This is a genomic window from Sorangium sp. So ce321 (assembly GCF_051530195.1).
Classification (GTDB): domain Bacteria; phylum Myxococcota_A; class Polyangia; order Polyangiales; family Polyangiaceae; genus Sorangium.
The window spans coordinates 6,805,343-6,920,685 of record NZ_CP150329.1 but is presented as its reverse complement, the minus strand read 5'-3'; the positions used below and the strand labels follow the sequence as shown (position 1 = coordinate 6,920,685).

General features: G+C 71.0%; 79 protein-coding genes and 2 pseudogenes (2 of these 81 running past the window's edge). 40 read left to right on the top strand and 41 right to left on the bottom strand.

The genetic code is table 11. From position 1 onward, the window contains the following. The 3 genes from WME89_RS25560 to WME89_RS25550 form a co-directional block, all read right to left on the bottom strand. Positions 1-564: the 5' portion of a glycoside hydrolase family protein gene (locus WME89_RS25560; protein WP_438011686.1), read on the bottom strand. Its footprint begins 543 nt before the window's first position; the window shows 564 of its 1,107 coding nt (coding positions 1-564); the start codon lies at positions 562-564; the stop codon falls past the left edge of the window. Positions 565-909: 345 nt separating this feature from the next. Continuing rightward, positions 910-2,547 (bottom strand): basic secretory protein-like protein, encoded by a 1,638-nt coding sequence (locus WME89_RS25555; protein WP_438011685.1) that lies wholly within the window; start codon positions 2,545-2,547, stop codon positions 910-912. 613 nt (positions 2,548-3,160) lie between these two features. Beyond that, complete coding sequence (locus WME89_RS25550) at positions 3,161-3,541, bottom strand: cupin domain-containing protein (RefSeq protein ID WP_438011684.1); 381 nt, start codon at positions 3,539-3,541, stop codon at positions 3,161-3,163. A gap of 104 nt (positions 3,542-3,645) precedes the next feature. Between WME89_RS25550 and WME89_RS25545 the strand changes: the two genes are divergently transcribed. From WME89_RS25545 to WME89_RS25535, 3 genes are all read left to right on the top strand, one after another. Next, positions 3,646-4,548 carry an AraC family transcriptional regulator gene (locus WME89_RS25545; protein WP_438011683.1) on the top strand — a complete coding sequence of 301 codons (903 nt, stop codon included), beginning with the start codon at positions 3,646-3,648 and terminating at the stop codon, positions 4,546-4,548. Between the two features lie 431 nt (positions 4,549-4,979). After that, positions 4,980-5,609, top strand: a complete 630-nt coding sequence (locus tag WME89_RS25540; protein ID WP_438011682.1) for a DUF3501 family protein — start codon at positions 4,980-4,982, stop codon at positions 5,607-5,609. Positions 5,610-5,620: 11 nt separating this feature from the next. Further along, on the top strand, positions 5,621-6,223 hold the full coding sequence (locus WME89_RS25535; RefSeq protein WP_438011681.1) for a peroxiredoxin: 603 nt from the start codon (positions 5,621-5,623) through the stop codon (positions 6,221-6,223). A gap of 91 nt (positions 6,224-6,314) precedes the next feature. On the opposite strand, the gene WME89_RS25530 is transcribed toward WME89_RS25535, so the two are convergent. Then, positions 6,315-7,178, bottom strand: coding sequence for a fibrinogen-like YCDxxxxGGGW domain-containing protein (locus tag WME89_RS25530; protein WP_438011680.1), 864 nt, complete (start codon positions 7,176-7,178; stop codon positions 6,315-6,317). A 160-nt stretch (positions 7,179-7,338) separates the two neighbouring features. Beyond that, complete coding sequence (locus tag WME89_RS25525; protein ID WP_438011679.1) at positions 7,339-7,542, bottom strand: hypothetical protein; 204 nt, start codon at positions 7,540-7,542, stop codon at positions 7,339-7,341. Positions 7,543-7,966: 424 nt separating this feature from the next. Between WME89_RS25525 and WME89_RS25520 the strand changes: the two genes are divergently transcribed. The 10 genes and pseudogenes from WME89_RS25520 to WME89_RS25475 all read left to right on the top strand — a co-directional run bounded on the left by WME89_RS25520 (position 7,967) and on the right by WME89_RS25475 (position 29,097). Then, positions 7,967-9,691 carry a hypothetical protein gene (locus tag WME89_RS25520; RefSeq protein ID WP_438011678.1) on the top strand — a complete coding sequence of 575 codons (1,725 nt, stop codon included), beginning with the start codon at positions 7,967-7,969 and terminating at the stop codon, positions 9,689-9,691. 42 nt (positions 9,692-9,733) lie between these two features. Further along, positions 9,734-10,978, top strand: a complete 1,245-nt coding sequence (locus tag WME89_RS25515; RefSeq protein ID WP_438011677.1) for a VWA domain-containing protein — start codon at positions 9,734-9,736, stop codon at positions 10,976-10,978. Positions 10,979-11,325: 347 nt separating this feature from the next. Next, the gene (locus WME89_RS25510; RefSeq protein WP_438011676.1) at positions 11,326-16,428 is read left to right on the top strand and encodes an AAA family ATPase; all 5,103 of its coding nucleotides are present in this window, start codon (positions 11,326-11,328) and stop codon (positions 16,426-16,428) included. 592 nt (positions 16,429-17,020) lie between these two features. Beyond that, positions 17,021-18,271, top strand: coding sequence for a glycoside hydrolase family 5 protein (locus WME89_RS25505; RefSeq protein ID WP_438011968.1), 1,251 nt, complete (start codon positions 17,021-17,023; stop codon positions 18,269-18,271). Positions 18,272-18,661: 390 nt separating this feature from the next. Next, positions 18,662-20,803, top strand: a pseudogene (locus WME89_RS25500) (right-handed parallel beta-helix repeat-containing protein); the annotation flags it as partial. Between the two features lie 482 nt (positions 20,804-21,285). Further along, positions 21,286-22,314, top strand: a complete 1,029-nt coding sequence (locus tag WME89_RS25495) for a sugar-binding protein (RefSeq protein WP_438011675.1) — start codon at positions 21,286-21,288, stop codon at positions 22,312-22,314. A 64-nt stretch (positions 22,315-22,378) separates the two neighbouring features. Further along, positions 22,379-23,902, top strand: a complete 1,524-nt coding sequence (locus WME89_RS25490) for a sugar ABC transporter ATP-binding protein (protein ID WP_438011674.1) — start codon at positions 22,379-22,381, stop codon at positions 23,900-23,902. A 37-nt stretch (positions 23,903-23,939) separates the two neighbouring features. After that, positions 23,940-25,094 (top strand): ABC transporter permease, encoded by a 1,155-nt coding sequence (locus WME89_RS25485; protein WP_438011673.1) that lies wholly within the window; start codon positions 23,940-23,942, stop codon positions 25,092-25,094. A gap of 387 nt (positions 25,095-25,481) precedes the next feature. Further along, positions 25,482-25,766 carry a hypothetical protein gene (locus tag WME89_RS25480; protein WP_438011672.1) on the top strand — a complete coding sequence of 95 codons (285 nt, stop codon included), beginning with the start codon at positions 25,482-25,484 and terminating at the stop codon, positions 25,764-25,766. Between the two features lie 622 nt (positions 25,767-26,388). Further along, positions 26,389-29,097: a glycoside hydrolase family 15 protein gene (locus tag WME89_RS25475; protein ID WP_438011671.1), complete on the top strand. Its 2,709-nt coding sequence runs from the start codon at positions 26,389-26,391 to the stop codon at positions 29,095-29,097. 136 nt (positions 29,098-29,233) lie between these two features. Here the strand turns inward: WME89_RS25475 and WME89_RS25470 are convergent, their stop codons facing one another. The 3 genes from WME89_RS25470 to WME89_RS25460 all read right to left on the bottom strand — a co-directional run bounded on the left by WME89_RS25470 (position 29,234) and on the right by WME89_RS25460 (position 31,626). After that, on the bottom strand, positions 29,234-30,319 hold the full coding sequence (locus tag WME89_RS25470) for an NAD(P)H-dependent flavin oxidoreductase (RefSeq protein WP_438011670.1): 1,086 nt from the start codon (positions 30,317-30,319) through the stop codon (positions 29,234-29,236). A gap of 169 nt (positions 30,320-30,488) precedes the next feature. Further along, positions 30,489-30,755: a serpin family protein gene (locus tag WME89_RS25465; protein ID WP_438011669.1), complete on the bottom strand. Its 267-nt coding sequence runs from the start codon at positions 30,753-30,755 to the stop codon at positions 30,489-30,491. Between the two features lie 70 nt (positions 30,756-30,825). After that, positions 30,826-31,626 carry a nucleotidyltransferase domain-containing protein gene (locus WME89_RS25460; RefSeq protein WP_438011668.1) on the bottom strand — a complete coding sequence of 267 codons (801 nt, stop codon included), beginning with the start codon at positions 31,624-31,626 and terminating at the stop codon, positions 30,826-30,828. Between the two features lie 330 nt (positions 31,627-31,956). Here WME89_RS25460 and WME89_RS25455 point away from each other — a divergent pair, with 330 nt between their 5' ends. After that, positions 31,957-32,637, top strand: a complete 681-nt coding sequence (locus WME89_RS25455; RefSeq protein ID WP_438011967.1) for a methyltransferase domain-containing protein — start codon at positions 31,957-31,959, stop codon at positions 32,635-32,637. Positions 32,638-32,747: 110 nt separating this feature from the next. Here the strand turns inward: WME89_RS25455 and WME89_RS25450 are convergent, their stop codons facing one another. From WME89_RS25450 to WME89_RS25440, 3 genes are all read right to left on the bottom strand, one after another. Next, positions 32,748-33,896: an alkaline phosphatase family protein gene (locus WME89_RS25450; RefSeq protein WP_438011667.1), complete on the bottom strand. Its 1,149-nt coding sequence runs from the start codon at positions 33,894-33,896 to the stop codon at positions 32,748-32,750. A 52-nt stretch (positions 33,897-33,948) separates the two neighbouring features. Further along, positions 33,949-35,469 (bottom strand): M1 family metallopeptidase, encoded by a 1,521-nt coding sequence (locus WME89_RS25445; RefSeq protein WP_438011666.1) that lies wholly within the window; start codon positions 35,467-35,469, stop codon positions 33,949-33,951. Positions 35,470-35,614: 145 nt separating this feature from the next. After that, complete coding sequence (locus tag WME89_RS25440) at positions 35,615-36,625, bottom strand: formylglycine-generating enzyme family protein (protein WP_438011665.1); 1,011 nt, start codon at positions 36,623-36,625, stop codon at positions 35,615-35,617. Positions 36,626-37,030: 405 nt separating this feature from the next. Between WME89_RS25440 and WME89_RS25435 the strand changes: the two genes are divergently transcribed. From WME89_RS25435 to WME89_RS25420, 4 genes are all read left to right on the top strand, one after another. Beyond that, complete coding sequence (locus tag WME89_RS25435) at positions 37,031-37,363, top strand: hypothetical protein (RefSeq protein ID WP_438011664.1); 333 nt, start codon at positions 37,031-37,033, stop codon at positions 37,361-37,363. 143 nt (positions 37,364-37,506) lie between these two features. Continuing rightward, positions 37,507-38,043, top strand: coding sequence for a hypothetical protein (locus WME89_RS25430; protein WP_438011663.1), 537 nt, complete (start codon positions 37,507-37,509; stop codon positions 38,041-38,043). A 170-nt stretch (positions 38,044-38,213) separates the two neighbouring features. Further along, a complete protein-coding gene (locus WME89_RS25425) occupies positions 38,214-39,071 on the top strand; it encodes a hypothetical protein (RefSeq protein WP_438011662.1) in 858 nt (285 codons plus the stop codon). Between the two features lie 39 nt (positions 39,072-39,110). After that, a complete protein-coding gene (locus WME89_RS25420) occupies positions 39,111-39,677 on the top strand; it encodes a hypothetical protein (protein WP_438011661.1) in 567 nt (188 codons plus the stop codon). Positions 39,678-39,688: 11 nt separating this feature from the next. Here WME89_RS25420 and WME89_RS25415 read toward each other — a convergent pair whose 3' ends face one another. Together WME89_RS25415 and WME89_RS25410 are read right to left on the bottom strand one after the other, a co-directional pair. Then, on the bottom strand, positions 39,689-40,858 hold the full coding sequence (locus WME89_RS25415) for an ATP-binding protein (RefSeq protein WP_438011660.1): 1,170 nt from the start codon (positions 40,856-40,858) through the stop codon (positions 39,689-39,691). Beyond that, positions 40,855-42,192, bottom strand: coding sequence for a sensor histidine kinase (locus tag WME89_RS25410; protein WP_438011659.1), 1,338 nt, complete (start codon positions 42,190-42,192; stop codon positions 40,855-40,857). Before WME89_RS25410 ends, WME89_RS25415 begins: the two co-directional genes overlap by 4 nt. A gap of 159 nt (positions 42,193-42,351) precedes the next feature. Here WME89_RS25410 and WME89_RS25405 point away from each other — a divergent pair, with 159 nt between their 5' ends. Then, on the top strand, positions 42,352-43,092 hold the full coding sequence (locus WME89_RS25405; protein WP_438011658.1) for a hypothetical protein: 741 nt from the start codon (positions 42,352-42,354) through the stop codon (positions 43,090-43,092). A 31-nt stretch (positions 43,093-43,123) separates the two neighbouring features. On the opposite strand, the gene WME89_RS25400 is transcribed toward WME89_RS25405, so the two are convergent. Next, positions 43,124-44,617 carry a cobalamin B12-binding domain-containing protein gene (locus WME89_RS25400; protein WP_438011657.1) on the bottom strand — a complete coding sequence of 498 codons (1,494 nt, stop codon included), beginning with the start codon at positions 44,615-44,617 and terminating at the stop codon, positions 43,124-43,126. A gap of 228 nt (positions 44,618-44,845) precedes the next feature. Between WME89_RS25400 and pucL the strand changes: the two genes are divergently transcribed. From pucL to WME89_RS25385, 3 genes are all read left to right on the top strand, one after another. Further along, the gene (gene pucL / locus WME89_RS25395) at positions 44,846-45,697 is read left to right on the top strand and encodes a factor-independent urate hydroxylase (RefSeq protein WP_438011656.1); all 852 of its coding nucleotides are present in this window, start codon (positions 44,846-44,848) and stop codon (positions 45,695-45,697) included. A gap of 33 nt (positions 45,698-45,730) precedes the next feature. Further along, positions 45,731-47,383 carry a lipase maturation factor family protein gene (locus WME89_RS25390; protein WP_438011655.1) on the top strand — a complete coding sequence of 551 codons (1,653 nt, stop codon included), beginning with the start codon at positions 45,731-45,733 and terminating at the stop codon, positions 47,381-47,383. Positions 47,384-48,823: 1,440 nt separating this feature from the next. Further along, entirely contained in the window at positions 48,824-49,864 is a 1,041-nt protein-coding gene (locus WME89_RS25385) for a metalloregulator ArsR/SmtB family transcription factor (RefSeq protein ID WP_438011654.1), read from the top strand. 108 nt (positions 49,865-49,972) lie between these two features. Here WME89_RS25385 and WME89_RS25380 read toward each other — a convergent pair whose 3' ends face one another. Further along, entirely contained in the window at positions 49,973-50,596 is a 624-nt protein-coding gene (locus tag WME89_RS25380; protein ID WP_438011653.1) for a hypothetical protein, read from the bottom strand. Between the two features lie 406 nt (positions 50,597-51,002). On the opposite strand from WME89_RS25380, the gene WME89_RS25375 reads away from it, so the two are divergent. Next, positions 51,003-52,004 carry an NAD-dependent epimerase/dehydratase family protein gene (locus tag WME89_RS25375; RefSeq protein WP_438011652.1) on the top strand — a complete coding sequence of 334 codons (1,002 nt, stop codon included), beginning with the start codon at positions 51,003-51,005 and terminating at the stop codon, positions 52,002-52,004. Between the two features lie 153 nt (positions 52,005-52,157). Further along, complete coding sequence (locus WME89_RS25370; RefSeq protein ID WP_438011651.1) at positions 52,158-53,813, top strand: RICIN domain-containing protein; 1,656 nt, start codon at positions 52,158-52,160, stop codon at positions 53,811-53,813. Between the two features lie 58 nt (positions 53,814-53,871). Here WME89_RS25370 and WME89_RS25365 read toward each other — a convergent pair whose 3' ends face one another. The 3 genes from WME89_RS25365 to WME89_RS25355 form a co-directional block, all read right to left on the bottom strand. Beyond that, the gene (locus WME89_RS25365) at positions 53,872-55,152 is read right to left on the bottom strand and encodes a serine hydrolase domain-containing protein (protein WP_438011966.1); all 1,281 of its coding nucleotides are present in this window, start codon (positions 55,150-55,152) and stop codon (positions 53,872-53,874) included. A gap of 2 nt (positions 55,153-55,154) precedes the next feature. Next, positions 55,155-55,541: a SpoIIE family protein phosphatase gene (locus tag WME89_RS25360; RefSeq protein ID WP_438011650.1), complete on the bottom strand. Its 387-nt coding sequence runs from the start codon at positions 55,539-55,541 to the stop codon at positions 55,155-55,157. A gap of 556 nt (positions 55,542-56,097) precedes the next feature. Further along, positions 56,098-58,584 (bottom strand): heavy metal translocating P-type ATPase, encoded by a 2,487-nt coding sequence (locus WME89_RS25355; RefSeq protein WP_438011649.1) that lies wholly within the window; start codon positions 58,582-58,584, stop codon positions 56,098-56,100. 188 nt (positions 58,585-58,772) lie between these two features. Here WME89_RS25355 and WME89_RS25350 point away from each other — a divergent pair, with 188 nt between their 5' ends. Together WME89_RS25350 and WME89_RS25345 are read left to right on the top strand one after the other, a co-directional pair. Beyond that, the gene (locus WME89_RS25350; protein WP_438011648.1) at positions 58,773-59,498 is read left to right on the top strand and encodes a cadmium resistance transporter; all 726 of its coding nucleotides are present in this window, start codon (positions 58,773-58,775) and stop codon (positions 59,496-59,498) included. Between the two features lie 749 nt (positions 59,499-60,247). Continuing rightward, on the top strand, positions 60,248-61,048 hold the full coding sequence (locus tag WME89_RS25345; RefSeq protein ID WP_438011647.1) for a Sua5/YciO/YrdC/YwlC family protein: 801 nt from the start codon (positions 60,248-60,250) through the stop codon (positions 61,046-61,048). 77 nt (positions 61,049-61,125) lie between these two features. Here the strand turns inward: WME89_RS25345 and rsmG are convergent, their stop codons facing one another. The 4 genes from rsmG to WME89_RS25325 all read right to left on the bottom strand — a co-directional run bounded on the left by rsmG (position 61,126) and on the right by WME89_RS25325 (position 67,540). Next, positions 61,126-61,845 (bottom strand): 16S rRNA (guanine(527)-N(7))-methyltransferase RsmG, encoded by a 720-nt coding sequence (rsmG, locus tag WME89_RS25340; RefSeq protein ID WP_438011646.1) that lies wholly within the window; start codon positions 61,843-61,845, stop codon positions 61,126-61,128. A 171-nt stretch (positions 61,846-62,016) separates the two neighbouring features. Further along, a complete protein-coding gene (locus WME89_RS25335) occupies positions 62,017-63,969 on the bottom strand; it encodes a hypothetical protein (RefSeq protein WP_438011645.1) in 1,953 nt (650 codons plus the stop codon). A 388-nt stretch (positions 63,970-64,357) separates the two neighbouring features. Then, entirely contained in the window at positions 64,358-65,716 is a 1,359-nt protein-coding gene (locus tag WME89_RS25330; RefSeq protein ID WP_438011644.1) for a sigma 54-interacting transcriptional regulator, read from the bottom strand. 288 nt (positions 65,717-66,004) lie between these two features. Beyond that, positions 66,005-67,540, bottom strand: coding sequence for a serine/threonine-protein kinase (locus tag WME89_RS25325; RefSeq protein ID WP_438011643.1), 1,536 nt, complete (start codon positions 67,538-67,540; stop codon positions 66,005-66,007). Between the two features lie 72 nt (positions 67,541-67,612). Between WME89_RS25325 and WME89_RS25320 the strand changes: the two genes are divergently transcribed. From WME89_RS25320 to WME89_RS25310, 3 genes and pseudogenes are all read left to right on the top strand, one after another. Beyond that, positions 67,613-71,869, top strand: coding sequence for a protein kinase domain-containing protein (locus tag WME89_RS25320; protein WP_438011642.1), 4,257 nt, complete (start codon positions 67,613-67,615; stop codon positions 71,867-71,869). Between the two features lie 184 nt (positions 71,870-72,053). Further along, on the top strand, positions 72,054-72,875 hold the full coding sequence (locus WME89_RS25315) for a hypothetical protein (protein ID WP_438011641.1): 822 nt from the start codon (positions 72,054-72,056) through the stop codon (positions 72,873-72,875). Between the two features lie 105 nt (positions 72,876-72,980). After that, positions 72,981-73,287: pseudogene (locus tag WME89_RS25310) on the top strand (hypothetical protein); the annotation flags it as partial. Here WME89_RS25310 and WME89_RS25305 read toward each other — a convergent pair. Beyond that, the gene (locus WME89_RS25305) at positions 73,170-75,239 is read right to left on the bottom strand and encodes an RCC1 domain-containing protein (protein WP_438011640.1); all 2,070 of its coding nucleotides are present in this window, start codon (positions 75,237-75,239) and stop codon (positions 73,170-73,172) included. The pseudogene WME89_RS25310 and the gene WME89_RS25305 sit on opposite strands and share 118 nt — an antisense overlap. Positions 75,240-76,231: 992 nt before the next feature. Between WME89_RS25305 and WME89_RS25300 the strand changes: the two genes are divergently transcribed. Continuing rightward, positions 76,232-76,408 carry a hypothetical protein gene (locus WME89_RS25300; protein ID WP_438011639.1) on the top strand — a complete coding sequence of 59 codons (177 nt, stop codon included), beginning with the start codon at positions 76,232-76,234 and terminating at the stop codon, positions 76,406-76,408. 105 nt (positions 76,409-76,513) lie between these two features. On the opposite strand, the gene WME89_RS25295 is transcribed toward WME89_RS25300, so the two are convergent. Continuing rightward, positions 76,514-77,314, bottom strand: coding sequence for a DeoR/GlpR family DNA-binding transcription regulator (locus tag WME89_RS25295; protein ID WP_438011638.1), 801 nt, complete (start codon positions 77,312-77,314; stop codon positions 76,514-76,516). A gap of 208 nt (positions 77,315-77,522) precedes the next feature. On the opposite strand from WME89_RS25295, the gene WME89_RS25290 reads away from it, so the two are divergent. Together WME89_RS25290 and WME89_RS25285 are read left to right on the top strand one after the other, a co-directional pair. Beyond that, complete coding sequence (locus WME89_RS25290; RefSeq protein WP_438011965.1) at positions 77,523-78,755, top strand: MFS transporter; 1,233 nt, start codon at positions 77,523-77,525, stop codon at positions 78,753-78,755. Positions 78,756-78,952: 197 nt separating this feature from the next. Beyond that, the gene (locus WME89_RS25285; RefSeq protein WP_438011964.1) at positions 78,953-83,563 is read left to right on the top strand and encodes an AAA family ATPase; all 4,611 of its coding nucleotides are present in this window, start codon (positions 78,953-78,955) and stop codon (positions 83,561-83,563) included. Between the two features lie 34 nt (positions 83,564-83,597). Here the strand turns inward: WME89_RS25285 and WME89_RS25280 are convergent, their stop codons facing one another. From WME89_RS25280 to WME89_RS25260, 5 genes are all read right to left on the bottom strand, one after another. Further along, positions 83,598-84,584 (bottom strand): isopenicillin N synthase family dioxygenase, encoded by a 987-nt coding sequence (locus WME89_RS25280; RefSeq protein ID WP_438011637.1) that lies wholly within the window; start codon positions 84,582-84,584, stop codon positions 83,598-83,600. A gap of 315 nt (positions 84,585-84,899) precedes the next feature. Further along, the gene (locus WME89_RS25275; RefSeq protein ID WP_438011636.1) at positions 84,900-85,520 is read right to left on the bottom strand and encodes a class I SAM-dependent methyltransferase; all 621 of its coding nucleotides are present in this window, start codon (positions 85,518-85,520) and stop codon (positions 84,900-84,902) included. A 169-nt stretch (positions 85,521-85,689) separates the two neighbouring features. Beyond that, positions 85,690-88,503: a hypothetical protein gene (locus WME89_RS25270; protein ID WP_438011635.1), complete on the bottom strand. Its 2,814-nt coding sequence runs from the start codon at positions 88,501-88,503 to the stop codon at positions 85,690-85,692. Between the two features lie 741 nt (positions 88,504-89,244). After that, on the bottom strand, positions 89,245-90,615 hold the full coding sequence (locus tag WME89_RS25265) for a sigma 54-interacting transcriptional regulator (RefSeq protein ID WP_438011634.1): 1,371 nt from the start codon (positions 90,613-90,615) through the stop codon (positions 89,245-89,247). A gap of 48 nt (positions 90,616-90,663) precedes the next feature. Further along, entirely contained in the window at positions 90,664-91,479 is an 816-nt protein-coding gene (locus WME89_RS25260; protein WP_438011633.1) for an alpha/beta fold hydrolase, read from the bottom strand. A gap of 804 nt (positions 91,480-92,283) precedes the next feature. Here WME89_RS25260 and WME89_RS25255 point away from each other — a divergent pair. The 3 genes from WME89_RS25255 to WME89_RS25245 all read left to right on the top strand — a co-directional run bounded on the left by WME89_RS25255 (position 92,284) and on the right by WME89_RS25245 (position 94,212). Then, positions 92,284-92,559, top strand: coding sequence for a hypothetical protein (locus tag WME89_RS25255; protein WP_438011632.1), 276 nt, complete (start codon positions 92,284-92,286; stop codon positions 92,557-92,559). Between the two features lie 80 nt (positions 92,560-92,639). Further along, positions 92,640-92,945 (top strand): hypothetical protein, encoded by a 306-nt coding sequence (locus WME89_RS25250; RefSeq protein ID WP_438011631.1) that lies wholly within the window; start codon positions 92,640-92,642, stop codon positions 92,943-92,945. 232 nt (positions 92,946-93,177) lie between these two features. Next, on the top strand, positions 93,178-94,212 hold the full coding sequence (locus WME89_RS25245) for a fatty acid desaturase family protein (protein ID WP_438011630.1): 1,035 nt from the start codon (positions 93,178-93,180) through the stop codon (positions 94,210-94,212). A 22-nt stretch (positions 94,213-94,234) separates the two neighbouring features. Here WME89_RS25245 and WME89_RS25240 read toward each other — a convergent pair whose 3' ends face one another. The 3 genes from WME89_RS25240 to WME89_RS25230 form a co-directional block, all read right to left on the bottom strand. Further along, positions 94,235-95,299, bottom strand: coding sequence for a sensor histidine kinase (locus WME89_RS25240; RefSeq protein WP_438011629.1), 1,065 nt, complete (start codon positions 95,297-95,299; stop codon positions 94,235-94,237). A 598-nt stretch (positions 95,300-95,897) separates the two neighbouring features. Further along, entirely contained in the window at positions 95,898-97,922 is a 2,025-nt protein-coding gene (locus tag WME89_RS25235; protein WP_438011628.1) for an ATP-binding protein, read from the bottom strand. A gap of 172 nt (positions 97,923-98,094) precedes the next feature. After that, positions 98,095-100,389: a response regulator gene (locus WME89_RS25230; protein WP_438011627.1), complete on the bottom strand. Its 2,295-nt coding sequence runs from the start codon at positions 100,387-100,389 to the stop codon at positions 98,095-98,097. A 679-nt stretch (positions 100,390-101,068) separates the two neighbouring features. Here WME89_RS25230 and WME89_RS25225 point away from each other — a divergent pair. Next, positions 101,069-101,968, top strand: coding sequence for an S-adenosylmethionine decarboxylase (locus WME89_RS25225; RefSeq protein WP_438011626.1), 900 nt, complete (start codon positions 101,069-101,071; stop codon positions 101,966-101,968). A 133-nt stretch (positions 101,969-102,101) separates the two neighbouring features. Here WME89_RS25225 and WME89_RS25220 read toward each other — a convergent pair whose 3' ends face one another. Next, entirely contained in the window at positions 102,102-103,004 is a 903-nt protein-coding gene (locus WME89_RS25220; protein WP_438011625.1) for a metallophosphoesterase family protein, read from the bottom strand. A 406-nt stretch (positions 103,005-103,410) separates the two neighbouring features. Here WME89_RS25220 and WME89_RS25215 point away from each other — a divergent pair, with 406 nt between their 5' ends. Continuing rightward, positions 103,411-104,910: a serine/threonine-protein kinase gene (locus tag WME89_RS25215; RefSeq protein ID WP_438011624.1), complete on the top strand. Its 1,500-nt coding sequence runs from the start codon at positions 103,411-103,413 to the stop codon at positions 104,908-104,910. A gap of 113 nt (positions 104,911-105,023) precedes the next feature. Here WME89_RS25215 and WME89_RS25210 read toward each other — a convergent pair whose 3' ends face one another. Beyond that, the gene (locus WME89_RS25210) at positions 105,024-105,827 is read right to left on the bottom strand and encodes a helix-turn-helix domain-containing protein (protein WP_438011623.1); all 804 of its coding nucleotides are present in this window, start codon (positions 105,825-105,827) and stop codon (positions 105,024-105,026) included. Between the two features lie 196 nt (positions 105,828-106,023). Between WME89_RS25210 and WME89_RS25205 the strand changes: the two genes are divergently transcribed. After that, positions 106,024-106,422: a hypothetical protein gene (locus WME89_RS25205; RefSeq protein WP_438011622.1), complete on the top strand. Its 399-nt coding sequence runs from the start codon at positions 106,024-106,026 to the stop codon at positions 106,420-106,422. A gap of 17 nt (positions 106,423-106,439) precedes the next feature. On the opposite strand, the gene WME89_RS25200 is transcribed toward WME89_RS25205, so the two are convergent. Beyond that, positions 106,440-107,351 (bottom strand): LysR family transcriptional regulator, encoded by a 912-nt coding sequence (locus tag WME89_RS25200; protein ID WP_438011621.1) that lies wholly within the window; start codon positions 107,349-107,351, stop codon positions 106,440-106,442. Between the two features lie 202 nt (positions 107,352-107,553). Between WME89_RS25200 and WME89_RS25195 the strand changes: the two genes are divergently transcribed. Next, entirely contained in the window at positions 107,554-108,579 is a 1,026-nt protein-coding gene (locus tag WME89_RS25195) for a zinc-dependent alcohol dehydrogenase family protein (protein ID WP_438011620.1), read from the top strand. 30 nt (positions 108,580-108,609) lie between these two features. On the opposite strand, the gene gstA is transcribed toward WME89_RS25195, so the two are convergent. Then, complete coding sequence (gene gstA, locus WME89_RS25190; protein WP_438011619.1) at positions 108,610-109,215, bottom strand: glutathione transferase GstA; 606 nt, start codon at positions 109,213-109,215, stop codon at positions 108,610-108,612. Positions 109,216-109,626: 411 nt separating this feature from the next. On the opposite strand from gstA, the gene WME89_RS25185 reads away from it, so the two are divergent. Next, positions 109,627-111,279: a choice-of-anchor Q domain-containing protein gene (locus tag WME89_RS25185; protein WP_438011618.1), complete on the top strand. Its 1,653-nt coding sequence runs from the start codon at positions 109,627-109,629 to the stop codon at positions 111,277-111,279. A gap of 115 nt (positions 111,280-111,394) precedes the next feature. Here WME89_RS25185 and WME89_RS25180 read toward each other — a convergent pair whose 3' ends face one another. The 5 genes from WME89_RS25180 to WME89_RS25160 form a co-directional block, all read right to left on the bottom strand. After that, entirely contained in the window at positions 111,395-112,522 is a 1,128-nt protein-coding gene (locus WME89_RS25180) for a polysaccharide deacetylase family protein (protein ID WP_438011617.1), read from the bottom strand. A 486-nt stretch (positions 112,523-113,008) separates the two neighbouring features. Beyond that, the gene (locus tag WME89_RS25175) at positions 113,009-113,515 is read right to left on the bottom strand and encodes a GNAT family N-acetyltransferase (protein WP_438011616.1); all 507 of its coding nucleotides are present in this window, start codon (positions 113,513-113,515) and stop codon (positions 113,009-113,011) included. Positions 113,516-113,545: 30 nt separating this feature from the next. After that, positions 113,546-114,238 carry a Uma2 family endonuclease gene (locus WME89_RS25170; protein ID WP_438011615.1) on the bottom strand — a complete coding sequence of 231 codons (693 nt, stop codon included), beginning with the start codon at positions 114,236-114,238 and terminating at the stop codon, positions 113,546-113,548. A gap of 201 nt (positions 114,239-114,439) precedes the next feature. Beyond that, a complete protein-coding gene (locus WME89_RS25165; RefSeq protein ID WP_438011614.1) occupies positions 114,440-115,042 on the bottom strand; it encodes a TlpA family protein disulfide reductase in 603 nt (200 codons plus the stop codon). A 9-nt stretch (positions 115,043-115,051) separates the two neighbouring features. Beyond that, a protein-coding gene (locus WME89_RS25160; RefSeq protein WP_438011613.1) for an efflux RND transporter permease subunit crosses the window boundary here: on the bottom strand, positions 115,052-115,343 show its end. Its footprint extends 2,867 nt past the window's final position; the window shows 292 of its 3,159 coding nt (coding positions 2,868-3,159); its start codon lies off the right edge, out of view; the stop codon is at positions 115,052-115,054.

Below are 115,343 nucleotides of genomic sequence, written 5' to 3'. Positions count from 1 at the left end.
CGCCCCGCTCGGGATCGCCGCCTTGACCTGGCCGGCGTCGAAGTTGCCGCCCCAGACCATCGGTACGAACTCGACGCCGAGGTCGACGTAGTCGCCCCCCCGGAGCTCCTGGTCGGGGACGGTCGCCCAGTTGTACCACCAGCCGACGCTGGCCGAGAGGGCCGAGAGGTCGGCGACCGAGTGGTGGCCGTACGCGACCCCGCGCTTGCACGGGCGCGCCGCGGCCGCGCTGCCGCCATCGCCAGTGCTGCCGCCATCGCCGGTGCTGCCGCCATCGCCGGTGCTGCCGCCGTCGCCGGAGCTGCCGCCGTCGCCGGAGCTGCCGCCGTCGCCGGAGCTGCCGCCGTCGCCCGCACCGGCGCTGTGCCCGGCCTCACCCCCCGTGCCGCCTGGGCCCACGGGGCCCGCGCCGCCGCTACCCGAGCTGGTCGATTCAAGGAAACTTCCAGCACCACCGTCCCCGGCCGTGCTCGCGTGGAACGCTCCCTCCCCGCAGGCGGCGGACAGGAGGGGCGCGATCAGGGGGAGGATGCCGCAGAGGAGGGGTCTGGGGGCTCGGTGCATGGCTCGAGGGGGCTGGTGACCGGAGCCGCCCCGATCCGTGATGAAAAATGGAGGGATGGGGATGCGGAGGGGCCCGGGGGCCCACGCCCGTCCGGTTGTGCCTTCCGCTGCTGTCCATGAACCCGGCGCAGGGCTCCCTCGAACGTGACGTCCAAGAGGTACGATCCACTGATTCGCCTACAAAAACCAACAGATCCAACGAGCTCAAGCCGGCGATGCTGCCTGGCTCGGTGCGCATGGCGACGGGCTTCATCCCGGCCTTTGCAGGCGATCACGCCGAGGCCGGGATGATGGGCATGCTGCACCTCACGCCGCGAGGGGCGGCGCGGTCAGGGGAGGTATCGCTCAGGGGCTGCCGGGGCCGGGGAAGTCCACGCCCCACCAGTAGTGGTCGCGGAACTCGTTCCAGAGCGCCGCGCGCGTCTGCCCGGTCTCGGTGACGAAGACGCTCTCGTCGTACGGGAGCGCGTCGTACGGCGCGAGGCTCCTGTTGAATGCCGGGATGAACCCGGGCTTCTTGAACTGCTCGATCCAGAGGAGGAACGTCGCCATCTCGCCGTCGTTCTGCACGAAGTTCCCGGCGGTCCGGACGGTGAGGTCGTGATGCCCCGCGCGCAGGCGCATGGAGTCGGCGAGCCCCTCGATGATGTATCCGTTGCCGGTCCCCACGTCGTCGAGCTGATAGACGTGCGCGAGCTCGTGGTAGAGCACGCCGAGGATGACGTGCCGCACGTCGTCGCCGTTGGTGTACCGTTCGTTGATCCAGTACGCGTTGAAACCCACCGTGGCCACATCGCCGCTGTAGCTCGTCCAGGCGGCCCCCGTCCCGTCGACAACATCGACGTACAGGGTGTTCCTCCGCTTCCAGAACGCGCCGGGCTGCGTATAGAGCCCCTCGATCACCTCGCGCGAGATCTCGCGCACGTCCCGCTCGAAGGCGCTGCCGACCGCGTCGTTGAAGCGCTGTCCGCCCGGGGTCGCGGACAGGTTCCGGTACTGGACCGTCTGCGGCAGGACGGCGCGGTACGGATCGTCGGTCCGCAGGAGCTCGATCTCGCTGAGGTGCAGGACGGAGGTGTCGCTCGTGAAGTTGAACCGGTACTTCTTGTAGGCCGTGGTGTTGTTGATGAAGTAATGGTTGCGCTGGAACCTGTTCCTGAAGCTCTGGCCCGCGCGGGTGTCGAGCGTGGTCCAGGCCACGCCGTCGTTGGAGCCCTGGAGCGTCCAGGACTTCGGATCGCGCGCGGGGAGGTTGTTCGCGGAGGTGATGGCGTACCCGTCGATCGTGAACGCGGTGGGCAGCTCGTAGCGGATCCAGCCGGTGCTGCTGGACGTGAGCCACTTGCTGATCGGCCGGCCGTCGAAGGCCCTCGCCGCGGTCTCCTGCGGGGCGTTCTCGCCGCTCGCGGTGATCACGGGCGGAGGCGGCAGGACCGGCGTGCCGGGCGACCCGTAGAGCGCGAGCTCGGAGAGCTGGATCTCGCCCCAACCCCCGAAGTTCTGCTGAATCTCGAGGCGGAACTTCCGGTACGCCTGCGCGCCGGAGACCGTGTACGATTTCGTCTGGAAACGCGCCGAGAAGCTCTCGTTCGAGCGGGTGTCGAGCGCGGTCCACGTCAAGCCGTCGTTCGAGCCGAGGAGCCGCCACGCGCGCGGATCGCGCTCCGGATAGTCGTTCGCCGAGGAGATGCTGTACGAGCCGAGCACGTACGCCTCGTTGTTCGGCGAGTCGTACTGGAGGAAGCCCTGGCCCGCGAAGATGAGCCATTTCGTCCCGACGTCCTCGTCGAAGGCCTTCTCGATCCGCTCGCTCGCGGGAGAGTCGTAGGTGCTTGCATAGAAGGTGCCGCCCTCGAGCCTCTCGTCCACGAGCGCCTGCTCGGCGGACTCGATGTCGCCGTCGCCGAGCTCCTCGCCGACGACGCACGCCGAGAGCGCCGCAAGGGTCGCGAGGGCTGCTGTGTATTGAAGAACTTTTCTCATCGCCTTTGTCTTCCTTTTCTGTTCGGAGCGCCCGGGGCCAGCGCGAGCGACGTCCTCGCACGCCAGGCCAAGAGCGCCGGACTGCCTCGGGTCGGCCAGATACGCCCTGCAGGCCATACCGCCTCGACGAGGCGCGCAGATCCCGGGGATTCACCCGTGGATGCATGCCCGCCGGGCGCGACGATCTTCCGGCGTCCCGTGTTCTCCCGGAGAGGCCTATCGATTCAACAAGAGGAGCGCCGCGCTGCGCGAAGCGCGCTGTCCAACCTGGCAGAGCGCCAATATGGCACCTCGTGTCGGGGGCGCAAGGTCGCGCTGGTGAAGGATCGTTGAGCCACAGACCCCGGCGTGACGATCACGCCGTCGACCATGGCACATACAGTCCTTAACAGAGCGGATTCACGCTTTTTGACGCGAGCGCAAGGCGACACATTTGTTACACGAGCACCACATGAAGAGAGTGGACGCCGCCCGCCGTTGGGCAATACTCGGCACCCTCATGGCGCCGCTTCTTGTAAGCAGGAGACCGCGTTCGACGAGACGTATGAAATCCACCACGATGACACGCCGATCGAGGTGACGGACTCGGTGATCGAGTGAGCCAGAGGAGGCGCTACGGGTCGCCAGTCGGCGTCACCGTCGCCGCCTCGATCATGAGCACCACGGTCTTTTCCGCCGCGCGTGTGCGGTGCAAGACCCCTCTGGGTACCGTGTAGCCCATGTGCTTGCCCAGCGTCACCGTTCCCCGGCCGTCGACGTCGAGGCAGAGCTCGCCCTCGAGCACCACGAAGCACTCGTCTTCGGCGTCGTGCTTGTGCCAATGGTACTCGCCGCGAAAGATGCCGAGGCGCACCAGGGCATCGTTCACCCGCGTCAAGGTCTGGTTGAACCACGGTTCGTGGGCAGCCACCTCGGCCGGAATGTCGATGGGCGTCAGAGCGCCGTACTTGTTGTCCATGCGCGTGACGTAGCGATCGTCGAGATTCGTGGTCATGGCGAGGCCTCCTCGCCGCGGAACGTAGGCGCCCCCGGCTGCCCCGTCTCGTACGGGCGAAACCCCGCTGGTACGTTCGCAACCTCGGCGGTACGCTCGTGCCGATGTCTTGCCGTCGCGCCCCGCAAGAGCTGCCGCTCCCGGCGCGTCGCGAGTACATGACGGGCGAGGCGTCGCTGCGCGGGCTGCGGCTCGCCGTCGCCCTCTACCCAGGCGGCATGCGCATCGGCGAGCACGCGCACGAGAAGCCTTCGCTCACCGCGATCGCAGGCGGCGGGCTCGTCGAGGTTCAGCACCGCGGCGCGCGCCCCGCGAGCTGCGAGCCGGGCGCCGTCGTGTTGCGCCCCGCGGGAGAGCCCCACGCGAACGACATCTCGAGCGCGGGCGTCGTCAACGTCGAGCTCGAGATCGACCCCGCGTTCCTGGAGGAGTGCGGCCTCCGCATCGAGCGCGCGGCGGTCCTCGCGCGCCCCGCCGTGACGGCCCTCGCGTCCCGTCTGCGGCGAGAGCTCGGCGCGAGCGACCGCGCGAAGGCCCTGCTCGTCGAGGGGCTGGCCCTCGAGATGCTGGCGCTGTCGCTCGCGAACGACGGCAGGCGCCCGGCGTCGCCCCCGGCGTGGCTCTCTCGCGCCCACGAGCGGCTCCGCACCGAGTTCCGCGAGAAGCTCACGATCGCGGCGCTCGCGGCCGATGCCGGCCTGCACCCGGTGTATTTCGCCCGTGCGTTCCGTGAAGCGTACGGCGTCGCGCCCGGCGAGCTGCTGCGCAAGCTCCGCATCGAGTGGGCGGCCGCCGAGCTCGTGCGCCGGCCGGCGCGCTCCGTCGCGCGGATCGCCTCGGACGCGGGGTACTGCGATCACAGCCATTTCGCGCGCGCGTTCGCCGCGATGACCGGCCGCAGCCCGCTCGCCCATCGCGCGGCGTTCGCGCGGCGCCCGGCAGCGCCGGGCGGCGCTGCCCCCTCCGAGCGCGCGAAGGCTCGAGCGAAGGCCGATCCGGGCCGGTAGCTGCCGCGCGTCCGCCGCTTCACCCAGGCGGGGCCGGTCGCCTGGTCGCGGTCGATCTCCCTGCGCGGGGTGACCTCGCTCCCCCTCGTGGCGCACCCGGCCCGAGCGCGCTCACCAGCTTCTTTGAAAATGAAAGTGAATTTCATTTACATCCTGAAGGACCAGTGCTACTTCGGACGTCCCGTCGAGCCTCGCTCGCCGGGACATCCAGGGTTGAGGCAGGGATGACCAGGAGCTTCTTGGCGTGCGCGCTGGTGCCGACTCTGGTGCTCGCTGGGCGCGCGCCGCGCCCGGAGCGCCGAGGAGGCCGTCCTCTGGCCATGGCGGCGAGGCCGACCCCTCGCGCGCGGCGTTCCGCGCGCTCCCTGCCGCCGAGCGCGCCGCCGTGCTCCTTCTCGTGGGTTCGCTCCGAGCCGGGATGAGGTGATTCGATGACCCCTGCCTTCGCCGCCGAAGATCTCCTCTCCACCGACGCCTACGGCCTCGTGCGCGCCAGGTACCGCGGCCACATCATCGAGCTGAAGCGCCGGCGCCGCGTGACCGTCGGGCGCCACGTCTCGGTCCTGTTCGAGTCGCGCGAGACGGTCCTCTACCACATCCAGGAGCTGCTCTGGCTCGAGCGCCCCGTGAGGCCCGAGCGCGTCGCGGAGGAGGTCGCGGAATACGACCGCCTCATCCCGAGGGCCGGTGAGATCACCGCCACGCTCATGATCCAGGGCGGCCCCTGGCTCGCGGGTCAGGCCCTGATCGAGGGCCTCGTCGCGGGGCAAGCCGTGGTGCTGCTGATGCTCGGCGGGCGGAGGGTCGCCGCCGAGCTGCTCTCCCCCGTGCACGAGCCCTCTTGCCCCGTGCAATACCTGCGGTTCCCGCTCGACCGCGACGCCGCCCGCGCGCTGCTCGAGCGGAGCGTGGATGTCCACCTGGGCGTCCACTACGCGGGCGAGCTCGAGACCGTCGCGCTCCCGCGCGAGACGGTGGACGAGCTCGCCCTGGGCCTCGGCGCGGACAGCACGCCGGTCGCCCGCGCTCCCATGCTGTCGTCTGTCGCCGATCTTCGGTGAAAGGAATGGATATGACCGTGCTGGTGGGAAAAAAAGCCCCTGACTTCTCCTGCGCCGCTGTCCTGCCGGACGGCTCGATCAACGCCGCGTTCCGCTTCTCCAAGGCCATCGAGTCGAAATATGGTCTCCTTGTGTTCTATCCTCTCGACTTCACCTTCGTCTGCCCCTCGGAGCTGATCGCGCTCGATCACCGGGTCGAGGCGCTCCGCGAGCGCAACGTCGAGGTCATCGGGGTCTCGATCGACTCTGAATACACGCACCACGCCTGGCGCGAGACCCCCGTGGAGCGCGGCGGCATCGGGCCGGTCCGCTTCACCCTGGCAGCCGACGTGAAGCACGAGATCTGCCGCGCCTACGGCGTCGAGAACGACGACGGCGTCGCCCTTCGCGCGGCGTTCCTCGTCGACCGGGACGGCGTCGTGCGCTCCGCGATCGTCAATGACCTGCCGCTCGGGCGCAACATGGACGAGCTGATCCGGCTGGTCGACGCGCTCCAGTTTCACGAGCAGCACGGCGAGGTCTGCCCGGCCGGGTGGCGGAAAGGCGAGCGCGGCATGACGGCCTCGACCGCGGGTGTGGCCGCCTATCTCTCCGAGCACGCCGAGCAGCTCTGACCGGCTCGCCCGCCCACCGCAGGAGGCGCCAGCCCCCGGGCATGGCGCGGGCGAGCGCGCAGCGCGCCCGGCCTGCGCGCGCGGGGCGCGCTCACCAGCGGGTCCATCGCGAGATGCGCTGCACGCGGGTGTACACGCTGCCGTCGTCCGAGAGCCCGTACGACGTCGCGACGACGGTCTCCATGTGCGGGCCCCAGCCCTCGTCGGCGATCGGCTCGTCGTCGTCCGCGCCGAGGTTGTAGACGAAGCAGTTCCCGTAGTGCTGCGTGACGCCCGCGTAGGCGCTCGAGCAGTTGCCGTCGCCCTTCGTGTCCCTGTCGAAGTCCGCCGACGCCCACCCGGTGCCGAACTGCCAGTCGAAGAGATTGCCGTCCCCGGCCACGCGGATCGGCGTGAGCAGGTGCATGTCCTCCGTATCGATGCCCTCGGCGGTCGCGCGCATCACCTCGGCGACGGTGCCCGCGATGTCCTCGACCTCATCGCGGTATTCCCGGCCGGCGACGTACAGGGAGGGCTGGTAATGGTTGCCGTCGATCGACGGCTCCCCCTTGGCGGTGAGCCGGTCGTCATACAGGACCTTCCAGAACGGGAGCGTCGCGCCGTCCGCCGATCCGACGCTGTTGTAGACGAGCGCCCACCTGTCGCCGTCCGCCGGCTCACCGCAGTGGACCTGCAGCGGCTCCTCCGGGCCGTCCCCGTCGAGGTCGAGCGTGTAGACGCCGCCCGGGGCGCTCGCGGGCACGTCGCCACACCGCGCGTAGACGCACCCTGAGCTCGCCTCCTCGGCGCAATCCGCGGGCGGGCCGCCGCCGGCCCCGCCGCCGCCGGGGTCGTCACCGCCCGTCCCGGCGCCCGTCGCGAGGTGATAGGGCTTATCGAGCCCGGCGAGCGCCGTACACCCGCAGGCCAGGAGGCACCACGTCGCCCACACCCATGTCGCGGACCCGCTCTTCATCCCGCCTCGTCTTCCCGCCGCGTCACCTCGTCCGGCCCTGATTGGCGATGACCCACGCCGCGCGGACGCTACCGCCTCACCACTGGCTTTGCAAGCGAGCCCGCGCTCCGCGCGAGCGCGCCGCGGCAAGCCACGGCCTCGGGGACAGCGCGGGGAGCGGCTACAGGAAGAACGGGATGTCGTCGACCGAGACGTCGAATGCCTGCCTGGGCCGGAACTTGAGCTGGATGCCCCAGATCTGCGTCAGGTCGATCGCTTCGAACCGCTGGCCCCATCCAGGCTGCTCGAGCTCCGAGAACGGGATCACGTGGCATCTCCAGCAGGACGTCAGCTCGATGGCGGCGGGGAAATTGTCGTTGCACATGCCCGCATCGCCCCGAGCTCGGCCGCACCCCTGAGATCTCCTGGCGTCCTGGCGGGATCTCCTTTCGAGTCGGCTAGAGCAGCTCTGCCGTTCACGGCTCCTTGGCGAGCGTCGGTTCGGTCAGAGAGCGCACCTTCTTCAGCTGCTGAGCTGGCCTGCATCGCAGCGTGCCTGTGTGCGCTGCGCTCACGAGGCTCACCACGTGCGACAAAAGTTGTCATACGGTGTCGCGCCCGAGAAGAAAAGATCCACGGGCCTGCCCAGCTGAGCGAAGCTGGTTGCTTGCGACTGCGTCGGTTTCGACGACGCGGTCAAGCGAGGAAGGTGTATGCGCGTCTCTCGAATCGTCGCGGCTGTGGGCATGTTATGGTTCTCCGGCGCCTGTGGCTCGGGTGACAGCACCGGTTCAGGCGGACAAGGCGGCATGTCGGCGACCTCCGCGGGCGCGACCGACGGTAGCTCGTCGAGCGGCGGATCCGGCGGGGCCACCTCCGGGGGCGCCGGGATGGGCGGCAGCGGCGCTGCCGGCGGGGCGACCGGCTCCGGGGAAGGCGGCGCCGGCGGGGTCGGCGCGACGGGGCCCGCAGGCTCTGGCGGGGCGGGCGCGACCGGGGCGGGCGGCGCGGAGGCGGCGGGCTCTGGCGGGGCGGGCGCGACCGGCGCCGGAGGCGCGGAGACAGCCGGCGCGGGCGCGACCGGCGGGGGCGGCGCCGACACCGGGGTCGAGGTGCCGACCTGCGAGCCTTACGGCAACGCGTGCGCGAGCTCCGGCGATTGCTGCTCCGGCATCTGCGACAGCGCCACGAGCACCTGCGCCTCGCCGCTCAGCGTCTGCCTGGGGCCGAGCGCGGCCTGCGACGAGCCCTCCGACTGCTGCAGCCTCAACTGCACCGCGGGCAGGTGCGGCGCCGCCGCCTGCCTCGTCGACGGATCCGACTGCGCGGAAGGCGGAACCGCCTGCTGCAGCGGGATGTGCGTCGACGGGACGTGCAGCGACATCAACGGCGACGCCGCGTGCCAGACCGGCGGCAACCTGTGCACGGAGGACAGCCAGTGTTGCTCCCGGCTCTGCGGCCGAGACGGCCGCTGCGTCCTGAACTCCTCGTTCTGTGTGCAGCGCGACGACGTCTGCACGAGCAACAGCGACTGCTGTACCGGCGTGTGCGTGAAGGCGAGCGCGTCCGACGCGGCGGGCCACTGCGGCGCCGAGCCGGCTACGGCCACCCGCTGCAGCAGCGGCGGCATCGACGGCGCCGTCTGCGATAGCTGCGGATTCTGCTGCAGCCGCGTCTGCGCCCCTTATGGCCCGACCGGGATCGCCGTCTGCCAGCCGCCGAGCGGCTGCCGCGTGAACGGCGCGCTGTGCCGGCGCAACGAGGACTGCTGCGGCGGCGACCCCACCGCCGATCTGCCGGGCGCAGGCAACGTGATCTGCGACACGTCCGATGACCCGGCCGGCGAGATCGGCCGCTGCCGCAACCCCACGGGCTGCACGCCCCAGGGCGGCGTCTGCCACTTCAAGGACAGCTATTGCTCGGACACGTCCACCAGCGCTCCCAACAACTGCTGCAATTACCTGGGCAGCGCCAGCAACTGCCGGCTCGACGCGCTCGGCGTGCCGCGCTGCAACGCCCTGACGGCGTGCCGCGAGACCGGCGACGACTGCTCCTCGTCCGACGACTGCTGCGACGGCGCGCCCTGCGTGCCGAACGCCGACGGGCGGCTGCAGTGCTACGGCGCCCCCGGCGAGCCCCCGCCGCGGTGCGTCTCGGAGGGCGGCGCCTGCACGAACAACGGCGACTGCTGCGTCGGGACCACCTGCGAGCTCGATCCGGGCGACGGCTCGGGCACGTGCACGACCCCGGGCTCGTCGTCGTCTGCGGGCACCGGCGGCGGCAGCACGAGCGCGACCGGCGGCGCGGGCAGCACGAGCGCGACCGGCGGCACCGGCGGCGCGGGCAGCACGAGCGCGACCGGCGGCGCCGGCGGCGCGGACAGCACGAGCGCGACCGGCGGCACCGGCGGCGCGGGCGGCAGCCCGCCGACGTACTGCGCCGAGTACGGACAGCTCTGCAGCGCGACGTCCGAGTGCTGCAACGCCGGGGCAGTGCAGTGTTACAACGGCATCTGCCGCATTCCCCCGGGATAACGCAGTGTGCGAGCTCGTTCACTCGTGTCGAGGAGAATGGATATGAACGGCAACATGCGCGAGATATGCGCTCGCTCCTTGTTCCTGACGTCCCTTGGGCTGCTGGGCTGGGCGCTCGCGTCCGGCTGCTCGGGATCGAAGGGCGGGACGCGCGACGACGGTGACACCTCCGGCAGCGGCGGCGCCGGCGGGATGACCTCCAGCGGGACGGACTCCGGCGGAACGGCCGGAGGAGATCCCTCGCTCGGCGGCGGCTTCATGGGCCCCGGCGTGAGCGGGAGCGGTGGCGACGGCGGGGACGGCGGCAACTGCGGCGGCCAGCAGGTCGACGCGCAGCCGCGGCAGGTGCACCTCGTGCTCCTGCTCGATCGGTCGGAGAGCATGACGAAGAGCTGGGGAGAGAGCGACCGCTGGACGATGATGAAGAGCGCCATCGGGTCGGCGCTCGACGCCATCCAGGACAGGATGTCCGTCGGGCTTCAGGTCTTTCCTTCCGACGACCACTGCGGCCTGGAGCCGGGCACGGGCCTGAGCGTCGCGGTGGCTCCGGGCGAGACCGCGGTCCCAGCCATCAAGGGCCAGCTCGACGCGACCGCCCCCGGCGGCGCCACGCCGACCGCGGACGCCCTCTCGCGCGCGCTGCAGTACCTCACGGCGGGCGCCGGCAGCGCGCTCGAGGGCGACAGGTACGTCCTGCTGGCCACCGACGGGGGCCCCAACTGCGGTCACGACCCAGCCCCGAGCTGCGCGGCCGCGACCTGCACCACGAACATCGATGGGGACTGTCCGATGGTCGTGGAGAACTGCTGCGCCGGGGCCGCGGCGGACGCGTGCCTCGACGACGCGCGCACCGTGCAGCAGGTGAAGGACCTGAGCGCGGCCGGTATCAGGACCTTCGTCGTCGGCATCCCCGGCACGACCGCCTACGCCAACGTGCTGGACGAGCTCGCCGTGCAGGGCGGGACGGCCACGGCGGAGACCTCGCCCCGCTACTTCGAGGTGGTGGATGCGGCGGGCCTCGGCGAGACGCTGATCAGCATCACCAGGGACCTCGTGCGGAGCTGCGAGCTGGCCTTGCAGTCCGAGCCGCCGGACCGCGCGAAGGTGAACGTCTTCATCGATGATGAGGTGCTGCCGAAGCCGGGCGACGACGGCTGGGACTACGACGATTCGACGACCCCGCCGACCATCGTGATCAAGGGCGCCACTTGCGAGCACGTGAAGTCGGTGGGCGCCGAGAGCGTCCGCGTCGAGTTCGGCTGCCCCACCGTCGAGGAGCCGCGCTGACCCGCGTCGGGTCCTCGCCCGCCCGGCGCATCTCCTGATCGATCACTCTCCTCATCTCAGGTGTAGCCCGCCTCGCATGGAGCGTCGCGGCATACGCGCGCCGGCGAAGCGCGACTGACGCGCTCGCCGCCTCGAAAGCGCGAGTCGCCGGGGCTCAGCCCAGCTTCAGATGGCTGGAATACTAGGGCTCGCTACGAGCGCGACAGTCCGGTGGACGAACCAGCGCCCCGCGCTCCGTAACGATCCGTGAGCCAGCGCCCTAGACAGAATCCGCCCAGAGTGCGATTCTGCTAGGCTGCCGTGCGCAGCTGTGCTGGCCGGGCGGTCGAAGCACGTGGCGAGGTGACATGCTCTCCGTAACTTGTACCGTAGGCCAGCAAATTTACAGCGACTCGAGCATCGAGGTGTTCCGTGGGACCTGGGGTGACGAGCAGAAGCCGGTCGCGGTCAAGGTCCTGAAGAGCGAGTTCCCGAGCCGGCGGGCGCTGGCGTCGCTCCGGCACGAGTACAACGTCCTCCGCGAGCTCGACGTCGAGGGCGTCGTCAAGGCCTACGGCCTGGAGAAACACAAGAACGGCATCGCCCTCGTGCTGGAGCGGCCCAGCGAGACGACGCTCCACGACATCCTCCGCGCTGGCCGGCTGGAGCTCGAGGCGGCGCTGAAGATCGCCCGCTCGGCCGCCTGGGTCCTCGACGAGATCCACCGCCGCAAGGTGATTCACAAGGACATCAAGCCGCACAACCTCCTCGTCGACCCGGACACGCTCGAGGTCCATCTCGTGGGGTTCAGCATCGCCACGCTCCTCCCGCAGGAGACGCAGCAGGCGGTGAGCCCCGAGGCGCTCGAGGGGACGCTCGCGTACATGTCGCCCGAGCAGACCGGCCGCATGAACCGCGTCATCGACCGGCGCACCGACCTCTACTCGCTCGGCGTGACGCTCTACCAGATGCTCACCGGCGTCCTGCCGTTCGCCGAGGGCGAGCCGATGGACATGATCCATGGGCACATCGCGAGGACGCCCGTGCCCCCGCCCGAGCGGGTCCCGCGCGTGCCCGAGGCGGTCTCCCGGATCGTCATGAAGCTCCTCTCCAAGAACGCGGAGGACCGCTATCAGAGCGCCTTCGGGCTCGTCGCCGATCTCGACGTGTGCCTGCGCCAGCTCTCGACCTCCGGCGCTGTCGCGCCGTTCCCGCTCGGCCAGCGCGACATGCCCGACACGCTGCGCATCCCGCAGAAGCTGTACGGCCGCGACGAGGAGGCGCGCGCGGTGCTCGCCGCCTTCGAGCGCGCCGCCGGGGGCGAGCGCGAGCTCCTCCTCGTGTCGGGGTACTCGGGCATGGGCAAGTCGGCCCTGGTGAGCGAGATCCAGAAGGCGATCGCCCAGCGGGGCGGCTACTTCGCCGCGGGCAAGTTCGACCAGCTCAACCGCAGCGTCCCCTACGCCTCCATCGCGCGGGCGTTCCGCGAGCTCCTCCGGCACATCCTGACCGAGCGGCCGGAGCAGCTCTCGCGGTGGAGCGCGGAGCTCGAGCGGGCCCTCGGGGGCAGCGGCCAGCTCCTCGTCGACCTCGTCCCGGAGCTCCAGTGGATCATCGGCCAGCAGCCGGCCGTCCAGCCGCTCGGCCCGGCGGAGTCGCAGGGCCGCTTCCACGCGGTCTTTAAGGCGTTCCTCCACGTCTTCGCGACGGCCGAGCACCCGCTCGTCCTCTTCCTCGACGACCTGCAGTGGGCCGACCCGGCCTCGCTCAAGCTGCTCCAGGTCCTGGCCGCGGATCCGGAGCGCGCGCACCTGCTCCTCATCGGCGCCTTCCGGGACAACGAGGTCTACGCGGCCCACCCGCTGCGGCTCGCGCTCGACGAGATCGCGAAGGCGGGCGCGCCGCTGCGCGAGCTCGAGCTCAAGCCGCTCGCCCTCTCCGACGTCGTCGAGCTCCTCTCGGACACGCTCTCCGCTGCCCGGGAGGAGGTCGAGCCGCTCGCCCGCGTCGTGTTCGACCGGACCCAGAGCAACCCGTTCTTCGTGCGGCAGTTCCTGGGCGCGCTCCACGCCGAGGGCATGCTCCGCTTCGAGGCGGGCGCGTGGACGTGGGATATGGAGCGCATCCGGCGGCGCACCGTCACCGACAACGTCGTGGAGTTCATGGCGCGCAAGCTCGCGGAGCTCGAGCCCGACCTCCAGCGCGTCCTCAAGCTCGCGGCGTGCATCGGGCACGAGTTCGACCTGCGCACGCTCGCGATCATCGGCGAGCGCCCGCCGCACGAGACGGTGGCCGCGCTGTGGAAGATCCTGCAAGAGGGCCTGATCACGCCCGTGGACGCCGACTACCGCCTCGCCCACGCGACCGACGGCGAGGCGCGGGGCGGGATCGACGGCGAGGCGCAGGGCGGGATCGACTGGCGCGTGAACTACCGCTTCTTGCACGACCGCGTCCAGCAGGCGGCCTACTCGCTCATCAGCGAGGACCACAGGCGAGAGGTGCACCTGCGGATCGGGCGGCTCATGCTGGCCAGCAACTACGGCCCCGCGCGGGAGGAGGCGCTCTTCGACATCGTCAATCACTTCAACATCGCCTCGCCCCTCGTGGGCTCCCCCGAGGAGCGCGCCACGGCCGCGGAGCTGAACCTCGCCGCTGGCCGGAGGGCCAAGGCGGCCACCGCCTACGAGGCGGCCGCGGGCTATTTCCGCGCGGGCATGGGGTTCTTGCCCGGCGGCGGCTTCGAGGAGCAGTACGGCCTCGCCCTCGCGCTCCACAAGGAGCGCGCCGAGGTCGAGTCGCTGTGCGGCGCGTTCGAGGCGGCGGAGCGGCTCTGTGCCGAGGCGCTCGCGCGCGCCCGGACGGCGATGGACAAGGTGTCGATCCACCTCGTGCAGGCGAATCAGTACCTGCTGGAGTGGCGCAACCACGAGGCGACCGTGGTGCAGAAGGCCGGCCTCGCGCTCCTCGGGTGCCCGATCCCCGAGGGCCAGGCGGAGGTCGCCGCGCTGCTCGAGCAGGAGCTCGCGGCGGTGCCCGTCCTCCTCGGCGGGCGGAGCATCGAGGAGCTCGCGCGCGCCCCGCGGGCGACGAGCCCCGAGCACCCGGTGATGCTCGAGCTGCTCGTGAACCTGTTCTTCGGCGCCTACAACTCCAGCGACCAGACGCTCGCCAACCTCGCCATCGTGAAGATGGTGACCCTCTCCCTGCAGCACGGGAACAGCGACATGTCCGCGTTCGGATACGTCGCGTACGGGATGGTGGTGGGCCCGCTGCTCGGCGAGTACGCGACGGCCTACCGCTTCGGCAGGATGGCCATCGAGCTGGCCGACCAGCTCGACAACCTCGTCCTGCGGGCCAAGACGTACCACATCTTCTCCGCGGACGTGCACAGCTGGACGCAGCACCTGCGGTGGGCAGACCCTTATTACGACAGGGTCTACGAGCTCGGGCTCCAGTCTGGCGACTGGACGGCGATGGGGTACATGATCAGCCAGAGCGGCTCGGACAGGCTCACCTACGGGATGGCCTTGCCGGAGCTCTCGCAGCTGACCGAGACGCACCTCGCCTTCCTGAGGCGCGCGAGGAGCCATGACATCATCGACATCCTGCTCGCCGGCGTGATCCAGCCCATCCGCTGCCTGCAAGGGCTCACGAGCAGCCAGCTCAGCTTCGACGACGACGGCTTCAGCGAGGCGTCGTACACGGCGAAGCACGGCGGCTCGCCCTACCACATGGGGTGGCTCTACCACGCGAAGATCCGGAACGCCTATCTCTTCGGCGACCGGGCGAGCTTCGCCGAGCTCATGCCGAAGCTCGCCGTCATCGAGGGCGCCTTGCCCACGCACGCCAAGGTGCCTGAGGCGACGTTCTATACAGCGCTCATGCGGCTCGCCGCCTGGGAGGGCGCCGGCGGCGCCGAGCGGAGCGAGCACGAGGCGCACCTCGAGCGGCTCCTCGCGCGGATGAAGCGCTGGGCCGACGCCGGGCCGGAGAACGTGCTTCACAAGCACCTCCTCGTGCTCGCCGAGAAGGCCCGCGTCGAGGGGCGGACGGCGGAGGCCATGGAGCTCTACGAGCGGGGCATCGAGGCCGCGCGGCAGGCGGATTACATCAATTGCCAGGCGCTCGGGAACGAGCTTTACGGCAGGTTCTGGCTCGCCCAGGGCAGGCTCGAGTTCGCGGGCATGTTCCTGCGCCGGGCGCTCAACCTGTACGAGCGCTGGGGGGCGAGCGCCAAGGTGAAGGCGCTGCGCGAGGAGCTCGCGCCGCTCTTCGCCCCGGCCGCCGGCGCGCCCGCGGCCATCTCGCCGCTGGCCGCGACGACCGACACCGCCCTCGGCGGGCTCGCCGTGGGCGACCTCTGCGATCTCGCCACGGTCCTGAAGACGGCGCAGGCCATCTCGAGCGAGATCGTGCTCGACAAGGTGCTCGATCAGGTGCTGCGCAGCGTGATCAAGAGCGCCGGGGCGAGCCGGGGCTTCCTGATCCTCGCGCGCGGCGACGCGCTGGTGGTCGAGGCGATGATCTCGGTCGACCCGGACACGGTGCAGCTCGGGCTCTCGACGCCCATGGAGGAGCGCCTCGATCTCGCCCGCCCGGTGGTTCACTACGTCGCGCGCTCGCGCGAGGCGGTCGTGATCGGGCGCGCCGAGGACGACCCGCGCCTCGCCGACGATCCTCACGTGATCTCGCGCCGGCCGAGATCGATCCTGGGCTTGCCGCTGCTCCACCAGGGCAGGCTGAGCGGCGTCCTCTACCTGGAGAACCACCTCGCCGAGCACGCCTTCACCGCGGATCGTATCGAGCTCTTGCGGCTGCTCTCGTCGCAGGCCGCCGTGGCGGTGGAGAACGCCCTGCTCTACGCGAACCTGGAGGCCGTGAGCGCCGAGCTCCGGCAGGCCAACGAGCGGCTGGAGCAGGAGGTGAAGCAGCGCACCGAGGAGCTCTCGCAGGCGAACGCGCGCCTGTCGGAGCAGAGCGAGGAGCTGAAGGAGACCAACGTGCGGCTGATGCACGAGCTCGGCGAGCGCGAGCGCGCCGAGCGAGCCCGCGCCGAGCTGCACGAGGCGGTGATCCGGTTCCAGCGGGCGAAGATCGCGGAGCTCTCGACCCCGCTCGTGCCGATCACCAACGACGTCATGGTCATGCCGCTCATCGGCACGCTGGACGAGGAGCGGGCGCAGGAGGTGCTCCAGACGCTGCTCGACGGCGCGACGCGGAGCCGCGCCCGGGTCGTCATCATCGACGTGACGGGGATCAAGGAGGTCGACCAGCGCGTCGCGAACGCGCTGATCGACGCGGCGAACGCGCTCCGGCTGCTCGGGGCCCAGGCCGTGCTGACCGGCATCCGCGGCGAGGTAGCGCGGGCGCTCGTCGCGCTCGACGTCGACCTGACGCGCATCGTGATCCGCGGGACCTTGCAGAGCGGGATCGCCTACGCCGTCGGGCGCTCGGGCGCCGCGTTCGCCTAGCGAGCACCTCGTCAGCCGGATTCGTCCCTGTTGGACAGGAGCTCTTGCCGAGTTGCCGCGCCCGCGAGCCCCTGCTCATCGCGCGGCCCGGCAACCCTGCCGGCGTCGCGTGGCCCTCGCTCCTGCGCGCATTCTGGACCGATCATTCTAGAATGATCGGTCCAGAATGCGCGCAGGAGCGAGGACCGCTGGGGCTGAGCCAACAGGTCGCCAGCTCGGGCAAGGGCGCTACCTCATCAGGGCTTCTCCGTACACGCGCAGGGAGAAGCAAAGGATGCGCTGGTGCATATTGTGAGCGTTCACATTAGCGGAGTCAACTCCTGTCGGCGGGACCGCGGATATCCTCGATCCCGCGGGAAAACAAGGGTGGCGGGGCTCCTCCGGAGCGTCGCGTCAAGAGGGGCGGACGCCGGCCCGCGAGCATCGCCGGCCCGCCCGACTGGCTCGAAGCCGATCAGCGCACGAGGGAGAAGGAACTCCGAAGTCAAGCCTGGATCTCGTGGATGACTGGGATACCATGACCCTCATGCCTTCTCTCCAGGTCTCCCGCTCTGCAGCCACATCGTGGCTCAATCTCACGGCCCCCTTGGTGATGCTCGTTGCACTGGGGTGCTCCTCGGAAAGCAACACGAGCGGGAACACCGGAGGCAGCGGCGGCGGTACGTCCACGGGCGACGCCTCGACGGGCAGCGCCAGCACGGGCGACGCCGCGACGGGCAGCGCCGGCACGGGCAGCGCCAGCACGGGCGACGCCGGCACGGGCGGCGCCGGCACGGGCGGCGCCGGCGCGGGAACCGGGGGCTCCGGCGGGACCGGCGGCTCAGCGACGCCGGCGGACGCCGCGGCCATGGTCCCCGACATGGGCATCGGAACCAACATCGGCAACACGCTGGAGAACACCACCGCGTGGGAGACGGGCTGGGGCCAGCCGCTGATCACGAAGACGTTCATCGACGGCATGGCCAGCCATGGCATCAAGACGGTGCGCGTGCCCGTTGCCTGGGACACCTACGCCGCCAACGGCACGATCGACGCTACCAAGATGGCCCGAGTCAAGGAGGTGGTGGGCTGGATCGAGGCCGCCGGCATGTACTCGATCGTGAACATCCACTGGGACGGGGGCTGGATCTTCAACGAGGACAACGACAACAAGTACAAGCTCACCGACGACGTCAAGGCCAAGTTCGCCTCCTACTGGACCCAGATCGCCACGGCCTTCAGCGGCGTCGGCCACAAGCTGATCCTCGAGGGGATGAACGAGGAGGGAAACTACTGGGTCAACGGCGTTCAGGGGGGGACTCCGGACTACGCCGCCCTGAACGAGATGAACCAGCTCTTCGTCACCACCGTGCGCGAGCAGGGCGGCTACAACGCGAGCCGCGCCCTGCTCATCTCCGGCTTCGTGACGGACATCGACAGGACCTGTGTGAACGATTTCAAGGTGCCGACGGACCCGGCCGGCACGAAGAGCCTCTTCCTCTCGCTGCACTACTATACACCTTACACCTTCTGCGGCCTCGACACGGTGGAGACCTGGGGCTCGCCCAAGACGACGTGGGGCACGGACCCCGAGAAGGCGGAGCTGAACAGCCTGTTCGACAGGCTCGGCGCGTTCAGCGCTGAGCGGAGCATCCCGGTCATCCTCGGCGAGTTCGCCGTCACGCCGGGCGAGAACTACCCCCGTGAGTCGGCGTCGCGGAGGCTGTGGATGCAGTCGGTGGTGGAGGGGGCGCAGGCTCGCGGCATCGTTCCTGTGCTGTGGGACACGGGGTCGGAGATCAAGCGCACGGACGGCTCGTTCTCGGCGGAGTGGCAGGCCGTCATGGACGCTGTCACCGAGTAGCACCGCCAAATCCGCGCACCAATTTATTTGGGTTGACGTCGGCAATGTGAACGTTCACATTTGGCGCCGGGGGGGTTCTTTACCATTGCCCTGGATAGGTGCGTCATGCGTGAGGGTCACGATTCCGCCGTTCGTCACGTCAAGCTGCTTGTCGCCGCATCGCTCACGGCGTTCGCTGGGCTGGCTGCTTGTTCATCGGACGGAGCGAGCCCCGGCCTGGCTGGCGGCGACAGCTCGGCTGGCGGCGGCACAACCGGCGGAGACGACGCCACCACAGGAGCCGGAGGAGCGGTAGAGGCCGGGGGCGGCGGCAGCACCGGCGCGATGACCAGTGCAGGAGCGGGCGGCGGCGGCGAGGTCCCGGACGAGACCGGGACGCGGCAAGCGGCGTACTACGTGTCGCCTTCCGGCAGCGACGACGATCCAGGCACGGTCAGCGCGCCGTTCAAGACGGTCGCCAAGGCGCGCGACGTCGTCCGCAGCGTCAACGCCAACATGACCGGCGACATCTACGTTTACCTCCGAGCTGGCACGTACAGCCTCACCGACGCCATCGCCTTCGCGCCGTCGGACTCGGGCACGAATGGCCATCGCATCCACTATCAGGCTTACCCCGGGGAAAAGCCCGTTTTGAACGGCGCGACGAAGGTGACCGGATGGACGCCGGACGCAGGCAACATCTACAAGGCCAGGCTGGACCGAGCGACGAAGCTGCGCAACCTGTACGTGAACGACGCTCGCGCCCTGATGACGAGCAAGCGGGTCGCGTCGCGCGGAGGGGTCGGGACGTACAGCGTGAGGGCAGGGCAGGGCAGCTGGGCCTGGGCGAGCGGCAGCGGCAGTGACGGCGCCAAGTACGACCTCGACGCGGTCCCCGCCATCGCCAGCAACAAGGACGACCTCGAGATCGTGAACGGCACCACGTGGAACGAGAATGTCGTTTGCGTTCGCGATGTCACCACCACGCAAGACAACTTCCGCGCGCTGCTCTTTCAACAGCCCTACGGCACCATCGCGCAGACCCCCGGCTGGAATTCGGGGTTCAGCGTCTCTGGCACCCACACGATCTACAACGCGCGCGAGTTCTTGAGCTCACCCGGTCAGTTCTACTTCGACAAGACCACCGGCACCCTCTACTACTACCCGCGAGAGGGCGAAGACATGGCTGAAGCCGACGTGCAGGCGCCGGTCGCAGAAAAGCTGATCGACATCGCCGGCGCCTCCACCGCCAGCCGCGTCAAGAACCTCACCTTCCAGGGCATCACCTTCGCCAACACCGACTACAACCTGTACAGCGTGGAGAATTCACGCGGCAAGGCGACGGTACAGGGCGCCACCATCTATGTCGCTTACGGCGACGGCAACTGGCACAACAGCAAGTACGAGATCACCGACACGCTGCCCGGGATGATCACGGTCAACAACGCCGACTCGATCGACTTCACCGGTAACGTGGTGAAGCACAGCGGCAATGAGGGCATTTCCTTCATCAACGACGTCGTGAATTCCAGCATCGTCGGCAACTACATCACCGACATCGCCGGCAGCGGCATCACGGTCGGCCACCCGCAGCACCTGTACGTGGGCGACACCGGCCCGCACCAGAAGTTCGGCTCGGGTGTCGAAGGCGTCTGCAAGGACGACACGATCAGCAACAACCTGCTGTACAACGTGAGCTCGCTGCCGGGGTTCGGCGGCCATTCGGGCATCACCGCGTTCTTCGTCGATGGCCTGAAGATCACCTACAACCAGATCCAGAAGACGGCCTACAACGGCATCAACCTGGGCTGGGGCTGGCGGAACTTCCCCGACTCGACCACCTGCAAGGACAACGCGATCAACAACAATCGGTTCATCGACACCTTGAGCAGGCTGCACGACAGCGGCGCGATCTACACGCTAGGTCAGATGCCGGGCACGACCATCAACGAGAACTACGTCAAGGGCATCCCGCCCGCGACGAGCGGCCCCACGTACGGCCTGCACAACGACGAGGGCAGCGCGTACATCACGCAGAACGACAACGTGCTCGACATCGACCCCGGCGTGAAATACACGATCAACTGCGAGGATTTCGGGGCCAAGCACCACCTCACCATCCTGAGGACGTACGCCACCGTGAACAAGATGGGCGTCAACCCGCCCGATAGCAGGATCGACCCGCCCGTCGCGGTGCCGGACAACATGTGGCCGGCGGCGCAATACGATATCTGCCTGAGCTCCGGCGTCCAGGAAGAGCACCGGGGCATCATCCCCAGCAGCCTGCTCGCGGTTCAAGACTACGTGTTCCCGGCGAGCGCCTCGGTGGCGTCCGGCGCCGGGACAATCAAGATCAGGAGCGCCGGCGCGGCGGCCAACACCGTCTGGCTCGCGCCGGCCGGCACCGACACGTTCACGGAGGGCGCGACGATGACGAAGGCAGCAGGGGACGCCACGTCCATCGCCGTGCCGGCCAGCGCCGGAACGTACAAGCTGCATGTCGTCGGTGCGCAGGGCGAAAAGCTCGGCGAATCGGCGGCGCAGCTGCGGGTGCGCTGACGTGCCACGGCGGGCGCTACAGCAGTGGCGCCCACCCTGGTTGCCGACCTGCCGTAGCTGCCGTCGGGCGCTCGGGCGCCCAGGCCGCCACGGTAGCTCACGCGGGTAGCGTCGCTCACGCAGCGACGCTGCCGCCCCCCGCCGAGGTGGACGCTGAAGCTTCCGGGGGCGGCCGGTCGGGCCCGCGTCGGGCCCGCGCCCGCCAAGGGGCAGCAGTCCCCGCCGCCATGCCCCCGAAGTCCCGGGGGAACCTGCGGCGCGCACCGGTTCGCCACCGCAGGTTCGTCGTCGAGCGACCGGGTACTGGTCTCGCGCGGACGTCGCCGCGTCGAATCGTGTGGACACGTCCTCAACGGATCGCGCATGATGAGCGCGCGAGTCAGCCGGGGGGCCGAGCTCCGTCCAGCGGCGCGCGCACACGATGCGCGGGTCGTGCCGGGGCAGGGCGGCTCCTCGCGGGCGGAGGGGTGAGGCGCATGGTGAAGGGGATCGGTCGGTTCATCGTCGGGGTCTGCGTGGCGGCGGCGCTCGCGGCCCTGGGCTGCGAGGGCGGCGGGGGCCAGGCGGCGGCGCCGGGCGGCAAGCCGAAGCTCGCCTACATCACCAACGGCGTCGCGCCGTTCTGGACCATCGCCGAGAAGGGCGTCATCGACGGGGCGAAGGAGTACAACGCCGACGTGAGCGTGGTGATGCCGAGCGACGTCAACGACCAGATGCAGCGGGTCGAGGACCTGCTCATCCGCGGCCTCGACGGCATCGCGATCAGCCCGATCGACGCCGAGAACCAGGTCCCGCTGATCAACAAGGCGGCCGCCAAGACCAAGCTCATCACGCAGGACTCGGACGCGCCCAAGAGCGACCGGCTCGTGTACATCGGCATCGACAACTACGTCGCTGGCCGGATGGCGGGGCAGCTCGTGAAGGAGGCCATCCCCGGCGGCGGCAAGGTGGCCATCCTGGTCGGGCGCCTCGAGGGCGACAACGCGCGCAAGCGGCGGCAGGGCGTCCTCGACGAGCTCCTCGACCGCGCGGACAGCAGCGCCGGCAGCGACCCGCTCAACGAGGTGCTGAAGGGCGCGAAGTACACCATCGTCGCGACGCTGACCGACCAGATCGACGCCGCCAAGGCCAAGAGCAACGCCGAAGACATGATGTCTGCGCACCCGGACCTCGTGGGGCTGATCGGCCTGAACGCGTACCACACGCCGGCCTTGCTCGAGGCCGTCAAGCAGGCGGGGAAGATGAGCTCGATCCAGGTCGTCGGCTTCGACGAGCAGGACGCGACGCTGCGCGCGATCCAGGACGGCGAGGTGGTCGGCACGGTGGTCCAGAACCCGTACATGTACGGCAAGGAGTCGGTGCGCGTGCTCGCGGCGCTCGTGCGCGGGGACGACTCCGTGGTGCCGCCGGGCAAGTTCATCTCCCTGCCGGCCCGGCAAATCCGCAAGGCCAACCTGCCCGAGTTCTGGGCGGACCTGAAGCTGAAGACGCAGAAATCGCAGTGAACCCGCGGGCTTGCGTCGCGGAGCCCGCGCGGCGCGCCGCCCTGGCCCTCGACCCCTGACGCGCATGACGCCCTCCTCGCCCGACCCAGGCGCAGCTCCGCTGCTCGAAGCGCGCGGGCTCACCAAGCGCTTCCCCGGCGTGCTCGCGCTCCGCGACGTCCACCTCTCGCTCGGCCGCGGCGAGGTGCTCGGCATCGTCGGCGAGAACGGCGCCGGCAAGAGCACGCTCATGAAGATCCTCGCCGGCGTCGAGGCGCCCGACGCCGGCGAGATGCTCTTCGACGGGCGACCGGTCGCGCTCGGCTCGGTGAGGGAGGCGCTCTCCCGCGGGATCGCGCTCATCCACCAGGAGCTCAACCTGGCGGAGAACCTCGATATAGCGGCGAACATCTTCCTCGGCCGCGAGCGACGGAGGGGCGGCTTCATCGACGAGGGCAGGATGGAGCGCGAGGCGCGGGCGATCCTCGCGCGGGTCGGCCTCGCCGAGTCGCCGCGCGCGCTCGTGGGCAGCCTGTCGCTCGGGCAGCGGCACCTCGTGGAGATCGCGAAGGCGCTGTCGGCGAACGCGCGGGTGCTCATCATGGATGAGCCGACGTCGTGCCTGAGCCCCCGCGAGGCAGAGGCCCTCTTCCAGGTCGTGCGGGAGCTGCGCGCGGACGGCATCAGCGTCGTGTACATCTCGCATCGCCTCGGCGAGGTGAAGGCGCTCTGCGACCGCGTGCTCGTGCTGCGCGACGGCGAGAACGCCGGCGAGCTGCCGCGCGCGGAGATGAGCCACGATCGCATCGTGCGGCTGATGGTGGGCCGCGACCTCTCCCAGTTCTATCCGCACGTCCCGCACCCGCCGGGCGCGCCGGTGCTCGAGGTCTCCGGCCTGCGGACGGCGCGACACCCGGAGCACGCGCTCTCGTTCACGGTCCGCGCCGGGGAGATCGTCGGCGTGGCGGGGCTCCTCGGCGCGGGGCGCACGTCGCTCTTGAGGACGCTGTTCGGGGTCACGCCGGCGACCGCGGGCGCGGTGCGCGTGGCCGGGCGCGAGCTCACCCCGCGCACCCCGCGCGACGCCATCGCCGCGGGGATCGGCCTCGTCCCCGAGGACCGCCAGCAACAGGGCATCATCCTGGAGATGGCCATCCGCGCGAACGTGAGCCTCCCGAGCCTGCGCCGGGCGCAGCGCCACGGGGTCCTCGACCGCGCGGGCGAGCGCCGGATGTCGGCGCAGATCGTCCGCGAGCTCGACGTGAAGACGCCGAGCGACGTGCAGCCGGCGCAGCACCTCTCCGGCGGCAATCAACAGAAGGTGGTCATCGGAAAGTGGCTGTCTACATCGCCGCGCGTGCTCTTGCTGGACGAGCCGACGCGCGGCATCGACGTCGGCGCGAAGCACGAGATATACCAGCTGATGGAGCGCCTGGCCGCGAGCGGCATGGCCACCCTGTTCGTGTCGAGCGACATGGAAGAGGTGATGGGCATGTCCGACCGGGCGCTGGTGATGCACGAGGGGCGCATCGCCGGGGAGCTCGGCCGCGCCGAGCTGAGCGAGGAAGCGATCATGCAGCTCGCGACCGGCTGCGGCGCCGCGGCCTGAGCTGGTGCCGGCGGGGCGCGTTCGAGGCCAGAGGAGCATGCCTGTGACGACGACACGTGATCCCGGGGCGCGCAGTTCCGCGTCGCCCGCGTCGCCCGCGTCGCCCGCGCTGACCGCGTCCAGCACGCGGCGGAAGGTGCTCGGCGTCTTCTGGCTCCTCCTGGCGGTCTCGCTCGGCACCGCGCTCCTGAACGGCAGGTTCCTCCTCGCGGAGAACATCGAGAACCTGATCCGGCGGACCGCGCTGTTCGGGATCCTCAGCATCGGGGCCGGCTTCGTGATCATCACGGGCGGCATCGACCTGTCGATCGGCTCCGTGGTGGCGCTCGCCGGCTGCATGCTGCCGTGGCTCCTCACGGTCCACGGCTGGCCGCCTTCCCTCGCCGTGCCCTTGCTGCTCGGCATCGCCCTCTGCATCGGGCTCGCGCACGGGCTGCTCATCACGAAGCTCCGGCTCCAGCCGTTCGTCGTCACGCTCTGCGGGCTCCTGCTCTACCGGGGCACCGCGCGCGGCATCGCGGGCGACCAGACGCAGGGGTTCGGCGTCGGGTTCGAGTCGTTCCGTTACCTGTCGGTCGGCAGCCCGTTCTCGGTGCCGGTGCCGTTCCTGTCGTGGATCTCCGAGGGGCGCTTCAGCCCCTACGCGGTGCACCCGTTCACCGGCGTGAGGACGCGCCTCGAGTGGGTCACGTGGATCGACGTCCCGATGCCGTTCCTCTTGTTCCTCGCGGTCGCTGTCGCGGCGTCGGTCTTCCTGAACCGCACCATCTATGGCCGCTACCTCATGGCGCTCGGCCGCAACGAGCAGGCGGCGCGCTACAGCGGGGTCGACACCGACCGGATGACGATCCTCGCGTACGTGATCTGCGCGCTGCTCTCCTGCTTCGGAGGCATGCTGTTCGCGCTCGAGGTCAACTCGGCCCAGCCGGTGGACTTCGGCAATTTCTACGAGCTCTACGCGATCGCCGCCGCCGTGCTCGGCGGCTTCAGCCTGCGCGGCGGCGAGGGCGCGGTGCTGGGCGTCGTCCTCGGCACCGCGCTGATGCAGGTCCTGCGCAACGCCATCAACATGCTCGGCGTCCCGACCCAGATCGAGTTCGCCGTCATCGGCGCCGTCATCCTGAGCGGCGTCATGGCGGACGAGCTGGTCAAGCGCTACGCGGGGGCGCGGCGCAGGGCGGTCGGCTCGTGACAGGGGTCGCCGGGCGCAGCCGCTGAGCCGCCGCTGCGCCTCGTTGCTCGATCGAGCAAGGCCATGGACGCAGCCGACCCTCGAATCCGCCGCTCGTAGCGCCGCCGTCCGCGGAACGAGCCGGTGGTACGACGGTTGCTCCCCGTCGCCCAACGAACCTCGCGTCTCCAGCGATCCGCCCGATGCCCTTTCCAGAGATCGGGTATCTCGAGGTTCCGCTGAGTTGCTGAAGGGAACTGGCGGCGCGCGCCCCGCACCGCGGGCACGCGACCGCCAGAGGCCCTCTCGGGGGAGACGCACCGCTGCGCCGAGCCGCCACCCATGGCGCCCCGGCGAGGGCACCGTCCCTGCCTGCGCTCGCGCCGTCACGGCGCAGGAGCATGACACATGACCATCACTGGCTCGCCGAGCCACATCCCCAACTGGAGGTATCCATGTTCCCGTCGCTTCCCTCTGCGCCTGTATCCACCCGACTCCGGGTTTTGCCTGATCGCCACCTTGCTGCTCGCCCCCCACGGCGAGCAGCTGCTCTTCGAGCTCACGCCCAAGACGGTGGCCCTCAGCCTGGTCGGTCACCTGGTGTTCGGGGCCGTCGTCGGCGCGCTCATGCGCTGGACCGGGAGCAACGTCCGCCCGTACGCGGCGGACCGGCAGCCGCTCGCGCCGCCCTAGGTCCGTCGCGGGCGGCGCCCCGAGGGCGCGGCGGCGGTGATCCCCCGCCGCGTCCGTGCGGCGCGCTGTCTCGCACGGTCGCGCGAGATCGGCCGGTCCCGGCCGGGCCTCTCACCGCTCGACGAGCTCCATCAAGCTCGCTCCCGGCGCTGCCGCCGTGCGATTCCGCCGGCTCCCTGCGCCTCCGGGCTCGGCGACCCGCGCCCCACGCGCCGGGGCGTCGCGGTGACGCGGTGACGCGGTGACGCGGTGACGCGGTGACGCGGTGACGCGGTGACGCGGTGACGCGGTGACGCGGTGACGCGGTGACGCGGTGACGCGGGGCGCAGAGCTCCGGCGCCATCTCGCCTGGATCCATTTGGATACATCGGCTCCATGGCGTGGCGTCCGACGCCGGTGTCCCGCGATCGCCAGGCGCCGCTGGCGTGGTGTCTCCGACAAGAAATCTACGCCTGCGTGCTACGCTGCCGAGCGCGGGTGTTCTGTGCGGAGCAGGCGCGGGCTGATCGCGTGGCGGGCGCCAGGGCGCGCGTGCGCCCGGCAGAGACCGCGGTGGGATCGATGGCTTACGGTGGCCGCGCCGGTGTGCTCTCGCGGCGCCAGGTGGAAAGGGGTTGGTGCGATGTTGAAGCGGGTTTGCTGTGGGACTGCAATTTTACATCTCACGCTGGGGCTCGCGGGCTGCGCCCTCGACGCGGGGGAGGGCACGCTCGGGGAGTCCGCCGTCCCTCTCGGCCCGGATGGCTCGTCCCCGGTGAACGAGGTGAGGGCCCTCGCCGCGGGCGCGGGGGTACCCTCGGTGTGGGGGCCGGCGGATAAATCATTCCTCGGCACGTCGACGACAACGGAATCGAGGGTCTACTTCACCGGCCACCGCGGCATCGTTTCCGAGGTGTTCTACCCGGTGCTCGACACGGTCAACACGGTGGACCTGCAGTTCATGGTCGGGGATACGGCCAAGACGTTCGTCGACGAGGAGAAGTCGCAGAGCTACACGGTTACCCAGCCGGACAAGCGCTCGATGCGGTGGCAGGCGGTGACCACCAACAGCGGTCACAGCTGGCGGATCACCAAGACGATCTTCACCGATCCGAAGCGCAACACGCTGATCCAGCGCGTCAAGTTCGACGCGCTGGGCGGCAAGAACGTCACCCAGTTCAACCTGTACCTGCTCCACAACCCGGCGATGGACAACTCCGGGGCCGGCGACACGTCGAAGACGGTGACCGTGACGGGGACGGTGACGCGCACGATGCTCGTCGCCTCGGAGAACAGCCGCGCCTCGGCGCTGGCCATCTCGCGGCCCTGGAAGACGCTGACCACGGGCGGCCCGCCGATGGTGTCGAGCGGCTTCGTCGGCGAGACGGACGGCTGGACCGACCTGCTCGGCGGCACCAGCGACAAGACGATGAGCTGGCGCAACGACCTGGCGGGCGGCGGCAACGTGGCGCAGATGGGCTGGGTCGACCTCGGCACGAGCGCCGTCACAAGCATCTCGTTCGACGTGGTGCTCGGGTTCGGCGCCACCGAGACCGAGGCGACGACCACCGCCAACGCGACCCTCGGCGACAGCCTGGCCACCCTGCAAACCACCTACGACAGCGGGTGGAAGAGCTACGCGAGCACCCTCAACAGCCAGGGCGGCACCGCCGACGACCAGTACTACCTCGCGGCGATGGCGCTCAAGTCGGTCGAGGACAAGTCGAACGGCGCCATGATCGCCGGCATGGGCACGCCGTGGGGTGAGACCAGCGGCGACAGCAACAACGGCGGCTACCACCTGGTCTGGCCGCGCGATCTGTTCAAGTTCGCCAGCGCGCTGGTGACGGCCGGGGACATGGTGACCCCGCCCCGGGTGGTCAACTACCTGTTCAACACCCTGCAGCAGACGAGCGACTGCGGCGCCTCCGAGTACAACGCCCCCGGCTGCCCGCAGGGCTACAGCCGTGTCGGCCGCTTCCCGCAGAACGCCTGGGTCAGCGGCTGGCAGTACTGGCAGGGCACGCAGATGGATGAGCAGGCGATGCCGATCATCCTCGCCTGGCGGCTCGGCCCGGCGGTCTACAACCCGCTCTGGCCGAAGATCAAGAAGACCGCCGATTACATCGTCAACGTCGGCCCGTGGACCCAGCAGGAGCGCTGGGAGGAGAACTCCGGGTACTCGCCGTCGACCATCGCCGCGGAGATCGCCGGCCTCGTCTGCGCGGCCACCATCGCCCGCGCGAACGGCGACACCACCAGCGCCGCCCGCTACATGGCCGCCGCGGACTACTGGCAGCAGAACATCGACCGCTGGACGTTCACCACCACCGGCCATCACCAGCCCAACGGCAGATATTACATCCGCATCAACCCTTCGTTGCGGGGCAACACCGGCAGCGGGCCGCAGGTGTATAACCCCGTGGCCGGTCCTGACGCGGCGATCAACGTCACGCATGGCAACGGCGGCGGCACGCACGACCAGCGGTACATCATCGACGGCGGGTTCCTCGAGCTGGTGCGGATGGGGGTGAAGCGGGCAAACGACCCCTCCATCGTGGATACGCTCGTGGAGTACGACGCCATCCTGCGGCAGATCATCCCGGACAAGGGCAAGGCCTGGTTCCGCTACAACTACGACGGTTATGGCGAGACGAACAACGGCGCGAACTACGACGGGTTGAACGGCCGTGGCCGGCTGTGGCCGATCTTCACCGCCGAGCGCGGCATGTTCGAGATCGCGACGAGCGGCAACGGCACCGATGGCAGCCCCTACCTCGCGACGGTGAAGGCGTTCTCCACGCCGCAGGGCTTCATCCCCGAGCAGGTGTGGAACACCACGGCGACCATCACGGGCTGGCAGGTCACCAAGCCGGCCTCCGCCACGGCGGGCACCCCGACCCGGTCGATGAGCCCGCTGAACTGGGCCATGGGCGAGTACATCAGCCTCCTCGCGTCGATCCGGGCCGGCAAGATCGTCGATATCCCGTCGGTGGTCTGCGGCCGTTACAACACCTGCGTGGTCCCGCCCGCGAGCAACGAGGCCGCGGTCGCGGTCAACGTCAGCGCCACGACCGTGGTCGGCCAGCAGGTGTACGTCACCGGCAACACAGCGGCGCTGGGCAACTGGAACACCGATCTCGGCATCCCGGTCTTCACGAGCACCACCGAGTACCCGGTGTGGAAGAGCCGCGTCAACCTGCCTGCCAGCAGCGCCTTGCAGTACAAGTACTACCGCAAGAACGCCGACGGCAGCCCGACCTGGGAGAACCGGCCGGGCGGCGGCAATCGCTCGCTGAGCACCCCTGCGGCCGGCGGGACGCTCACGCTCAACGACACGGTGACCTGGTAAGACCCGCGGGCGCGCGGGGGAGGGGAGGCGCGAAGAGCGTGGGAGTCGAGCGGCGCGCCGGGGGCCCGCAGGCCGCCTGGCGCGCAGCTCGACTCACGCTTGATGAGCCCGCAGGCCGCCTGGCGCGCCGCGCGACTCAGCGCTTCATGAGCCCGAGGATCACCTGCTCGGTCTGCTCGACGAGCGCCGCCACGAGGTCGGCCGCGGGCCGCGGCCTGGCGAGGGCGGCGCTCTGGCCTGCCCAGAGGGACAGGTAGTCCTCGCGGTCCGCGGCGGCCGCTGCCCGGCGGATGGGCTGCGTGAGCCAGTTCTGGACCGGATACGCCGGCACGTCGGCCTCGTGCGGCGTCATGGCCTCGACGAACGCGTTGATGATCCCCCGCGCGGTGCGGCCGGAGAACACCCGCGTGAGCACGGTGGTCCGGGCGCCCGGCGACGCCAGCGCGCGGCGGTGGCCGGCGCTCGCCCCCGACTCCTCGCAGGCGAGGAAGGCGGTCCCGATCTGCACCCCTTCGGCGCCGAGCGCGAGCGCCGCCGCCACCCCGCGGCCGTCCGCGACCCCGCCGGCGGCGACCACCGGGGCCCGCACCGCGTCCACGACCTGCGGCACGAGCGACAGGGTGCCCACCAGCGACTCGCGCACCGGCCGCAGGAACGCGCCCCGGTGCCCCCCCGCGTCGCTGCCCGAGGCCACGATGACGTCGACGCCAGCCTGGTCGAGCGCGATCGCCTCATCGACCGTCGTGGCGGTGCCGACGAGCGCGATCCCCCGCGCCTTCGCGCCCTCGATGACCCAGCCGGGCGGGACCCCCATGACGAAGCTGAGGACCTGCGGCCGCGCCTCCAGCGCGGCCTCGACCTGCTCCTCGAAGCGCGGGGTGAACGCGCTGGGCACCTCGGGGTCGGGCAGGCCGAGCTGCCGCAGGACGGGCCGCAGGCGCGCCACGTGCCGCTCGAGCTCCGCCGGCTCGATGGTGGACGGCTCGCCGGCCTGAGGGACCCACAGGTTCACCGCGAAGGGGTCCGGCGTGAGCCGCCGCAGCTCGGCGACGAGCTCGCCGATCTGCGCCGGCGTCAGGAAGTGGGCCCCGAAGGAGCCGAGCCCACCGGCGTTCGAGACGGCGGCCGCGAGCGCGGTGGTGGAGAGGCCGCCGCCGAAGGGGCCCTGGACGATGGGGAGACGCAGTCCGAGCTGTCGTGTGAGGCGCGTGTCGGTCCACATGAGGGAGCTCTATAGCGGTGTTCCGGAGAGAAGGGTAGAACCGCCAGGGGACGCCAGGCAGGGAAGGGGCGCCAGCGGGAGAATCTGGGCCTGGTCGCCAGGCCTCACGGCTCCGGCTCTCCTCGGCGGCGCGTGGGCGATCCCAGCAGCGCGTGTGTCTCGCGTAGGCTCAGCGCGCCGTCGGATCGTTGACGCGCCCCGCGAAGAGGAGCGCCTTCGTCTGAAGGTCGCTGATGAAGAAGAAGAACGGGCGGTCCAGGACGATCGCCGCGGGCGGGAAGTACGCGCCCCCGCCCGTGCCGGCGATGATGACCGCCGTCGCCGCCGTCGCCTCGGTCCCGGCCTCGTCCACGTCGATGACCGCCTGGTGGATGACGTTCTGGATATGGGCTCCGCCGCGCGGGATGATGCCCGAGAAGTCGGCGTCGCCTGGCACACGGGCGCATCACGGCTGGCGGGCGGCGGCTCCGGCACCGACATCGTTACTGTCCGTCTCGGCTCGCCCCTCAGAGGTCGTCGATCGGGGGCAGCGCGTTCAGCCAGTTCAGCTCGCTGTCTCGCATGAACTGGGCGGACCAGGTGGCCTCGGTGATGTCCCAGGTCTTGTACTCGCGAATCATGCGCACGAGCTGTTCGATGCCTTTGCTCGTGGGCTCCGCGGCCAGCGCCTGGATCAGCGGCATGACGCCCGCGGGCTTGTCGGGCGCGGCCTCGAGCACGCGCAGGAACCACTTGTGGTAGGGGTAGAGAAGCTCGTTGTGGGCGAGCACGATGCGGCCGCCGAACAGGGTGAGCTTGGAGACGGCGGTCCGGAGCAGGGGCATGTCGCGTCGCTTCAGCGCCTCCTCCGTGTACCAGCGCCAGGCCTCGAACTGCGCCTGGAACCGGACGATGCGAGACGCCTTGTCCTCGACCGGGTAGCGCGCGGCGCCCTCGAGCAGGGCGGAGAGCGAGGGGTCGCTCGAGAAGAGCACCTGAGCGTCCTTGAACGCGTAGCGCGCGGGCTCGCTGCCCCTGGCCGCCACCTCGCGCAGGAAGCCTGCCGACACGTACTTGCCGTCGACGTACCCGCCCTCGTAGGTACAGAGCTCGCGGCTGAAGAAGCACGTGCGGCCGGTGCGGAGCCGATCGCGATGCTCCTCGTCCGAGACCACGATCATCACGTCGACATCCGACTCAGGCGAGCAGAACCCGTGGGCGATGGACCCGCCCAGGACGAGGCCAGTCACCTCGGGGGCTTGCTCGAAGTGCTCGACCGTGCGGCGCAGGGTCGCGGCATGGTGCGGGAGTATCTCGGCTTTCCTCATGCGTCGCCGAGGATACATCGAACCTGAACGAAATGGACGCCGGCGAGGTACGGCGCGCCCGAGGAGGATGGCCGAGGCGCCGGCGCGGCCAGGGCGAGCCCGCGCTGAAGTGCGACGGCTGCGAGGCCGCCGGCGACCGGCCCGTGGCTGGGCGGAAGCCGCCGACCGACGCGTCGCAGCGGGGGCGCAGCCCGTAATTTGCACAAAATTCACGGAGAATTCACGTGATCTTGTACTCTGCCTGAGAGATCCATGTCTGGCCCTCTACCGTACGACGCTGCGTTCTACTCCAAATTACAGAGCGGCTCCCTGAGCTCCGCGCGCCAGGTGGTGCCGGTCTTGATCTCGCTGCTGGAGCCCCGGAGCGTCGTGGACCTGGGCTGCGGGATCGGCGCCTGGCTGACGGTGTTCAAGGAAAACGGCGTCTCCGATATCCAGGGCATCGACGGGGATCATGTCGACCGCAAAGCCCTGCTGATACCTCAGGACCGGTTCACCGCCCGCGACCTCGGTCGACAGCTGACCCTGGACCGGCGCTTCGATCTGGCCGTCTCCCTGGAGGTCGCCGAGCACATCGACGCCTCGGCCGCGGGCACGTTCATCGACAGCCTGACGCGCCTCAGCGACACCATCGTGTTCTCCGCGGCGATCCCGCTGCAGGGCGGTGAGCACCACGTCAACGAGCAATGGCCGGAGTACTGGAGGGCACTGTTCGAGGCCCGGGGCTACCGGCTCGTCGACTGCTTGCGCCCGCGGTTCTGGAGCAACCAGAAGGTCGAACGCTGGTACCGTCAGAACCTGCTGCTGTATGTGAAAGACGAGCACCTGCGCGCGACGCCGGCCTTGCTGGCGGAATACGAAAAGAACAAGGATAACGTGCTGTCGCTCGTCCATCCCGACGTGTATCTTTATCCTTCCATCCCCTCGCTCCTCCAGTTTATTCGCCGGACGTTCGTCTACCATGTCCGCCGGCGCCTCGGAATGCTGGCCGGGACTGCGCCGCGTTCCTGAGACAGGCCCGCTCGCGACCGCCGTGGCGCGGACGCCCGGAGAGGCGTGGCGCCGGTGCGCGGCCCACCGCGGAGGCGTCGTTCGCGCCGGGCGCGATCCGTGGCTCCGGATCAAGCCTCGACGACGACGAGCGGCACAAACATTTCCTGATCGCAAAGCCCGCCATGAACGCCGATGTGCGCGTAGCGCTGCTCGCCTGGAAGCCAGTCTATCATGAGCGCGGCTTCCTTCATGAGCAGGGTGTAGTCGCCGATGCGCTCGTGCAGCCTCGCGTGGGGTGGCCCCAGGCCAAAGTAGCCTTCCTGCACGAGGTCTGCGCTGGTCCTCAGGTCGGCGACTTCGCCGAGGTGCGCGGTGACGTACTCGACGAACTGCGAGCGACGGCTCGCGTCGACATAGCAGTACGCCGCGCGCCGTTCGCCGCAGAGGGGCAAGGACAGCGTCCGGGCGAGCTCCGGATGCGCCTCGAGCTGGATCGCCCGATCCGCTTGCATGTCGATGAAGCCGTGGTCGGCCGTCACGATGACCGTGGTGCCCGTTCCGCCGATGCGAGCGAGGAGATCGGCGAACGCCGCGTCGAGCTCCGCGATGTGGGCCACGGCTTCGCGGCTGGCCACGCCATGCTCATGCGCCAGCTTGTCGTACTCCGGCCAGTACGCGTAGATGTAGTTGCGAGGCCCGGGCTGACGCACGATGCGAGCGATCGTGTCGAGCATGTGGCCGAGCTCGTCATACCCATGCGTCTGCGCCTTGCCCCGGTGCGCCGTGTTGAACGCGGAGTGCGCGATGTGCGTCGGCGTGACGATGTGGGAGAGCGCGTCCAGGCGATCGAACACGGGGGGGACGTCGAACAGCGCATCTGCGGGGGCCTTCGGGGGCGCGCCGCCCTGGCGCGTGTGATAAGGCAGCACCGTGAGCACCTCGCCGAGCTCGCGGAAATACGTGAACCAGCCCGTGACGCCGTGCTGCTGAGGCGCTGTCCCGGTCAGAAAGGTGGTGATCGCGCTGGCCGTCGTCGTGGGGAACACGGACGTGATTCGACCCAGGGTGTGCCGCGCGAGCACGCCCCCTCCGCAGCGCTCCACCAGCGATGAATGACCGAGACCGTCGATGACGAGGAGGACGACGTTGCGGCTCGTCAGGCGCGCGGGGGGCAGGCTGCGCAGGGGCGGATACGGCCCGCTCTCCGCGCCGAACGCGCGCGCGATCGACGCCATGAGGTTGACGATGCTGCCGCCGTGATAATCGGGCAAGGCCATGAGAATGGGTCCTGCGTGACCACGTCCAGGTTCGTCCCTGGGAAACGCTGTATCAGGGAGGGCAGAGGAGCGCGAGGTCGACCGGGCACTCCAGGGTGCGGAGCCACTCCGTGATCAGCGCATCGACCGCATCGGCCCCGGCGGTGTCGGTGGCTGCTTTGATGGCGTCGAGGAGGTCCTGCATGCGCGCGGCCTTCCCCACGTTGGCGGTGTAGAAGGCGCCGAGCGTCCGGTCGAGCACGTCGACGCCGATCGTCTCCGCCACCTCGCGGAAGAAGAAGGCCCCCTTCATGTAGGGCACGGGCGACCAGAGCGGGTCGCTCAGGATGTCGATCTCGCCGCAGGTGGCCGGCAGCGCGATGGTGTTGCGGGCGGCCTCCGGATCGCAGACGGATTTGAGCGAGCACTCGTACGAGGCCCACGCGTCCACCCCGAGCTCGTCGAGCGCGCGGGCCGCCAGGTACGTGGCGGTACCCTCGGAGAGGATGAAGTCCTCCCAGCAGGCGATGCGCACGCCGTCGCCGAACCAGCCGTGCGCGGCCTCGTGCGCGTTGACCTCCTCGCTGTAGAGAGAGCCGCTCGAGAGGTGCCAGAACGGGTGGTGCTCCATGCCGCCATAGTCTCCGCCGCCCCAGTTGGCCGAGACCGTCCCGACGCTGTCGCCGAAGGGGTAGGGGCCGTACGTGGTCTCCAGGAAATCGAACACCTCGACGAGGTGCTCGGTGCCCTCCGCCGCGTCGGCCTCCTGGCCGGGAAGGTGCCATACGCTCACCCGCGTGCCGCCGGAGGTGGTGCCGAGCTCCAGCCGCGTGAGCTCGGCGACCGCGATCGCGGGCATGTAGGAAGGCGCCGCGGTGGGGATGCTCTCGGGGTAGACCGCGGTCATGCCCTCCGGCACCCCGGTCACGCGCATCGTGAACCGCACGCCGTCCGCGGGATCGGACTTGCACGGGAAGAGGTTGCCGCAGAAATAAGGCCAGAGAAACGAGACCCCCGATCCGGGCATCCACCCATCGAACTCTTCGTGTGCCTTGAAGGCATAATCGATGATGATCGTGGCGTCGCTCCCGGTCGACGGCACACCGACGTCGAGCCTGCCTGAGCTCACCTCGTGATCGAGCGCGCCCGACCCGTCCGCGACCGACACGATGTCGAGGTCGCCAATCTCGAACGAAGCGGCCGTGCTTTCCGACGCGGCGAGCACGATCGTCGCCCTGCCGGTGAGGCTGGCGAGGTCGAGCTCGAGCGCGGTCGAGAGGATATCGCGCGTCCAGTCCTCGCCGGCCGGCGGCGTCGTGTGCCCGCCGCCGGAGCCGCCGGTGCCGTCGCCGCCGGAGCCGCCGGTGCCGTCGCCGCCGGAGCCGCCGGTGCCGTCGCCGCCCGAGCCGCCGGTCGCGGAGCTCGAGCTGCTGGTCACGCCTGAGCCCCCGTCGCCGCCTGAGCCGCCCGCGGAGCTCGAGCTGCTGGTCGCGTCGACGCCGCCGCCGCTCTCCGCGCCGTCGTCATCGCCGCAGGCCACCGTCGCGAGGGTCGCCGAGGTCAAGATCGATAACCAGAGGGTGCTGCGTCGCATAGGGGCGCTCCTGCAAGAGGGAGGCGCAGGGTAGGCGATGGAGGACCGCGCTCGAAGAAAACTGCGGTGAGGCGCTCGCTTCGTCGCGGAGCCGCGCCCTGCTCTTCCAGGGACCCCGGCCGCTCGACCCGCGGCCTGCGGTCGCTCACGGCTCCCGCGCGCACCGGACCCCGATGCCGACCGCGCGGGCCGTCGGGGCCCGCTGGTCGCGGGTGGAGAGGAGCAGCGCCTCCGCGGCGCTGCGCCAGCCGCCGCCGCGCATCACCCGCTCCGTCCCGCCTGTCGTGACGGCGCAGTCCACGCAGTCGGGCGGATAGTCCCCCTGCCAGTCCAGCGCCCACTCCCACACGCTCCCCGCCAGATCCGCTTGCTTGAACAGCCCGTCTCCTTGCGGTGACCTCGAGCCGACCGGAAAGACGTCCTCGATCACGCACCCCGCCACATCGCTGCCAATGCAGGCATACACGGCGTGGTCCGGATCGATGGCTACATCGTCCGGCGAGGCGGACCACGGATACGGACGCTGCTCGGCGCCGCCGGCCGCCGCGTAACCCAGCTCCGCGTCCGTCGGCAGCCGGCCGCCGTCCCACGCGCAGAACGCAAACGCCAGGTACCAGCTCACGCAGTTCATCGCCAGGCGCTCGTTCGCGCCGGGCTCATCCGTCCACACCCACGTCATGCCCTCCGAATCGCAGAACAGCCCGCTCAGGAGCTCCGCCCTGTCCGTCGGCAGCTGTTCGTCCCACGCCGCGTACCACCCGCTGCCCGCGACCCGCGGGTGGGCGCCGGCGTCCACTGCTGGCCGGCTCCCGGGATACGCGTCCACGAACGCGCGGAACCGCCCCAGCGTGACCTCGAACCGGTCCAGCCGGAAGTCGCTCACCGTGGCCGGGAAAGCCGGGTCGTTGCTCCGGTTGAACGTACCAGCGGTCACGAGCTCGCTCGCGCAGCAACTCTCGTCTCCCGCCGGCCCGCACGTCGCAGGCAGGCCAGCGCAGCGACTGCCAGTTTCCACGCCACCACCACCGCCACCGCCACCGGCGCCGCCCTGCTCGTCTATCGGATGATAGGGCTTGTCCAGCCCGACGACCGTCGTGCACCCGACGCCCGGCAGGCACAGCGCCGCCCACAGCCATCGCGCAGATCGCTTCACCATGCTGCTGCCTCTATTACCGAGGCGAGAGAGAGGAATCAACAGAAACGAGCAGACGCGACAAGGGGGGATGAACAAGGTCGCCCTGTCGTCAGCCCACGACGGCGCGTCGAGTCATGGCGGCCGCTTCGAGACATGACAGTCCGGTGGGCTCAGCAGCATCAGTCCCCGTTGCGCGTTCGAGCAAGTCCTCGCTCACTCGCGCAATCGCCTGTCGACAGCTCGATGCCGGAGCCATCGCTCGAGCCCAGCCGTCTCGCTGTGTCCTGTCCCTTTTTAGGCTCGCGCAGATGGGATTTGCCGCCGACTCGAGCTCGAGGCGCACCCCGGCGCGCAGCGTGCAAGGGCCCCATCCATCACCCGGCATGCACCAGTCAGCGCGCTCGGGTAGAAGGGTAGGGACAGAAAATGAATCAGTTGAGGTTGATCGGCGCTCTGGTGACCACCGCGGCGGTTACTATCGCTCCGTTCGCTCGTGCGGCCAGCACCACGCCGATCCAGGATCTTGCGCTCGTCGAGGAGACGAGCGCATCCAGCTCGGCGGACGCGAGCGCCAGCTGGTCCAGCCATCATCACGGCCACCACGGGCATCACGGCCACCACGGCCACCACGGCCACCACGGCCACCACGGGCATCACGGCCACCACGGGCATCACGGCTACTGGGGTTCCAGGGCCGACGTTTCTCCGCGGGCAGGGCTCCCGACTCCGGTCGTGAGCCTGACGGCCGATCAGCGCTGATGCCCTGACGGTTCATGGTGCCGCTGGCGGGTCGACTGGACGCTCGGCCCCAGCGGCGCCGTGTCGGCGAGAAGGGGCGTCCGGTCGGGCAAGGTGCCGGCGTTGCGGGCACCCTGGGGGTGAACTGCATGAACGGAACAGCCATGAGCCGAAGACGCGCCATCATCCTGCTCGCCGCAGCGGCGGCGCACCTCGTGGTGGTCTGCCTGGGCGCGCTGCAGGTCCACGTCGGAGACGAGGGCTGGGCTCGCCGGGCGGTGAAGTATTACGGCCTGCTCTCCGGAGCCGACAGCGGGTACTCGTTCTTCGCTCCGGGGGTCGGGACGACGCTCTCAGCGAGCTTTCAGGTGAACGGTGCAGACGGGAAGATCGCCTCCGATGTGCTGGAGACAGGGGTGAGCCGTGAAGCAGATATCCGGGTCAGGAACATCATCGGGATGTTCTGGCTGGAGGAGGATGAGACGGTGAGGCGCTCGCTCGTGGCTTCCTGGGCCGGCAAGGTGCTCGCCAGGCATCCAGACGCCGACAGCGTCGTCGTCCAGCTCGACACGTTCGAGCTCCCCTCGATGGCGGAGTACCGCGAGGGGAAGACCACAGGATGGGAGCTGAATTATCGAGCGAAGTTCGTACATCACGCGAAGCTCATGCGCGCGCAGCAGAGCGACGGGAGGGGGTTGTGAACGCGCGGTCGGTGGCTGCCCCCCGGGTCGCGGTCGAGCGTGGGCCAGCGCGAGCGTGGGCGGCCGTCGAGCGCTTCGCCTTCGCCCCTGCGTCGGCAGCGCCGCTCGCCGTGCTCCGGATCGGGCTCGCCTCCGTTCTCCTCACCCAGGCGGTGATGGTCGCTCCTGCCATGTTCGAGCTCTATGGGCGATCGGGCATCCTGCAGGCGCCGCTCGTCGACGCGCTCGGAGGGCCGGGATCTGTCCGGCTCAGCTGGTTGATAGACCGTCTCGCCCCGCTCGGAATCGGAGAGGTGCCCATCATCGTCGCTGTGGGCGCCTTCTATGTGCTCGCCCTCGTCGCGCTGCTCGCGGGATGGCACACGAGGATGGCCGCGGCAGGCGCCTGGTTCGCCCACCTGATGCTGATGATGACGGCGGACAGCACGAATTACGGTGTAGATCAGTTCGCCAACATCTTCCTGTTCTACCTCATGTGGATGCCCGCGGGAGCGGCGCTGTCGCTCGACCGACGGCTCGGCCGCACGCCCGGCGGGCCCACGAGCATGGCGCGGCTCGCCCTGCGCGTGGTGCAGATACACCTCTGCATCGTCTACCTCACGGGCGGGCTGGGAAAGGCGCTCGGCGAGCAGTGGTGGAACGGCGATGCCATCTGGCGAACGCTCAACATCCCCGATTATCGCCAGTACGACTTCACCTGGCTTGCCTACTATCCATGGCTCGCGGTGGGCGCAGGCTGGATGGTGCTGCTGATCGAAGTCGGCTACCCCTTGATGATCTGGCCGCGCCGCACCCGGCGGCTCTGGGTGGCGGCCACCGTGGCGCTCCACGTCGGCATAGCGACCTTCATGGGGCTCGGCGTCTTCGGAGCCATCATGGCTGTGCTCACCATCTCTGCCTTCGCCGTGCGGGCAGAACCTCCTGGATCCATGCTCTCTTCACCAAAACTCCACGCGCTGCTCCGCCAGGTTCCACCAGCTGCTCCGCCAAATTCCACGAGCTGCTCACGCCGCTCACCCGTCGTGTGAGCTAGGTTGAAGGCCTCACGGATGCAAGGAGGCGAGGCGATGGCAGGAACGACGGACAGCGGCGGCGGACGGCGCGGGAGCCCCTGGAGGATGGCGGTCTGGGGCGCTGCAGCGCTCGTCCTGCTGCTGCCCTTGGTCGCGATGCAGTTCACCGAAGAGGTGGCCTGGGACCTGGCGGATTTCGTCATCTTCGGCGCCATGCTGGTCGGCGCTTGCGGCACCTACGAGCTGGCAGCGAGGTCGACGGGCAACAGAGCGTACCGAGCCGCCGTCGGCGTCGCGCTCGCGGCGGCGTTCGTCCTCGTCTGGATGAACCTCGCCGTTGGCATCATCGGGAATGAGGAGAACCCCGCCAACCTGATGTATGGCGGAGTGCTCGCCGTCGGGATCGTCGGGGCCATCATCGCGCGCTTCCAGCCACATGGAATGGGGCGCGCGATGGTCGCGACGGCGCTCGCTCAGGCCCTGGTCGCCGTGATCGCCGTGATCGCCGGACTGGGCTACACCTTCGTCCTGACGGGGTTCTTCGTCGCCCTGTGGCTCACTTCGGCCTGGCTGTTCCGGAGAGCGGCGCGGGAGCGAGCTCACGCGGGCGCAGCGCCGTAGGCCCCTCGCGCTCAGGCGGGGGCCCCCGCCGGCAGCGGGAGCGTGAAGGACACCTTCGTCCCCCGGCCGAGCTCGCTCTCCACGCGGATCGTGCCGCCGTGGCGCTCGACGAGGTTCTTGCAGATCGACAGGCCAAGGCCCGTGCTCTTCTCGCCGGCGGTCGACCGGGTGCTCGTCCTCCGGAACTTGCAGAACAGGCCGCTGATCTCCTCCGGGCGAATGCCCAGCCCCTGATCCTCGATCGTCACCTCGACAGCGTCGCCGAGGCGCCGCGCGCGCAGGGTCACCGTCGTGCCCGGGTGGGAGAACTTGAACGCATTGCTGAGCAGGTTGCTCAGGACCTGCTCGATCCGCTCGACGTCGCAGCGGATGCGCGGGAGCTCGGGCGGCACGTCGACGGCCACCGCGATCCCCTTGCGGCCCGCGCTGTGCTCGTTCTGGGAGACGGCGGCGGCGATGAGCCGTCGCAGATCGGCGTCCTGCGTCCGGAGCGCGACGCTCCCGTGCTCCAGCGTCGTGATGTCGAGCAGGTCCTCGAGCAGCTGCAGCGTGAACTCGGCGTTGGCCTGGATCTTCAGGAGATGGTGCTGCACGTCCTCGCGCCCCGCGCCAGCCCCGGCGAGCAGCATCGTCGAGAACCACTGGATCGCCGCGATCGGATTGCGCAGGTCGTGCGCGGCGACCCCCACGAGCTCATGGCTCCTCTGGTTCAGCTCGTCGAGCTGCTGGTTCGCCCGATCGAGCGCGTCGACCCTCGCCTCGAGATCCAAGAGGAGCCGCCTTCGCTGGCTGAGGCGCTCGTGCTGAGCGAACGCGTCCTTCAGGACGCCCGCGAGCCCGGGCGGATCCCACGGCTTGGGGATGAACCGGTACACCCCTCCTTCGTTGATGGCCTGGATCGCCGCGTTCGTGTCCGCGTACGCGGTCATGAGCAGCCGGACGGTATCCGGGAAATCGGCCTTCAACCGCGCATGGAACTCCGTTCCGGTCATGCCGGGCATCCGCTGGTCGCTGAGGACGACCTGGATGGGGCGCTCGCGCAGGAGCGCGTACCCCTGCTCGGCGCTCTCCGCGACAACGACGTCGTAGTCGCGCCGGAGCTCGCGGCGGAGCGCCTTCAACGTCTCGCGCTCGTCGTCGACGATGAGCAGCGCGCCCCGCGCGCCCGACGCGCCCGTCATCGGTCGAGCTCCTTCGGCAGCGTGATCGTCAACGTGCTGCCCATCCCGGGGGTCGACCGGGCGGAGAGCGTCCCGCCGTGCTGATCGACGATGATCTTGTGCGAGATGGTCAGGCCGAGCCCGGTGCCCTGCCCGACGGGCTTGGTCGTGAAGAACGGATCGAAGATCCTGCCGAGGACGTCGGCGGTCATCCCGGCGCCGTTGTCCTCGAAATCCAGGGTGACGGCGCGCGCCGCATCCCGCGCGCGGATCACGATGCGGCCGCTCCCCCGGCCGCGGCACGCGACCGCCTGGGCCGCGTTGATGAGGAGGTTCAGGAACACCTGGCTGAGCTCCGCCGGCTTGCAGCGCAGCTTCGGCAGCTCGCCCCACTCCACCGTCACCTGGATGCCGTCGTTCTTCAGCGCGGGGCCGGCGATCGCCAGCGTGCTCTCCAGGCTCTCCCTCAGGTCGGAGAGCTCTACCTCCGTCTGGTCGAGCCGCGCGAAGGTCCGCAGGTCCTCGACGATCTTCTGCACGCGCGCGAGGCCGCCGAGGGTGCCTTTCACGAGATCGCCCGTGTCCTCGCGCAGGAACTCGAGATCGATCTCCTCGCGCAGCGCCCCGGCGAGGCCCGTCACGTCGCCGAGGCCCCCGCGGAGGGCGGCTCCCTCGAGCGACTCGTAGGCGGCGAGCAGCCGCGCGAACGACTCTCCCAGCGTGTGCACGTTGCTGCGCACGAACGCGAGCGGGTTGTTGATCTCGTGGGCCATGCCGGCGGCCAGCTTGCCGAGAGCGTTCATCTTCTCCGAGTGGACGAGCATCGATTGCGTGTCCCGCAGCTGCTCGAGCGACCTCTCGAGCGCCCGCTGCTCGGAGACGAGCCGCCGCTGGAGGTTCGTGATCTTCGAGTTGAGCGCGGACACCTCGCCGAGCACGCGCTCGAGCTCGACGACGTCGAACTCGGCGAGGATCACCAGCTCCTCCCCGAGCCGCCAGACCTCGCCCTTGAGGCTGTGCGCGATCGACCGGAGATCTCCGAAGTGCAGGATCCCGTGGTAGATCGGCGCGTCGTCGCGCTGCCCCGCCGCGGCGAGCTGCGCGAAGCCCGGGCTGACGAGGCGCACCAGGACGCCCCCCGGCTCGCTCGCCCCGCCGAGCAGCCGGCGCATGCCGCGGTTCGCGAGCCGCGGCGCGCCGTCCGGCGCGAACACGCCGATCGCGAGCGCGACGGCCTCCATGAGGAAAGAGCCGGCGAGCTGCGCGAGCCGGCCGCCGAGCTCCTGCCCCGGCGGAGCGGCCGTGAGCGACGCTGTCTCGTCTTCTCCTGTTCTTCGCGGCTCGCGCGGATCCATCGGAATTCAGGCCCACCTTCGCTCGCGCTCGATGCCATGTGTCTTGGCAGGCCGGCGTGAGGCCCGCTACACCAAACGCACGACACGCCGTCTCCGCCGCTCATCCATCGATGTCCGCCGTCGGCGGACGGAGCACGGAAGAAAGGAGAAAGGGGAGAGATGGAGCGAGCGCCGGCGCGAGAGGCCCTGATCGATCCGATCGACCGCGGGATGCGCGGCGTCCTCGCCGCCGCCTTCCGCCTCGCCGGCGCGTGGGGGCTCGCGCGGCTGCCCATGCCCGGCTGCGTGGCCGTGGCGAGCGGCCAGCTCCGGGGGGAGCCGGTGGAGATGAGGTCTCACGCCTTCGCCGGGGCAGGGTGGGAGTCGCTCATGATCGCCGGCCTCACCGACGGCGCGGGCGCGCTGCGCGTCGCGACCGTGTGCGGCCTGCCCGCGCGCGGCGCGCTCCGGCCGCTGCTGGGCGTCGATCTCGTCGCGTTCGGCGGGCGGCTGTCCCTCGTCGCGCTCGACCTGTCGCCGACCGACGCCGCGTTCTGGCAGGAGCACGCGCGCCCGCTCCTCGAGGCCGTCCACGCCGCGGTCGCGGCGAAGCTCGCGCTGCGGAGGCCGCCCGACTTCGCCAAGGGCACCCTGTCGCCGCTCGCGCTGATCGCGGGCGCGCGGCCCGGCGCGGAGGGCGCCGCGTTCGACGCCGCCGCCGGCCTGCTCGACGCCCTGCGCGGCCTGCCGGCGCTCGACCCGGCGCGGCCCGGCGAGCGCGCCGAGGCCGCCTTTCGCCGGAACCTCGCGCTGCGCCGCGCGGAGCTCTCGAACCGCAAGGAGGCGGACGTCCTCGCGGCGATGTTCGGTCGCGCCTTCGCGGATCGCTACCTGCGCGAGCACCTCTTCCGCGTGGCGTGAGCGCGCGCCGCCCTCGCCGGCGCGGGCGCGGTCACGCGCTGCGCGCCGCGAGGAGCTCCTGCGCCAGGTGCACGGCCCCCTCCGCTGTCGGCGCCCAGCCGTCGGCGCCGAGCTGCCTCCAGAGGTCGTGGACGACGCGGAACGGCTGGCCGCCCACCAGGACGAGGATGTTCCTGCACCGGCCGTCGCTGCGCGCGGCGGCGATCAGCTCGTGGACGCTGACGAGGTGCTCGCCGAGCGTGGCCGAGACCGCGAGGACGTCGGCCTTCCGGCGGGCGACCTCGCCGAGCACGTCGTCCGACGGCGTGCTGGCCCCGAGGTAGAACGTGTCCCACCCCGCCATCTCGAAGAAATCGGCGACGAAGCGCGCGCCGATCTCGTGGAGGTTCCCGTCCACGGAGGTGGCCACGAGCCGGCGATCGGCCCGGCGGGCGTTGAAGACGAGCGGGTAGAGCTGGCTCAGGATCGTCTGGGTGACCGCCGTGCAGTAGTGCTCCTCGGCGATGGTGAGCTGATGGAGCTGCCAGAGCCTGCCGAGCTCGTACTGGACCGGCTGGAAGACGTGCGTGTAGATGTCCTTGACCGGCGTGCCCGCCTCGACCGCCTCGTGGATGAGCCTGAGCGCGCGGCCCCGGCTCCCCTGGAGCAAGGCGTCGAGGTAGCCGCACGCCAGGGGGCCGAGCGGGGCCTCGAGCTGCACGAAGCTGGGGAGCTCGACCTGGCCCGAGGTGAGCCGCTCGAGCGCCGCCGCGAGGTGCCGGCGCGGCGCCTCGGCGAGGTGCGCTGGGAGCGCGATCGCGATGGCGTCGCCGAGCGCGCCGAGGTGGCTCACGAGCTCCTCGCGGTCGAGGCCGACGCTCGTCAGCAGCGTCTGGGCCCATTCCGCGTAGTCGCTGAACAGCGCGGGCGCCTCCATGTCGACGGCCGCGGCGAGCTGGGCGAGGTGGCGCCGGGCGTCCTCAAGAGCGTGGGCGCGCTTCTCCCCGTGGGCGAGCGCGTCCTCGGGGCGCCGCATGTAGCTGAGCGCGATGCTCATCGTGGCGATGCGCGGCGCCGAGCGCGCGAGCGCCTCCGCCGCCGAGGCGGCGTCGCCGGGCGCGCCCGTCTCGGCGGGGATGGCCGCGAGCGCGGCGGGCGTCACGAGCGGAGAGGCGTCCAGGCGCTGCCGGCCGGCGGCCAGGGCCTCCTGCGCGAGCGCGGAGCGCGCCGGGGCGAGCTGCTCGCCGATGGCCTCGCTCAGCGCGTGGAGCGCGGCGCCGAGCGCGCTCCGCGGCACGCCGATCCCCTCGAGGAACACCGCGGTGAAGGCGCAGTACTCGCCGAACTGCTCGGCGCCCGTGGCGCGCAGCGCCGCCGACAGCGCGTCGATGTGCGCTCCGATGTCCTCGCGGCAGCGCGCGAGGTCGCCGCGCTCGCCCGGCGCTCCCCGCGCCGCGGCCGCCAGCCGGACGGTCGCCGCGTCCATCAGGGACTCACGGCGATCGAGGAGCTCATCGGCCGTCCTGTCGCGCTCTGTGATGACCATGCACGCGTATCTTGTGAGGCGCGATCGCCGGCGCACGTCCGATATCGCACGAGCTCGCCCGGGGACGCCGCGCGGGCGCCCGCGCGCGGGAAGGGCAGAAAGGCAGGAAGAATGCCCGGCGCCGCCGGCGCCGTCTGCCCGCCGCGCTTGGCGGACATCCTCCTTCGATGTACCGTCTCTCCTGCGTCGCGGGGAAGCGTCATTGCCAGGCGCGGGAGCTGAAGAACGATGTCGATCTCCTTGGTGCGGAACAGCTACGGCAAGTCGAGGGTGCGGCTGGTCAAGGTGCGCCGCGCGGCGGAGCGGCACGAGCTCACCGACATCGACGTCGACATCGAGCTCGAGGGCGACTTCGACGACGCCTACACGCAGGGCGACAACAGCAAGGTGCTGCCCACGGACACGATGAAGAACACCGTGTACGCGCTCGCCAAGGGCCACCCGGTCGAGCCGATCGAGGACTTCGGCGTCCTCCTGGCCGAGCACTTCCTCGCCAAGCCCCACGCCCGGCGGGCGAGGATCGCGATCGCGGAGAAGGTCTGGTCGCGCATCGACGCGGGCGGCGCGCCGCACCCGCACGCCTTCCTCCGCGCCTCGGGCGAGCGCCGGACCGCGGAGATCACGGCGGCCCCCGGCGACGTCGCGATCGTGTCCGGCGTCGAGGACCTGCTCGTGCTCAAGACCACCGGCTCTGCCTTCTCCGGCTTCCCGCGCGACCAGTACACGACGCTGAAGGAGACCGACGACCGCATCCTCTCGACCCTCATGGTGGCGCGCTGGCGCGCTCCGGCGGGGCGCCGCGACGAGGCCCCCACGGCGACCTGGGAGAGCGCCCGCCGCGCCCTGCTCGAGACGTTCGCCGGGCAGCACAGCCTCTCGGTGCAGCACACCATCCACGCGCTCGGCGAGGCGGTGCTCGCGGCGTGTCCGGCCGTCGACGAGGTGAGCCTCTCGCTGCCCAACAAGCATTGCCTGCTCGTCGATCTCTCGCGCTTCGGGCTCAGCAACGACAACGAGATCTTCGTCCCGGTGGACGAGCCCTACGGGCTCATCCACGCCACGATGAAGCGCGGTGGCTGACCGGCGCGCGGGAGGGCTATCCTCTCGCGCCCGATGGCCCGCGAAGCACCGCCCCGAGATCTGGCCGACGACGACGACGGCGCCCTCCTCCGTCGCATCCGGAGCCACCCGCTGCGCCGCTTCCTCGGCCCCCCGCAGACGTACCTGCTCACGCGCTTCGTCCTGCTCCGCCTCCTCGGCTTCGTCTACTTCATCGCTTTCTTCTCGCTCGCCCGGCAGCTCGGCCCGCTCCTCGGCCCGCAGGGCCTCTTGCCCGCCGACCGCTTCCTCGAGCGCCTCCTCGCCGTGACCGGCTCCGAGGGCGCGGCGTTCCGCCGGCTCCCCACGCTGTTCCTGTGGCTCGGCGCCTCCGAGGGCGTCCTCCAGGCCGCCGCGTGGCTCGGCGCGGCGCTGTCGCTCGCGGTGTGCGCCGGCGTCACCAACGCTGTCGTGCAGCTCGCGCTCTGGGCGCTCTACCTCTCGTTCGTGCACATCGGCCAGGTCTTCTACGGTTACGGCTGGGAGCACCAGCTCGCCGAGACCGGCTTTCTGGCCGTCTTCCTCTGCCCGGTGCGCGGCTTCCGGCCGTTCCGGTCGCCGCCGCCGCCCGCGGTCGTGATCTGGCTCTTTCGCTGGCTCATCTTCCGGATCATGCTCGGCGCTGGCCTCATCAAGCTCCGCGGCGACCCGTGCTGGCGCGACCTGACCTGCCTTGTCTATCACTACGAGACGCAGCCGGTCCCGAGCCCGCTGAGCTATTACCTCCACCAGCTCCCGGCGCCGGTGCACGCGGTCGGCGTGCTCTTCAATCACCTCGTGGAGCTCGTCGTCCCCTGGTTCGCTTTCGGTCCCCGGCGCGCGCGCCACGTCGCCGGCGTCTTCCTGGTGCTCTTCCAGTGCATCTTGATCGCGAGCGGCAACCTCTCCTTCCTCAACTGGCTCACCATCGTGCCGGCGATCGCCTGCTTCGACGACGGCGCGCTCGGCCGGCTCTTTCCGGCGCGGCTCCGGGAGCGCGCCGCGGCGCTCGCGGCGCGGCTCTCCCCGTCGCGGGCGCACCGCGTCGCCGCCGCCCTGCTCGCGATCCTCGTGCTCTGCCTGAGCGTGAACCCGGTCATGAACCTGCTCTCGCCGCGGCAGTCGATGAACGCCACGTTCGACAGCTTCGGTCTGGTGAACACCTACGGCGCGTTCGGCAGCGTCGGCCGGGAGCGCTACGAGGTCATCCTGCAGGGCACGAGCGACGAGGCGCTGGGGGAGGGGACGCGGTGGCTCGAGTACGACCTGCCGTGCAAGCCCGGCGACGTGCGCCGGCGCCCGTGCTTCATCACGCCGTACCACTACCGCCTCGACTGGCAGATCTGGTTCGCGGCGTTCGGGAGCTACGAGAGCGAGCCGTGGCTCGTTCATTTCATCTACAAGCTCCTCTCGGGCGACGCGGGCGCGCAGCGCCTCCTCGCCGGCAACCCGTTCCCCGGCGCGCCGCCCCGGTACATCCGCGCCGAGCTCTACCGCTACAGCTTCACCCGCATCGGCGACGGGAGCGGCGCGTGGTGGCGCCGCGCCCGCGTCGCGGAGTACCTGCCGCCGCTGTCGGTCGACGACCCGGCGCTGCGCCGCTTCCTCGCCGCGTACGGGTGGCTGCCGGCCTCCCGCGCGCCCGCGCCGGCGAGCGACGAGAAGGGTGGAGTCGAGGTCAACCCGTGATGGTCTCCACAGCTCAGGCGCGCAGCACACACGTCCTGCCGACGCCGGGCTCACCGACGGGAAGGCGGGTCGCCAGGGCACGCATCCCCTCGTCGCCGACTTTGTGACCGGCCTCGCGCCGATGCTCCGCTCCCTCGGCCCTGGCCATACGTCAGCGGCGGCGCTGACGTGTCGCAAAGTGCAGTGATAATGTGGGTGATGAAGCAGGAATGCAGGACCGTTCAACGCGGGGCTCTGACGTTTTCGTGATATTTTTCTGTGGATATTCGTAATCCACGATGACGGGCCCTCTGCCTCCACCGCGGCTCGATGATGGGCGGGTGCCGACGGACCAGGGGATTCCCATCACGAACACGAATCGAGATGGGGGAGAACTCCACTTCCCAACCGCCGCTGCGCTCGCGTGCATTGCCTTCGGAGGGCTTCCTTTTCCACGTGTTCGCGTGGTTTTCGACAATCATCTGCCGCACGCGCCGCGGCGCCCGACGTCCACACCGAGCAGCGCGCGTTTCGCCGGTCAGCGTGGGCGGAGTGGCCCGCCCCATGCAACGTAGTAACTTCGGACCGCCGGGAGCGACCCGGAGCGACGCGGGATGAGGTAGTCTCTCCCCATGGAGACGACGTTGCGAACCGCCGCGAGAATCATGGCACTGTCCGTCTGCTGGGTCGCTTGCGGGGATACTGGTTCCGAGCTCCCCAGCGGTGCGGGAGGGAGGGGTGAAGTCGGAGGCACGAGCGCCACGGCATCGAGCGGAAGCGGGACATCTGGCACGGAAGGCACGAGCGCCACGGCATCGAGCGGAAGCGGGACATCTGGAACGGGACCAGGGGCAGAGGATCCCGGAGACGCCGCTCGGCGGCTATGCGAGTCACTCTGCGATCGTTCCGGAATCGCATGTTACGCGGAGGGCTCTGGAGATTGCAGTCAGAGTTGTTCTGAGATCGTGTCCAGGGAGCCCCAGTGCAACGATATCCTGGAGACCGTGTTGTCATGCATCGATAGGCACGGCGGCGCCTGCGACGTCGTGCCAGAGGACTGCAGCTGGCACGACGAGATGTACAGGGCGTGCGTGGCTCTGAGCAGCTGTGGGACTATCGCGTGCTCTGGTCTCGTTGATGAGTGCTCTTGTGCCACGTCATGCAACGGAAGGGATGTCGAATTCGAATGTCGCGTGGGAATGGTGTATTATGGCAGTATAAGGTGGTCTTGCGACTGCATCGTGGACGGGAGAGTGGTAGCCGTCTGCGAGGAGCTAGCGCCCTCGTCGTGCAGCATCGATCATGGTTGCTGCTCAACGATCTTTGCACGGTGATACACACCCGGTCAGGCCGTGACGCGGCCGGCCCCTCCCCGAGCCCGGCCGTCGCGCCCGGCCGCAACTGATTCGACGCCCGTCGAACCGGATTGACGGCCGCCGCGCGCCGGCTATATTCACTTCGATGGCCATCGAAGCAGATCCCCCGGCGCCCGAGCTGGGCCTGGAGGCGCGCATCGGCGTGCTCAAGGCGCTCGCGGACGCCTCGCGGCTGCAGGTGGTGAACGCCCTGCTGGAGCGGCCTCACTGCGCCGAGGAGCTGGCCGAGCGGCTGGGGCGCGCGCCGTCCACGGTCTCCTTCCACCTCCGGAAGCTCGACGAGGCCGGCCTCGTGACGAAGCGCAAGACCCAGTACTACCTGGTCTACGCGCTGCGCGACGACGTGCTCCGCCTCTCGCTGAGGGAGCTCGTCACGGTGCCGTCGGCCGGCGGCGGCCCGGCGCGGCGGCGCGTCGAGCGGGCCCGGGGCCAGGTGATGCGCTCCTTCTTCCGCGGCGGCGTGCTGGTGCAGCTGCCGAAGCAATGGCGCAAGCGGCGCATCGTGCTCGAGCAGTTCCTCGCCAGGTTCGAGGCGGGCCGGCGCTACCGCGAGCAGGAGGTGAACGCGATCATCCAGGCGCTGTACCCCGACCACTGCACGATCCGGCGGATGCTGGTGGACGAGGGCTACATGGCGCGCGACGGCCAGCTCTACGAGGTGATCGAGGCGGGGACCGGGGTGTCCGGGGCGACGACCGAGCCGCCCGGGGCAGCGACAGGGACGCCCGAGGCGACGGAGAGGAAAGCGGGAGAGAGCACGATGGAAACGCGCAAGGAGCTGAAGCGGCAGTATCTCGAGACCCCGAAGCAGGCGGGCATCTTCCAGGTCAAGAACACGGTGAACGGCAAGGTGCTGCTCGGCAGCAGCACGAACCTCCACGGGCCGCTCAACAAGCACCGTTTCATGCTGTCCACCGGCGGGCACTCGAACCAGGAGCTCCAGAAGGACTGGAAGCAGCACGGCGCCGACGCCTTCACGTTCGAGGTGCTCGAGGTCGTGCGGCAGAAGGACGAGCCGGGCTTCTCGCTCGCGGACGAGCTCACCCTGCTCGAGCAGATCTGGCTGGAGAAGCTGTCGCCCCTCGCGCCGCACGGCTACAACACGACCACGCGGATCCGCGAGTGACCCGGCGCCGCGGCGCCTGAGGGCGGGTCAGCTCCCGCGCGCTCGGCCTCCGCGCCGGCCCCGTGGAGGGCGAGCGGAGGGCGAGCCCGCTCCGTCGCGGTGCGCTGGTCACTCGGCGGCGGGCGGAGGGATCTCGATCTGCGCATGGGCGCACGACTTGCAGAAGGCGCCCTCCTTGCCGGGATAGACGTCTTCATAGGTGACGCTGCGCTCCAGGCTCACCAGCTCGCGCTGCGTGTCGTCGTCGACGACCCTGACCTTGTAGACCTCTCCATCTTCGAGGTCCGTGTTCGGGTCGGGGATGAAGGTGATCCTGATCTCCCAGTGCGTGTTGGTCGGGTCCAGGTCCGCTAGCTCGCAGCGGAACCTTCCGCCCTCGACTGCAGCGTTCGCGCCGAGCGGGGGGTGCAGCGGTCGGGGCACATCCGAGCTGAGCGTCACCGTTCCGCAGCGCTGCTTCCAGCACGCCTCGATCGTCAGGTGCGCCGGCGCGTCCGCGGCGAGCCCGATCGGCCCCGAGATACCGACGCTGTCCTCGCAGCCGATGTCGTTCCCGTCGCACAGCGGACATCCCGCCGTGAGCGCGCCGAGCCCGAGGAGGGCTGTCACGGCGGCCGCCGCGCGCAGCCTCGCGCGGCGCGGCGCGCCGCCGTCCGCGCGGGGGCTCCGGCGCCGCGCAACAGGCGGATCGATGTGCTGGATGACCGCGGCCCAGATGCCACTCACCTTCATGTTCACCCCATTGTCCTGACCAAGCTCCGTGCGCCGGCGGGACCTGCGGTGTGCGGTCGGCCCGTACCGGAACACGGTAAGTCGACATCCAGACTTTCACCGACGCGTGGAGCCTGCAAGTCGGATCCATGCGCGCGCGGCGGGGCGCGGCGTGCTAGCAAGTTTCTGGCGGACACGTCGCGCGGCGCGGTCCTCGGGGGGAGGTGCTCCACTCTTCTGCACTCTTCTCCGCTCCAGCGCGCCGTCCCGCGCCCCAGCGCCGCGCCCGCTTCTCCTCCGCGCCCCCGCGGCCCCCGGCGCCCGCACCACCCGCCGCGCCGCGCCCCGCGGAGGTCTTGCATTTTTGCCGCCATGGCTTGCTTTTCTGGGCGTTGTCTTGCGCGGTTGCAAGAGCCATCCTCGCCTCATGAACAACGCAGCGCCCGCCCCCAGCTCCTCCTCTCGCCTCCACGTCGTGCTCGGCGCCGGCCAGATCGGCCCGCGCGTCGCGGACCGCCTGCTCGCCCAGGGCCACCGCGTCCGCCTGGTGCAGCGCACCCGGCGCGCCCCGGAGCGGCCGGGGCTCACGTCCATGTGCGGCGACATCACCGATCTCGCGTTCGCCGAGGAGGCCACGCGCGGGGCCAGCGTGGTCTACGACTGCATGAACCCGCCCTACGACCTCTGGGCAACGCAGCTCTTGCCCATCGCCCGGGGCGCGGTGCACGGCGCGAGCAAGGCGGGCGCGAAGCTCGTCGCCCTCGACTGCCTGTACATGTACGGCGTCCCGGACGGGGCCATGCGCGAGGGCTCGCCGCGCCGTCCGTGCAGCAAGAAGGGCGCGCTGCGCGTCGAGCTCGAGGAGATGCGCCTCGCGGCCCAGCGCCGCGGCGACGTGCGCGTGGCCATCGGCCGCGCCAGCGACTTCTTCGGCGCCAACGTGCCGCTGTCCGCCTGGGGCGACCGCTTCTACGCCCGCGCGCTCGCCGGAAAGGCCGTCGAGTGCATGGGTGATCCCGACATGCCCCACGCGTACACGTACGTCGAAGACGTGGCGCGAGGCCTCGTGACCCTGGGCGAGCGGGAGGAGGCGATGGGCCACATATGGCACCTGCCGACGGCGCCCGCCGAGAGCACGCGCGCGCTCGCCCAGCGGCTGGGCCGCGCGCTCGGGCTCGAGGTGAAGGTGGCGCGACTCCCGCGCTTCGTGCTGCGCGCGGTCGGCCTGTTCTCGCCCTTCATGCGCGAGGTCGCCGAGATGGCCTATCAGTGGGACGTGCCCTATGCCATCGACGACACGCGCTTCCGCGAGGCCTTCGGCTGGTCGGCGACTCCCGTGGACAGGCAGGTGGCGGAGGTCGCGGCCTGGGCCCGGAACAGGTACAAGCTCGCCGCCCCGCACGCCGCGCGGGCGACGTCCGCTGGTTAGCCCGATCGGCGCGCGGCTCACGAGCAAGCGCCGAGCGCTGCGAGGCTCTCCGATCGGACCGGAGCGGAACATGCCAGCCGGGCCATAGCGCGCGCGAAAGCCTTGACAGGCATGGTTGAAGGCGGGGAGATGGCGCTCTGTCTGGAGGGCATCATGCTTCGTTCTTCCCTTTCTCCGGTACCTTGCCTGCTTGTCGTCACGCTCGGCCTCGCGTCCTGCGACGCTGGCCAGCCCGCGCCCTCCGACGGCTCGAACCCCGGCGGCGGCGGGGCCGCGGGGGCCTTCGCCGCTGGCGGCGCTCCGCCCGGCGACGGCGGCTCGCCGCCAGGCGACGTCAGCTCGTCCTCCGGCGACGGCGGGGCCCCCGGCGTGAGCGCCTCGGTCGGCTCTGGGGCCGGCGAGGGCGGGGGGCCGGAGCAGACGTTGCCTGTCGGCCCCCTGGTCAACGGGATCCAGTGGGCCGACACCTCGGGCAACCCCATCCAGGCGCACGGGGGCGGGGTGATCAAGGTGGGCTCGTACTATTACTGGTTCGGCGAGAACCGGAACCCGGACGGGACCTTTTACGCGGTGTCCTGCTACCGCTCGGCGGACCTGCGGCGCTGGGAGTTCAGGAACCATGTCCTGACCATGGACTCGGACCAGGACCTCGACCCGGCGAACATCGAGCGCCCGAAGGTGGTCTACAACGAGTCCACGGGCGAGTTCGTGATGTGGATGCACTGGGAGAACGGGGTGAACTACGGCGAGGCGCGGGCCGCGGTCGCGAGCTCGAGCACCGTGGACGGCGACTACACGTACCACGGCAGCTTCCGCCCGCTCGCCGACAGCGGGGTGAGCGATCACGGCAAGCGCGGGTACATGTCGCGGGACTGCGGGCTCTTCGTCGATGACGACAAGAAGGCGTACTTCATCTCCGCCTCGAACGAGAACTACGATCTCAACCTGTACGAGCTGACCCCTGATTACCTGGCCATCGAGCGCCTTACCGCCGTGCTCTTCCCCGGCGGACACCGGGAGGCGCCGGCGCTGTTCAAGCGGAACGGCACGTACTTCCTGCTGACCTCCGGGGCCACGGGCTGGTCGCCCAACCAGGCCAAATACGCTACCTCGCGCGCCCTCGGCGCCGGCTGGTCGGCGATGACCAACGTCGCCGACGGCACGACCTACCATTCCCAGTCGACCTATGTGCTCCCGGTCCAGGGCAGCGCGGGGACGGCCTACCTCTACATGGGAGACCGCTGGGCCGGCGCCTGGAGCGGGCGGGTCAACGACTCGACCTATGTGTGGCAGCCGATCTCGTTCCCCTCGGACACCACCATGAGCATGAGCTGGAACAACACGCTGACCATCGACACGGCGGCCGGCACCGTCACCGGGGCGACGAACGACTTCAAGCTCGTCAACAGGCACAGCGGCAAGGTGATGGAGGTCGCCGGCGCGTCGTCCGAGGACGGGGCGGCGGTGGTCCAGAACCCGGACAGCGGCGGAGACAACCAGAAGTGGAGCCTGAACTACAATGGAGCGGGCTACTTCCGGCTGACCAACGTCAAGAGCGGCAAGGTGCTCGACGTCCCTGACGAGTCGACCAGCGACGGCATCGCGCTGAAGCAATGGGCCAACCACGACGGCGACAACCAGGCGTGGCTGCTCATCGACGTGGGCGGCGGCGATGTCCAGATCAGGAACAAGAAGAGCGGCAAGCTCATCGGGGTGGTCCAGGGCTCCACCGATGACGCCGCCGCGGTCGAGCAGCGGTCGAGCAGCGGCGGCGAGGAGCAGCGCTGGGAGCTCGTCGTCGCGAATTGACCGGAGGGTGAGGCGCGGCGCGGCGGCGCGAGCGGCTCCGTCGCCGCGCGCGACCGCATCACGGCTGCGCCGGGCCGTAGACCGCGCGCAGGACGGCGTCGGGAAACTCGCCAGCCATGCCGGCGAAGGCGGTGTTGGTCAAGAGGACGACCGTGAGCTTCGCGCTCGGATCGACCCAGAAATGATGGCCGTAGGCGCCCATCCACTGCCAGGTGCCCGCGGCGGAGGGCATCGCGCTCGGGTCCGGCGCCGTGAGGACCGCGACCCCGAAGCCGAAGCCCCACGTCCCGCCGGGCAGCGGCACCTTCAGATCGCCCGTCTGGCTCGAGGTCATGGCCGCGACCGTCGTCGGCCGCAGGATCTTCCCGCCGCCGGTGCGCAGCGCCTCGAGGAACCGGACGTAGTCGTCGGCCGTGCCGACCATGCCGGCGCCGCCCGACGGATACGAGCGCTGATCCAGGGCGCGGGACGGCGAGAACGTGGTCTTGCCCTGCCCGAACGGCACGACCTGCGGATCGGCCATGCGCGCCGGGCGCGGGCTCGAGTCGCCGTAGGGGACCGCCAGCTGGCGCGGGTCGGCGACCGCGAACGCCGTGTCGAGCCCCAGCGGCCCGGTCACGAGCCGGCGGACGACGTCCGGCAGGGGCGCGCCGCCCGCCTTGGCCACGACGCCCCCGAGCACGTCGGTGGCCAGCGAGTAATTCCACGCCGTGCCAGGCGCGAAGAGGAGCGGCGCCTGGGCGATCCGCGCGAGGTTCTCCTCGAGCGAGAGGCCAGGCTGATCGAGGCCGTCCGACACCCGCGCGCGGTGGTAAGGCCCGTCATCGGGCTCCGTCGAGGTGTAGTTGAGGCCCGCCGTGTGGGTGAGCAGGTGCCGCACCGTGATCGTCGCCGCCTTGCCGTCCGCGAGCCGCGGCGCGAACGCCGGGAGCCACTTCGTCACCGGATCGTCGAGCCCGAGGGCGCCCGCGTCCACGAGCGCGAGGGCGGCCGCCGACACGATCGGCTTGGTCAGCGACGCGAGACGAAACACCGTGCCTTCGCGCATCGGACTGCCCGCCTCCCGGTCAGCGAAGCCGGCGGCGCGCCGGTAGACGACCTCGCCGTCGCGCGCGACGACGACGACGGCGCCGACGATCCGCCCCTCCGCGGTGGCAGCCTCGACGACCGCGTCGAGCCGGCGCTGCAGCGGCTCGTCACGCCGGGGCGCGGCGGCCACGGCCGGCGGCGCCGCCGCGGGCGCGGCGGCGGGCGCCGGGCTCGCGCACCCTGCCACGGCGGCTGGCAGCGCGGCGAGAAGGAGACCCGAGGCGAACGCGAAGGCCGGGACAGGGATCATCTTCACAGGGGTCGACTCCATCCATCAACAGGTCGAGCGAGCTCGCTCGTCAACAAATTGGCCGGAGAGTAGCGGATGACCATCACGGTGACGTCGTCGCGCAGTCGCTGTCCTGCCATGGGGCCCACGATACCCTTCACGATCGCGGCGGGCAACATCCCTTGCGCCGCGAGCGCCTGGAACCGTTCTGTGAGGCCTCGCGTCTCGAGCATTCCCGCTTCGGAGGCGACAGACCCGGTGATGCCGTCGGTATAGAGCAGGATCGTATCCCCCACATCGAGATGGATGACATCGTCCTCGAGCAGCGCCCCGATGTCCTCTTCGATCCCGATCCACATCCCCCTGGTCTCGACGAGCTCCACCGTGTCGGAGGCCGCCCTGTGGATCACACCGCGCGTTCCGCTCCACCGCCTGGAGCAGCGCGAACGCGGCGTCCAGGTTCCCGGTGAGGTACTCGCACTCGGCCATGATCAAGTGAGCGGCGCAGACGACGTCGTGCTCTTCACTCTCGCCATCATGGCGGCGCCACCGACCTCATTCGGTATCCCACTCGCAGCGTAGGAAATGGCGCTGCTGCCGGAAGATCAATACCGCGTGCCTTCCGCGGATGCCGAGATGAAACGGCCGCCTGTCAGCGTCCGCGCGCTTGCGAAGTGCAAGCACTTGCTGTCCCGCCATGCGCCAGAACGTCGGCTCCAGGTAGGCTGGGTCTGGTTCGTCCTGCTCCGAGGAGGCGATCGCGACGAACTCGCCCTCGCCGCTGTAGTTGACTATCCGTGTGACGCGCGTATTCGAACGCGCGAGGCGGGACTCACTTCCTCGACGGCGAACGTGCGGTGGCCCCCGCGGCACGGCGCGTGTCCCTGCCCTCCTGTCAGCGGAGGTTGGGTGCTGGGTAGGGGCGGTGGTGTGCGGGAGAAGGTGAGCGCCTGCTGACGCCCGATACTAATCGCGGCCGAAGGCGCGGAGCCGGAGCGAGTTGCCGAGCACCGACACGCTCGACAGCGACATCGCCGCGCTCGCGAGGACCGGCGACAGGAGCCAGCCGGTCAGCGGGTACAGCAGGCCCGCCGCGATCGGGATCCCGATCACGTTGTAGACGAAGGCCCAGAACAGGTTCTGCCGGATCGTCCGCAGCGTGGCGCGCGCGAGCGCGAGCGCCGTCGGCAGGCCCGCGATGCCGCCGCGGAGCAGCGCCACGTCGGCGGAGGCGAGCGCGATGTCCGTGCCGCTGCCGAGGGCGACCCCCACGTCCGCGCCGGCGAGCGCGGGCGCGTCGTTGATGCCGTCGCCGACCATCGCCACCCGGCGGCCGGCGGCCTGCTGCTCGCGGACGATCCTCGCCTTGTCCTCCGGCTTCACCTCCGCGAACACAGCGCGGATGCCGAGCTCCTCGGCGACGGCGCGCGCCGCGCCCGCCCGGTCGCCGGTCACCATGGCCACCTCGACGCCGAGCTGCTTCAGGGCCTCGACGGCGCGCCGCGCCTCCTCGGTCGGCCTGTCGGCGACCGCCACGAGCCCCGCGAGCCGCCCGTCGACCGCCACGAACGACGGCGTGCGGCCGCGCGCGGCCAGGCGCTCGGCCTCGGCCTCCAGCGCGTCGGTCGCGACGCCCGCGCGCCGCAGCCACGCCGCGGTGCCGGCGCGCACGAGGCGGCCGGAGACGCGCGCCTCGACGCCATGGCCGATCTCCGCGCGGAACTCGGAGGCCGGCGCGAGGCCGACGCCGCGGCCGCGCGCGCCCTCGACGATCGCGCGCGCGACGGGGTGCTCGCTCTCGTGCTCCGCGGCCGCCACGAGGCCGAGCAGCTCGGCCTCGCCGTGGCCCGCGAGGGCGACGACGTCCGTCAGCGCCGGCCGCCCCGAGGTGAGCGTCCCGGTCTTGTCGAGCAGCACCGTGTCGACGCGGCTCGCCGCCTCGAGCGCCGCGCCGCCCTTGACGAGCACGCCGAGCTCCGCGCCGCGCCCGGTCCCGACGGCGACGGCCGCCGGCGTGGCCAGGCCGAGCGCGCACGGGCACGCGATCACGAGCACCGCGACGAACCGCTCCACCGCCGTGGCGAGGCCGCCGGTCGTGGGATCGACCGCGAGCCACGCGACGAAGGTGACCGACGCGACGCCGAGGACGACGGGGACGAAGACGCCGCTCACCACGTCGGCCAGCCGCGCGATCGGCGCGCGCGACCCCTGCGCCTCCTCGACGGCCTCGACGATGCGCGCGAGCGCGGTGTCCGCGCCCGTCTTCGTGACGCGGAAGGTGAGGGCGCCGCTCTGGTTGAGCGTCCCGCCGAACACGGCCGAGCCGGCGGTCTTGTCGACGGGCATGCTCTCGCCGGTGAGCATCGACTCGTCGACGGCGGACGCGCCGCGGACCACCTCGCCGTCGGTCGCGATGCGCTCGCCTGGCCGCACCAGCACGAGGTCGCCGGGCGCGAGCGCCGCGGCGGGCACCTCGTCCTCGGCGTCGCCGCGGACGCGCCGCGCGGTCTTCGGCTGCAGGGCGACGAGCCCGCGCACCGCGTCGGTGAGCCGCTTCCGCGCGCGCGCCTCGAGGAGCTTGCCGAGCAGCACGAAGGTGACGATCGCGGCCGCGGCCTCGAAGTAGACCGGCGGCAGGTGGCCGTGCGCCGCGTGCGGGAACAGGCCGGGCGCCATGACGGCGGCGGTGGAGTAGAGCCACGCGGCGCCCGTCCCGAGGCTCACGAGCGTGTTCATGTCCGCGGCGCGGTGCCGGAGCGCGCTCGCGGCGAGGCGGAAGAACCGGCGCCCGGGGCCGAGGACGACGACGGTCGCGAGCGCGAGCGAGAGCCAGCGCCCGGCGGGGCCGTCGAGCGCCCGGATGGCGCCGTGGGACATGGCCACGGCGAGCAGCGGCGCGGTGAGCAGGGCGGCGACCGCGACGTCGCGCCGGAGCGACCGTTGCTCCTTCTGCTCGGCCGCGTCGAGGGCGGCGGCGCGCGTCGAGGCCGCCGGGCGTGGCGGCCGCGCAACGGAGACGGCGGCAGCCGGGAGCTCGGTCGGAGCGGAGAGGGCGGCGGGGACGTCGGTCGACGCGGCGACCGCGGCGGCGGGGACCTCGGGCGAGACGGCGGGCGCGGGGGCGCCCGCGACCGCGGGGAGGGCAGGGGCGCCAGCCGCCGCGTCCACCTCGGACGCCTCGGGGACGTCCGGCACCTCGTACCCCGCTTCCACGATCGCGCGGGCGAGCGCGGCGGGCGTGGTCGCCCGCGCGTCGTAGGCGACCGTCGCCCGCTGCGTCACCAGGTTGACCGCCGCCTCCTGGACGCCGGGCGCCGCGCGCAGCGCCCGCTCGACGCGGCGCACGCACGCCGCGCAGGTCATGCCCTGCACCGGGAGGTCGGCCCGCGCGCGCTGCGCGGCGGGCGAGGCCGTCGCTCCGGTCGGCTCCACGGGCTGGGGGATGGTTGCCATGCTTCTCCTTGCGCGCGCGCGGCTCGCCTGCGGTCGCCCTGCCTTCGCTCGCCGGGCGCGCGGCTCCTCCGGCCATGACGATCTACCCCAGGAGCCCCGCGCGAGCAGCGGCGTCGTGTCGACGCGGCCCCGCGGCGCCTCGCCGGCTGGGCGCGGGCGAGCGCGCGGTGCTACGTCCGCGGGCGCACATGCAGCAGATCCTTCCGGCTCTCGGGGTGAGCGCTGTCGTGTTCATCTCCACGAACATCGACGACATCCTCCTGCTCACGGCCTTCTACTCGGATCCAGACTTCACCCCGCGCCAGGTCGTCGCCGGTCAGTTCCTCGGCATGGCGGCGCTCGTGCTGGCGAGCGTCGCGTGCGCGCTGCTCGCAGTCCGCGTGCCGGAGGGGTGGATCGGCCTGCTCGGCCTGGCGCCCCTCGCGCTCGGCCTCCGGGGCCTGTGGGCGCTCTGGCGGGGCCCGGGCGCCGGGGAGGACGAGGGCGACGACGCCGACGCCGCCGACCTGCCGCGTGGCCGCGCCGCGCGCTTCCGATCGCTCGCGGTGGCGACCGTGACCGTCGCCAACGGCGGGGACAACCTCGGCGTCTACATCCCGCTGTTCTCCAGCTCCCCCGGGCTCATCCCGCTGCACGCGGCGGTGTTCGCGGTCATGACCGGCGCCCTGTGCGCGCTCGGCCACCACCTCGTCAACCACCCGGTCCTGGGCAGCCGCATCCGGCGCCATGGCCGCGTGGCGCTGCCGTTCGTCCTGATCGGCCTGGGGCTCTGGATCATGTCGGACGCGCTCGTCCTCATCCGTCCGGCGAGCGCGGCCGGTCCGCCGCCGGCGAGCGTCGATGAGGCCGACTCGGTCCCTGCGGCGAGACGCCTCGTTGACATCGGCGATCGCGGGCAGCGGCTGAGTCCTTAATCTCTGGACAGGCACCGTTGCCCTCCAGCCCTGAGGAATCCCCTCATTCTGCAGCCATTTCAGCGGGGAAATTGAACAGGGAGGCGGGGAGACGGGGAGTAATTGAAGATTTTCCTCCCCGTCTCCCCGCCTCCCTGTGAAGTTTCCGACGAATTTGAGGGGATGCCTCAGCCTCCAGCCACGTTGATCGTGCCGCGATCGATCCGGGCTCCACGAGCGCTGTTTGCCGGTCCAGGATGGCAGGGAGAGCGCAAAATTACATTGCCGCAACGGGCTGCCGGCGCGGGCGCGCTGCTGGCTCGGGCCAGCACCTGCTGCGTGCTCGCGCCAGCACCTGCTGCCGCCCTCAGCCGGCGTCCGCGCGTCGAGCGGGCTGCGGCCGCCGGCCCTCACACCTGTGCATCTCCATGGAAACAGACGGATCGAGCCAGCCAGTACCCGTTCTCTGGACCTCGACGCTCGATGGACCGAAGCCTGCTCTCCGGCGAGGGCGGACCAGGCGTGATGGCGAGCCCTCCTGCATTCCCAGGTGCCTCGCCGGTGTCCGAGCGTGAATGAAATGTTTCAGGCAAGAAAAGAATCGTCCGTGACCGTCGCCGCTGGGGCGGTGCGTGAGCCAGCGCTCGGCGGTAGCGCCATGGTGAGAGAGGGGGCGCCGCGGGGAGGTGCCCAGGCCGCGACGCTCCCTGCGCCCGCGAGGCCCGTCGCGCTCACGCGCGCAGGGGAGCGCGAGCGCACAGGAGGTGAACGTGCCCGTCGCCCGGTTTGACGAGGCCGGTCGGCTCGCCGTGGATGCGGCGCTCGAGCGGGGCGATGCGGTCGTCCTGCCGACCCCTTCGCCGCTTGCCTACGTCGTCGCCGCGAAGACGGTGAGCGCCGTGAACCGGGCGAAGGGGCGCCCTCGCGATCAACCCGTCGCCCTCTGGGAGCCGCGCTTCGAGCAGGTCGCGCCGCACCTCGCGCTCGACGAGGCGGAGCGCCGCCGCCTGGGCTGGCTGCTCGGAGTCGAGCGGGTCACCGCCCTCGCGCCGCTCGCGACGAACGACGGCGCGCCGGGCTGGCTCGCGCCCGCCGCGCGTTACGGCATGGCGCTCCTCTTCGGCGTCGCGTGGGAGCCCCTCGCCTGGTTGCTCGAGCGCCACGCGCCGCTGTTCGTGGGCAGCGCCAACCGCCCCGGCGGGCTGCCGGCGGTCGACCTGCGCCAGGTCCTCACCGGCTTCGGCCCCGAGGTGTGGGTGCTCGACGGCGACTCGCTGCGCGATCGCGCGCGCCCGCACGCCTCCACGACGACGCTCCGCTTCGTCCCCGGCTGCGGCTGGGAGATCCACCGGCGCGGCATCCAGGACACCCTCCACGCGACCGCCGGGCGGAGCGACTACCTCGCGGACACCCTCGCCCGCGCCGACGCCGCCCTCGCCCGGAGGCCGCTCGCCCGGCGGCACGAAGGGCGCGCCGGCCGCCAGGCGAGGCGATCGCGCGCCGCCGATCGCGATGGCCACGTGCTCCTCCGCGGCCCCGGCGCCCGCCGCGCGAGGAGCCACGAGGTCTAGCCGCCCCCGGGGGCGCCGCGGATCTCCGGGTGATTCGAGTCGAATTCCCTCGGGCGCGGAGGGAACACCGCCGGGGATCACCGCCCGAAATGGCGCTTCGGCTCCTCGCCCGACTTCTGCAGGACCACGATCTTCCCCGTCGGCGTCCCCACTGTCTTCACGAAGGCGGCCCGCTGTCGCCCGAGGACCCAGCTCGCCTCGGCGAGCTCCTCCTCGGCGCGCTGCCCCTTCACCAGCAGCACCATCCCGTTGGGCCGCACGAAGGGCACCGTCAGGGGGACCAGCATGACCAGGCGCCCCACCGCGCGCGCCGTCACCGCGTCGAACGCGCCGCGGAGATCGCCCTTGCCGAGCTGCTCGGCGCGTTCGGCGCGCACCGACACGTTGGTGAGCCCGAGGCCGGCGGCCACCGCGACGAGGAACGAAGCCTTCTTCTGCGTCGCCTCCACCAGGGTCACCTTGAGATCGGGCCGAGCGATGGCGAGCGGAATGCCGGGGAGGCCCCCGCCGGAGCCGATGTCGGCGATGCGCGCCCCCGCGCTCAGCTCGTCCAGGAGGGGCACGAGCGTGAGCGAGTCGAGGATGTGCTTCTCCCAGACCTCGACCGGATCCGTGATCGCGGTCAGGTTCATCAGCTCGTTCATCGCGAGCAGGCGCGCGAGGTAATCGCCGAGCTTGGCGATCACCGCGGCGTCGAGGGTGAGGCCGATCGCCGCGAGGCGCTCCGCGAAGCCCTCCGGAGGCGTGAGCGGAGCGGGGGCCGGCAGCGGAAGAGGCGCGCGTTCTTCAGGGGTCATGGAGGTCCGTACACCCTAGCAAGCTCCCCCTCGTGAAGCGCTGCAATCCTCCTCATCACCAGCCTCGACAGCCGGGGCGGGGGACGCTCTTGCCCGCGGCGGCGACGCCGCGCGATGAGTCCAGGGTTTCCAGCGCAACCCCGAAGGCGACCTCCGTCGAGCCAGGCGCTGTCATCCGCGGCGAGCTCGCCGGGCTCCGAGCGCCACGGCGGCCGCGAGCGCGAGCCAAAGAACCCGGGGCGCCGCGCTGTCCGGAGATGCAACGAGGCGGCAGCCGCACCCGCTCGAGGCACCCCCGTGCGGCGACGAGCCGAGGAACCCTTCCGGTACGACGCGCCCGAACCTGTTGTTGCTCTCGTCCGGATCCTTCGTGTCGCTGCGGACGGTCGCCCACGTCTCGACCCGCTGCCCTCGATAATCGAGCTTGCCACGCACGGTGATGGACCAGGAGTCGGACTTTGTCAGCTCCGCCAGCTCGCAAGACAGCTTGCTCGCTTGCACGGCGCAGTCCGCATCCTCGTTCGACGTCCAGGTGACGTCGACCATGCCCTCAGGCAGCTCCTGCTCCAGGCGCACGCGGCGCGCCGGCGAGGGGCCGGCGCTCCTCACGTTCATATAGAGCGCGATGTCCGAGTCTTCGATCATGATGCTCGCGTCGCCGGACAGGTCGGCGCGCACCTCGTTGTCGATGGGGATCCGCAGCGCCGCGCGGTTGTTGCTCGTGTCGGCGTCGAACAGCCGGCCGCACGCCGAGACGCTCAGGTCCACGTGCTCGCCCTCACCGACGTTCACGGTCGCCGAGAACAGGATGCTCTGTCCGGCGTCGAGCGCCAGATCGGAGCAATCCTCCAGGCCGCAGCTCAGCTTTACCTGACCGTTCTCTCCACTTTCAGCGGAGAGGGCAATGCCCCGCGTCAGGGTCGGGCCCCGGTTCGTCAGCGACAGCAGCAGCTGGGTGAAGCCGCCTGGCCTGAGGGGGACGGGCTCATCCACGGCCTCGACCGCGAGATCTGCGCGCACGCCGCGGGCCATCTCCCTGGAGACGACGAGGTCGAGCACCCCGTCGCCGGTCAAGTCGATCAGCGCTTCCGGCGTGTCGTCAAACGAATCGCGCTCGGTGAAGCTCCATCGCCTCTCGACGAGCCGCCCGATCGATGCGCCGACGACCAGCTCGTCGGCGCCGTCCTCCGAGAGATCGGCCGCGAGCATCCGGCCTCTCGCGGAATCCACCTTGTGGAGCTCCAGCGGGGTGAACGTCCCCTTGGGGGCCTGGAGCCACGTCTGGAGCAGCAGCTCGTCGTACCCCGATGGCCCCGGGCGCCTCGCGACCACGGCCACATCCTGCAGCCCGTTGCCGTCGAAGTCGCCGAACCCCCCGAGCTCGTAGCTTCCTTCCATGGCCAGCCGATGGTTCGGCTGGAAGCTCCCCGAGGCGGACCTCTGGGCGATGGCGAGGCCGCCCACGGACGGGTACAGCAAGTCCTGCAGGCCATCTCCATCCACGTCTCCCGTGGGCAACGCAGCGCTCAGGACGACGCTCTCGTCCATCACGGCGGCGTCGCTCAGCGTATGCACCGCGCGGAACGCGCCGTCCGACGCGTGGAACAGCTGCAGCTCGCCCGGGGCCGTCTCGACGACGATGTCCGCCTGGCTCTGGCTGAGGAAGTGTCCGGCGGCGAGCGGAAGGGGGCGGTGGTCGCGCGTGCTCGGCGCGCCAGCGATGGTGCCGAGCGGCGTGAGGTTGCCGGACGTCTGCTGGACGACGGACACGCCCAGCTCGTCCCTGACGATGAAATCGAGCTGGCCATCGCCGGTGACATCGGCGACCTCGACCTGCTGCAGATACACGTTGCCGCCTCCAGCGGCCGGGTACGTCGCGCTGGCGAGCTGCGAGCCGTCGCGGTCGCGAAGCTGGAGCGTGAATTGAAGGACCGTGAGCAAGATCCAGTCGTCGGTGCCGTTCCCGTCCATGTCGGCGAAGCGCACCCTTTGCGTCCCGGTAGGGACATCGAGCTTGCTGGTCCCCGACGTGAAGAAGATCGAGCCGCACTCTTCAGCGGCAGGCGACACGCTCGGCAAGCTCAGTGAGAGCAAGCCGGCCATGACGAACGTACTCCATTTCATGAGAGCCGGCCTATCATGGCAGTCGCGGGCCTTGCGGGACGTACGACTGACGAACTCGTGCTCTCCGCCGGGCTCGTCTAGCGTGCTGCCTCGTCACTTCTGCTCGCGCAGGCGCGGGCCGGCCACCTTCGCGATCGCCTTGGTATCCGCTTCATCGATGGACGGGATCGGCACGTCGCTCCGTCTGAGGCGAAAAGGGCACCAGAGCGGGGGGCCACCTGGGGACTGAAGCGAAAGGGGCAACGGTGGAGCGGCCCGGGGCAACGGTGGAGCGGTCCGGCGCCGGCGCGTTCACGAAAAGCGCGGCGCCGACTCCGGCGGATCCTCCCGTTCAGGCGCACGAGGCGACCGCGAAGCGCCGCCGCTCCACGCCGCCGCTCGACACCGTCTACGGCTCGCTCACCGTGACCCCGTGCCGGCGAAGGAGCTCCCGCAGGTGGTTGCGGTCCATCCGGCCGGCGCGCGCGGCGTGCGAGAGGTTCCCCCCGTTCGCCCGGATCAGCGCCTTCACATAGGCCCGCTCCCAGCGCGCGACCGTGCGCTCCTTGGCCTGGCGGAACGAGAGCTCGAGGTCCTCAGGGCAAAGCGCCGGCTCCTCGTCGCCGCCCTCCCGGGGCGCGGCGCCGCCCTCTCCGATCGCCGGATCGCCGGTCAGCACGGCGCGCTCCACCGCGCTGCGCAGCTCGCGCACGTTGCCCGGCCAGTCGTGGTGGGCCAGCCGCTCCACGAGCTCCGCCGGCGGATCCGCCCGGTCCGCGAACTGCCGGTAGTAGTGCGCGACGAGCAGCGGGATGTCCTCCCGCCGCTCGCGCAGCGGAGGCATCCGGAGCCGGACCACGTTGAGGCGATAGAAGAGGTCCGAGCGGAAGGTGCCGCGGTTGACCTCCTGCCGGAGGTCGCGGTTCGTCGCCGCGATGATCCGCACGTCGAGCGGGACGGTGTCGAGGCTGCCGATGCGGCGGATCGAGCGCTCTTCCAGGGCGCGCAGCAGCTTCGGCTGGAGGTCCAGCCGCAGCTCGCCGATCTCGTCGAGCAGCACCGTGCCCCCGCGCGCCGCCTCGAAGGCGCCAGCGCGCGCCTGCTGCGCCCCCGTGAAGGCGCCCCGCATGTGCCCGAACAGCTCGGCCTCGATGAGCGTGGGCGGGATCGAGGCGCAATCGATGACGACGAACGGCCCGCCCGCGCGCGGGCTCTGCTGGTGCAGCACCTCGGCGAGCAGCCCCTTGCCGGCCCCTGTCTCGCCCTCGAGGAGCACCGTCGCGTCGGAGGCGGCGATCCGCGGGATCATCGCGAAGAGCCGGCGCATCGCCGTGCTCTGCCCCAGCACCCGGCCGGAGAGCACCGCGTCCCCGAGCGGCTCGCGGACCTCCTCGGCCAGGTTGTCGAAGTGCAGCAGCGTCTCGCCCACGCCGAACGTGGCGCCCGGGATCAGGTACGCCGTCTCCACCCGGAAGCCGCCGAGCGTGATGCCGTTGGTGCTGTCGAGGTCGCGCAGCAGGTAGCCCTTCGGGGTCGCGGTGATGATGCAGTGGTGGCGCGACACCGACGGGTCGCTCAGGACCAGGTGGTTGCCCGCCGCGGTGCCGATCGCGAGCTCGGGCGCTTCGGCCACCGTCATGGCGCCCTGATCCGGGCCGCGCACCACCTGCACGCTGAACTTGCCGAACGCCACCTCGCGCGGTCGGACCTTCAGTACGGTGGTCGCATCTGCGCCTGGTGTGGGGACCTGGGTGCTGTTCACTTGCACGATATTACCATGTGCGGACCGTGGCGAGCGGCGTCCCGGACACCTCGGCGCGGGCTGCTGGCGTGGGCAGGCAGCTGCTGATGGCTCCCGCAGGCAACAATGGCAGCGCATTCTTGTAGCGGTTGCGTTGATGACCCCCACAGGCTGCAATGGCAGCGTATTCTTGTAGCGCTTGCGGCTGGCGCCGGGAGCTCCCGCCACGGACCGAGATCGATCCGGCGCTCGCGTGCAGCGCTCGCGGCCAGGGGCCGAGGGCTCCCGCTACGGATCGAGGGCCGAGGGCTCCCGCTACGGATCGAGGATCGACCCGGCGCTGGCCAGCACGAGCATCTCCCCCTCGTGCGCAGGCGAGCGGGCGGCGACCTCGAGGCCCGCGAGCGCCTCGGGCGAGGCGAAGACGCCCTCGTCGGTCCCCTCGGGCGCCCAGCCGCCGACCTCGGCGAGCGCGCCGCCGAGGAGCTCGCCCGCGGGGCCGACGAGCATCTCCCCCGCGTGGACGCTCAGGCGCACGTACACCCTGGGGTCGCGCCCGGGGCGGCCCGCGAGCCGCCGGAAGATCCCGAGCGCCGCGTCCACGACGCGGCGGCGCGCCACCGCGTCGGCGGCCGCGTCGGCGGGGCGCTCGGCCGTGAAGAGCAGGCTGTTGCCCGTCTCGGCCGCGGGGGACAGCCCGGCCTCCGAGAGCTCGGCGGCCACGAACGGCAAGATCGCCTCCAGGTCCGCGAGCAGGCGATCATCCGGCAGGTCGAGCGCCTCGGGCGCGGCGCCGGCCTCGGCGTGCACCGCCACCCCGGGGCGGGCGCGCGCGCCGGGCGGCGCCTCGACAGCGCCGCGCGAGGCCTCGAGGGACCAGCGGAAATCCTCGAGGAACGCGCGGGCCGTCGGGTGGCGCGCCGCCGGCTCCTTGGCGACCGCCCGGAGGAGGACGTCGTCGAACGCCGGAGAGAGCCGCGCCTTCGCGCTCGGGCGCGGCGGGCTCGCGAAGAGGTGCAGCTGGCGCACGAGCGCGCCGAGGTCCCCGGCGAAGAGCGGCTCGCCGACGAGCATGCGGTAGGCGAGGATGCCGAGCGCGTAGACGTCGGCCCGGGCGTCCACGCGGCGGCCGAGGAGCTGCTCGGGGGCGACGCACGAGGGGCTCCCGAGGACCTCCCGCGAGGAGGTCAGCCCCGGCCCGGGCGCGTCGAGCAGCTTGGCCACGCCGAAATCGAGCAGCACGACCCGGCGCGGCCCGTCCTCCACCAGGAACACGTTCGAGGCCTTGAGGTCCCGGTGCACGACGGCCTGGGCGTGCGCGGCCTCCAGGGCGTCGCAGAGCGGCTCCAGGATCGCGAGCGCCTCCTCGGGCGACAGGCGGCCGCGGGCCCGGAGGTGCTCATCCAGGCTGATCCCGGCGAGCAGCTCCATCGCGTAGTAGGGCCGCCCGTCCTCGAGCTGCCCCTGCTCGAAGACCTCGACGATGCCGGGGTGCCGCAGCCGACGGACGGTCTCCACCTCCCGCTGGAAGCGGACCACCACGTCCGGCTGCGCGCTGAGCTCGGGGTGCAGCACCTTCACCGCGGCCAGCGTGCCGTCGACCGCGTGCCTCGCGCGGTAGATCACGCTGAAGCCGCCCGCGCCGAGCGGCTCCTCGAGCTCGTACTCGCCCGCGCGCGCTCCGGGCGGCAGGGACGCCACCGCGAGCCCGCCGACGATCACGGCGGGCAGGGACGGAGCGGCCATCGTCGACAGCACCGTGCGCACCGTGACATCGGCGCCGGGGGCGCCGGGGGCGCCGGGGAGGGTGTCGGGGTCTTCGCTCGGGGTGTCGGGGTCTTCGCTCGCCATGAACGGACCGACCGACGGTACCATGGGGCGGCGGCGCGCTGATCTCCCACCGCCCCCCCAGAAGAGCCACCCGTGTCCCGCTGCCCCCTGTGCCACCGCCGGCTCCCACCGGCGGGCGTTTGTCCCCGCGACGGCGCGTCGCGGCCGTCGGCGGGAGAGCGCACGCCCGCGCCCGGGCCGCCGCGCGTCGCGGGCTTCCGGGTGGGCGGCCTGCTCGGCGAGGGAGGCTTCTCCGCTGTGTGGGCCGCGCGGCGCGACGCGGACGGCCTCCAGGTGGCCCTCAAGGTCGGCCGCTCCTCCGGCGGGGCGGTGCAGGCGCGGTTCCGGCGCGAGGCGGGCGCGCTCCGGTGCATCGGTCCGCCGCACGTCCCGCGGGTCCACGGCGAGGGGCGGCTCGACGACGGCCGCCCCTGGATCGCCATGGATCGAGTCCCGGGCGCGACGCTCGCCGAGACGCTCGCGGCGCTGCCCGGCCCGCCGGAGCCGGCCTGGGCGGCCGCGCGCGCCGCCGCGCTGCTCGACGCGCTCGCGGCCGCGCACGCGTGCGGCGTCGTCCACCGCGATCTCAAGCCGGAGAACGTGATGCTCGCGCCGCGCCGAACGACCGCGCCGGGCGACGCGCCGCCCCGCGCGCCCGCCGCGGGCCTCGTGGAGCACGCGGCGCGCGCGGTGCTGCTCGACCTCGGCCTGGCGCGGCCCGCCGGTGCGTCGCGCCAGGACGACGAGGCCGAGATCACGCGCGGGGGCACGATCGTCGGCACGCCCGAGTACATGGCCCCGGAGCAGCTCCGCGCCGGGGACGCCGTCGACGCGCGCACGGATATCTACGCCTTCGGCGCGATGCTGTTCGAGCTGCTCACGCTGCGTCCGCCGTTCGTGGGGGACACGGGCGCGGTCGAGCACGCGCACCTCGCGCTCCGGCCGCCGCGTCCGGGCGAGCTCGCGCCGATCCCCGACGCCCTCGAGGAGCTCGTGCTCTCGTGCCTCGCCAAGGAGCCCGACCGCCGGCCCGCGAGCGCGGCCTGGCTCCGGCGCGCGCTCGCGGAGGCGTGCCCGCTCGTCGCCGCCCCGGTCGCGGCGGCGACGGCGGCCGCCGCGGCGACGGCGGCCGCCGAGCCGACCCCCCGGTCCTCGGCGACCCTCGCGTCGGGGCCGCCCTCCAGCGCCGGCGGCCGGCTCATCGCCGAGGGGCTGCAGCCGGTGGTCGTGCTCGTCGCCGAGACCGGCGCCGCCACGCCGCTCGTGATCGCCGCCCTGGCGAGCCGCAGCGGCATCTGCGTCCGGCAGCGCGGGCGCCGCTACGTCGCCGTCTTCTCGGCCCGCGACGCCGAGCACCCGGTCCGGCTCGCGCTCTCCGCCGCGCGCGAGCTCGTCGAGCGGCGCGGCGCCCGGGCCGCGCTCCACCTCGCGGGCGTGATCATCCGCCCGCGCGACCGCGGCGCGCCGGCCGTGTACGGCGCGGCGGTGGATCGCCCGGAGACATGGATCCCCGCGTACCCGTGGTCCGGCGTCACCCTCACCGAGGAGCTCGAGCGCGCCCTCGCCGAGGGCGAGCCCGCCACGCCCCCGACCTCGCCCCGGGTCGCGCGGGCGGCGGAGACTGCCCCGCCGCCGCCCATGGTCGGCCGGGGCGAGGCGATCGCGGCGCTCGAGGCGAGCGCCGCCGCGGCGTTCAGCGGCGCGTGCCCGGCGCTGGTCACGGTGCTCGGCGACGCCGGCCTCGGCAAGAGCCGCGTCGCGGCCGAGGCGGCCGTCGTGGCGCGGCGCCTTCGCCCGGACGCCGAGGCGCTCGTCGTGCGGGCGGCGCAGCCGCTGCCGGGTGAGGCGAGCCGCGACACGGCGGAGATCCTGCGCTTCGCCCTCGCCGCGCCCGCCGCCGCGCCGGCCGACCCGCGCGCGTTCTGCGAGGCGCGGCTCGGCCCGGAGCTCGGCGCGTCGACCTTCGCGTCCGTCGCCGCGGCGCTCGGGTGGGCGCTCCCCGGCACCGCGCGCGCCGCGCGCGCCGCACCCGCCGCGACGCCCCACCACGTGGCGCGGGCGATCGCCGAGGGGCTGCGCCGCCGCGCGCGCCGCGCGCCCGTCGCCGTGATCGTGGACGACGCGCAGTGGGCGGACGTCACCGTGCTCGACGCGCTCGAGGTGGCGACGCTCGACGGCGCCGGGGTGGCGCTCTGGGCTGCGGTCGTCGCGCACCCGCGCTTCGAGCGTTTTCGCCCCACGTGGGGCGCCCGGACACAGCAGGCCGACCGGGTGGCGCTCGCCCCCCTCGATGAGCCCGCCGCCACGGAGCTCGCGGCGCAGCTGCTCCTCCCGGCGGCGTACCCGCCCGCCGACGTGCTCCGGGGGCTCGCGCGCTGGGCGGGCGGCAACCCGGGTTGCCTCGCCGCGATCATCCGGTCGCTCAAGCAGGCCGGGCTCGTGCGCCGCAGCCCCGGGGGCGGCGGCTACTGCGTCGAGGCGGGGGCGCTCGAGGGCCTGCCGGTCTCCCCGGCGTGGCAGTGGCTGGCGATGCGGCAGCTCGGGGCGCTGCCGCAGGAGATCGCCGCGCTCGCGCGGCTCTGCGCCGTGCTCGGCGAGTCGTTCACGCGGGCCGAGCTCGAGTGGGTGCAGGACGCCGTCGATCGGGCCGGCGGCGCCGGCACGCCGGTGGACGCGGGCTACGGGCTCGGCGTGCTCGTCGAGCAGGGCATCATCGCGCGCGGCGCGCCCGGCGACGGCGGCGCGCAGGGCGACGGCGGGGCGCACGGCGGCGGCGCGCACGGCGGCGGCGCGCAGGGCGACGGCGGGGCGCACGGCGGCGGCGCGCGCGGGGCCATCGCCGAGCGGTGGTGGTTCCAGAGCGGGCTCTTCCGCGACGCGGTGTACGAGACGCTCGATTTCGAGCACCGCGCGCAGATCCACCGGCACGCGCTCGCGTTCTGGCGGGCGCGGGTCGAGGGCGAGCGCTCGCCCGCGCCGTCCGGGGCGCCGCGGGCCGAGCTTGCCGCGCCGTCCGGCTACCTCGCGGCGGAGCCGGGGCTCGAGGAGCTCGAGCCGCTGGCCCGGCACGCGGGCGCGTGCGGGGCGGGGGAGGAGGCGGCCGACGCGCACCTCCGGCTCGGGGATCTCGCTTCCGCGCGGCACCGGCACGTCGAGGCGGAGCGCTGCTACACCGCCGCGCTCAAGCTCGCCGGCGAGGAGGATCGCCGCCGGCGCGCGCTCGCGCTGGCCGGGCGCGGCAGGATCCGCTACCGGCTCCACCTCATCGAGGAGGCGATGGCCGATCTCTCCGCCGCGCTCGAGCTCGCCGACGGGGAGCTCCGCGCGGACATCCTGCTCGAGGAGGCCACGGCGCTCGACTGGACGGGCGCCTACGAGGCGTCGTCGGCGCGCGTCGAGCTGGCGCGGCCGCTCGTGGAGCGCGCGGGCTCGCCGCGGCTCTCGGCGCGCCTCTGCGTGGCCGAGGGGCGCACGCGCCTGCGGCGGGCCGAGGCCGCGGAGGCGATCGCGCTCCTGTCGGAGGGGGCGTCGCTGGCCGAGTCCGCCGGGGACGAGGAGAGCCGGATCATCGCGCTGGTGCTGCTGTCGACCGAGCTCGCGCACGCGGGGCGCTTCGCCGAGGCGGAGCAGCGGGCCGAGGCGGCGATCGCCCTCTGCGAGCGCGCCGAGGACCTGCCGCACCTCTGCATCGCGATCATGAACCGCGTCGTGCTCTGGACGCTGAAGAAGGATCTCGCGCGCGCCACCGGGGATCTCCGGCGCGCGATCGCGCTCGCGCGGGAGATCGGCAACCCGTGGCTGGAGCGCGTCGCCACGTACAACGTCGCCGAGCTCCTGTACTGGAGCGATCAGCAGGACGAGGCGCTCTCGCTCGCGCGCCGCGCGCACACGCTGGAGCAGCGGTTCGTGGATCGCCCCGTGCCGGAGTGCTCGCTGCTGCTCGCGCGCATCCTCGCGGCGCGCGGGGAGCTCGGCGAGGCGCGGCGCCTGCTGGCGTGGATCGCCGGCGCGTGCCCTCCGGAGCCGTCCGCGAAGGCGGCGCACGGGTGCTTCCTGATGCTGCGCTGCCTCCTGTCGGACGACGACGCCGCCGACGCCGCGCCGCGCGCGCTGCTCGGCGTCCTGGACGAGGCGGAGCTCGAGGCCGGCCCGTTCCTCTTCGCCGACGAGCTCCTCGAGGTCCTCTACTGGCGCGGCCACGCCGCCTTGCACCATGGGGCGACCGAGGTCGCCGCCGCGAGCCTGGGCAGGGCCAGCGGCCTGCTGGTGGATCATCCGGCCTGGCGGGCACGGTTCGACGCGCTGGCGCGCCGGCTCGACGCGCCGCCTGGCGGAGCGGGCGGCTGCTGAGCTTGCCGCGGAGCGGCGCGGTCGCTTCCTCGCACTTCAGCGCGATCAACAGCGCCTGCTGAGCCTGCCGTGCGCTGCGCGATCGGTGCGGCGCGTGATTTGCCTGGTCCTGGTGCGAGGCGCACGCAGATGCGCCTGAAATGGAGGACAGGTCATGCTTCGCGTACGGGTCAATGCTGCTTGGGTGATCGGTTTCTGCTTGCTTGCGGGCGGGTGCGGGGCGGCGCCGGCCGACGAGGGTGAGTCGATCCAGGTCGCCGGGCAGGGGATCATCGTGATGAACGGCCTGGATCCGGCCTTCTTCTGGAAGCCCTCGACGCAGCAGGCGCTGCGCGCGCTGGCGCGGGCGCCGCTGGAGGACGCGTTGGCGGGCGCTGGAGGCTCGGTGCTCCTCTCGAGCGAGGGGGGCAGGGAGCTCGCCGAGCGCGTGGTCGCCTGCGCCCTGCCCGAGGGGGCGACGCTGGAGGCGGGCTCCCGGCGGTCCTTCGACGGATGGATCGGGCTCGCGCCGCAGTGGGCCTCCGCGCCGCTCTCGGACGCCACGTCGCGACGCTGGGTGACGGCGTGCCTGCTGCAGTCGCTGAACGCGCTGGACGCGCACGTCGACGTCCACCTGACCGGCGGCCACCCGGGTCTTGCGGACGCGCCCGGCAGCGACGCGCAGGATTACTCGGTCCGTGATGCGATCATGTTCGGCGATCTCTTCGACCCGGTCCGGCCAACGGCGTTCGCCTGCGCCGACAACGCGCTGATCGACGAGTGCGGCGTGGCGCTGAGCGTGAAGACCCTCGAGCGCATCTGCGGGCAGTCGCCCACGTGCCGGCTCACGCTCCTCGGCCATTGCGACGCGGTCTGCTCCCGGGACAGCGCGGGCGCGCCGACCTGCCGCGCCCCCGGAAGCGGCGTTTACCCGGAGTCGATCGCGTCAAGCCTGGAGCCCCTCGTCGCGTTCTCCACGGGCGGCCTCACCTGCGGCGTCCTGGATCGGGTCTCGGGGTTGCTGTAGGTGGAAGCTGGGTAGAGCGGAATCGTGCGACGCCGGGCGAGCTTCGCCGCTGGTGCGCCGGCGCGAGGAGGACCCCTTCCGGGTCTCGCTCCGCTCTCTCCCTTCGAGGTCGAGTGGCAGCTGAGATGCGTGGCGCTCGGAAGGGAAAAACTACTTGTTCGCGGTCTCGGACAAGGGGGTTGAACGCCTCGCCGTCGGCGAAACGATCTTCGGCTCGTGTCGAATGCACGGAGCCAACCCACTTGCCTGGGCGACGGACGTGATCGGCAAGTTGCAGGCGGGCTGCCGCTCAGGTCAAACGGTCGCCAGAGAGTGCCAGCCGCCGGCCGCGATCGCCTTGACCCCGGTAAGCTCCGGCACCCGCAGCGGCGTGGGCTGGGCCGCGACCGCGACGCTGCCGATCTGCCCGTAGTTGTTGGCCCCCCAGATCCACACGGTGCCATCCTCCAGCAGCGCCAGGTTATGATAGTAGTTCGCGGAGATCGCCTTGACCCCCGCGAGGCCCAGCACCTTCACCGGCTTCGAGGGCCTGGCAACAGGATCCGTGACGCCATTGCCGAGCTGGGCCCAGTTGTTGGCCCCCCACGACCACACGGTGCCGTCCTCCAGCAGCGCCAGGTTGTGCCAGCCGCCGGCCGCAATCGCCTTGACCCTGCCGAGGTCCGGCACCTTCACCGGCGCGAGCTTGTAGACGTTGGTGCCGTCGCCGAGCTGGCCCCAGTTGTTGGCCCCCCAGGCCCACACGGTGCCGTCCTCCAGCAGCGCCAGGCTGTAGTGGCCGGCGCCTTCGTAGTTGCGGCCGGCAGCGATGGCCTTGACCGTTCCGAGGCCCGACACCTTCACCGGTCTTTCCCTCTGGGTCAGGGTACCGTCGCCGAGCTGGCCCAGGTTGTTGAGACCCCACGCCCACAGGGTCCCATCCTCCCGCAGCGCCAGGCTGTGCACGCTGCCTGCAGCGATGGCCTTGACCCCCGCGAGGCCCGCCACCTGCACCGGCCTGTTGCTGTCGGTCGTGGTGCCGTCACCGAGGTTGCCCCAGGTGTTGCGCCCCCACGCCCGTACGGTGCCGTCCGAGACCAGCGCCAGGCTCGTCCAGCCGCAGGCAGCGATGGCCTTGACCCCGGTGACGAGCGCCACGTCCGCCGGCTTCGTCGGCTGAGGGGTGACCGTCGTGTGACCATAGCCGAGCTGCCCGTAGTTGTTGGCGCCCCAGGTCCACACAGCGCCATTGTCCAGCAGCGCCAGGTTATGCCAGCCGCCGGCGGCGAGGGCCTTGACCCCGAGCAGACCCACCTCTTGCATCGGCTTGTTCCTGTTGGTGTTGGTGCCGTCGCCGAGCTGGCCCCAGTCGTTGGCCCCCCAGGACCAGAAGCCCCGCTGCGGCTCGGGCGGCACCGGCTTGGGGATCGGCCGCTCCCGCGCGTCCTTCTCGACGTCTGCCTGGCAGCAGAGGCAGCTGCTGTTGCAGATCACCTTCTCCAGCATCTCCTGGAAGCCGCTCAGCGTGCTCAGGGACGTGAAGGACTGACCACCGGTCTCCCTGGCCACGCGGGCATACTCCGCTTCGACTTGCTGGCGCACCTGCGCCGCTGCCGTGCCGAGGTACGTGTGCACGGTGGTCCCGGTCTTCCTGGCGGTCTCGATCGCGCTGTTCGCAGCGTCGATGTCGTCTTGATTCTGCGGGTTGCCGCCTTCGAGCGCCTCGTCGCCCAGATAGAAGATGGCCCGCTTGGCGCCGGGCCGCCAGTCGAAATGGGTGGCGATGTCCTCCATGGCGCGCGCGCCGTCCTCCCGCGCGCCGTCCACGTCCTTGCGACCCTTGATCGCCGAGTCCGGCACCCCCAGCTTGTTGAGGTAGGCGCGCACGGTGTTGTTGAAGAGCGTCTTCTTGAACACGTTCTCGATGCCCAGGTACGTGGCGCGCAGGTCCGACGGGCACTTCGTCTTGGCGGCCTCGATGGCCGCGCCGATCGCCTGGCTGAGCGCCGTCGCCTCATCCGCCATCGACCCGCTGGAGTCGATGACCACGACCAGATCTACGACGGAAACGGCCTTCGAGGCCTCGGCGCGATACACGGGGAACTCGAGCCGCCTTCCCTGGCGGTCCAGATTGAGCTCCACGCCGCGGTGGGTGGAGACCTCCCCGGGGCGCTCCGGCGACGCCCAGTCCGTGGTGAGGCCACGGGTGTTGTCCGGAGCGTTCCAGGCATTGAAGGCGAAGCGGGATGTGGCCGCGTCGCCCTGGGTGAAATTGAGGGTGAGGAGATTGCTCAGGCCCAGCGTACCGACGGCGTTGTCGTGGTACCAGAAGGCGCTCAGCTTGGGCCCGCTGGATCCGCCCTGGGCCGCGTAAGCGACGCTCACCCCGGTGGGAGGGCCTTCGTAGGAGAAGCAACCCCTTCCGAGCACGGACCCATCGGGGTTGAGCACGCGAAATGTATAACTGGTAGTCACGTCTGCCGGCATCGTTCGCCTCCTGTTCGCTCGTCCAGCGCCGTCGTCGATCCAGGCCATCAAGGCACGCCGAAGCTGCCTCGAGATGTCGAAGGATCGCTCTGTCCACCGTGCAGGCGCATCTATGTAGATCGGCCCAAGGGAGCCGCATCTCGTTGTGGACGACAGCTTCTATCACCGTCATTGGCAGATGCGCAATGGATTTATCCCCCTCGTCATCCTCGCCTCTAACTCGGCAGCGACCTCGACAAGTGAGCCGTTGGCCACCACGCCCGCTGATGCCCTTGGAGGTGTCCAGGAATCAGTGACGATCTGTCGAGCAGCATGACGTGGCTCGGGTTCGTCCCTGATGAATTTGACAGCCGCATCGCGGCCGCGACCCTGTACCCTCAACAATGGGACAGGCCCGCTGAAACCAGCGTACGGTTGCGTGGCCATGAGGCTTGCGGGCTGCTGGCCGGGCCAGGGCGAGGAGCCGAGACGTAGGACCAAAGTCCCATGGCGCTCAGGCGCGCCTCGGCCTAGAAGGGCGACACCAGCGCGGCACGAACAGGCGCCCCGGGAGGTGGGTGACCTGCCTTCCCCGACAAGGCCCAGACGCTGAGCCCACTCCAGGTTGCGTCGCCGCGCACCCGCAACATCCGGGCTGGCAGTGACGGGAAAGGGCAGCTCGAACGCGACGTTCCGCGGCATGTGTCCTCCGAGAGGCGCTGATGATGACACCGGGGCGAGGCTTCGCGATAGGACCTTGGTCCTATAGACAGGACCTCGCCCGAACGGAGGGGTGCGGGGCGCCCCGAGCGGGGCGAGGGCTGCGCCGTCGAGCACGAGCGCTCCGAGGGCTGCGCCGTCGAGCCAAGCACGAGAGGATACGCAAGTCGATCGAAGCGGAGTACCCGCGCGTGGCCCGGGAGACGGACGGCCAGTTCTTGGCCTCGCAAGACAACCTGAGCGCCTTCCAGGCGATGCTCGAGAAGGTGATCTGCGGCAGCAAGACGGACCCGCGGATCACCAGGACGGAGTTCTGCTGCTGCCAGGAGTACGTGGAGCAGCGCGAAGAGACTGCCGCTCCCCGGTGAGCGATCCGCGCATGCAGAGCGCCCTCGGGTCTCCAGCCCGCGCCTGAGGGTCGCGCCGCTCCCAACGTCGCGCCGGGGGCTGCCAGGGATCCCTGACGCGCGAAACTAGGCCGGCTCCGTCTCGATGTCCTGCGTGACGGTGACGCCCGCCGCCCGGTAGGGCGCGAGCGCTTCCTTCGACACGCCGCGCTCCGTGAAGAGCCACGTGAGCTCGCTCAGCGGCGCCACGACGTACGGTGACGCCGTGCCGAGCTTGTCCGCGGTGGCCAGCGCGACGACCTCGGCCGAGGCCTCGACCATCGCCCGCTTCACGTACGACTCGTCGAGATCCACGGTGGTGATACCGAACGCCGGGTCGAGGGTGCACACGCCGAGGTAGCAGAGGTCCGCCCGGATCTGGCGCACGGCCGCGATGGTCACGGCGTCGGCGGCGGCCAGCGGGTCCTTGCGCATGCGCCCGCCGAGCAGCACCACCTCGACGCGCGGGTGCTCGGAGAGCGCGATCGCGACAGGAGGGCTGTTGGTCGCGATCGTCGCCTCGAGATCGCGCGGGAGGTGGCGCGCGACAGCCACGTTGGTCGTGCCGCTGTCGATGAACACGACCTGACCCCGCTTGATCAAGGTGGCCGCCGCCCGCGCGAGCTCCTCCTTCACGCGCGGCTGCTGCCGCTCGCGCGCGGGGAAGCTCGGGTTCACCCGGGCGAGCGGCAGGCCGCCGCCGTGCACGCGCTGGAGGAGCCCCTCGTTCGCCATCTCGCGCAGGTCGCGCCGGATCGTGTCCTCCGAGACGCCGAAGGAACGGCTCAGCTCGGCCGCCACCACCTTCCCGTCGCGTTCCAGTACCGCGAGAATATGCCGGCGCCGCTCGGCGACCATGAGCCCGGAGCTGTCTGCGTTGTTTTGCACGTTCGTTCCTGTTTGTGCACGAAGCCGCTTGCGTGGACCGATTGCAGCTGCAAGATTCTTCCTTGATGTTCACGATAATGCACGAAAATTCGGGGGAGCTCTCTGCCCTCCACGCCCTCTTCTCCTTGCATCTCGGCTTCCGGACGGCCCTCCGCGAGCGGCGCGCCGGCGGCAGCGCCTCGTCCGGACCAGCGCGGGGGGTGCCGTGATGCACGCTCCTGCGCTCGCCGATGACCTCGCGCACGACGCCACGCCCGACTCCGACGCCGCGCGGGCGCGGCGCGCCGTCTCGGTCATGTTCGTGGCGAACGGCATCGCCTTCGCTTCCTGGGCCGCGCGCGTCCCCGCGGTCCGCGAGCGGCTCGCGCTGCGCGACAGCGTGCTCGGGCTGGCCCTGCTCGGCCTCGCCTGCGGCGCGATCCTGGCCTTCCGCGCCGCCGGGCCGCTCATCGCCCGCTTCGGGAGCCGGCGCGTCACCCGCGTCTCGGCCGTGCTCCTGTGCGCGGCGCTGCCCCTGCCGGCGCTCGCGCCCTCCTTCGGCGCGCTCGTCGCGGCCCTCCTGCTGCTCGGCGTCTGCAACGGCCTCATGGACGTCGCGATGAACGCGCAGTCCGTCGAGGTCGAGCGGCGCTACGGCCGGCCCATCCTCGCCTCGTTCCACGGCATGTTCAGCCTCGGCGGCCTGATCGGGGCGGGCGTCGGGGCGCTCGCGGCCGACCGGGCGCTGTCGCCCGCTGCGCACCTCGTCGCGGTCGCCGCCGTCCTCGCCGCGGCCGTCACCGCCGCGGGCGGGGCGCTCTCGGCCGACGCGCGCCCGGCCCCCGCGGCCGCGGGCGCCGCCGGGACGAGCCGCTCGACCCAGCTCGTCCTGCTCGGCCTCATCGCGTTCTGCTCGTCCGTGGGCGAGGGCGCCATGGCCAACTGGTCGGCCGTCTACCTCCGCGACGAGCTCCACACCACCGCCGCCGTGGCGGCGACGGGCTACGCCGTGTTCTCGCTGGCGATGCTCCTCGGGCGGTTCTCCGGCGACGGGCTGACCCAGCGCCTCGGCGCCCAGCGGCTCGTGCGCGCTGCCGGGCTCCTGGTGGCCGGCGGGCTGGGCGCGGCGCTGCTCGTGAACGTCCCGCTCGCCATGATGCTGGGCTTCGGGTGCGTGGGCGCCGGCCTGTCGGTCGTGGTGCCGCTCGTCTTCCGCGCCGGCGCGAGCGCCCCCGACGTGGCGCCCGGCAAGGCGCTCGCCACGCTCGCCACCATGTCCTACGGCGGCTTCCTCGTGGGGCCGCCGGCCATCGGCCTCCTCTCCGACAGCCTCACCTTGCGCGGCGGGCTCGTCCTCGTCGTGGCCCTGGTCCTCGTGATCGTCGCCCTGGCCCCGGTGGTGGCGCGCGGACCCGCCGCTCGCCTGCCCGCCGCCCGTCCGCACGCGATCAGGGTGCACTGACCGCGGACACCGCCGCCCTCGCGCCCGCCCGATCACCGCACTCTTCGTCGAGCAGAAAGCAATTGATGTTCAACGAGAGGTGGATCGAGCTACGTTGCTGCCGCGCCGTGCTGGCATGTCTGCGGCCGGCCAGAGGCCCTCCTCACCATCGCTCGTGGCAGGCATCCAGAAAGGAGCCTTCGTTGGTCTTGTCGAAGGTGCATCCGCTCTCGCTCGACGCCGCCGCCCCCCGTCCCGGTGCCTCGCTCGAGATCCCCATGGACACGGAGCGCTTCCTGGGGCTTGGCGTGCGCCTCTCGCTCTCTCTCGCGGACCTGCACGACGCCGGGGCCATCCACGCGCGGCTCTCTCCCCTGAGCATCCGCGACGAGGAAGGCGACGAGGGCGTCTGCCTCATCGCCCCTCCGGACAGCGATCAGGAGCTGGAGCAGATCGCTGCCCAGGCGCTCTCGCAGCCTGATCTCCTTCCTTACATCTCTCCCGAGATGACCGGGCGCACCAACCGGCCAGTCGATCACCGCACCGATCTCTACTCGCTCGGCGCGATCTTCTACGAGATGCTCACCGGCGCCCCGCCGTTCAGGGCCGACGATCTGCTCGGGTGGATCCACGGCCACGTCGCCAGGCGGCCTCGCCCGCTCGTCGAGGCGGCGCCGGCGGTCCCCGCGATGGTGTCGGAGATCGTCTTGAAGCTCCTCGCCAAGACGCCGGAGGAGCGGTATCAGACCGCCCGCGGGCTGGCGTACGATCTAGGGCGGTGCCTCGACGCGGTGAGCCGCGATCGTCCGATCGACCCGTTCCAGCTCGGCGCCAGGGACATCGGCGAGCGGCTCCAGATCCCGCGGAAGATCTACGGCCGTGAAGGCGAGGTGGCGGCGCTGCTCCAGTGCTTCGAGCAGACGGCCTCGACAGGGACTCCGGCGCTCGCGCTGGTGACGGGGAGATCCGGGATCGGGAAGTCCTCGCTGGTCAAGGAGCTCGAGCGCCCCGCCCTCCAGGCCCGCGGCGCGTTCGTCGCGGGCAAGTTCGAGCAGTACAAGCGGAGCATCCCCTACGCCACGCTCGCCCAGCAGTTCGGCGGGCTCGTCCGGCGGCTGCTGACGGAGAGCGAGGCGCGGCTCGACGCCTGGCGCAAGCTCATGCAGGAGGCGCTCGGCAGCCACGGTCAGCTCATCATCGACGTCATCCCGCAGGTCGAGCTCATCATCGGCGAGCAACCCCCCGTCGAGCCCTTGCCGGTCGGCGTGGGGCAGAACCGCTTCCTCAGGACGTTTCAGCAGTTCATCAGCGTGCTCGCGAGGCGCGAGCACCCCCTCGTGCTGTTCCTGGACGACCTGCAGTGGGCGGACACCGGCAGCATCAGGCTGCTCCAACAGCTGCTCACGCACCCGCACACACGCTACCTCCTCGTCGTCGGCGCTTACCGCGACGGCGAGGTCGGCCGCGCTCACCCCCTCGCCGCGGCGCTCGACGAGATCGTGGCCGCGGGCGTGCCGATCCACCCGCTCCCGCTCGAGCCGCTCTCGCGCGAGGACACGCGGGCGCTGGTGGCCGACGCGCTCCGCTGCGACGCGCAGCCGTCCGCTCCGCTCGCCGACAGGGTGCACGAAAAGACCGCCGGCAACCCGTTCTTCGCGACGCAGCTGCTCTCCTCGCTGCAGAACGACGGCCTCCTGCGGCTCGACCGCGAGGCGGGCGCGTGGCGATGGGACCTCCGCGAGATCGACGAGCGCGGGCTCGCCGACGACTCGGCCGACCTGCTGCTCGGGAAGCTCAAGCGGCTGCCCGGAGAGGTCCAGGCGGCGCTGAAGCTCGGCGCCTGCCTCGGCGCCGAGCTCGACATCGACGCCCTGGCGCTGGCCGCCGACGCGCCCCCGAGCGAGGTCCGCGAGCGCCTCCGGGAGGCCGCGAGAGAGGGGTTCGTCGCGCTCGGGGCGAGCACCTGCCGGTTCCTGCACGACCGCGTGCGCGAGGTCGCTTACTCGCTCATCGAGGAGAGCGAGCGCCCGGCGGTGCACCTCGAGATCGGGCGGCGCCTCGCCGCGGCCGGCAGGGCGCAGCACGACGTGTTCGACGTCGTGAGCCACCTGAACCTCGGCGCGCCCCTGATCCGCTCCCGGGATGAGCGCGAGCGCGTCGCCCGCCTGAACCTCGAGGCAGGGAGGAAGGCGAAGGCCTCCGCCGCGCACAGGTCGGCCTCCGACTACCTGGGGGTCGGCATCGCGATGCTCGCCGACGACGCCTGGGAGGCGCAACACGAGCTGGCGTATGCGCTCCACTTCGAGCGCGCCGAGTGCGAGCAGCAGAACGGCGACCTCGACGAGGCGGAGCGGCTCTCGGACCTGCTGCTCGAGCACGCGACGACGCTGCTCCACAAGGCGCCCGTCTATCGCCTGAAGATCGAGATCCGCACGAGCCGGTTCAGCCCCGACACGATGCCGTGCATCCTCGAGACCCTGAACGTGCTGGGCATCGACGTGCCCGCCCGCCCCGGAGACGCGGCCGTCTCCGCCGCCTTCGAGCAGATCTGGCGCGCGCTCGGCGACAGGCCTGTCGAGGCGCTGCTCGACCTGCCGCCGATGACCGACCCGGAGCGGCAGGCCACGATGAGCACGCTCGCGGTGACCTACGTCGCTTCCTGGTTCATGGACCCGAACGTCGCTCACCTGACCACCGCCTGGATGGTCCTGCTCAGCATCGCGCACGGCAACGCCGACGCGTCGGCGCTGGCCTACTGCGCGTCGGGCATGGCGCTCGCGCAGCGGTTCGGCGATTACCGGGGCGCCCACCGCTTCAGCAAGGTCGGCCATGAGCTCGCCGAGCGGCGCGGCTCGGCGTACTGGAGGGGCGTCGCGGGCAACATCTTCGGGGGCATGGTCTCGCCCTGGACGCAGAGCGCCCGCAAGAGCCTCGAGGTCCTGCGCGGCGCGCTCGACGCGAGCGTCGAGTCCGGGAACCTGATCTTCATGGCCTTCAACAGCCTGCAGGTCGTCGCGTGGTCGCTCCTCCGGGGAGAGCCCCTGGAGGACGTCTACCGCACGAACGAGGCGCGGCTCGAGGCGGCGCGGATCTCGAGGTTCGTCATGGTCGAGCACTGCCTCGTCGCCATCCGGCGCTTCATCGAGATCCTGCGGGGTCGCGCGGAGACGCCCTCGACCTGGGACGGCGCCGCCTTCGATCAGGCGGAGTTCGAGGCGAAGCTCGCCGACGGGCGCTCGCCGCTCGCGGCCCTCTGGTACCACGTGCTGCGGCTCGCCGCGCACTTCCTCCTCGGCGACCTCGACGGGGCGTCCCGGTCCGCCGCGGCGGCGAAGGAGCTCGAGTGGGCGGAGGATCTCCAGCCGACCGGCCCCGATCACCACTTCTACGCGGCCCTGACCGTCGCGGCGGCGTGCTCCGGCGGCGAGGGGGCGCGCAAGGAGCAGCGCGAGGCGCTCGCGGGCCACGAGGAGAGGCTCCGGAGGTTCGCGGCGAACTGCCCGGAGAACTTCGCCCAGAAGCACACGCTCGTGCTCGCCGAGATCGCGCGGCTGGAGGGCCGCGATCTCGAGGCGATGCGGCTCTACGACCGCGCCATCTGCTCGGCCAGGGACAGCGGGTTCGTGCAGGACGAGGGCGTCTGCTCCGAGGTCGCCGCGCGGTTCTACCTCGATCGCGGCATGACAGCCGCCTTTGGCGCGCACCTCAAGGGGGCGCGGGACTGCTACGCGCGCTGGGGAGCGGCCCTGCTCGTGAGCCGGCTCGAGGAGCGCTACCCGGATCTGCTCGGGCAGAGCGTGCCCACCTCGATCCTGCCGGCCTCCGAGAGCCGCAGCCGGCTCATCGACGCCGTGGTCGTCGTGAGGGCGCTCCAGTCGATCTCCGGCGAGATCGTCCTCGACCGGCTCCTCACGAACCTCCTCCGGGTGGTCGTCGAGCACGCGGCGGCCCAGCGCTGCAGGTTCCTGCTCGTCCAGGAGGGCCGGATCACGCTGGCCGCGCGCGTCGAGGGCGAGCAAGGCACGGTCGAGATCGAGGAGATCGAGGAAGACGAGGCGCTGCCGGCCTCCGCGCTCCCGATGTCCCTCATCGCCTATGTCATGCGCACGCGAGAGCACGTGATCCTGGACGACGCGTCCGCCGACAGCACCTACGCCTCGGACGAGTACTTCGCGCGCCGGCAGGCGAGATCCGTGCTGTGCATGCCCATCATGAGGTACACGTCGCTCGTCGGCGTCCTCTACCTGGAGAACGACCTCACGAAGGGGGCCTTCACGGCGGACCGGCTCGCGATCCTCGATCTCCTGGCGAAGCAGGCGGCCATCTCGGTCGAGAACGCGACGCTCTATGACGGGCTCCAGCGCGAGAACGCCGAGCGCAAGCGGGCGGAGGAGGCGCTGCGCCAGCAGCTCGAGCTCATCGGGCGGCAGCAGGAGGCGATACGGCTCCTGTCGACGCCGATCATCGAGGTGTGGGAAGGCGTGCTGACGATGCCTGTGTTCGGGATCGTGGACAGCCAGCGCGCGGCGCAGATGATGGATGCGCTGCTCGAGGCCGTCGTGCGCCGCGGCTGCCGGTATGCGATCCTCGATCTCACCGGCGTCGAGGTGGTCGACTCGATGACGGCCAGCCATGTCATCCAGATCGTCCGCGCCGTTCAGCTGCTCGGCGCGCAGAGCTTCGTGGTCGGGCTGAGGTCCGACGTCGCTCACACGATCGTGTCGCTCGGCATCGACCTCCGCGGCATCCGGACCCTCGGCAACCTGCGGCAGGCGCTCGTGGTGTGCATGAGGGACGGCGCGAAGAAGGCGCCGCCGCGCCCGGTCTGAACGCCTCCGGGGCGCCGGCGCCGCGGCAGGCGGGTCAGCTCGACGCGACGGTCCCGGCCTTCGTGAGCTTCATGATGAAGTGCTCGCCCGACGTGGTGCGCGCGTACCGCGGGGGCCGGTCGGGGCTGCAGCAGGCCGGGATCGGCACGATCTCCGCGTCGTAGTTGGGCTGGTGGAAGAAGACGAGGGATTGCCTGCGCGTGCCCGTCGCGCCCGGCGGCGGCGCGGCGACCCGGTGGAGCGTGGAGCGCCAGGCATCGTTGGTCCACTGCTCCATGAGATCCCCGAGGTTCACCACGAAGGCGCCGGAAGGGGCCGTGACGGCCTCCCACGCGTCGCCGCCGCGATGCACCTCCAGCCCGCCGGGCGCGTCCTGCATGCTGACCAGCGTGAGGCTGCCGTAGTCGGTGTGCGCGCCCGCGCGGAGCTGGCCGGCGAGCGGCGCCATCGTGAGCTCCGGGTAGTTGAGCGCGCGCAGGGCGCTGACGCTCTTGTCGATCTTGTCATCGAAGAAGTGGAGCGGCAGACCGAGCGCCGTCGCGAAGATGCGCATCAGGCGGGCCGAGACGCCGTCGAGCGCGCGGTAGAGCGGCGGCCACAGCTCACGGAGCGCCGCCACCTCGGCCGGCCACACGTTGGGCTGGAACCACATCCGGCCCTGCGGCGACGTGAAATACGGGTCATCCGACGTGTCGATGCGCCCGATGGTGAACGACTCCTTCAGATCGGCCGGCGCTTCGTCGTCGCGAGAGTACGAGAGCCGCTCGGACCCGATGCCCCGGTAGCCGAGGAACGTCCCCGGCGCGGGCTCGTACCTGCGCTTCGTCTCGAGCTCCAGATCGAAGAACGCCCGGGCCGCCGCGTGGCAGCTGTCGATGAGCTGCTGCGGAACCCCGTGCCCGACGACCACGAGGAAGCCGAGATCGCGGCAAGCTCGCTCGACGGCCTGCGCCACCTGGCGCCTTTTCCCCTCGCCGCCGTCAAAGGGACCGATGTCGATGACGGGGATTCTTGTGTTCATCGCGCCTCCGTGTCGTTCGAGCGGCGCGTAGGGAAACTACATGGTGCGCCTCGGGAGGAGATCCCGGCACCTTGTACCGTGTAGCTGGTCCCAGGTCGTCGTGAGCTGGCACCATGCTTCCCTACGCATCTGGCACTTTATCAGCGCGGGGAAGCGAGCGCGACAGTTGCTGGCGGCCGCTATTAAGCTCGTGATCTCCACCGGTTCGGCCGGACCTGCGATGGCGGTGAGGGGCGCTCAGGTGCCTTGTTGGAAGTCAAGCGCATTGCGGAGGTCGGTGCCGCCTCCAGCGTCACTGGACCGCGGGCCGGGGGCTCAGCGCTTGCGCCACACCGTCGCGAGCCAGGGCTGCTGCGCGCGGGGCAGGCCTGCCGGCCGGTAGTAGTGGTCGACCTCCTCGAACCCGGCCGCGGTCACGAGCTCCCGCCACCGATCGAGCGACCAGTAGCAGCCGTAGCGGTCGCCCGACCACCCCTCGCGGTCGTCGCCGCGCGGGTTGGAGCTGAAGAGGACGCCGCGCGGGCGGAGCGCGGCGTGGAGCTCGCGGAGCACGCGCGGCAGCTCGCCGCTCGGAACGTGGAACAGCGACGCGTTGGCGAAGATCCCGTCGAAGCGCTCGGCCCCGAGATCGAGGCGCAGGAAGTCCTGGTGGAGCACCTCGCAGCCTGCGTGCCGCCGCGCCATCTCGACGAACCGCGCGGAGCCGTCGAGCCCGACCGGCGTGTGCCCCGCGGCGCCGAAGGCCGCGAGGTCGCGCCCCGGGCCGCAGCCGAGATCGAGGATCGTGAACGGGCCCGCCCCCTCCAGCGCCGCGAGCAGCGCGGCGCGGTTCTGGGAGACGTCGTGATCCCGGGTGCCCTCCCAGAACGACAGCGCGTGATCGTCGTAGTGAGCCAGGGTCCTGGCGGTGAGCCGAGCTGTGTCGTCGTCGCGCATGGCGGCAGTGTGGACCGGGCGCGCCGCGGCGAGAAGGGGAGCTCGACCTGTCCCGGGGCGGCGCCCTCGGCTGCCCGGTCGCTCAGGCCGAGCGACCAGGCAGGTCGATGTCCGCCTGCCCGCTCAGGCGGGCAGGTCGGCCGTCACGAGGAGAGGCGATCGCCCCCGGTCAATGGAGCGGGTCGCTGATCGTCCCAAGGACGAGGGAGCATTGATCGAACAGGGCGGTGTTGGACTTCATCGCGTTCGAGGTCAGCGCGATGCCGATCTGGACCTGCCCGGTCATCTCCACCTTCCCCGGGCTGCCGACGCTGGTGAACGTCTTGCCGTCCGTCGAGTACAGGCCCGTGAACGTGGAGCCCGCACGCACGATGCGTATCCACACGGGGGTCCTGGGGGAAGCGATGATCTCGTGCGCCGTTTGCGCTTTCTCCTGTGCGCGGTGGTGGAATACCGTGTGTGTCGGCTCGTAGGCCATCATGGCATAGCGCGAGCCTGCGTCGAGGCTCTGGCGTACCATGACGCCCACCCGCGCGTCGCCGTCCGTGTTTTCGAGGCCCAGCACCCGCAGGGTCAGCTGTCCATCGCCGGTGAGGGGCACGGCCAGGAAGCTGCAATCGTCCTCCGTCATCCAGAAGACCTGCCCGCCGGAGGCCTTGAACCTGATCCTGTCGCCGTCCCGCTCCCACTTCCCGAGCCCCCCGCCGATGTCGTGGAGCTCCGGCGCGTCCTTCCCTTCGAAGAAGTTGCCCACCGAAGGCGCCTGTCCGGAGGCGTCCGGGAGGAGCTCGAGGGAGTACCGATCGATGACGGCGGTGGTGGCGACCGTCGCGAGCGAGGAGAGGACGATGCCGGCGTAGGCTCGCTGGCTCATGGCGACGGTCGCGGGCGAGTCGAGCTGGGTGAACTTCTCGCCGTCGGTGGAGTACGAGCTCGTGAACACATCTCCTCTGCGCAAGATCCGCAGCCAGACGGGGAGCTTGGGCGACGCGACGAACGGGTACTTCGAGGGCACGTCGTCGTGCTCACGGTAGTGGAACACGGTGTTGGTCGGCTCCCACGCCGTCATGGCGTAGCGTGAGCCCTCGTCGAAGGTCTCGCGTACCTGGACGCCCACCCTCGCGTCGCCGTGTGTGTTGTCGAAGCGGATCACCCGCACGGTGAGCTGCGCGTCGCCCGTGAAGGGCACGGCGAGGAAGCTCGTGTCATCGGCCGGGAGGCCGAAGAGCTGCGTGCCGACGGCCCTGAACGTCATCTTGTGGCCATCCCACTCCCATTTGCCGATGCCCCTGCCGATGTCGTGGAGCTCCGGCGCGCCCGGCGCCCCGAACCACGAGCTGAGCGAGGGCGCCTCCCCGGAGCCCTGCGGGGTCGTCACGGAGCATCGATCGATGAGGGCGGTCGCGGCCTTCTTGTCGTTCGACGTCAGGGCGACGCCGATGTACACGTTCGAGTCCATGCCCAGGGTGAGCCGCTTGACCTCCTCGAACTTCTCACCCTTCTCATCCCTGCAGATCGACGTGATGAACTCCTCGCCCTTGCGCTCGATCCGCAACCACACCGGGAGCTGGACGTTGCGGGGGTACTCGAACGCAGCGGCACCGTCCGTGGCGCTGCGCCATGAGCAATGGACCCACCCGTCGTACTCCCAGTGGATCATCACATAGGGCGAGCCCCTGTCGAGGGTGTCGCGTATCTGAACACCCACCGTGGAATCGCCGTTTTCGCCCGTCTTGCCCTTCACCCGCACCGTGATCGCCCCGTCGTTCAGGAGGCGCGTGGCGAGGTAGCTGAAATCGTCGCCGGTCGCGTTCCTGAAGGGCAGCCCCGTGGCCTTGAACGTGATCGTCTGGCCGTCCGTCTCGTACTTGCCGATCCCCTTGCCGATGTCGTAGAGCCACAGGTGGCCGCCCGGGTTGCTGCCGCAGATCACCTTCTCGAGCATCGCCTGGAAGGCGCTCAGCTCGTCCTGCGAGGCGAAGAACTGGCCGCCCGTCTCCTGGGCCACGCGGGCGTACTCCCCTGAGATCGCCTTGCGCGCCTGCTCCGAGAGCTTGGCCGTGCCCATGTACGTGTGGACGCGGACGCCGGCCTTCTTCGCGGCCTCGATGGCGCGGGTCGCCGCCTCGATGTCCTCCTGATCCTGACCCGTCCCGGTGACGCCGAGGCCGCCCTCGAGCGGCTCGTCGCCCAGGTAGAAGATCGCGCGGGCGGCGCCGGGCCGCCAGTCGAAGTGGTTCGCGACGTCCGCGATGGCGCGCGCCCCGTCCTCCTTGAAGCTGGCGGCCTGGTCAGCGGCGGTGGCGTTCGTCGCCGTGCGCCCGCTGAGCAGCGACGGATCGACCTTCACGCTCTGGGTCAGATAGTTGCGCACCGAGGTGGTGAACCTCGTGTTCTTGAACGTGCCTTCGATGCCCAGGTAGGTGACGCGCAGGTCCGACGGGCAGCTCGACTGGGCGGCAGCGACCGCGCCGCCGATGGTGGCGCTGAGCTTCTCCGCCTCGTCCAGCATGGACGAGCTGGTGTCGATGACCACGACCAGGTCGACCACAGGGATGCTCGGCTTGTGCTTGGGGTCGAGGGCCAACCCGCCGGGGAACTCCAGCTTCTTCCCCTGGCAGCACAGCGCGCCTCCGACGCCCCGGTGGGTGGAGACCGCTCCAGGCCGGCCCGGCGACGCCGTGCCCGCGGCGAGGCCGCGGACGTTCTCCAGCGGATCCGAGAGGTTGATGGCGAAGTGGGGCTTGGATCCCTCGCCGTTCGCGAAATTCAGGGTGAGGACGTGGCTCAGATCCATCGCGCCGACGACGGGGTCGCGGTACGAGAAGGCCGTCAGCTTGGGCCCCTTGCTCGCGGCGCCGGCGGCGTAGGCGATGCTCACCCCGGAGGGTGGGCCTTCGTAGGTGAAGCTGCCTTTGCCGAAGACAGAGCCGTCGGAGTTGAGGACGCGAAACGCATGCGTGGAGATCTCTGGATTGGCCACTGGTCATTCTCCTGTGTTCGTCACGGTGGTTCGTTTCAAGCAGGGATATCCCTCTCGCGCGGAGAGCGCTCCGACGGCACCCCTGCGGCTGCTTCACGCGATGGCGCTGTTGAAAATTCGGCTGCACAGCCGAGCAGCGCGGTGGCCGACCCGAGGCCACTCGCTCTCCCTCTCGCTCTCGGTCAGAGTCGATGGAGGGTGATCCCGGACACCATTTCGCCTAAGCGCGATTCGAAGTCAAGTGACGAATTGTCAGTATCCTGCATGCCGCGATGTTGTGCTCGAGACGGCTAGCACGCTCCTCGCCCGCGAACATGGATGTATGCAATTCCCTCTCCGGGGGGGGGGTGCGTGCTGCAGTTATCAGCACCTGCCTACTCGAGCCAGCACCCCAGAGGGGGACCCGACGTCGCCGAGGCGGCCATCGCGGTGACGCCCAGGATCGAGGCGTGCCCCGGTCAGAGGGCAGACAACACGAGCCGTTGGTACAACTGCGATGCAGTCGATCTCGCCTCGATCGGAGGATTCAGGTTGACACCACGGCCTCCGCCGCCCGGGTGACGGGCCCGTCGTTCGTCGTCTCCGATGGCGTCCGTGCTGGAGAGCCGGCCGGCCGACGACGCGAAGGGCTGGTGGCTCAAGCTCACCGCATTTCAGGATGAGGCCGCCACGACGTAGACGAGCTTCACCGTCCACGTCCTCTGCAAGATGCTGTGGCCAGCGCGGCGCGCCGTCTGACCATCACGCGTCCACGGCCGAGATCCCGTGGCGGCGGAGCAGCTCGCGCAGGTAGTTGCGGTCCATCCGCGCCACCCGCGCGGCGCGAGAGAGATTGCCCTCGCTCGCGCGGATCAACGTCCGGAGATAGGCTTGCTCCCAGCGCGTGACCACCCGCTCCTTGCCCTCGCGGAACGGGAGCGAGGCCTCGTCGGGCCCGAGGCCGCCCTCGCCGTCGTCACCGCCATCGCCGTGGACCGCGGGGTGTGCGCCCCGCGGACCTTCCCGCCAGTGGCTCGACTCGCCGAGGAGCACCGCGCGCTCGACGGCGCTGCGGAGCTCGCGCACGTTGCCGGGCCAGTGATGGCGCAGCAGCGCCGCGGTCAGCTCGGCGGGCAGCTCGCCGCCGTCGGTGAACTGGTGGTAGAAGTGCGTGGCCAGGAGCGGGATGTCCTCGGGCCGCTCGCGCAGCGGCGCGACGTGGAGCCGGACGGCGTTGAGCCGGTAGAACAGGTCGGATCGGAAGCTCCCCCGGTTCACTTCCTGCCGGAGATCGCGGTTCGTGGCGACGATGATCCGCACATCCAGGCGGACCGGGAGGATGCTGCCGATGCGGCTGAGCCTCTTCTCCTCGAGGACGCGCAGGAGCTTCGATTGCAGGTCGAGCCGGAGCTCGCCGATCTCGTCGAGCAGCACGGTGCCGCCGCGCGCGGCCTCGAACGCCCCCGCTCGCGCCTGGTGCGCGTCGGCGAAGGCGCCCTTCTCGTACCCGAACAGCTCCGCCTCGATCAGCGTGGGCGGTATCGCGCCGCAGTTGATCACCACGAGCGGCCTCGAGGCGCGCGGGCTCTGCTGGTGAATCAGCTCGGCCAGGAGCCCCTTGCCGGTGCCCATCTCACCCTCGAGGAGCACGGTCGTGTTCGACGCGGCGATCTTCGGCAGCACGGCGAAGATGCGGCGCATCTCCGTGCTCTGCCCCAGCATCAGGCCCGCGCGCCGCTCCTCCGCCAGCGGCTCGTGGATCGTGTCGGAGAGCACCTCGAAGCGCAGCGTCGTGGCGCCCACGTTGATCGTCGCTCCCGATTGCAGGTACGCTGCCTGGACGCGGACGCCGGAGAGCGTCGTCCCGTTGGTGCTGTCGAGGTCGCGCAGCAGGTATCCCCGCGGCGTGACCGTGATCTCGCAATGATGCCGCGACACGGCCCGGTCGGTCAGGGCGAGCTGATTGCTGGGCGAGGTGCCGATACCGAGCGCTGGCGAGTCCGCGACGCACGACGCCCCCAGATCGGGACCCTCGGTCACCTCGACGCGGAAGCGGTCGAAGACCACCTCGTCGCTGCGCACCAGCAGCTCGGTGGTGACGCCTGTCTCGCCTCCGGTCGCGTGCGATCTCATGGGCGCAAGCTACCACGCGCACGGGCCTGACCGGGGCGCAGGAGGGCGTCAATCCGCGGTGAGCCACGCCTCGAGCTGTTCGGCGAACGCCGCCGGCGCGTCCATCATCAGCCAGTGGCCGGTCTCCGGGAGCACGACGGCCTTCAGCGCCGGCCTCAGCACGTGCAGGCTGAACGGCCACGCGTTCGACGGCGCGACGATGGCGTGGGCGCGGGAGCCCGGGACGGCGAGGTAGCGGTCCAGCGTGTCCACGGCGGGGAACGCGATCATCGTGCGGTACATGCCGAGCAGCCGGTCGCGCGGCGTGGCGGCGAGGCGCGCCAGCACCACGTCCCGCGTCGCCGGCGCGCTGCCCGCGAGCGCCCCGTCGAACCCCGCGCGGGCGGCGGTGCGCCAGCCGTCCGTCTCGAGCGCGGCCAGCAAGGGCGAGAGCTGCTGCTCGCGGACCTCCGCCGGGAGCTGCGTGAAGTCGCCGGGCGGGTCCGCGAGCACGAGGCGCGCGATCCGATCCGGATGGGCGGCCGCGGCGGCGATGGCCACGAGCGTCCCGAAGCTGTGGCCGACGAGCGCCACGCGCTCGAGGCCCAGGGCATCGAGGACCGCGAGCACGTCGGCCGCGCACGCGGAAGGCGCGTAGTCCGCGCCGGGCGGGGGCTCGGAAGCGCCATGCCCCCTCAGATCCATGGCAATCGCGCGGCGCCTGCCAGCGGCGTGGGACAGCGGCGCTTCCCAGAAGCCGGCGTGGCCGACCATCCCGTGCACCAGCACGACCGGCAGCGCCTCGCGGGAGGCCCCGGCGCCCGCGGCCGGATAATCGACGATGTGGAGCGCGCCCGCAGGGCCCGCGACGGTCTTCGAACGCATGTGCGCTTGTTACCTCGGTGCGTGCGGCTGCGTGAAGAAGCAGCGTCACGTGCGAGGGCGGAGCGTAGGCGAGAACCTCGTCTCAGGGCAACAAGGCGCCAGTTCGCGGCAGCGCGGCCACGTCGGCCCATGGCAACGCCCCCCGTGCACCCTTGCCTGCCAGGTTCAGGCTGTGACGGCCCAGTACGATCGGGCCGACCGAGCGCTGGGCAAGCGGCGAGCGGACGAGCTGCTCGGCGCCCCGAGAAGGTCACGGGGGCGGATCGGCGCGCTGTGGATCCGGGCGCGCTCGACCACAGGGCGCGCCCGCTGAACGTGCTTCCGTCGGAGCCGTCATGAAGTGGCGTCCCGGCGTGGCAAATCGTTGCGCTGGTACATTCTGTCTACTGCCGGCGAGACGGCGTGGTTGCCACGTTTCTTCGTGAACGCTGCGGATCCGGGCACCGGCGAGCCCCGTTCTGCCCTGCGCAGCGGGACAATGTGTCTCGGCGGCCGTGAAGGGCGCGCCTGGCCGGCTCCGCGTTGCTCTCGTGGCGTGACCGCGATCCGGCTGAATTTACCCGTCGGGAGCGGGCGCGCAGCTTCCGGCGTGGGGTGGACCGCATCTTGCTATATTATAAAGCGGACGATCGTCTGCGCTGCAGCAGCGCGGGTGGGCCGAGGTCGGTGCACGATCGGTAACGGGGCGGGCTCAGGAGCGGCGCGAAGAGGCGCGGCTCGGTACGTGAGCGATCAAGACCGTCGCTGTGGCTTTCCGTGACTGAGCTCGCGGTCGCCACGGTTCGGCAAGACAAGAGAGAAACCATGAATCATTTCATCAACATGATGTGCGTCACGGGCGTGCTGGTCGCGTCAGCGATCGGCTGCGCCGCGACCTCGGCCGAGGAGCAGCGGCGCGCGGTGACCCATCAGCACAACGCGGATGAAGCGGCGCATCGGGGGCAGTACGGAATGGCGGGCGACGAGCAGCGGAAGGCCGAAGAGGCGCACGCCAGGGCCGTGCAGAAGGCCATGGATGAGGGCAAGCCGATCCCTCGCCAGACGAGGCCGGGGGATCAGCCTCCGCCTCCCGCGTACTGACGCGCGAGCTGCGCGGGTGAGACGAGGATGTTTGTTGTTCGAGCGTGTGCGCTCGCTGCCGAGCGCGAGGTTCATGAATCATGGAACAATCATTGGTCGAGAAGAAGGTCCTGGCGGCGAGCGAGCGACTCGATGTCGCACAAGAGCAGCTCGATGCGGCGATCCAGGCATACGACGCGAACAGGCCGGACATCGAAGCGATGAAGGAGGTGTCGGAGAGGCTGAGCGAAGCGCGTGTGTGCCTGGACAAGATACAGCAGCACATCGAGGCCAGCGCCGAGGTCGTGCCGTCGATGCGCGGCTGCCCGGCGTGCGGAAAGTCCATCCGCGCTCAGGCAACTTTGTGCGGCCACTGCTGGGCCAAGGTCAACCCTCAGCGAGCCTGATCGGGCCCGCGCATCCTACGACGAGAGGAAGGCGGGCGCCGTCATTGCCTGTCGCGCAGTCGTTGCCCGTCACAGCCACGCTTCCATCGAGGAGGAGATCATGCGCACCGATTCACTCAGCGCGGGCGTATCCGTGTGCCCACGGATCGACCCGAGGTCGCTCCCCGACGCCGAACGCTATCGCCTGTTCTGCGAGGAGCTCGACGCGCTCAAGCAGCGCACCTTCGCGCGGATGGGCGGTGACGACGTCGCGTACATTCGACGGATTGATCGTTTTGCGCGCAGGATGGAGCTCGCCGGGCGCGTGCTCATCCATGTCAGTCTGGAACCGGTCACGTTCTTCCTCGGCGTCGGCGCACTCTGGGTGAACAAGCAGCTCCAAGCGACGGAGATCGGTCACAGCGCGCTCCACGGCGCGTGGGATAGGCTGCCCGGCGCCGAGAAGTACACGTCCAAGACGTTTCGGTGGGACACGCCCGTCGACGAAGAGTCGTGGCGACGCGGGCACAACGTGCGCCATCACGGCAATACCAACGTCGCCGCGAAGGATCCGGACATCCATTTCGGCCCGGTGCGCCTCACCGAGCAGACACCGTATTCTCGGTGGAACAGCTGGGCCGTCCCCGTCACCGTGGCGTTGATATTCCCGAATTTCCTTTTCGTGATCGGCTCACACGTCGCCGGCTTGAACGATGTGTTCTTCGACAACGGCCGGCCCGAGAAGCTCGACGTGCTGCCCGACCGCTCGAAGGAGAGCGTGCGTGGCGCATGGAAACACGCGCTTCGCAAGTACGTGCCGTATTACGTCAAGAACTATGTCTTCTTCCCCGCGCTCGCGGGACCGTTCTTCGGAAAGGTGCTGCTCGGCAACTGGCTCGCCGAGACGATGCGCGACGTCTACTCGGCGGCCACGATCTTCTGCGGCCATGTCGGGGGCGACGTGAAGAGCTGGCCCGCAGGAACACGCGCGCACGGGCGCGGCGAGTGGTACGCCATGCAGGTCGAAGCCACGAACGACTTCGAGGTGAGCCCGCCGCTGTCGATCCTATGCGGAGGCCTGGACCGGCAGATCGAGCATCATCTCTTCCCGACGCTGCCCCCGTCGCGCCTGCGCGAGATCGCCCCCGAGGTGAGGGCCATCTGTGGGCGGTATGGCGTCAATTACAAGACCGACACGTGGGGAAGAACGCTGCGCAAGGTGTTCTCGCACATCGCGCAGCTCTCGCGCAAGGGAGGTGTTCGCGAGGTGGTGCACGCGATGGCGTGAGCCCTGTGCGTCGAGCCACGCCTCACGCCGCCGGCACCCTCGGCAGCTCGATCGAGAAGACGCATCCCTTGCCGGGCAGATCCCTCACGCCGATCGTTCCGCCCATGGCCTCGACTCCCTTGCGGCAGATGGAGAGCCCGAGCCCCAGACCGGTTCGATTGGCGCTCCGCTGCTCGAAGGGGCGAAACAGATCCTCGCTCTTGCCCGGCGGCAGACCGCCGCACTCGTCCTCGACCTCGATCAGGACGCGCTCGGCGGTCGCGGTCGTCCGAAGCGATATGTGGCCGTGAGGGCGGCTGAACTTGAACGCGTTCTGGAGCAGATTGCCGAGGGCGGCCAGGAGGATCTGCGGATCGGCGCGCACGTAGACGCCCTCTGCGACCGGGGGGGCGGTCAGCGAAATGCCGCCGGCCCCTGCTTCCAGGGCAGCCTCGACCACCGCCTCTCCGACGATCTCGGAGACCGAGACGCGCTGGCGCTTCCCGAGCCCGGATTCGAGGCGCACGCCGGCGAGCGAGTTGTTGATGAGGTCGCGAAGCGCCTGCAGGCTGCGGCCGAGCATTGCGCCGGTGCTCCCGCCGGTACCGACCGTCCCCGACTGGAGCATGGTGAACGCGAGCATCGCGCTGGAGAGCCGGTTGCGCAGCTCGTGCGCGAGGATACCAAGGCGCTCCACCCCCTCGTGGGCGACCGACGCGTCGCGCTGGCGCTCGTACTCGGTGACCGCGCCGGCGATGGCGTCATCGAGGCAGCCGTTGAATACGTTGAACTCGTCGGCGGTGATCGGCGCATCCATCTCGCAGGCCAGCTCCGTGACGACCTGGCAGATGTCTCCGTAGCCGTGGATGACCTGGCTCACCGTGAAGCCCATGGCGAGGAGCTCGCCGCCGTGCACGGCTGCGCTCGCTTCGATCGCGTCGCTGTCGCGCGTGGCGAGGCGCAGCCGGTCGACGAGCTGATCCAGGAACAGCGGCACGCCGTTCTTCAGCTCGGCGTCGGTCGGCACCGGGGTCGTTCGCGCGGCGACCTTCGACCTGGCGCGGCGGATGATCTCCTGGGTGTTCGTGGTGATGAAGGCGTGCAGCATGGCGCCACCGTACACCACGTCATGTGCGGCCGGTGAACAGCATACGCGCCGAAAGCCCCGGCAATGTGCACGAGTCTGCCTGTCTCAGGCGCGCACGCGCGCACCAGGGAGAGTCGGTCGCACGGCGGTCGAACCGCTCCGCCGTCGAACCGCTCCGCCTGGATCGTTCCGTTCACGTTGCAGCGTGGCGGCCGGAGGTCCGGAGGCGCCGCGCCGAGGTGCGCCTCGAGGGCATGCCGTGCGGTTGGCGAGCCCGCCGCGCGTCCCGTAGCGTGCATGACCCTTTGCGCGGCCGACTCGTGGATCCTGGCTCTGGAGATGCGCGTATGGCCCTCGTAAGGTCGCGGCCTATCCACGGGAATACGACGGTAGGCCATGGCGGGCCGCGATCTGTCCTCGGGATTGAGGAGATGAAGCGCCACGGTTGGCGGCCTGCGTGCGGAGCTGCGTGGGTACGTCGTGCATCACAGCTGCTTGTGACGCTGGGAGGTTCGGGTCCGATACTCGTCCCACCGTGCCGCAGCCATCGGCCGTCATCGCGCCGGTTCCGGATTCGGCCGCGCCGGGGGCGGCCACGCGGCGCCGTCCCTCTGGCGCCTCAGGCCTCTCCCGGCGCAGCAGCGCGCCCCCGGGCAGGGCCGGAGGGCAGCTGCGCGGCCAGGCTGCTCACGGCGTCGGCGAGATCCGCGGCGCTGATCGGCTTCGCGAGGTAGGCCTGGAAGCCGGCCGCGAGCGCCCGCTGGCGGTCCTCGCTCCGCGCGTAGGCCGTGACCGCGACCGCCGGAATGCCTCCGCCCGCGTCCGGCGGGAGCGCCCGCACCTTGTGCATCAGGGAGAAGCCGTCCTCGAGAGGCATCCCGAGATCCGAGACGAGGATGTCGGGACGAAACTCCACGAGCGCGCGGAGCGCCTCCTCGGCCGAACGCGCCACCCGTGGCTCGACGCCGAGCTCCCGGAGCATCGCGCCGGCGATCTCGCCGGCGTCGGCCTCGTCGTCGACAACGAGGACGCGGAGCCCGTCGAGGCGCCTCTCGAGCGCTCCCGGCGACGCGCGCGCGACGTCGGCGCCGCCAGCGCCGTCGCGCGCCTGGACGAGGCCGTGGCGCTCCAGCTGCGCCGGGCCGGCGACCGGCAGCGCGACCTCGAACGTCGCGCCCTTTCCCTCGCCCTCGCTGCGGGCCGAGACGCTCCCGCCGTGCAGCTCGACCAGGTGGCGCACGATGGCGAGCCCGAGGCCGAGCCCGCCGTGGCGGCGCGTCGTGGAGCTGTCGGCCTGGCTGAAACGATCGAAGACGAACGGCAGGAATTCGGGGCGGATGCCTTGCCCCGTGTCGCTGACCTCGACGTGGAGATCCGCGCCCCGCTGCGCGATCGAGACGCCGACGACCCCGCCCGCCGGCGTGAACTTGATGGCGTTGGAGACGAGGTTCCAGCACACCTGCTGGAGCCGCGTGGCGTCGCCGACGACCCGGGCGCCGCGCGCGGCGACGGCGAGCTCGAGCGCCACCCCCTTCGCGTCGGCCGCGGGGCGCAGCGACTCGACCGCAGACCCGATGATCGCGTCGAGATCGACGAGCTGGCGCTCGAGCCGCACCTTCCCCGAGATGATCCGGGACACGTCGAGGATATCCTCGATGAGCCGCGCCTGAGACCGGGCGTTGCGCTCGATGGCCGCGAGCCCGCGCGCGCGCTGCTCGGCCGCCTCGGCTGCGGCGCCGTTCGCCTGGAGGAGGTGCGACCAGCCGAGGATCGCGTTGAGCGGCGTCCGCAGCTCGTGGGAGACCGTCGCCAGGAACTCGTCCTTCAGCCGATTGGCCTCCTCGGCCAGGGAGCGCGCGCGGCGCTCGCTCGCGAAGAGCGCCGCGCGCTCCTCCTCCGCCCGCTTGCGCCGCGTGATGTCGCTGAAGTGGACGGCGATCCCGTCATGGAGCTTCACGATCATGATCCGGAACCAGCGGCGGCTATCCGCCTCTCCCCAGGGCAGCTCGATGTCGACAGGCTCGCCCGTCTCGACCACGCGCGCGCACCGCTCGAAGACGTCGTGCTTGGCGCTGTCGCCCGGCAGCGTGTGGAGAATACCCTTGCCCAGCAGGCTCTCCGACGCGCGCTCCAGCATCCTGGCCGCGGCGGGGTTCACGTACTCCCACCGGAAGTCCACGATCCTCCCCGGCGCGTCGCGGACGGCCCAGAGCGTCACGAACCCGTCGAGCGAGTGGTCCTGCGCGATCCGGAGCCGCTCCGCGCTGCGCGCGGCGAGCCGCCTCGCCCGGTGCAGGTTCTCGGCCAGGAGCGAGCACATCACCGAGGAGGCGACGAATGTGCCGAGCTGGACCGTGTTGTGGAGAGGGGGAGGCGCGAACGAGCGATGCGGGGTGAAGGAGAAATACCAGACAAAGGCCGAGCACACCGCCGTGACGACCAGACCGCCGTCGAGACCCCCGAACCAGGCGCCCGCCACCACCGCCGGGAAATAGAGGATGAAGGGCGCGTCGTCCCCCAGCAGCCAGTGAAAGGAGAGCCTCAGCGCGATCGCGCAGCCCGCGATGAGCAGGGCGCCGCCGTAACGCGCCGGAGCGGAGCGCTTGCTGCTGGTCACGCTCGCGAGGCGCAGACGGGGGGCCACGGACATGCTTGGTGCTTAGTCCTGCCATGCCCCTGGGTCGAGCCGCGACGCCGCCGCCGGCGGCGACCAGCCGGGACGGCCGGTGGGCTCGACTGCCATCTTCCAGCGAAGGGCCTCTCCCTCACGAGAGGCTCGCGAGAGGGCGCCGTCAGCGCGGGAGTCCGCGCCGCCGCTACGCCTCGGCGCGGTGGAGCTCTTGCACGAGCGCGGCGAGGCCCGGCGGCGAGGAGGTGAAATGGATGCGCACCACGTCGTCGGCGCGCGGGTCGAGCTCGATCACCTTCGCGTGCAGCTCGCCGCCGAGCTGCTCGGCGAGCGCGACGGACGGGTGGAGCTGGAGGTTGGTGAAGGGCGCGGGGCGGGGGTGCAGGCGCAGCACGGCGCCGAACGGCGAGAGCCCGAGGATGAAGGCGGACTGCGGCTCGCCCTCCACCCGCTTGCCGGCGAGGCGCGCGCAGACGACCGGCAGCGGCGACGAGAGCGGGAGGATCTCGACGCGCCGCTCGGGCAGGTAGAGCCGCTCGGGGTTGTCGAGGCCCATCACGTCGTGGACCAGCACGCGGGTCGAGAACCCCTTGACGGCCAGCGCGTGGCTCTGGCCGAGCAGGAGGCCCGCGCCGGCCGCGCGGCGCGTCGTGTCCGCGATGAGGATCTGGCGGCCCACCGTGCACGACTCGATGCGGGACGTCAGGTTGACCTGGGCGCCGACCACGCCGTATTTCGTGCGCGCCTCGGAGCCGATGTTGCCGACGACGACCGGGCCGGTGTTGAGCGCGATGCCCATCTGCAGCGTCGGCAGGCCCTCCGCGCTGTTCCTGTCGTTCACCGCGTCCATCGCGATCTGCATCTCGAGCGCGCAGGCGACCGCGCGGCGCGCGTCGTCGCCCGTGGCGAACGGGGCGCCGAAGAGCGCGAGGATCGCGTCGCCGATGAACTCGATGATCGTGCCGCCGCGCGCGATGATGATGCGCGCCATCTCGCCGAGGTAGCCGTTCAGGAGGCGCATGACGACCTCGGGCGGCATGTTCTCGGTCATCGTGGTGAAGCTCCGGAGGTCCGTCATCATGATGGTCACCTCGCGCTCCTCGCCGCCGAGGAGCTGGGCCTCGGGCGAGGAGAGCAGGCGGCTCACGACCTCGTCGCTCAGGTAGCGGCCGAACGTCTTGCGGATGAACTCGCTCTTGATCGACAGCTCGGCGGCGAGCTGCGACAGCTGCTCGCGCGAGCGCTTCAGCGTGAGCTGCGTGTCGAGGCGCCCGAGCAGGATGTCGAAGTCGATCGGCTTCGTCACGTGGTCGTTGGCGCCGAGCTTGAGCGACTCCACCACGTCCTCGCTCGCGCCCCGCGTGGTCACCATGATCACGGGCAGCTCCGCCTGCGACCGGCTCTGTCGTATCGCGGAGAGCACGCCGAGGCCGCTGATGCCGGGCATGTTCACGTCGAGCAGCACGGCGTCGAAGCGCTCGCGCGCGGCCAGGCCGAGCGCGCGCGGGCCGTCCTCGGCCGCCACGGCGCGGAAGCCGTTGTTCTGCAGCACCCGGCAGAGCACGTCGCGGTTGCCGCGGCTGTCGTCGACCACGAGGATCGAGCCGCGCGCGCCGCCCTCGACCTCCGCGTGGAGCGCGGGCTCCTCGTGCGAAGAGGGGACCTTGACGTTCACGCTCGAGGGCGCGTCCTCCTCGCCGCTCTCCATCGCCTGGACGATGCCGAGCAGCTTGCGCGAGGCGAGCTCGATGTTGCGGATGTCCTCGATGTGCTGCGGCGCGACCTTGCCCTGCAGCGACGCCACGAGCAGGCGCGTGTAGCCGAGGATCTGGTTGATGGGCGTGTACGGGTCGTGCCCCCCGCCGTGCGGCTCGTGCAGCCGCTGCGGCTCGCGCGCCGACGGCAAGCGGGGCTGCTGCACGGAGGCCGGTCCGCCGGGCGCGATGCGCCTGCCCGGCGACGACGCCGGCGCGTGACCGCGGCCCACATCGTCGAGGCGCGAGGCGTCCGGCACGCGCGAGCTCGGCGGTTCGGGCGTCTGGGGCGCGGGCATCGTGGCGGTCGCCTCCGCGTCCCAGGTGGCGAACGGGTCCTGCGAGGCGAAGCCGCTGCGCGCGGCGACCGCAGCCGCGGCCGCCGCGGGCGGGCGCTCTCGCCAGCCGCGCGCATCGGGCGGGGGAGCGCCGCCGGGCGTGTTCGGGGTGCTCGGCCGCTCTCGCCGGACGCGGGCGTCGTTCGGGAAATGGCTGCCGCGGGCGGGAGCCGGCACGTGCTGCGGAGGCGGGAGGGTGCTGCCCCCGCGGTTCGACTGCGGCGCCGGCGGCAGGCAGCTGCTGTTGTTGCGCTGCAGGGGCGGCGCGGGCGGCAGGTAGCTGCTGTTGTTGCTGCGCGACGGGCTCGGATCCTGCGGGGTCCCTCGCGACGGCACGGGGCTGGTCGGTGCCTTCTTGTGCGCGTCCTTGTCGGAGGGGGATCGGGTCATAGCTCCGGCGATTCTACGCCTCTGCGCGTCGGGGCGACGACGGATGACACCGCTGCTTCATTTTTTATCGCACCCTGACGCCAGATCCACGGAGGTGGATTTCCTGCGCCGGCGTTCCCGCCCCCCGGGAGAGCGTCCAGGTCGCCCTGGTGGACTCTTTCAGTGAGCCGGCATCCCGGAGGAGAGACGATATCTCTCTATCTCTCGCCTGCCAACCCGCTTGTCGCATCGCGTCGGCCACCCCGCCATGAGCGCCAGCCGTCACGCTGTCTTGACGGCGAGTATCGGGGCAAATGAAAGACTTTTTTTGAAGTCAAGCGCCTCTCGCCGCCCGCGGGGCTCCTCCGAGGGCGCCTCGCGGCGACGGGATCGAGGCCTGTCATCGGCCAGACGCCGCCGCTGGCTGGCCGACCTCCTCCGGCGCGCCGGTCGAGCGCGGCAGTGGTCGTCGAGCGCCGGTCCGGCGAGCTCATCCCACGTGACGCGTCGAGGCGGCGGATGTAGCCGCAGCGGATCGCGGGCCCTGGCCGGGCGACAGACATGCTTGTCCCCGGCTTCCCCACCTGATCATCGGGGGACGCACATGCGTGACGCGAAGGAGAGGCAGCTCGCCAAATTTCTCCGATCGCGCCCGCTCGGTGTGGAGTAGCATCGCTCAACTCGTCGACGAAGGGGCAACATGCATAAGGCGCGCAAGAACCTCACCCATTTCACGATGGACGGCTTCCACGGCTTCCGGAGCCGTTTTGATGACGTGAAGCTGGCTCAGGAGCTCCTGGAGGAGGTGCCTGGCGTGCTCCGGCTCAAGCCGGTGATGCCTCCGTTCATCCTCCCCTACTACAACGGCGTGGTGGCCGAGGACTGCGGCATCAGCGCGTTCGTGCTGCTGCTCGGCGGGCACCTCACCATCCACACCTTCAGCTTCCGCGAGTGCTTCTTCGCCGATCTCGTGTACCCGGGGGCGTTCGATCCCCAGAAGGTCCAGCTGATGCTCCAGACGACGCTCCCGTGCCGCAGCGTGTTCACGCAGACGGTCGATCGGGGCGAGGGCGGAGATCTCCAGGAGCGCCGGGGGCACGAGGTGGTGAGCCCGGAGGCCGACTTCGGGCCTCACCTCTTCCTGCAGTTCAGCCCGTACCGCGGGCCCACCTCGCTCGACGCGCTGTTCGACATCTTCGATCACCTGCCCTCGAAGATCGGGATGACCCCGATCATGCGCCCGTTCGTGGTGAAGACGGCGACGCGCGAGGGGACGCCGGTGATCAGCGCCATGGTGATGATCGCGGAGTCGCACATCACGCTGCACATCTTCCCCGACAGCGGCGAGGCGTTCTTCGATCTCTTCAGCTGCAAGTTCTTCGACGTGGAGCCGGTCGTGCGCGTGCTCGCGGAGCAGTTCGGCGGCAACGTGACCGAGCAGGTGCTCGTCCCGCGCGGCCAGCGCTACCTGCAGCTCCGGACCGAGCGCCCGCAGGTGATGAGCCACGTGAACCAGTGGCTCGCGGCCTCGCACCCCGGCGTCTACGCGCGGATGCCCGGCGACGGCGGCCCGCTCGGGCCGAAGAACTCGAAGGGCTGAGCTCGGCCCGCGCGCCGCGGACGCAGGTGGGCGGGGCCGGGTGGGGCGCCCTGGCCCGCCTGCGCGCCCCGCGCCCACCCCGCGACAGGCGCTGTCCCGCGCCGCTGCCCCGCCGGCAGCGCCGGCGGCCCCTTCACAGAGTGCGGTAGTTCGACCGGGTGTACTCGTCCAGCCATGGCGCGTCGACGAAGGCGAACTCGCTCTCGTCAGGTCCAGCCCAGCGGAGCACTCCGATGCACCCCGGGTTGAGCCGGTGCGGCCTCAGGAAGTTGACGGCGTTGAGCTCGTAGCTCCGCGTCTCGCCGGCCGCGGCGAGGCGCTGTCCCGGTTCGTGGTAGTGCCCGGCGAAGTGGTATGTCGGCCGGAGGTCGCGGATCAGCTCGAGCACGTCGCGCGAGCCGCCGTCCGCGTAGCGCGGGTGGATGGCGGCGGCGGCGCCGTGGGGCGGCTCGTGCGACAGGAGCACGTCGATGCGGTCGCCGCGGGAGCGCAGCTTGCGGACCTCGCCCGCGGTGTAGTGCTCCGAGACGGGATCCCGGCCGGCCCGCCCGCCCTGGTGGGAGACGCCGCCCAGCCCGCCGATCGCGATGCGGTGCGGGCCCCGGCGGAAGGTGAACCGGCCGCCGTTCGGGAGATACAGGATCTTCTGGTACGCATCGACCGGGACCGGCGCGTCGTACCCGGCGCCCGCCTCGGCGAGGAACTCGAAGTCTTCGTGATTGCCCCTGATGAACACCAGGTCGGCGGATATGCGCTGATCCGGCGGCACGTCGGGCCCGAGGACCGCGTCGGCCTCCGGGCCGCCCTCGTGGTAGGCGGCGAAGCCCAGCTCGTCTGGGTCGCTCTCGGCGAACCGCTTCGTGGCGCGGTCGAGCCGGAACGGGGGAGGGAACGCGCCGAGATCGCCGACCTGGAGGACCAGGTCGAGCGCGCGGCCGGTCTCGCGCTGCCAGCGCCGGAGCAGCTGATAGACGAGCGTGAGGTGGCCGTGGACGTCGCCGAGCACGGCGATCTCGAGGGGGTCGTCCGGTGTCATGAGGGCGCGGAGCATATCGTCGCGGGCGACGGGCGGCAGCCGGGAATCGCGGGCGCGGCGCGGCGACTCCAATGCTGCCTGACCTCGCGCGCCGCGACGGCGGCGCGCGCAATGTGGCCTCGACCTGTCCACCGGTGCGCACCTGTGTGCTTGTTCGGCGCGCGCCCTGTGCGCTCATTTGCCGACACCAGCACCTCCTCGACGTCCGTCCGTGGCGATGACCCTGGTTGAAATGGCTTGAAATCGACGAGGTCCTGCGCGGTCGAGCCGGTGGACATGGGGCGGAACAACGCGTGTTTCGCTTGCAGAGACAATGGAGGCGGCGTAGTGATCTATTGACGCGAGTGTTCGGCTGGAGCTGACAGACACACCGGCTCGAGCCTCTTCAAGAAGGAGTAGCAGAGGTATGCCCCTGCACACCGGCCAGATGGTGACCCCGGCGCTGCGGCTCGTCCGCATTCTCCGGCGGGGCGGGATGGGGAGCATCTGGGTCGCCGATCGCCTCTCGCTCAAGGCGCAGGTCGCCGTGAAGTTCATGTCGCCCGAGCTCGCGGAGGACGCGGGGTACGTGGAGCGGTTCCGGCGCGAGGCGGTGGCGGCGGCGCAGATCACGAGCCCGCACGTGGCGCAGGTCCTCGATCATGGGCTGACGTCGGAGGGCATGCCGTACATCGCGATGGAGCTGCTCCGCGGCGAGGACCTCAGGGCGCGCATCCGCCGCCTCGGCTCGCTGCCGCTCGCCGAGGTGGCCCGCATCGTAACGCAGACGGCCAAGGCGCTCGGGCAGGCGCACCGGCTCGGCATCGTCCACCGCGACATCAAGCCCGACAACCTGTTCCTGACCGAGGTGGACGGCGAGACCTTCGTCAAGGTGCTCGACTTCGGCATCGCCAAGCGGGCCCGGGACCTGCGCGTCACCACGACGGGGAACGTCGTCGGGACGCCGCTCTACATGAGCCCGGAGCAGCTCATCAGCGCGAAGGACCTCGATTTCCGGGCGGATCTCTGGTCGCTCGGCGTCGTCGCCTACCACGCGATCACCGGGCAGGTTCCGTTCTTCGCCGAGTCGATCGTGGCGCTCACGCTCGTCGTGCACGCCGGCCGGTTCAAGCCGCCGAGCGCGCTCCGGCCCGACGCGCCGCCCGCCCTCGACGACTGGATGCGCAGGGCCCTCCAGCTGGACCCGAGCGCTCGCTTCGGGTCCGCCAGGGAGATGGCCGACGCGCTCGAGCGGGCGCTGTCGCCGCGCCGGCGGAGCGGCGGCGCGTCGACCCTGGACACCACCCATGCGCCGGGCCTTGCCACCGCCCGGGACACGGGCGCGGAGGGCCTGATCGAGGCGCGGGGCGCGAGCTCGCAGGACGGCGCGATCACCGTGCGCCACCCCGCGCCAGCGCCCGTGTCGATGGCGCTGGCCGACACCGATCCCTGCGAGGGCGACGCCACGGTCGAGCGCACGACGACGGTGATGATGACGATGTCGAGCCGCAAGAAGCGGCCTTCGGCGCGGCTCGCCACGGTCGCTCTCCTCGGCGCCGCGCTCGCCGGCGCGGGCCTGTTCCTCGGCGTCCGGTACACCGCGACGGCGGCCGACGGCGCCGCGCTCGCGGCCGTCGCCGCCCGCGGCGCCGTGATGCCGGACTCGACCGAGGCGACGCTCCTCGCGAGCGTCGTGGAGGCGCCGCGGCCGCTGCTCGCGCCGGAGCCCCCGGAGCCTGTCGGGGCCGCGGCGGCGCCGCCGGAGGAGGCCGCGAAGAAGAGCGAGACGGCGCGGCCGGTGTCGAAGAAGAAGCCGGCCGCGCGCCCGTCGCGGTCCCCCGGGCGCGGCAAGCCGGCGCCTTCGGCCGGGCGGCTCACCCGGCGCATCAAGCCGTTCCCCCGCAACGACATCGCCATGCACAGGTAGCTCGCTCGTCGCGCGGCCCGCGCGCGCAGGCGGAGCAGGGCCCCGGGCCTGCCCGCGCACGGCGCGCGTCAATGATGGATCAAGAATGATCCATGTTCGGAAAGGCCCTTTCCTCAGCGCTGCGCCGTCGCGCGCAGCGCCTCGGCGGTCGGCTGGTCCGCGGGGAAGAACGACTCGACGGCGAGCTCGGACAGGGTGACGTCGACCGGCGTGCCGAAGACCATCGTCGTGCTGAGGAAGCTCAGGGTGCGGTCCTCGACCCGGAGCCTGAGCGGCACGGCGATGGCGGCGGGGCCCGGCTCGCGTGCGGGCTCCGGGCGGCGCGAGCCTCCCGGCACAGGATAACTTCCGAGCTCCTCGAGGAGCTTCACGAGGACGGGATCGGCGCTCACCTCGATCTGGCGGCGGAGGCGCGCGAGCAGGTGCGCGCGCCACTCGGGGGCGTTCTCGATGCGCGGCGCCAGGCCCTGGGGGTGCAGGCTCAGGCGCAGCACGTTGACCGGCGTGCGGAGGAGGGCGGGGTCGGCGCCGGCCAGGAGGGGGCCGACGGCGCTGTTCGCGGCGACGAGGGTCCAGTGCCGGTCGATGGCGATCGCCGGATACGGCTCGTGCCCGGCGAGCACGAGGTCCACCGCCTTGCGCGCCGCCGCGAGCGCGGGGTCGTCGAGGCTGCGCTCGGGATAGAGCGGCGCGTACCCCGCCGCCACGAGGAGCTGGTTGCGGTCGCGCAAAGGCACGTCGAGGCGCTCCGCCAGGTGGAGCACCATGTCGCGGCTCGGCTGCGCGCGGCCCGTCTCCAGGAAGCTCAGGTGGCGCGTCGAGATGTCGGCCTCGCAGGCGAGATCGAGCTGGCTCAGGCGGCGGCGCTGGCGCCACTCGCGCAGGAGGCCCCCGATCGGTGGTTGTGAGCTCATCATCGCGAGCCGACCGTAGCACGCCAGGAAAGACGGCCCATTACCTGGGAGGTAATCGACCCCATGCCCGGGGCCACCCATAGTGGGCATGCGTCAGGGGCGCTGCGGAGAGCCGGTGCGGTGCGCGCAGCGGCTCTCTCGATCTGGTCCCGTCCACCCAGGGGCGATGAGCCCGGGATTCCCACGAAAGGAGCCCACCATGTCGTTCATGACCTCTCCTCATTTCCTTCGCCGTGCCCTCCTCGCCGACGCGATCGTCAGCGGCGCGACTGGCCTCCTGATGCTCGCGGGCGCGGCGCCCCTCGCGGGCTTCGTCGGCCTGCCGGAGGCGCTGCTCCGGTGGTCCGGAGCGAGCCTGCTCCCGTTCGCGGCGATCGTGGCGTGGCTCGGCACGCGCGAGCGGCCGGCGCGGGCCGCCGTCGCCGGCGTCGTCATCGCGAACGCGCTCTGGGTGATCGACAGCGTGCTCCTTCTGGCGCTCGGCTGGGTCGACCCGACGGCGCTCGGCTACGCCTTCGTCCTGGCGCAGGCGCTCGTCGTCGCGCTCTTCGCCGAGGCGCAGGCGCTCGGGCTGCGCCGGGCGCGGATGACCGCCTGATCGACGCGGCGCCGTCGTCAGGGGGCCGGCCGCGCCTTCTTGCGGCGGGCCTCGAAGAGCTCGGCGAGGAAGTCGACGAAGACGCGCGCGCGCGGCAGGAGGTGGCGGCTCCTCGGGTAGAGCGCGTGCACCGGGTACGTCACGCTCGGCTCGCGCAGCTGCACGGCCTCGAGCTCGCCGCGCGCGAGCGCCTCCTCGACGTGGAAGTCGAACGAGTAGACGAGCCCGAGCCCGGCGGTCGCGCCGGTCAGCAGGAGATCCGCGTCGTTCGTGTGGAAGCGCGCCTCGACGGCGGCGGCCGGCGGCAGCTGGCCGTCGACGAAGCGGTACGGCGTCGGGCGCCCGTCCTGGAGGAAGCCGAGGCACGCGTGGCGCGCGAGATCCTCGAGGCGCCTGGGCCGGCCGTGCCGGCGGAAGTACGCCGGTGAGCCGCAGATCATGGTGCGGATCTCGCCGACGCGCCGCGCGACGAGCGTCGAGTCGCGGAGCGGCCCGAGCCGCACCGCGACGTCGACCCCCTCCGCGACAGGGTCGATGAACTGGTCGCGCAGCGTCAGCTCGAGGCGGATCTTCGGGTAGCGGCGGAGGAAGTCCGCGATCCTCGGCCCGAGCAGGGTCCGGCCCAGCACGACGGCCGCGTCGACGCGGAGCGCGCCCGCCGGGGCCGTGCGCGTGCCCTTGAGCGTCTCCGTCGCGGCCCGGTACTCCTCGACGATGCGCGCGCCCCGGTCGAGGAAAGCGGCGCCGTCCTCGGTCAGCCGGAGCGAGCGCGTGGTGCGCGCGAGCAGCTGCACGCCGAGCTCGTCCTCGAGGCGCGCGATGCGGCGGCTGACCGCCGACGCCGTGACGCCGAGGCGCTTGGCCCCGGCGGCGAAGCTGCCCGCCTGTACCGTCGTCACGAAGAACTCGATGCTCGTCAGCGTGTCCATCGCGATTCATTCTACTCTGGAACGAGAGAAGTGTCCTGGGAGCCTCTAACGCGCGCTCTGGAATGAATTAACCTCTTCTCAGGTGCTCGCCTGAGCCGCGAGCGCACCGAAGGAAGGCCGCGAGGCGCGGAGTGCGCCGGGAAGACGGCCAGTCCCGCCGCGACGCCCTCGGCGCCGCGCGCGGAGAGCAAAGGAGCGTGCGATGGAGAAGCGAATGAAAGCGTGGGTCCTGGAGGGCGGGTTCGGGACCTCTCACCTGCGCCCTGTCGAGCTGCCCGTCCCGGAGCCGAAGCGCGGACAGGTCCTCGTCCGGGTCCGCGCGGCGTCCGTCAATTACCGGGACCTGATGGTCATCGATGGCCAGTTCGATCCCTCCCTCTCGATGCCGCTGGTGCCGCTCTCTGACGGCGCGGGGGAGGTGGTCGCCGCCGGCGAGGAAGCGCGCCGGCTGCGCGTCGGCGATCGCGTGGCCACGCTGTTCCAGCAGAAGTGGCTCGGCGGGCGCCCGACGCCCCGGACGACGATCGAGTCAGCCCTGGGCCATCCGAGGCCAGGGGTGCTGTCCGAGTACATCGTGCTCGACGAGGACGGCCTGGTCGTCCTCCCGCCGTCGCTCACCTACGACGAGGGCTCGACGCTGCCGATCGCGGCGGTGACCGCGTGGCAGGCGCTCCACGTCGACGCCCCCGTGCGGCCGGGCGATACGGTCCTCGTCCTCGGGACCGGCGGGGTCGCCGTGTTCGCCCTGCAGCTGGCGCGGGCGTCCGGCGCGCGGGTGATCGTCGCGTCGAGCAGCGACGAGAAGCTCGCCCGGGCCCGCGAGCTCGGCGCGACCGACCTCATCAACTACCGGTCGACGCCGGGCTGGGACGCGCGCGCGCTCGAGCTGACGGGCGGCGTGGGCGTCGATCTCGTCGTGGACGTCGCGGGCGGCGATCTGCGGCGCTCGGTCCGCGCGCTGCGCAACGGCGGTCAGGTGAGCCTCGTCGGCCTCCTCGCGGGCGCCTCGGCGGAGCTCGACGTGGTGCCGATGCTGGTGAAGCGCGCCCGCATCCAGGGCATCAGCGTGGGCAGCCGCGACATGTTCGAGGACATGCTGCGCGCGGTGGCGCACCACCGCATCCGGCCGGTGATCCACCGCGTCTATCCGTTCGAGGCCGCCCGGGAGGCGATCGAGGCGCAGCGGCGGGGCGAGCACGTGGGCAAGCTCGTGATCTCGCTCGCCTGAGCGCCCCGCCTGATGCGATGGCCTGGCGGCCTACTTGCCCTGCTCTGCCGCCAGGGCCGCCTGGACGGCCGGGCGGGCGCCGACGCGCTCCTTGTACCGGGCGAGGGCAGGCCAGGGGCCGAGATCGATCCCCGCGAACTTGGTCCAGGTGAGCACGGTGAAGAGGTAGGCGTCCGCCACCGTGAACTGCTCGCCCATCAGGTACGGCGCGCCCTCGAGGCGCGGCGCCACGTGACCGAAGCGGCGGCCCACGTACTCCCTGGCGGCGCTCTTCTGCTCCTCCGGGGTCTTCGGCTTGAACAGGGGGGTGAACTGCTTGTGCAGCTCGGTGCTGATGAAGTTCAGCCACTCCTGCAGCCGGTAGCGGCCGAGCGTGCCGGCCGGAGGCGCGAGCCCGGACTCGGGCTTCTTGTCGGCGATGTACTGGACGATCGCGGGACCCTCGGTGAGCACCTCGCCGCCCTCGATCTCGAGCGCGGGGACATAGCCCTTGGGGTTGATCTGGGTGAAGTCGGCGCCCGACTTCGTCTTCTTCGTGCCGAGGTGGACCTGCTCGAGGTCGAACTCAAGGCCCGCCTCCCGCAGCGCGATGTGAGGGGAGAGCGAACAGGCACCAGGGCTGAAATAGAGCTTCATCGGGATCTCCAGGGGCTTTCGGGGACACCTTCCCCGAGCGTCGGACGTCCGTCAAGCTGGCCTCGATGCTCTGTGCGCCGCGCCGACGAGCGGACGAGCGGCGCCACCCCGCAGGCTGTGGAGTGAAAGCGGCCGCCTCGTAGTGGCCGTCCCATCGTACATCCACGCTGTCCGCGCTGGTTCACGTATAGAACCTTCTATGATCCGCCCCCCTCCTGGAAACGCAACGCTATATCAACAACTTATCCACCCATCGAAGGGGTCGCCTTCACTCCACAGCCTGCGGGGATGCGGCGCGCGTGCAGGCTGACGCGCGTCCATCGCCCGACATCCACGCACCGCGGTGCCGCATTTTCCCATCCACGCGCAGCGAGACAAAGAGTATAGCGAGTGCGTCGTAAGGAGGCTTATATGCGCTTTGTTCGTGTGCAAACTTATGCTTTTGCTGTCGTCCTGACCACTGGCGCGTGCGGGTCGCAGGGCGAGGACTCTGCCGCCGGAAGCGATGGCGCGACTGGCGGATCCGACGGCGTAGCCGCCAAGGCGGTAGCCGGCGGCGAAGCCCCCGGCGCGGGAGCCGGCGGCGAAGCCCCCGGCGCGGGAGCCGGCGGCGCAGCCCCGGGCGCGGGAGCCGGCGGCAGCACGGCATCCGGCGACGCGTCCGTGCCTGGGCAGAGCTGCGACGAGCCAACCCCGTGGGCGCCCCCTGCATCGAAAAAGGTCGTGGGCGACGGGACGGCCGCGAGCTGCACGGCCGACGCTCTGAGCGAGGCCGTCACTGCAGGTGGACACGTCACCTTCAATTGCGGGGATTCCCCGGTAACGATCGCGATCTCGACTCCAATCCAGGTCGGCGCCGAGACGGTCGTCGATGGGGCGGGGAAAATCAACCTCGACGGCGGCGGGACGTCACGGATCTTCATCGTGACCAGCAAGCTGTCCGTGCGCAATCTGCGCTTCACCAACGGCAAGGCTCCGGACGACAGCAACGGAGGAGCCGTGAAGGGAGAGTGGAGGAGCAACGTGGAGGTGATCGGATGCACGTTCGAGGACAACATCGCAGGTACTGCCGGAGGGGCCATCGGGGTCTGGACGGGCAGCTCGCTGACGGTCGTGGCGAGTCAGTTCCGACGCAACAAGTCCAGGTATGGCGGGGCCATCTACAGCCTGTGGTCGCCTTTGCACATCGTGAACTCGGACTTCACCGACAACTCGGCGCTCGTTGACTCCAACGGGGGCGCCATTGGAACCGATGGAGCATTGGACCCCGCGTACAGGAACCCGCAGGACGGGGTCGATACCGCGGGAGGCACGGTCGAGATCTGCGGAAGCCGGTTCCAGGACAACGAGGCTTATGGGGCAGGGGGCGCGGCGTTTTTGTGGGTGTATCCGCCGGACAAGATCATCATCGACCGCTGCACCATCGAGGGGAACACGGTCGGCAAGGATTCAGGTGGCACCGGCGTGGCCCTGGGCGGCGGCATGCGCGTCAGCAATGGCGAGATCACCATCAAAGGCACGAGCTTCCTCTCCAACATCGGCGAGACTCACGGCGGGGGGCTCTACCTCGACTGCGACCCGACCTGCACCATCACCGACTCCACGTTCTACTCGAACAAGGCCACGGACGGCTTCGGCGGCGCGATCTTCGGGGACAAGCTCCGCGTGAACAACGTGACCTTCGCGAAGAACTTCGCCAACGGGCACGGTGGCGCTCTCTTCGGTGGCAGCGATTGGGTCTTCAAGAACACCGTGTTCGCCGACAACAAGGCGGGCAATCCCTGGGGCCAAGCCTATAGTTGCTCCGCGACGGGTACAGGCGACCACGTCCTTCAGTGGGTGACCGACTTCAAGGGCGTGGGTTCGGATCCATGCATCTCCAATCCAATTGCCGCCGATCCGAAGTTGGCGGATCCTGCCGATAACGGAGGTATCACCTCCACGATGCTGCCCGGTGCGGGCAGCCCCGTGCTGGGCGCCGGAGCGGGCTGCGAACCTGTGGACCAACGAGGGCAGCCGCGCAATACCGCCGTGTGCGATCTGGGTGCCGTCGAGGTTCCGTAGCGGCGTGCCCGCTTGGCTCCGGGGTGGGAGGATGGCCCGCGCAAAGCCATTCCGGCCTTTCCAGCGACCGCTCGCTATCGACCTGTGTTTCTGGCGGCATTTCTGGCGCGCGACACTAGACAGCGCCCGAGCCTGCCCGCGCGCTCGATGGCGGGCCCTGGCGCCGCCCCTCCTGGGCGGCGAGCGCGAGCTCCGCGCGCGACATCTCGATGTGGGTGCGGACCATGTGCTTCGTCCGCCACACGCCGGAGACCGAGTGGACGAAGCCCCGATGATCCGCGCCGAAGTCGATGCGGGGGACGGCGAACGGCGCGTCAGGGGAGCTCCGGAAATCCTCTGCGCTCACCCAGTCGTGCGGCCAGTTGGTGACCGCGCCCCGGAAGCCGAGCCGGCGCAGCGTGGACACCTCGCGAGGGCCGAAGTCACTGCCCGTGTGGCCGTTCGGGTAGCAGAAGATGGGGACCGGGCGGCTGGCCTCGGCAGAGAGGCGGGCCCAGGACCCGGCGATCTCGCGCTCGGATTGCGCGTCGTCCGTCCGGGAGAGCACGGGGTGGGTGAGCGAGTGGGGGCCGAACGTGATGCCGCGCGCCTCCCAGGCGCGGAGGGCGTCCCACGACATGGGCGCGTAACGCGCAGGCGGGCGCGCGGGGAGCTCGACCTCGGCGGCGGCGGTGAGCCGCTCGATGCCCTCGAGCTTCTCGGCCTCGGAGACCCGCTTGCACCGCTCCATGAAATGCCGCGCGAGCCGCGGCCTCGCGTCCGCCTCGTCCAGGTGATAGACGAGCTCGTCGCCGCCCAGCTGGACGCTGAACTGCCGGCGCCGCGTCGACTCGAACATGTACTCCACGCGGTGCCACCAGCACCACGACTTGCCGTCCAGGAAGTCGGTGATGACGAAGATGGTGGCCGGATAGTCGAACTCGGCGAAGAGGGGCGCGGCGACGTCCGCCTGGTCGATGGTGCCGTCGTCCAGCGTGAAGGCGACCGCCCGGTCGAGCGGCGGCTCCTCGCCCGCGAGGCCGCGGAAGATCCTCTCGAGCGACACAACCGGGTAGCGCTCGCGCCGGAGGAACTCCAGGGCGCGCCGGAGGACGCGCGGATCGAGGCCCACGATGCCGCGATCCGGGTCCGCGAGGCGGTGCAGCACGAGGATGCTGGCGCGGCCGCGCATCACCGGGGCGAACGGCCGAGTCGCCCAGGGGACGGCCAGCAGGTCCGAGAGCCGTTGGACTATGCTCGACATCCGTGTCTCTCTTCTCGTGCGTTGACCACCTGCATCGCTCTCTGGCCTCCAGCAGTCACCGAGGAGCGCCCCTCCGCCCTGTGCCCGCGGATCGGGGCGATGGAGGGCAGCGCCACCTGCGCGGAAGGCGGAAGGCAGAGCTCTCTGCAAATTGCCCTGCTCGACCCGACGCGGGCCGTGAGGGAGTAGGCTCAGCTGCTGGTACTATAAGAACGATCGAAAACAGGACAATCGAAATCAGCAACAGTCTGGACAACCTGCGGTGCGCGAGAGTCGTGATCTGATTCGGGATCGGCGCGCTGCGGTAAAATCTGGTCCGTGAGGACCCGTGTCGGGCCGTAGGGTGATGTTAGAGCGATATAGGGAGAACTCTCACGGGGCACGAAGGCTGCCTGGTGGAGGCGCGCGCTCCCGCCTGTGGCGATGATCGCAGGAAGGCCGGGGAGACGCGCGGCGAGGGCGCGCGCGTGGCGCGCCGTCCGGGCGTCAGCGAGACGGCGTCGCGTCGTCGTGCGGGGCCGTGTCGCTCAGCGGGTCGGCGTAGACCCCCGGCGTGGAGCCGGGGATGAGCGTCGCGCCGACCGCGCGCGCATAGAACTCGGCCGGCCCGACGCCGCCGATGATGCCGTATGCATACCCCAGCTCCGCGAGCCCGTGCAGCGAGGCGAGGAGCAGCGCCTTGCCGACCCCCTTGCCGCGCTCGCTGTCGGCGACGCCGGTCGGGCCGAAGAAGCCGCGGCGGGTGCACTCGTGGGCGGAGAAGCCGATCACCTCGCCTCCGCGGAGCGCCAGGTGCACGCTGACAGGCTTGTTTGCGTATCCCACGCTGATCTCGTCGGCCCACGCCGTCGTGAAGTGCCGCTCGACGAACCGCCGGACAGGCGTGATCTCGTATGGCGCGGCGCGCCGCACCACGACGGAGGCCCGCCGCATCCCCTCGATCACGGGGGCGAGCGGCGGGAGGTTGAACAGGTTGACGAGCATGTCGGCCATGGGTCCTCCTCGGCAGCGGGGAACGGAGCGCTACTTCAAGGTTTCGGGATCGACGCCGAGCTCCCGGAGCTTCTCCGCCAGCCGCCTTGCCCGCTGCTCCGCAGCCTCGGCCCGCTGGGCGAGCTCCTTGCCGGCCGGCACGAGCTCTCCCTTCGGGGTGAAGAAGCGGAGCTGCCCCTCCTCGACGCCCAGGAAGAGCTCGAGCTGCGCGCTCCAGAGGCGGCCGGAGGCGTCGGGGGTGAGCGGCTCATACTGCCCGTCGACCAGGTGGAAGCCCGAGAGCTCGAGCGTCTCTGGATGGAACCAGAAGTAGTCCGGCGTCCGGAAGACGTCCTGATAGACCTGCTTCTTGATGCCGCGATCTTTGTCCTCGGTGCTCGCCGAGAGCACCTCCACGATCACGTTCGGGTACCGGCCGTCCTCCTCCCAGACGACCCAGCTCTTGCGCGGCCTCCGCTCGGTGCCGAGGACGACGAAGAAATCCGGACCCCGGAAACTCTCGGACTTGAGCTGACGAGGGCTGAAGTAGATCGTCAGGTTGCCCGCCGCGAAAAAGTCAGTCCGTTCCTTCCAGAAGAGCTCCAGGCTCTCGAGCAGCAGGATCATCTGGACGAGGTGCTGATAGCTCTCCATCGGGGGCTCGTTGCTGTACAGATCGCCCGGCGGGGCGACGACGCTCGGGTCGACGATCTCCGCCGGCATCGCGAAGGCGAGGGACGTCATGCCTCTAGCCTGCCGGAGGATGCAGGTCGCAGCAAGGTTCGCAGCGCATCCGGACAGCTCGGATCGGGCTTACGTGCCCCGGCAGCGTTCATTTGGAGATCCGGCAAGCCGGCCAGCTGCCCGGCGTTCGTCCGGCCTGGCTCGCGCAGCGTTCGTCAACGCCGCACGCCGAACGCCGCACGCCGCCGCCCGGCAGCGCCGTTAGCGCGGCGGCGGCGGCGCGCCCGGCTCGCCAGCGCCTGACCACGCCCGTGCAGTCAAGAGCAGCCTCGCTTCGGGCGCGCTCCAGTCGCGCGCGCCCGTGAACCGGAGCGCCATGCTGCCGTCCGGGCGCACGAGGAACGTGTCGGGCAGCGTCGACACCCCGAGCCGCCGCGCGACCGCGGGCGAGCCGGCCCGCACGACCTCGGGCGGGACCTCGCCGTCGAAGAAGGCGCGCACGACGTCCCAGCTCTCATCGACGCTGACGGCCACGAGCTGGAGCTTCCCGTCGCGCTGGAGCTCCCGGCCGAGATCGAGCAGGGCAGGGAGCTCGGCGCGGCACGGCCCGCACCAGGTCGCCCAGACGTGGAGCAGCACGACCCGGCCGCGCAGCGCGCTCAGGCGCAGCTCGCTCCCGTCCGGCCGGGCGAGGACCTCGTCCGGCGCTGGCTCGGCGCCGGAGAGCTGCTCGTGCGCGAAGGGAAGCCCGGGCCGCTCCGCCTGGCGGCGATGCTCGACGGCCCAGTAGAGGCCCACGGCGAGCGCCTGGAGGAGCATCAGGACGCCGGCGGCGCCGCCGAACGCGCGGAGGCGAGCGTTCACGCGCACGGCCTACTCCGCGGCCGGCGGCAAGGCCGCAGCCGCGCCCGGCGGGGCCCCGGCGGCGTCCGGCGCCCCGGCGGCGTCCGGGGCAGGGGCCCGCTCGCGATCTTCCCCGCGCCCGCCCGCCGCGACGCTGTAGAGCGCCGGCAGGACGAGCAGCGTGAGCAGCGTCGACGAGATCACGCCGCCGATCACGACCGTCGCCAGCGGGCGCTGCACCTCGGCGCCCACGCCCGTGCTCCACGCCATCGGCACGAAGCCCAGGGACGCGACCAGCGCCGTCATCAGGACCGGACGCAGG

Bases quoted from the DNA above. Each gene is read 5' to 3' on its own strand.
- WME89_RS25555 (WP_438011685.1), bottom strand. From the start codon at position 2,547: ATGAGAAAAGTTCTTCAATACACAGCAGCCCTCGCGACCCTTGCGGCG.
- WME89_RS25550 (WP_438011684.1), bottom strand. From the start codon at position 3,541: ATGACCACGAATCTCGACGATCGCTACGTCACGCGCATGGACAACAAG.
- WME89_RS25545 (WP_438011683.1), top strand. From the start codon at position 3,646: ATGTCTTGCCGTCGCGCCCCGCAAGAGCTGCCGCTCCCGGCGCGTCGC.
- WME89_RS25540 (WP_438011682.1), top strand. From the start codon at position 4,980: ATGACCCCTGCCTTCGCCGCCGAAGATCTCCTCTCCACCGACGCCTAC.
- WME89_RS25535 (WP_438011681.1), top strand. From the start codon at position 5,621: ATGACCGTGCTGGTGGGAAAAAAAGCCCCTGACTTCTCCTGCGCCGCT.
- WME89_RS25530 (WP_438011680.1), bottom strand. From the start codon at position 7,178: ATGAAGAGCGGGTCCGCGACATGGGTGTGGGCGACGTGGTGCCTCCTG.
- WME89_RS25525 (WP_438011679.1), bottom strand. From the start codon at position 7,542: ATGTGCAACGACAATTTCCCCGCCGCCATCGAGCTGACGTCCTGCTGG.
- WME89_RS25520 (WP_438011678.1), top strand. From the start codon at position 7,967: ATGTCGGCGACCTCCGCGGGCGCGACCGACGGTAGCTCGTCGAGCGGC.
- WME89_RS25515 (WP_438011677.1), top strand. From the start codon at position 9,734: ATGAACGGCAACATGCGCGAGATATGCGCTCGCTCCTTGTTCCTGACG.
- WME89_RS25510 (WP_438011676.1), top strand. From the start codon at position 11,326: ATGCTCTCCGTAACTTGTACCGTAGGCCAGCAAATTTACAGCGACTCG.
- WME89_RS25505 (WP_438011968.1), top strand. From the start codon at position 17,021: ATGCTCGTTGCACTGGGGTGCTCCTCGGAAAGCAACACGAGCGGGAAC.
- WME89_RS25495 (WP_438011675.1), top strand. From the start codon at position 21,286: ATGGTGAAGGGGATCGGTCGGTTCATCGTCGGGGTCTGCGTGGCGGCG.
- WME89_RS25490 (WP_438011674.1), top strand. From the start codon at position 22,379: ATGACGCCCTCCTCGCCCGACCCAGGCGCAGCTCCGCTGCTCGAAGCG.
- WME89_RS25485 (WP_438011673.1), top strand. From the start codon at position 23,940: ATGCCTGTGACGACGACACGTGATCCCGGGGCGCGCAGTTCCGCGTCG.
- WME89_RS25480 (WP_438011672.1), top strand. From the start codon at position 25,482: ATGACCATCACTGGCTCGCCGAGCCACATCCCCAACTGGAGGTATCCA.
- WME89_RS25475 (WP_438011671.1), top strand. From the start codon at position 26,389: ATGTTGAAGCGGGTTTGCTGTGGGACTGCAATTTTACATCTCACGCTG.
- WME89_RS25470 (WP_438011670.1), bottom strand. From the start codon at position 30,319: ATGTGGACCGACACGCGCCTCACACGACAGCTCGGACTGCGTCTCCCC.
- WME89_RS25460 (WP_438011668.1), bottom strand. From the start codon at position 31,626: ATGAGGAAAGCCGAGATACTCCCGCACCATGCCGCGACCCTGCGCCGC.
- WME89_RS25450 (WP_438011667.1), bottom strand. From the start codon at position 33,896: ATGGCCTTGCCCGATTATCACGGCGGCAGCATCGTCAACCTCATGGCG.
- WME89_RS25445 (WP_438011666.1), bottom strand. From the start codon at position 35,469: ATGCGACGCAGCACCCTCTGGTTATCGATCTTGACCTCGGCGACCCTC.
- WME89_RS25440 (WP_438011665.1), bottom strand. From the start codon at position 36,625: ATGGTGAAGCGATCTGCGCGATGGCTGTGGGCGGCGCTGTGCCTGCCG.
- WME89_RS25435 (WP_438011664.1), top strand. From the start codon at position 37,031: ATGAATCAGTTGAGGTTGATCGGCGCTCTGGTGACCACCGCGGCGGTT.
- WME89_RS25430 (WP_438011663.1), top strand. From the start codon at position 37,507: ATGAGCCGAAGACGCGCCATCATCCTGCTCGCCGCAGCGGCGGCGCAC.
- WME89_RS25425 (WP_438011662.1), top strand. From the start codon at position 38,214: ATGTTCGAGCTCTATGGGCGATCGGGCATCCTGCAGGCGCCGCTCGTC.
- WME89_RS25420 (WP_438011661.1), top strand. From the start codon at position 39,111: ATGGCAGGAACGACGGACAGCGGCGGCGGACGGCGCGGGAGCCCCTGG.
- WME89_RS25415 (WP_438011660.1), bottom strand. From the start codon at position 40,858: ATGACGGGCGCGTCGGGCGCGCGGGGCGCGCTGCTCATCGTCGACGAC.
- WME89_RS25410 (WP_438011659.1), bottom strand. From the start codon at position 42,192: ATGGATCCGCGCGAGCCGCGAAGAACAGGAGAAGACGAGACAGCGTCG.
- WME89_RS25405 (WP_438011658.1), top strand. From the start codon at position 42,352: ATGGAGCGAGCGCCGGCGCGAGAGGCCCTGATCGATCCGATCGACCGC.
- WME89_RS25400 (WP_438011657.1), bottom strand. From the start codon at position 44,617: ATGGTCATCACAGAGCGCGACAGGACGGCCGATGAGCTCCTCGATCGC.
- pucL (WP_438011656.1), top strand. From the start codon at position 44,846: ATGTCGATCTCCTTGGTGCGGAACAGCTACGGCAAGTCGAGGGTGCGG.
- WME89_RS25390 (WP_438011655.1), top strand. From the start codon at position 45,731: ATGGCCCGCGAAGCACCGCCCCGAGATCTGGCCGACGACGACGACGGC.
- WME89_RS25385 (WP_438011654.1), top strand. From the start codon at position 48,824: ATGGCCATCGAAGCAGATCCCCCGGCGCCCGAGCTGGGCCTGGAGGCG.
- WME89_RS25380 (WP_438011653.1), bottom strand. From the start codon at position 50,596: ATGAAGGTGAGTGGCATCTGGGCCGCGGTCATCCAGCACATCGATCCG.
- WME89_RS25375 (WP_438011652.1), top strand. From the start codon at position 51,003: ATGAACAACGCAGCGCCCGCCCCCAGCTCCTCCTCTCGCCTCCACGTC.
- WME89_RS25370 (WP_438011651.1), top strand. From the start codon at position 52,158: ATGCTTCGTTCTTCCCTTTCTCCGGTACCTTGCCTGCTTGTCGTCACG.
- WME89_RS25365 (WP_438011966.1), bottom strand. From the start codon at position 55,152: ATGATCCCTGTCCCGGCCTTCGCGTTCGCCTCGGGTCTCCTTCTCGCC.
- WME89_RS25355 (WP_438011649.1), bottom strand. From the start codon at position 58,584: ATGGCAACCATCCCCCAGCCCGTGGAGCCGACCGGAGCGACGGCCTCG.
- WME89_RS25350 (WP_438011648.1), top strand. From the start codon at position 58,773: ATGCAGCAGATCCTTCCGGCTCTCGGGGTGAGCGCTGTCGTGTTCATC.
- rsmG (WP_438011646.1), bottom strand. From the start codon at position 61,845: ATGACCCCTGAAGAACGCGCGCCTCTTCCGCTGCCGGCCCCCGCTCCG.
- WME89_RS25335 (WP_438011645.1), bottom strand. From the start codon at position 63,969: ATGAAATGGAGTACGTTCGTCATGGCCGGCTTGCTCTCACTGAGCTTG.
- WME89_RS25325 (WP_438011643.1), bottom strand. From the start codon at position 67,540: ATGGCGAGCGAAGACCCCGACACCCCGAGCGAAGACCCCGACACCCTC.
- WME89_RS25290 (WP_438011965.1), top strand. From the start codon at position 77,523: ATGCACGCTCCTGCGCTCGCCGATGACCTCGCGCACGACGCCACGCCC.
- WME89_RS25280 (WP_438011637.1), bottom strand. From the start codon at position 84,584: ATGAACACAAGAATCCCCGTCATCGACATCGGTCCCTTTGACGGCGGC.
- WME89_RS25275 (WP_438011636.1), bottom strand. From the start codon at position 85,520: ATGCGCGACGACGACACAGCTCGGCTCACCGCCAGGACCCTGGCTCAC.
- WME89_RS25265 (WP_438011634.1), bottom strand. From the start codon at position 90,615: ATGAGATCGCACGCGACCGGAGGCGAGACAGGCGTCACCACCGAGCTG.
- WME89_RS25260 (WP_438011633.1), bottom strand. From the start codon at position 91,479: ATGCGTTCGAAGACCGTCGCGGGCCCTGCGGGCGCGCTCCACATCGTC.
- WME89_RS25255 (WP_438011632.1), top strand. From the start codon at position 92,284: ATGAATCATTTCATCAACATGATGTGCGTCACGGGCGTGCTGGTCGCG.
- WME89_RS25250 (WP_438011631.1), top strand. From the start codon at position 92,640: ATGGAACAATCATTGGTCGAGAAGAAGGTCCTGGCGGCGAGCGAGCGA.
- WME89_RS25245 (WP_438011630.1), top strand. From the start codon at position 93,178: ATGGGCGGTGACGACGTCGCGTACATTCGACGGATTGATCGTTTTGCG.
- WME89_RS25240 (WP_438011629.1), bottom strand. From the start codon at position 95,299: ATGCTGCACGCCTTCATCACCACGAACACCCAGGAGATCATCCGCCGC.
- WME89_RS25230 (WP_438011627.1), bottom strand. From the start codon at position 100,389: ATGACCCGATCCCCCTCCGACAAGGACGCGCACAAGAAGGCACCGACC.
- WME89_RS25225 (WP_438011626.1), top strand. From the start codon at position 101,069: ATGCATAAGGCGCGCAAGAACCTCACCCATTTCACGATGGACGGCTTC.
- WME89_RS25220 (WP_438011625.1), bottom strand. From the start codon at position 103,004: ATGACACCGGACGACCCCCTCGAGATCGCCGTGCTCGGCGACGTCCAC.
- WME89_RS25215 (WP_438011624.1), top strand. From the start codon at position 103,411: ATGCCCCTGCACACCGGCCAGATGGTGACCCCGGCGCTGCGGCTCGTC.
- WME89_RS25210 (WP_438011623.1), bottom strand. From the start codon at position 105,827: ATGATGAGCTCACAACCACCGATCGGGGGCCTCCTGCGCGAGTGGCGC.
- WME89_RS25205 (WP_438011622.1), top strand. From the start codon at position 106,024: ATGTCGTTCATGACCTCTCCTCATTTCCTTCGCCGTGCCCTCCTCGCC.
- WME89_RS25200 (WP_438011621.1), bottom strand. From the start codon at position 107,351: ATGGACACGCTGACGAGCATCGAGTTCTTCGTGACGACGGTACAGGCG.
- WME89_RS25195 (WP_438011620.1), top strand. From the start codon at position 107,554: ATGGAGAAGCGAATGAAAGCGTGGGTCCTGGAGGGCGGGTTCGGGACC.
- gstA (WP_438011619.1), bottom strand. From the start codon at position 109,215: ATGAAGCTCTATTTCAGCCCTGGTGCCTGTTCGCTCTCCCCTCACATC.
- WME89_RS25185 (WP_438011618.1), top strand. From the start codon at position 109,627: ATGCGCTTTGTTCGTGTGCAAACTTATGCTTTTGCTGTCGTCCTGACC.
- WME89_RS25180 (WP_438011617.1), bottom strand. From the start codon at position 112,522: ATGTCGAGCATAGTCCAACGGCTCTCGGACCTGCTGGCCGTCCCCTGG.
- WME89_RS25175 (WP_438011616.1), bottom strand. From the start codon at position 113,515: ATGGCCGACATGCTCGTCAACCTGTTCAACCTCCCGCCGCTCGCCCCC.
- WME89_RS25170 (WP_438011615.1), bottom strand. From the start codon at position 114,238: ATGACGTCCCTCGCCTTCGCGATGCCGGCGGAGATCGTCGACCCGAGC.